Genomic DNA, 115,343 nt, shown 5'->3' with positions numbered 1-115,343 from the left:
GACGACCTGCTCCCAGCGGGCCAGCTCGGCGTCCGCCGCGGCGACGTCGACCTGGTCCCACGAGACGTCGGCGAGCGCGCGGTGCGCCGCGAGCTGCTCCTCGTGCCGGTCGAGGTCCCGCTCGGCGTCCACGACCCGGTCCTCCGCGAGCGCGCGGCGGCGCTCGGCGCGCGCGATCTGCTCGTCGAGGTGCGCGAGCCGGCGCGTGTTGGTGAACCCGAGCAGGTTCGCGAACCCCTGCCCGCCGTGCGCGCCCTGCGTGCCCTCGGACACCTGGCCGCTGCGCGTGAGCGCCTTGGCGTGCTGAGAGAGCTCGCCCGGGGTGTCGACGCACACGTAGGAGAAGCGGCGCGACAGCTCGCTGCGCAGCCAGCCCGTGAACGGGCCGCTGCGGTAGTCGAGCCGCCCGGGCAGCGTCCGCACGTCGAGGCCGATGTCGTCGCGGATGCCCGTCGGGACGCCCTCGAACCGGATCCGGCGCGCGAGGGGCACGGCGTCGATCGCGCGCCGGAACGCGGCCAGGTGCGCGACGTCGAGCAGGATGCGCGTCGCGAACCCGCCCAGCGCGAGGTTGAACGCGTCCCGCCACGGCTCGTGCTCGGTGCGGACCTCGATGAGCTCGGCGACGAACGGCAGCTCGTCCGTGCTCAGGCCCGCCGCCTGCGCGAGCGCCGCGCGCGCGGCGTGCAGGTCGCCGGGGATGTTGTCGCGACGGCTCGCGACGGCGGCGCGCTCCGCGCGCAGCTCCGCGACGTCGGCCCCGGCCTCCTTCTTCGCCTGCATCGCGTCGAACAGCGCCTGCCGTGCCGCGGCCTTCGTGTCGGCGTCGTGCAGCGCGGCCTGCGAGCGGGCGACGAGCGCGGCGAGGTCCGCCTCGCTGCCGACGCGCACCCCCAGCGGGCGCAGGACGTCGTCGAGGCGGGCCCGGGCGCGGGCGGCGTCGTCGCGGCGGACGCGGGTCGCCGCGAGCTCGCGCTGCGCGGTCGCGAGCCGGTCGCCGCCCGAGGACCACAGCGCCTCCTTGACGCCGTCGAGCTCGGCGCGCGCGGCACTGACCCGTGCCGCGGTCTCGGCGGTGCGGCGCTGCGCCTGCTGGTGGCGGTGCTGCAGGTCCTCCTCGACGTCGCGCAGCAGGCCGAGGCGGCGCTCGTGCCGCCACAGCGCGGCGGGCGACGTGCCGTCGGCGAACGAGCCGATCCGGTCGATGACCCGCAGCCGCTCGTGCCCCGCCTCGACGGTCGCGCGCAGCTCGCGGATCGGCTCGAGCGCCTTGACCTGCTGGCGCGCGGTGATCATCTGCTCGCGCGTCCCGGTGAGCTTGTCGAACTGCTCGACGACCGCGTCGGCGGTCGCGAACGTGTCCGGCTCCTCGAGCACCATCGCCTTGTAGAGGGCGTCGACCGTCGTGATCTGCTGCCCCGCCTGGATGCGGCCGAGCAGCGCAACCGCCCGGTTGCCGTCGCCCGCGGCACCGATCCCGAGCGACGAGTGCAGCCGCGCGGTGAAGTCGCGGTCGGTGTCGAAGCACGTCAGGCCCGCGGCGGTCACGGCGGCGCGCGCGAGGCGCTGGCTCGCGGCGTGCTCGAGCTCGCGCAGGTCGAACGCGCCGTCGACGGTCGCGCGCACGGCCGTGACGTCCTCGAGCGTGCGCGCGGCCGACGGCACGTACCAGGCGCGCACCGCCGTCAGCTCGGTGCCGGACTGGTCCGTCCACGTCATCGCGATGGCCGACCACGTGTCCTGCCCGTCGCCGCGCAGCACGCGCTGGCGGGTGCCGTCCTCGGTGCGCGACTCGTCGAGCTTGCCGCGCGCGTAGGACAGCACGTTGCGCTGGTCCTTGCCGCGCGGCCGCCCGACGACCCCGCCGTTCGACGCGCCGTTGAACGGCGTCGTGTGCGGCATGAGCAGCGCGATGTAGGCGTCCATGAGCGTGGACTTGCCCGAGCCGGAGCCGCCCGACAGCAGCGTCGCGGTGGACGCCAGGCGCACCCGGTGGTGACCGTCGTAGCCGCCCCAGTTGACGAGCTGCAGGTCGCGCGCGACCCACTGCTGCCCGGTGGACGCCGCCGGGATGAGCCCGAACAGCGAGTCGACCATCGTCATCGTGCGACCTCCTCGGCGTCGGCCGTCTCGTGGTCGGCGCCCGGGCCGTCGTCGGGGCCTGCGGCGCGGCGGTCCGCCTGCTCGCGCAGCCACCCGCGCAGCTCGACGAGCCGCTCGTTGCTCAGCACGACCTCGACGAGCGGCGTCACGCGGTAGCGGCCCTCCGACTCCTCCTCGATGAGCCCTTCCTTCGCGAGCCGCGCGACCGCGCCGCGGATCTCGCGCTGCTGCCCGGCGACGTTGGTGTCGTCGGCGTCGAAGTAGGTGAGCGCGGTCTGCTCGAGCTCCTCCACGTCGACGCGCACCGACGCCTCCCCCGCGCCGCGCTCGCGCTGGTAGACGGTCCGCAGGTGCACCAGGACGAGGGTCTCGGCGCGCGAGTACGCGTCGTCGCGCAGCAGCACCGGGACGTCGAGCTCGGCGGACCGCACCTGCCTCTTGTAGGCGATGCCGCGGTCGTGGTCGACGACGAGGTGCACGAACAGGTCGTGCAGCCGCGACTCGACGACCTGCTGGTTCTCCAGGAGGGTGCGCCACTGGGCGGGGCTGCGCTCGGCGAGCAGGTAGCGGCGCTGCAGCAGCCTGACGAGCACGCGGCGCACGTCGGCGTCGAGCGTGCCCGTGTCCCCCGCGAACAGCTCGGCGGGGTCCTCCTCCATGGGCACGGGCGCGATGAAGCCGCCGCGCTCCCCCTCGTCGGCGGCCACGTCGTCGGCGGCCGTCACGTCGTCAGCCGTCACGTCGTCGGCCGTCACGTCGTCGGCCGTCACGTCGTCGGCCGTCACGTCGGCGGCCGTCACGTCGGCGGTCGTCTCAGGCATCGTCCTCGTCCTTCGTCCGTGTCGTCACGCCGCCGAAAGCGAACCGGCGGCGGGTGCCGTCCGGCCGGACCGCGTCGACGTACGCGAGCTCGCCCGTCTCGGTCATCCCGAGCTGGTCGGCGATCTCCAGCAGCCCGAGCAGGTCCACCGGCCGTCGCAGCGGCGCAGGTGCCGCCTGGAAGGCCGCCGCGACGTCGACGGGCTCGTCGGGCGCGAACGTGCGCAGGTGGTCGTGCAGCTCGGCGTAGTGCGGGCCGCCCCACGCCCGCACCTCGTGGTCGTCCGCACCGAGGTCGTCGTCGTCCCAGGCCGCCAGCGGCGCGGGCGGCTCGGGCGGTCGCAGGTCGCCCGCGGACTGCCGCAGGTGCTCGACCTCGGCGACCGGGAGGCGGCGCAGGGGCTCGACGGCCTGCCCGCGACGCGCGAGCGGCATCCACGACTGGAGGCCGGTCATGACGTCGCGCAGCAGGTCGTCGACCTGCCGGTCGCGCAGCGGGTCGTGGTTGCGGACCTGCGTCGTGATGACGTACGACGCCTCGCGCTGCGCCGTGAACACCTGGTCGAGGCCCTGCTCGATCCGCCGGCCGACCTCGCGCAGGTCGGTGCGCTGCTGCGGCGTGAGCCGGCGCGTGAAGCGGTGCCGCAGGACGAGCCCGAGCTGCGTCGAGAGCCCGTCGAGCCGGTGCGGGTCGCCGATGAGCCGCAGCGCGCCGGCGAACGCACGGCCCTCCGCGGTGGACTCCATGACGTGCTCGCCGCGCTCCAGGTACTCGCGCAGCACGTCGCCCGTGGGGCGCTCGTCCTGCCGCAGCGCGGTCACGACGTCGCGCTGCATGGCCTTGATGGACTCGGCGACGCGCGCGAAGTCGCCCGGCAGCTCACGCACGAGGTGGAGGACGTTCTCGGCCTCCTCGAGGAGCTCCTCCTCGTCGACCTCGTCGACCGTCCCGGTGCGCTCGAGCCGCTCGAGCTCCGCCTGCAGCTCGCGGACCTGCGCGTCGAGCCGTGCGACCCGGACCATCACGTCGGGGTCGGCGTCCTGCGCGAGCCGGTCGACCGCCTCCAGGAGCGTGCGGACGCGGGACTTCGACACGCGCGCGCCCGTGCCGCCCGCCCGGCCGGCGACCTCCAGCGCGCCGACGGCGTGCGCGGACAGGCGGTAGGCCTCGACGTCGTCGTCGAGCACCTGCCGCACGAGCCACCCGGCGTCCGCCCACTGGCGGCACAGGTCCCGCGCCGGACCCACGGGCAGCCCGTCCTCGTACCCGGCGGCTCGCAGCTGGTCCAGGGCGTCGCCGATCTCGGTGTGCGCGTCGGCGACGGGAACCGTGGGGCGCTCGGCGGTGAACACCGAGGACAGCAGCGCCACGACGAGCGGGGCGTGCCGCTTGTGGAGCAGGTCGAGCATCGGGTTCTGGAAGGCCCGGAGGGCGCCCAGGTACGCCCCTTCGGCACGAGTGATCATCGCCGCACAGCGTAGGTGCGCGGCGAGGCCCTCCGCGCCACCCGCCGTGCGGAGCGCGCCACCGGCGCAGTGCCGGGCGGGTGAACCCGCCGCGCCGCCGCTACGCAACCCGCTCGGGTGTCCGAAGAGAGGTGTGGGCCGCCCGGTCCGCGTCACCGTCACGCAGGAGAAGCTCATGAGCTCCACCCGTCGCATCGCCGTCGTCCTCTCCGTCACCGCCGCCCTGGGGCTCGCGACCGCGGGCAGCGCAGCCGCCGCACCGAAGCAGCCGGTCCCCGCCCCGCCCGCCGTCGCCCACGTCCTCCCGCAGGTGCAGCTGCGAGTCAACCCGCTGCCCGAGACGCCGGCGCCCGGTGACGTCACCGCGACCATCACCGTGAAGGCGCCCGCGAACACCGCCGTCAGCGGCACCTACCGCCTGCTCGACGGGGGCGTCGTCATCGCGTCCGGCACGCTGGCCTCGAGCGGCACCGGTGTCGTGGCCGTCGACCTCGCGCCCGGCACCCACCGGCTGACTGCCGTGTACGACGGCGCGGCGAAGGTCAACGGCGCCGCCACGAAGAACGTCGAGGTGCTCGTCCCGGTCGCCTGACCCCGAGCAGTCCCCGGAGCCCCGACCGCAGCGAACGCGGTCGGGGCTCCGCTCGTCCGGCGCATCGCTTCACCGCCGCCGCCGCTGCGGCAGGAGGTCGTCGAATCGCTTCACCGGGTGGGCGCCGGCGCGCGCGGGCGGTACCAAGGACGCGCCGTCGCCGTCCGGCCGGCTCCGACCGACGAAGGGACCCGGCGTGCGACGACTGCGTGCCACCCTCACGCTCACCGTCCTGGCCTGCGTGGCCGTGCTCCCGGTCGCGGCGTCCGCCGCGCCGGACGGGCTGGCGCGCACCGTCCACACCGCGGGCCGCGTCGTCGACGCCGGGTCCACGTGGCAGCACGCCTGGCCCGGCGTCTACTTCGAGGGCCGGTTCCGCGGCACGGGCGTCGGGGTCGTGCTCGACGACGCGACGGGCGACTACGACGTCGCGGTCGACGGGCGGACCGTCGCGACGCTCGTCACGCCGGGCAGCACGACGTACCGCGTGCAGGGTCTCGCGCCCGGCGAGCACACCGTGCGCGTCGTGAAGCGCAGCGAGGTGCCGTGGGCGACGAGCACGTTCGGCGGGTTCGTCCCCGTCGACGGCAGCGAGATCCTGTCCGCGCCGCCCGCGCGCGACCTGCAGCTCGAGTTCGTCGGCGACTCGTACACCGCGGGCTACGGCAACACCTCGACGAGCCGCGAGTGCACGGGCGAGCAGGTCACCCGCACGACGAACGCCGACCTCGCCTTCGGTGCCCTCACGGCCCGTGCGCTCGGCGCGGACTACCAGATCGACGCGTTCTCGGGGCGCGGCATGGTGCGCAACTACGCGGGCGGCGAGCCCGGCACGAGCTACCGCACCTACTACGACCGCGCCCTTCCCGGCGTCGCGGGCGACGTGTGGGACCGCCCCGCGTCGTGGGACCCGGACGCCGTCGTCGTCGGGCTCGGGATCAACGACTTCTCGACGGCGCTCGGCAGCGGCGAGGCGTGGGCGACGCCGGCCGCGCTGCGCGAGGCGTGGGTCGCGGCGTACCACGGCTTCCTCGACACGCTGCGGGAGCGGTACGGGCCGGACACGTACCTCGTCGTCAGCGCCACCTACGTCCACACCGGCACCGACCTGCCGGACCTCGCGCAGCGCGTGGTCGACGAGCGCCGGGCCGACGGCGACGGCCGCGTCGTGTACTGGTACTACGGCAACGAGGGCCTCGACTACGGCGGCTGCCACTGGCACCCGTCCGTGCGCGACCACGAGGTGATCGCGGGGCAGCTCACGGCGTTCCTGCGCGACCTGCCCCTCGGCGGCCCGGCACCGACGCCCACGCCGACGCCGACGGTGTCGCCCACGCCGACGACGAGCCCCACGCCCACGCCCACCAGCACCCCGACGCTTCCGCCGCCGTCGTCGTGCCGCGCGACGCTCACGGTCGGCGGCACCTGGCCCGGCGGGTACCAGGCGTCGGTCGAGGTCACGGCGACGACGGAGATCCGGCGCTGGTCGACGACGTTCACGCTCCCGGAGGGCGGCGCGGTCACGCAGCTGTGGTCCGGGTCGGCGACGACCTCCGGCTCGACGGTCACGGTCCGCAACGCGGACTGGAACGGCGCCCTCCCGACGGGCGGCCGGACGGTGCTCGGCTTCCTCGGGACAGGCCCCGCTCCCGTCGACGGCCCGGTGACCTGCGCGGCGACGTCCGCGTCGTGAGGCGCGGTCGGCGACGCCTGACCCACCATCGGAACCGCCGGCTCGATCCCGGGTGGCGCCCTGCCACCCGGTCCGACGACCCGGCCGCCGCACCGGACCGCTGCCCGGCCACGTGCTCGGTGAGCGGCGAAGGGACGGCGATGCCGGGGGCGCCCCCGAGGGTGTCTCGTTCCCCGCGGCCTGCCGCTCCCCCGTCGAGCACGACGCGAGCGACCCGCAGCCGGTCCGCCTCGTCATGGACCGGTCCGCCGGACCCCCCACCTGGGACGACTGACGCCCTCTTCCCGGCGGGCGGACACACGCTTCCGGGAGACGGACGTCTCGTCGTACCGCATGCTGGGCGAGCCGACACCGCCGTCGGCGGGCACCGGCACCGACGCCGGCAGGAGCAGGACGGTCGACGATGACGAACCCGCGCACGACCGCCCTCGGGGCGGTCACCCTCTTCACCGTGGTGCTGCTCGTGACGCTCGTCGCGTCGAGCGAAGCCCTCTGGACGTCGTGGCCCGGCGCGGCCGTGCGCTTCGGCGGCGTCCTCGCCGCCGCGAGCGGCCTGTACACCCTCGCCGCCCGCTGGGACCGCCGCGCGGCCCACCACTGACACCCCCGCCCCCTGGCGCGCACCGCCGACGCGGAGTCCCGGCCCGCGCGCGGCGGTGCGCACCTGCCGAGGCCGGGCGCGAGCCGGGCTGCGCGGTCCACCGTGACACGACGACGAGCGGCCCGCCGAACGCCTACGGCCGACCAGCCGGTCCCGGTGCGGCGAGGATCCGAGTCACGGGTGCCGAAGCGGCGAACGGCCCGGGCACGACCCGGTCCCGCGGTATCCCGACGATGTCGGCGGTCAGGTCCAGGTCCGACCCGTCGGGACCGGTGTAGGGCATCTCGGCCTGGTAGCTCGTCCCGAGGCGTGCTGTCGTGACGGGGGCGACGACGTCGATGTCGGTCGCGTCGTCGATCTCCACGCGCACCGTCCCCGCTTCGGCGTCGAGCACCGCAACACGCACCGGTGACGCGCCCCTCACCAGCGCCGTGGGCTCCGCGCGGAACGGCTCGGCGCCCTCCGCGTAGAGGTTGCCCTCGATCCAGACCGGGAGCCGTGACCCGGCCAGGTCGCTGCCGCGCTCGTTCGGGTACTCCTGCGCCGTCGGGTAGGCGTCGTACTGCGACGTGCCCACGGGAGTCGGCACGAAGGTCGCCTGGCCGGGCACGCCGTCCATGTCGATCGCGCCGGACCAGAAGCTGGCGAGCGCCGGTTCCGCCGGCGCGTCCGACCCGGTGTGCTCGCCCGTGGCGCGGTCACCGACGAAGAGGTTGTTGTAGAACCGGTTGTCGCCGCCGACGATGTTCGAGACGCCGTAGACGGCCGTCGAGTGCGGGAGGTGGTACGGGGTGTACCGCTGGTGCTCGGTGCAGGTCGCGATGCGCCCCGCGACGTAGTTGTGCACGTACGCGCCGCCGGTGGACATGTCCTTGACCGACCACGGGGACAGGAACAGGTTCGAGTCGACGAGGTACGGGCCGTGGCAGACCTCGACCATGAAGTCCTCGGCGGTCGAGGCGTAGAAGACGTTCCGCCGCACCTGGGTGCCCTGCGCCTGCCAGTCGAGCCACAGCGCGCGGTGCGTGTGGTGGATCGTGTTCCCACTGATCACGGTGTCGATGGCGGCGTGCAGCTTGATCCCGGCCACCTCGGCGCCGTGCCACTGCCGCTTCACGTGGATGCGCGAGATGTGGTTGTCGGCGATGGTGGAGAACGCCGCCCCCAGGTGCCCGACGACGCCGGCCTGCTCGCAGTCGCGGATCGTGTTGCGGCGCACGATGTGGGAGCCGACGTGGTCCCGGTGCCACGGGTGCGGCTCGCCTGCGCCGGGCCCGCCCAGGGCGAGCGCCCGCTGGATCACCTCGCGCTCGCGCTGCGTGCCGCCCTTGGCGCCGTCCGGACCCGCAGCCGCCTCGTTCTGCCCGGTGCTGGCCTCCTTGCCGAGCGAGACGCCGACGTTCTTCGAGTCGGTGATCGTGTTGTCCTCGATCACCCACCCCTTCGACCAGTGCGGGCCGATCAGGCCCTCCTGCAGCGCGGTGGGCGGGGCCCACTGCGTGGCGGCCTTCGTCAGGGTGAACCCGCGCACGGTGATGTGGTCGATGCCCGTCTCCGAGGGCCAGAAGACGAAGGTGCGCGCGTTGATCTCGACCTCGTGCGCAGCCGGGTCGGCACCCCCGAAGTTCGCCCAGATCGTCGTGACGCCGTCGCCCACCTCGCAGTACCAGGTCAGCAGCGAGCCCTCCGGGTCGAACGAGTCGGGGGTGACCTCGGGGTGCTCGACTCCGCCGAGCGTCAGCGACTCGTACATCGACGTGCCGTCGAGGTACACCTCACCCGTGTGCCAGGTGTTGACCCGGTCGAAGAACCAGTCGCCACCGATGCGCTCGGCGTACGGGTTGCGCTCCCCGAACAGGGCGTTCGGCACCTCCGTGACCCAGACGCGACCCTCGGCGCCGGGGTGCGGACGCCAGTCGGTGACCACCTCGGCACCGGAGATCGTGACCGGCTCGAAGAGCCCGTCCGACCCCACCGCGGCCTGGTAGGTGATCGGCGCGTCGACCGTGCCCCCGCGGGGTGGGTCCACCCACTCGCGGTACACGCCCGCGTGCACCGCGACGGTGTCGCCCGGCAGGGCAGCCGCAGCGGCCCGGTTGATCGTCCGGAACGGGGCCTCGGCCGACCCGTCAGCCAGGTCGGAGCCGGTGACGGCGACGTGCAGGAGGGTCACGGCAGCGCCTTTCGTGAGTCGCGGGAGCGGTGTGGTGGTGCAGGGCGGCGGAGCGTCAGACCTCCGCCTCCTCCGGCTCCGGAAGCACGTACCCGCGGGCGACGAAGAACCGCTCGAGCAGGTAGCACCACCACACGAGGATCACTCCGGGTACCACGAGAACCGCGATCGGGACGTTCCAGAGGGCGACGCCCCCGAGGACCAGGGCGATCGCGAGCAGGAACGTCAGGCTCGGCGTCGTGAGCCCCAGGGTGAGCCCGTTGCGCACCTGGCGCCAGGTGGGGTTGGTGAAGCGCGCGACGAGCGGGAGGCACCAGAACACCAGGAGCAGGAGGAAGAGTCCGACGACCAGGAGCGGCACCAGCACCTCGGCGAGCCCGAGCGTGGGCAGGTAGGAGAGCGTGACGATGCCGAGGGCCGCGACCGGGACGGCCAGCAGGCCGACGACGGTCGCCTGCTTCCAGCTCTGCCGCCAGGCCGACGCGCCGACGGCCCGCAGGCCCGCGTCCTTGCCGAGGACGTACCGGCGGCAGATCTCGTAGGCGACGACCGTTCCCGCTCCCGCCGTCACGACGAGTCCGAGGCTCACGAGCCAGAACAGGCTGATCACGATGACGGTGCCGAGCGAGTCGAGGACGCGCCACAGCCGCGACGCGGGGTTGAAACGGAAGATGGTCGGTGCCTCTCGGGGTGCGGCGTGACGGGCGACGAGGACGGCGTCGGCCTCCCGCGGCGGGCGGGAGGCCGACGCGTCACTCAGCCCTTCACGGAGCCGATCATGAGACCGGACACGAAGTGCTTCTGCAGGAACGGGTAGACGAGCAGGATCGGGACGGCCGCCACCATGGTGATCGCCGACCGCAGCGCGATCGGTGTGGTGAGCTGCCCGCCGCTCCCCACCGATGCCGCGTTGCCCGCGACGTTGGCGGAGTTCGCGCCGGCGTTCATCGAGCTCGCGAGCAGCTTCTGCAGCTCGTACTGCAGGGTGGACAACGCCTGGTCGCCCGAGTTGTACAGCAGGGTGTCCAGCCACGCGTTCCAGCTGCCGACGGCGACGAACAGACCCACCACGGCCAGCGCGGGCTTGCACAGCGGCATGATGATCTGCCACCACGTGCGGAACTCGCCCGCGCCGTCGACCCGTGCCGACTCGGTGATCTCCTCGGGGATCGACTTCATGTACGTGCGCAGGATGATCAGGTTGAACGCGCTGATGATCACGGGCACCCAGTAGGCCTGGAAGCTGTTCAGCATGCCCAGGTCCTTGATGAGCAGGTAGTTCGGGATCAGCCCCGCGTCGAAGTACAGCGTCAGCACGAAGACCAGGGTGATCGGGCGCCGGAAGATGAACTCCTTGCGGCTGAGCGCGTAGGCGAGCATCGAGGTGAAGAACAGGTTCGTCACCACCACGACGACCGTCTTGAGGACGCTCATGAAGAACGCCTGGTAGATCGTGTTCATGTTGAGCACGACCTCGTAGTTCTTCAGCGAGAAGACCCGGGGCCAGATGCCGATCCCGCCCCGGACGGCGTCCATGCCGTCGTTCAGGGAGATGGCGAGGGTGTTCAGCAGCGGGTAGATCATGAGCGTCGCGAGCGCCACGAGGAACGTGGTGTTCAGCGTCGTGAAGATGACCCGCTCGGCCGTCCACCTGCGACGCGGTGACCTGCTCCGTGGCGCATGCCGTGCCAGAGGCTTCGCGGCAGTGGTGCTTGACATGAAGTCCTCCTAGACCAGGGTCTCTTGGTTGAGGCGCTTGGCCGCCCAGTTCGCCGAGCCCACCAGGATGATGGCGACGAGGGTCTTGAAGATGCCCGCGACGACGGCGAGGTCGTAGTTGCCCAGCTGGTAGCCGTAGCGCAGCACGAAGACGTCGATCGTCTCGGCCCGCTCGGAGATCAGGCCGTTGCCGAGGAAGTACGGCAGCTCGAAGTTCGTGGACAGGATCCAGCCGGCGTTGATGATGAGGAGCACGACGATCGTGGGCCTGATCCCCGGCAGCGTGATGTGGAACATCTTGCGGTAGCGGCCCGCTCCGTCGACCTCGGCGGCCTCGTACAGGCTCGGGTCGATCGCGGTGATCGCGGCCAGGTAGAGGATCGTGTTCCAGCCCAGCTCCTTCCACAGGCTCGTCCCGGCGACGATGCCCCAGAAGTGGTTCGGCTCGGTCAGGAACAGGACCGGTTCCTGGACGAGGCCCACGCTCAGGAGGGCCTGGTTGATGAAGCCGCCGGAGGAGGGCAGCGAGAGCGCGACCGACGCCAGGCTCGCCACGATGACCCAGCTGAGGAAGTGGGGCATGTACGTGATGTTCTGCATCACCCGCTTGAACGGGGCGTTCTTGACCTCGTTCAGCAGCAGCGCCAGGACGATGGCGCCCAGGGTCCCGACGACGAGGGTCAGGACCGACTGCCCCACCGTGTTGATCACGACCCGGCGGAACCGTTCACCGTTGACACCGGTGAACAGGTCGACGAAGTTCTCGAAGCCGACCCACTCCTGGTTCCAGATGCTGCCGCGACCCGGCTTGTAGTCCTGGAAGGCGATCGCCCAGCCGTAGACCGGGACGTACTTGAAGAGGATCTGGTACATCAGCAGCGGGACGGCCATCAGGAGCAGGACCCGCTGCGCCTTGATCCTGTCCCAGGTGATCTTGCGTCGGGGCTCCTTCGGCGCTCGCGTCCGGGCCCTGCGGCGCGGAGCACGCGAGCCGCTCACGGGCTCCGGGGCCGGTTCGAGCCCGGTGGCGGCCACAAGCGTGGTGACCGTGGTGTCCGTCATCTGTCCAACCTCGTCGTCGCCGAGCAGTGGGTCGTCGTCGAGGACGCGTGGCGGGCGGCGCACGCCCCCCGCCACGCGTCCTCGCGGACTGTTACCAGTTCTCCAGACGGTCCTGGATGCCGGCGTTGATGGCGTCCTCGTACACCTCGACGTCGATCTTCTTGATCGTGTCGACGTAGGCCTTCCAGCTCGCCTCGAAGTCGGCAGGGTCACCGGCGATGATCTTCGGCAGGTTCTGGACGCCTGCGTCGGTCAGCTGCTGGTTGACCTCGTTGGCCTCGTCGGAGAGCGTGATGTTCCACGCCGGGTAGTACTTCGGGTTCTCCGGCTGCGGGTTCATGAACTCGAGCCAGGTCTTCTTGCCGTACTGCTCCATGACGCCCCGGTCGTAGTCGGTCAGCGTCGCGAAGAACTCGGCGGGCTGGTCGTCCGGGCTGTACGCGTTGCCGTCGGAGAACTGGCCGTTGTGCTTGGGGAGCACATCGAGCAGCGCCTCGAGACGGTTGGACGCACGCCAGGTCAGGTCGCGGGCGTTGGCTCGCTGCTCCTCGGTGCGCGTGAACATGCCGTCCTCGCCGACCTGGTAGTCCTCGCCCTCGACGCCCCAGGACAGCACCTTCTGCCAGGGCTCGCTGAGCATCAGGTCGAGGAACTTCATGGCCTTCTCCGGCTGCTTGCTCGAGACGGAGATGCCGAACCCCTGGTTGGTGTTCATCACGGGGCGGTCGGCGTACCAGGGCTCCGCCCCGTCGTAGACCGGCATGAGCGGCACGTAGGTGTACTCGTCCTTGCCGGCGCTCCGCAGCGAGTCGGTGGCGGTCTGGAAGTTCCAGCCCTGGTCGTGCATGCCGAGGACGGCGCCCGTGGCCAGCTTCGCCGTGTACTGGTCGAACGTCAGGGTGAAGGACTCCCGGTCGACGAGACCGGCGTCGTACTGCTCGTTGAGGACCTGGTAGAAGTCCTTGGCGATGTCCTTGTCGGCGTAGATCTCCGCGTGGTCGTCGTCGTCGACGACGACGCCACCGTTGTTCGGCGAGCCGGCCAGCAGCGCCGGCGGGTTGGTCATGCCCCACTCACGGCCGGTCGACGCCAGGACCTCGAAGCCGACGGTCGGCACGCCGTCGGTCTGGGGGTTCTTCGCCTTGTAGCTCGCGATGAGCTCGAAGTAGCGGTCGAGCGTCATGTTGCTGAGGTCCGGCCAGCCGGCGTCCTCGAGCACGCGCTTCTGGATCCAGAACGCCGGACCGTAGTAGGTGCCGCCCGTGACCTCGCCGTAGAAGCGGTTGTAGTTCGGGAAGATGTACAGGCCCGGGTCCACCTCCTCGCCCGAGTAGCTCATCTTCTTGATGTCGTCCTCGACGTGCGTGGCGAGGTTGGGGTAGTCGCCGGTCTCCAGCATGTCGTCCAGGCGCAGGAGGGCGCCGCCCTCCAGGAGACGCATCTTCAGGTCGGTGGTGCCGATGAGGTCGGGGTACTCGCCACCGGCGAGCATGACGCCGATCTTCTGGTCCACGGCGTCCGGCGTGACGATCTCGTACTTCAGGGTGACGCCGAGGTTCTCCTCGAGGAGCTTGGTGATCTTGTTGTCGGGTGCCGGGGCCTGCTGGGCCGACGTGATCCAGGTCGTGAGCGTCGTCGGGTTGCTCGGGGTCAGGGTTCCCGACTGGTCGGCGAGATCGCCCGCCGGGATGACGGCATCCTTCGGGTCCTCCTCGGGGGCGCCGTCAGAGGTACATCCGACGAGTCCCGCCGACACTGCGGCAGCCAGGACAACAGTTGACAGCTTCCATCTAGCGGTACGCACCGAGGTCTCTCCCTTGAGAACGGTCCCGGTCGTCCTTGACCGGAACCCGTGCACGTCGGACGCGCGTCAGGGCGTGGCGTCCTCATCCCGGGCGGGATTTTAGCGTTAAAGTAGAGACGTGGTCCGGAGCCGTCAAGACCTCGCCCATCTCGAGATGGTCACGGCCGCATGCGGCGCGGCGGCCACGCACGCCGATCCGCCGTGGAGTCCCCGCCCCTGCCCGGCCCACCGGGTGCACCGCCCTCGCACGGGGCTTGCCGTCCCCGGTTTTATCGATATATTGAGCGCCCTCAGCGGCGTGGCCGGGCCCTTCTCGGGTCGCACGGGTGCACGCTGGACCGGCAACGTCGCGGGCTGGAGGGTGCGCATGGTGCGAATGGCGGACGTCGCCCGCGCGGCCGGCGTCTCGGTCATGACCGTGTCGAACGTCCTCAACGAACGCCTTCCCGTCGGCGAGCCGACGCGCGCCCGGGTCATGGCGGCCGTCGAAGCCCTCGGGTACGAGGTCAACCTGACCGCGCGGCACCTGCGGGCCGGACGGACCGACACCGTGGCCTTCGTCGTCCCGAGCTTCCACGACTACTTCGGCGAGCTCGCCGACCAGGTGGCGCCGCTGGTCGAGGCGGAAGGGCGTCACCTCGTCCTCGAACGGACGAGCGCCAACGCGGAGCAGGAGATGGAGGCGCTGAGCGTCGCGCGGCTCCAGATGTACGACGGCGTCCTGCTGTCCGTCGCCGGTCTCGACCTCGACCAGCTGGGGCGGGTGCGCACCTCCAAGCCGATCGTGCTGCTGGGCGAGCGCGACGTCCCCGACCACCTCAACCACGTGCGCCTGGCGAACGAGTCGGGTGCCCACCTCGCCACGGCACACATGATCGAGCGCGGATCGCGCCGCATCGTCGCGCTCGGGTGCTCGTTCGACGGCGCCCACATGATGACGACGGACCGTCGCGCCGGCTGGGAGCACGCGTACCGCGAGGCAGGCCTCGCGGCCGACCCGGCCTACGTCGTCCCCGTCAGCGACTACACCTCCCTCGGCGCTCGCGACGCGATGCTCGACGTCATCGCCTCGGGGCTGCCCTTCGACGGGGTCTTCGCCGTCACCGACATCGTCGCCCTCGGGGCCTTGTCCGCCCTGGCGGACAGCGGGCTGCAGGTCCCCCACGACGTCCAGCTCGCCGGGTTCGACAACCTCGACATGTCACGCTTCGTCCCTCCGGGCATCACGTCGGTCGACGCCAACCACGAGGGCGTGGCCGAGGCGGCGGTCGGGCTGCTGCACCGCCAGATGTCGGGCTGGACAGGCCCCGCCGAGCACGTCGTGGCCCCCGTGCGCCTCGTGGTGCGCGGATCCACCCGCGGCGGCGCCTAGCGGCACGCACGCCAGCGCCTCTCCGCGTCACCCCGTCGCCACCCGGTCAAAGGAGACCAACGCCGTGAGCACACCTGTGCCTCCGCCCACCCGCACGACAGCGATCATCGACCTCGACCTGCCCGGTGCGACGATCAGCCGGCACGTGTACGGGCACTTCGCCGAGCACCTGGGCCGGTGCATCTACGGCGGCTTCTGGGTGGGCGAGGACTCCCCCGTCCCGCACGTGCGCGGCATCCGGTCCGACGTCGTGGCGGCCCTGCGGGACCTGCAGATCCCGAACCTGCGCTGGCCGGGCGGCTGCTTCGCCGACGACTACCACTGGCGTGACGGGATCGGCCCGCGCGACCAGCGGCCCCGGATGGTCAACTCGCACTGGGGCGACGTCGTGGAGGACAACGCGTTCGGCACCCACGAGTTCATGGACCTGTGCGAGCTGCTCGGGGCGGACCCCTACGTGTCGGGGAACGTCGGGTCCGGCAGCGTCGCGGAGATGTCGGACTGGGTGGAGTACCTGACCCGGGCGGACGACTCGCCGATGGCGGCGCTGCGCCGGGCGAACGGGCGCGACGAGCCGTGGCGCGTGCCCTTCTGGGGTGTGGGGAACGAGGCGTGGGGCTGCGGCGGGAACCTGCGTGCGGAGCAGTTCGCGTCGTTGGCCCGGCAGTACGCCACGTACGCGCGCGACCACGGCGGCAACGGCCTGTACCGGATCGCGGCCGGCGCGAACGAGTCGGACCTGCACTGGACCGAGACGCTGATGCGTTCGTTCGACGACCTGGCCGCCGACCCGGCCGAGCCGGCCCGGCCGTTCCAGGCCGTGTCGCTGCACTACTACACGATGTCGGGCTCGTGGGGCGACAAGGGCGACGCCACCGGCTTCAGCACGGACGAGTGGTACACGACGATGGCCCGGGCTCGCCGCATCGAGGAGCTGCTCACGCGCCACTCGACGGTCATGGACCGGTACGACCCGCACCGCAAGGTGGGCCTGGTCGTCGACGAGTGGGGCACCTGGTGGAACGTGGAGAAGGGCACGAACCCCGGGTTCCTGTACCAGCAGAACACGCTGCGCGACGCGCTGGTCGCCTCCGTGCACCTCGATGCCTTCCACCGGCACGCCGAGCGCGTCGTGATGGCGAACATCGCGCAGACGGTCAACGTGCTGCAGGCGATGGTCCTGACCGACCCGGACACCGGCGCGCTGGTGCTCACCCCGACGTACCACGTGTTCGCGATGAACCGCGGGCACCACGACGCCGCCGCGCTCGCCGTGCACCTGCGCGGCGTCCAGACCCGGACCGTCGACGGGCGCGAGCTGCCGCTGGTCTCGGCGTCCGCGTCCGTCAAGGGCGACGCTGCGCTGGTCTCGTTGTCGAACCTCGACGCCGAGAGCGACCGCACGCTGGTGCTCGACCTGCGCGGCCGCGACGTCGTCGGGCACGAGGCGCGGGTGCTCACCGCGCCCGCCCTGGACGCGCACAACACCCCGGAGCAGCCCGACTCCGTCGCGCCGGCCACGCACCACGGCGTGCGGCCCCACGCGCGCGGGCTCGAGGTCGACCTGCCCGCCCACTCGTACGTCACCGTCCGTCTCGACCTCCGGTGACGGAACGCGACCCCCGGGCGCTCACCTTCGCCACCCCGGTCATCTTCGCGGACGTCCCCGACCCGGACGTCGTCCACGACGGCCGGCACTACTACATGGTCAGCACGACCATGTACTTCGCGCCGAGCGTGCCGATCATGCGCTCGAGCGACCTGGTGCACTGGTCGATCGCCGGCTACACCGGCCCGGTCCTCGACGACACCGACGCGCTCGCCCTGCGCAACGGGCACGACGCCTACGGGCAGGGCAGCTGGGCGGCGAGCATCCGCCACCACGAGGGCACGTACTACGTCTCCGTCGCCAGCCTGACCACGCAGAAGACGTACGTCTACGCGACGCCGAGCATCGAGCACGGGCCGTGGACGCGGTCGGTCCTCGACGGCTACGCCCACGACCAGTCGCTCCTGTTCGACGACGGGGACGCCTACCTCGTGTACGGCGCCGGGGTGATCGACCTGCGCCGGCTCGCCCGGGACGACGCGGGCACCTTCGTCTGGGACGGCCCCGCGACCCGGCTCGTCGAGGACGCCGACGTCGACCAGACCAGCGGGCTGCACGCGGAGGGCGCGCACGCCTACAAGATCGGCGACCACTACTACGTCTTCATGATCGAGTGGCCGACGGACGGGATCCGTCAGGAGGTCGTGTGGCGGTCGGCGTCGCTGACGCCGCAGTCCCAGGGCGGGATCTGGGAGGGCAGGGTCGTGCTCAGCCAGGCGGTCCCGGTCGCGGGGCGCCCGGGGGGCGGCGTCGCTCAGGGCGGCGTCGTCCAGGCGGCTGACGGGCGGTGGTACGCGATGCTCTTCCAGGACGAGGGACCGCTCGGGCGCTCACCGCAGCTCGCGCGCGTGACCTGGGACGACGACGGGTGGCCGGTCTTCACGCTCGACGCCGCGCCGGTCGCCGCCGGCGGGCGGACGGCGGGAGCGTCGGACCTCCTCGTCTCGGACGACTTCGAGAACCAGCCCACGCCGGCCGGCTACTGGAACGTCGCCGACGCCGATGCGCTGACGACGTCGGACGAGACTGCCTGGAACGGGTCGAGCCTCGGGCTGCAGTGGCAGTGGAACCACAACCCGGACAACCGGTTCTGGTCGCTCACCGACCGGCCCGGCCACCTGCGGCTCACCACGGGCAGCGTCGCGACGAGCATCGTCGACGCCCGCAACACGCTCACCCAGCGCACGTGCGGGCCCGCGAGCGCCGCGGCGATCTCGCTGGACGTCTCCGGGATGAAGGACGGCGACGTCGCCGGCCTGTCCGCGTACCAGCAGAAGTACGGGTACGTGGGGGTCGAGATGGCCGACGGCGCCCGGCAGCTCGTGATGCGCCGTGCCGACCGCCACGGGCACGTCGCCTTCACCAGCGCTGGCGTGCCGTTGACGGCCGGGACGGTCCTGCTCCGCGCGGACGTGGACTTCCGTGACGCCGCGGACCGCGCCTCGTTCGCGTACTCGCTCGACGGTGCCGCCTGGACACCGATCGGCGACGACCTGGCGATGGAGTACAGCCTCGCCCACTTCACCGGCTACCGGTTCGCGATCTTCTGCTACGCCACCGCCGAGACCGGCGGGCACGTGGACGTCGACTGGTTCCGGGCGGGCGACGACCTCGAAGGGACGAGGCCATGACGAGACGACTGGTGCCCGAGCTCGAGGTGCGCCGGCACCTCGTCGAGGACTACGCGGACTTCACGCAGATCCCCGAGGCGGTCGTCGCGCGGTGGAAGGCACCGTTCGGGCCGCCCGAGGACTGGGACCTCACCGTCGTCGACCACACGGTCCCCGGCCCGCACGGCCCGGTGCCCGTGCGCGTCTACACGCCGGTGGGCACGCCGCCCGACGGCGGCCGCGCGTGCCTGGTCTGGATGCACGGCGGCGCGTTCTCGTGGGGCGACCTCGACATGGCGGAGGCGCACGAGGTCGCCCGCGGCGTCGCCGGCCGCGCGGACGTCGTCGTCGTGTCGGTCGACTACCGCCTGTGCCCGGTCATGCCGGAGCTCGGCGGCACCGTCGGCGACCGGGTGGACGAGCGCGGCGAGCCGGTCCGGTTCCCCGTCCCGCAGGACGACTGCGCCGCCGTGCTCGACGCCGTGCGCGCGGACCCGGCCCGCTTCGGGGTCGACGCGGCGCGGGTCGCGATCGGTGGCGCGAGCGCGGGCGCCTTCCTCGCGGCGGCCGTGACCCTGCGCGCCGTCGAGGACGGCCGGGCGCCCTGGCAGACCCTGCTGGTGTACCCGATGCTGCACCCCCGGGTGCCGGCGCTCGGGACCGAGCTCGCCGAGGCGGTCGAGGCCGCTCCGCGCGCGCTCCAGCTTCCGGCGTGGATGGTCGAGGCCACGAACCGCACGGTGCTCGGCCGCGAGCCGGAGCCGTCCGACGACGAGGCCTTCCCCGGCCTCGCGGCGCGTCTCGAGGGCTTCCCCCCGACCTACGTGGAGAACGGTGAGCTCGACGCGTTCCGGGCGAGCGGCGAGCGCTTCAGCACACGCCTGCGCGCGGCGGGCGTCGACGTCGTCGAGGTGACGCGTTCGGGCGTGCCGCACGGCCACCTCGACTGGGTGGGGTTCGGGCCCGCCCGGGACACCCTGGACGCTCTCGCCCAGCGGCTCCGCGCACCCTCCGCTGCGGATCGGCAGGCGCTCGACGAGCTGCGCGTGGACGGCGCGCCGGCGTCGGACGCGCCGCTGCACCACGTGTGGAACCGGTGCGTCGGTGCGGGCCGGGCGAACGAGGCGCTGCGCGCCGACTGGCAGGCCCACCTCCGCGAGGCCGTGGACGTGCTGGGAGTCCGCTCCGTGCGGTTCCACGGCCTGTTCCACGACGACATGTTCGTGTACCGCAGCACCTACGGCGGCGGGTTCGCCCCGCCGGAGGTGCTGCCCGAGCCGCTGATCACGTTCAGCTACGTCGACATGGTGTTCGACGCGCTTCTCGACGCGGGCGCACGCCCCTTCGTCGAGCTGGGGTTCATGCCCCGGGAGCTGGCCACGCAGACCGAGACGCTCTTCTGGTGGAAGGCGCACTGCAGCCCGCCCACCGACATGGCGGAGTGGGTCCGCCTCGTGAGCGAGACGGTGCGGCACTGGATCGAGCGGTACGGCCTCGACGAGGTGCGGCAGTGGCGGTTCGAGGTGTGGAACGAGCCCAACCTGGTGCCGCACTTCTGGACCGGCACCCGCACCGAGTACTTCGCGCTCTACGAGGCCACGGCGCGTGCGCTCAAGGCGATCGACCTACAGCTGCGGGTCGGCGGCCCGTCGACGTCCGTGTTCGTGCCCGACGCCCGCTACGCCGGCGAGACCTACGACCATGCGGCCGAGTTCGCCACCGGCCGCGCACCCGACCCTGACGCGCTCGACTGGCAGCCGGTGTGGGTCCGCGAGCTCGTCGACTACTGCGCCGAGCGGGACCTCCCCCTCGACTTCCTCTCGACCCACCTCTACCCCACGGACTACGCGGCCGACGGGACCGGCAGCGGCGTCACGGCCATCCACCGCCACGTGGACGCCACCGAGCAGGACCTGCGCCTCCTGCAGGAGCTCATCGCCGCGAGCCCCTACCCCGACGCCGAGCTGCACATCACCGAGTGGTCGAGCTCGCCGTCGAGCCGGGACCGCACGCACGACACCCTGTTCGCCGCCACGTACATCACGCGCGCGTTCCTCAAGGGCGCCGCGCTGGCGGACTCGATCTCCTACTGGACGTTCACGGACATCTTCGAGGAGGGCGGCGCCGGTCTGGGCCCGTTCCACGGCGGCTTCGGGTTCGTGAACGAGCAGGGCATCCACAAGCCCACGTTCCACGCCGTCGCGATGCTGAACCGCCTCGGCGACCGCGTCGTGCACCAGGACGAGCACGGCATCATCACGCGCTCGTCCGGCGACGGCCATGTGTCCGCGGTGTTCCTCAACTACCCCGCCGAGATGGGCACCCGCGGCGTCGAGCAGCACGACACCTACGCCGCGGCCCGCGCGTACCGGGAGATCGGCACGGCCCGGCGGGTCCGTCGCACCGTGGCGGGCCTCGAGCCGGGGACCGTCTTCCAGGTCGAGGTCCTCGACTGGGAGCACGGCAACGCCGCGGAGGCGTGGCACCAGATGGGCGAGCCGCTCAACCTCACCCGCGCCCAGACCACCGAGCTCAAGACCGTCGCGGACGACCTGCGCCGGTGGACGATCACCGTCCCGGACTCGGGTGTCCTCGAGATCGATCTCGACCTGCCGGCCTGGGCCGTCGCCTCCGTCGCCCCGGTCACCCCGACGCCCTCACCGACGACGAACGACGCACCATCACCCACATCATCGAGGCAGGGGTGACCAAGGCCGAGGTCCGCGCCATCAGCACCTGACCGGCGACGACGACGGGCCCAGCGATCGGACGATCACCGGAGCCCGCAGCCGAACCCCGTCACGACGCAGATGCGCTGCAACCCGCAGAGCGCATCCGCATGCTCATCCCTTCGAGGCCATCGCGATGCCACCCGACGCCAGAGCGACCATCCGGGCGAGAGCGGCGCGCACGTCAGGATCGCCGTGGTCGGCTCAGCGCTGGGGCTCGTCGGCGCCGGCGTCGACGTCCCGCTTGGCACCGGTGTCGCCGTCTGATCGGCCACTGGGGCGCCGACGCGCAGGAGCACACCCTCGACGCCGACCTTCGCCGCGGCGTCCTGGTCGAGCACCTCGACCCCGACCGACGCACCCGGGAGACTCGCCGGGTCGGTGCCGGATGCCCACCCGACACTGACGATCTCGGAGCCGGATTGGTCCCCTGCCAGGGCGGCGGCTTCGCCCCCTCAGGCGACAGCCTCGGTGCCCGACCAGGCGACCGCGTAGCGCGGCGGCTGCGGGAGCGTCAGCGGCATCGTCCGGACCGGCACATCGCATCAGCGACCTGGCATCGTGTGACGATCTCTCGACCGAACGGGGGGTCGACCGCTGGGTAGTACGCGTTCGTGCGAGCCGTCGAGTGTCCGACCGCATCAACGGGGTTCCGTGAACCGAGTTCTCTCGGTAGGAAGGCCTCGTTACCGGCGCAGCCGATGTCGATGGTCGAAGCGCTGGTCGGCCTCGGCCCCCGGCGGGATCGGATCGCTCGCGCTGTTGGGCTTTACCGTCGTGACGAGCCAAGGAGACCCGCCATGTCGCGTTCTCGTGCCTTCGTCGCCGCCTCGCTCGCCGCTGTCGTCGTCGTCGCGGTCGTCATCGTCTGGTTGAGCCGCCAGTCGGATTCCGAGCTGGCTCTGGAGACGTCCGACGGCGTGACGTTCCTGCGGAATGGCGGTGAAACGGTCGGAGATGACGTCGCTCACGCGGGCCGGCTGTTCGTGGCAGACGACGGCTGCCTGTACGTGACCACCGACGACGACGGCGAGACGTACCTCGTGGCGCTCGGGCCGCGAGCCATGGTCACCTCGCAGGACGTCACGCTCAGCTGGGGCGTCGTGAGGCTCGACGTATCGGCGACCTTTGGCCGCGTCAACGTCGAAGGCCCCGCTCCCGCGGGAACGGACGCCCGGTGCACCCTCGCTCAGGAGGTGTACGGGCTCGCGTAGCCGCGTCACCCACACGGCATCGAGAGCTGGGCCCCACCCGCCGCCCGACGGCATCGTCACGAGCCCACGCCCGCGCTGGGCACGGACGAGGATCGCCCGCTACGGGTGGCGCCCACCGTCGGGCTCCGCCGCAGGATCAGGACGGATCGGGGGCGGCCGCACGGCCGGTGCTCCGCACCGACGCCCGTACCGTCGCGAGGAGGGTCGCCGTGAGGACGTCGACAGGGCTGCGCGCCCTCGTGGTCGCAGCCGTCGCCGCACTGGTCGCCGCGTGCGGACAGGACACGCCGTCGGCCCTCGAGAGGGCACGCGCCGACGTGAGCGCGAAGGAGCGCGCGTTGCAGGACGCCGAGGCGGCCTCGCAGGAGGCGAACGCGACGTTCTGCGCCAGTGCCGCCGGCTACGTCGACGCGCTCGACCGCTACGGCGACCTGCTCGTCTCGACAGCCCCGACGGTCGGGGACGTCGCCACCGCCGGTGACGACCTGCGCCAACCGCGCGCCGACGTGGCCGACGACGCCGACGCCGCGCAGGACGCGCACGCAGCCGTCCTCGACGCACAGGCCGCGCTGGCACAGGCGCAGGCGGCCCTGACCGAGCTGGAGGCATCCGCGACCGCGTCGGGTGCGCCGGTCGAGCCCGCCGAGCCGCCCGAGGTGACGGCAACCCCGCTCGCACCTGCGGACGCCGTCGAGCGGGTCCGGCAGGCAGACGCCGAGCTCACGGCCGTGCAGCAGCAGATCGACGACGACACGCCCCTGCGCGAGGCCTCCGAGCGGTTCAACGCCGCCGCGGTCGCACTCGAGGCGGCGTGGCTGCAGCTGTACGCGGCCACCGGCTGCCTGACCGACGCCGAGCAGGCCGCCGCGCACGACGTCGTCGCCGCGCGCACCTCGACGCTCCAGGAGTCGCTGTCCGCGACCGGCCACTACACGGGCACGATCGACGGCATCTACGGCCCCGCGACCGTCGCCGCGGTCGAGAGCCTGCAGTCGGCCCACGGGTTGCCCGTCACGGGCACGGTCGACCGCGCGACCGACGCCGCGCTGCGGTCAGAGCTGGCCGCACAGGGCGACGCCGCCGCGTCCTCGGCGGTCGCGTCGACGGCGGCGCTCCAGCAGACCCTCCACCTGTTCGGCTACTGGGACGGGCCCGTGGACGGCCAGTGGTCCGACGCCCTCACGCAGGCGCTCGTCACGTTCCAGACCGACCTCGGGGTGCCGGCCACCGGCGCGGTGGACGCAGCGACCGTCGCCGCCGTCCAGGCAGCGGTCGCTGCGTCCCTCGCCGCCAACACGCCATCCGCACCCGAGGTGAGCGCGACATCCTGACGCAGGACCCTCCTGACGGCTGACGGATCGCACCGACCGTCTCGATCGCCTTGTCGTGCAGGAGCGGGTGCCCTGCGAGCAGTCCCGGTCCTCTCCCCGAACTCCTGCAGGTGACGACAGACCGTGGCATCGTGGGCGGCGCCGACGACGAGGAGGACGCACGATGACGGGCAAGTCCGACTTCACCGAGGACGAGTGGGTACGCATCGTCCGCGCACCGTTCGTCGCCGGGATGGCGATCTCGCTGGCCGACCCGGGAGGGCCGATCGAGGCCGCGAAGGAGTCGATGGCGTCCATCCGGTCGGCCACCAACCCGCCGACCCGCGAACAGCTGCTCGCCGAGGTCGCGCTCGACATCCAGGCCCAGGCGCAGGCGCACCAGAACCCGCTCCACGGCTACAAGCCGACGACCGCAGGCGCCGCGCCGGGCGAGCAGGTCGTCGCCGAGCTGCGCGAGGTCTCCGCCATGGTGGCGTCGAAGGCCACCGCCGACGAGGCGTCGGCGTTCGCGGCGTGGCTGGTCGAGACCGCGCAGGACGCGGCGAACGCCGCCAAGGAAGGCGGCTTCATGGGCTTCCACGCCGAACGCGTCAGCGCGCGCGAGACGGACATGATCGAGCGCGTCCGCGACGCGGTGTCATAGCCCCCGACGCGAGCTCGCGCTCGCTGCGCCGCCGCCCGCGGCGAGAACGAACGAAGCCTCTGTCTGCGGTGACGCAGTTCAGAGGCTTCGACCGTCGCTGTCTCAACGAGTGTCCGGAGGGGGACTTGAACCCCCACGCCCTTTCGGGCACTAGCACCTCAAGCTAGCGCGTCTGCCATTCCGCCACCCGGACAGGTGGACCGTCCGGGTGCCCGTAGGCTCCCTCAGGTGCGGCAGAAAAGATAGCACGGTGCGGCGGTGAGGCACGCATCGCCCCCGGGGTGCAGACTGACGCCACGGGTGCCGGGCGGCTGCTCCGCCCGCAGAGACCGAGGTGGCGGGGGGTTCATGTCCGACACGACGGGCACCGGGACGAGGGGCTTCGGCCCGGCGACGAGCCCTGCCGCGCGCAAGGTGGCAGGGGCGCGCCGGAACCCGAGCGTCTACGGGGTCGAGCACACCGCGCCGCACTGGCTGCGGGTCATGGCGGGCGTGTCGTGGCGGCTGCTCGTGGTGATCGCGGCCGTCGCGCTCGTGTTCTTCGCCACGTCACGGGTGCAGCTGCTGTTCATCGCGGTGTTCCTCGCGTTCGTGTTCACGGCGGTGCTGCGGCCGATCGTCGACGTCCTGTCGCGCGTGATGTGGCGCGGGCTCGCGACGGCGCTCGCGATCCTCGGCGGCATCCTGTTCTTCGTCGGGCTGCTCACGTACATCGGCTACTCGATCGCGAACCAGTGGTCCGACCTGACGGTGCAGTTCGGGGACGGCATCGGCCAGATCACGGACTTCCTCGAGAACGGGCCGCTGCCGTTCAGCATCACGAACGAGCAGATCGCGGAGTGGATCGGCAACGCCCAGCAGTGGGTGCAGGACCACGCGGGTGACCTCGCGTCGCAGGTCGCCGCGGGGGCCGGGTCGGTCGTCGAGATCTTCACCGCGCTCGCGCTCGCGATCTTCTGCACGGTGTTCTTCCTCGCCCGCGGGCAGGAGATGTGGACCTGGTTCCTCAACCAGCTGCCCATGCGGTTCCGGGAGACGTGGAAGGTCGCGGGCGGTGCCGGGTGGTACACGTTCTCCGGCTACACGCGCGGCACCGTCATCATCGCGGTCACCGACGGCCTGCTCGCCTTCATCCTGCTGACGATCCTGCGCGTGCCGCTGTCGGCGCCGCTCGCGGTGCTCGTGATGATCGGTGCGTTCATCCCGCTGATCGGCGCGCCCGCCGCGATGATCGTCGCGATGATCGTCGCTCTCGCCGCGAACGGGCTGTGGTCGGCGGCGATCGTCGGCATCGGCATCGCGCTCATCGGGCAGTTCGAGGGGCACATCCTGCAGCCGCTCGTGATGGGCAAGCAGGTGTCCCTGCACCCGGTGGTCGTCGCGCTCGCCGTCACGGCGGGCACGCTCACGGCCGGCATCCTCGGTGCCGTCATCGCGGTCCCGCTCGTGTCTGTGGTGTGGGCGATCTTCTCCCGGCTGCGCACGCTCGACCCGCCGATGGACGAGGACGAGGCGGACGACGAGGTGGCACCGGTCGACGCGGCCGACGAGACCGAGGGCGCGCCGGCCCACGGCTGACCGCCGGGTCAGGCCAGCGCCGACTCCACCGCGGCGTCGACGGCGGCACGCACGTCGGCGGGCGGCTCCAGCAGCGGAGCGGGCAGCGGTCCGAGGTCCAGGCCGACGTGCCGCGCGACGAGCCCGGCCAGGCGCATCGCGCCCCAGCGCGCGCCGAGGTCGGTGAGCGGGGCCAGACGAGCCGTCCACGCGTCGACCTGTGCGCGGTCTCCGGCGACCGCGGCCGCGGCCGTCGCGACCCACGGCCCGGGCAGCACGCCCGCGAGGCCGCTGTGCCACGTGCGGGCACCCGCGAGCAGCGCCTGCGCACCGAGCGCGTCGCCGCTGAAGCCGACCTCGACACCCTCCGGCACGCCCGCGCGGAGCGCCGCGCAGCGGGTGCGGACGTCGTCGGCGTCGAGCCCGCGGTCCTTGAGGCCGCCGACACCGGGCAGCGACGCGATGTCGACGAGCTCGTCGACCGTGAGATCCAGGCCCGTCGTGCGGGGGTTGTGGTAGACCCACAGCGGCACCTCGGCGGCGGCGGCGACGTCGCGGTAGAGCACCCGGGCCTCCGCCGCCGTGAGCGGCAGGTACGACGTCGTCGGCAGCAGCACCGCATCCACTCCCGCGACGCGGGCCGCCTCGGCGTGGCCGAGCACGTCGGCCGTCGTCAGCGCGCCGATGCCGCACACGACGGGCACCCGGCCCGCGACCGCCTCGACCGTCGCGCGCGCGACGCGGGCCCGGTCACCGCCGTCCAGGTACGCGAAGCCGCCGGTCGAGCCGAGCACCGCGACGCCGTCGACGCCCGCACCGACCGCGGCGTCCGCGAGCGCCGCCAGAACGTCGGGCGCGACGCCCCCGTCCGGGGTGCGCGGGGTGGGCAGGTACGCGGCGAGGGGTCCCAGCATGCGCGGGAGGCTAGCGAACCGGCCCCCGGGCGCGCCGTCGGTTCCGTACGGGAGACGTCGCCGGGCAGCACCGCGGGCGTCAGCGGAAGTCGCGGGACGTCGTGCGGACCTTGAGGGACAGGACGCCCAGGTGCTCGGCGACGAGGTTCGTCGCGCCGTCGGAACGTTCGAGCCGGCCACGCACCACGAGCGCGCGGGACGTGCGGGCGACGCGCCGGAACCGTTGCCACAGACCCGCGGAGCACACGATGTTGAGCAGCCCCGTCTCGTCCTCGAGCGACAGGAACGTCACCCCGCCCGCGGTGCCGGGCCGCTGGCGGTGCGTGACGACTCCCGCGACGGCGACCCGGCGGCCGGTCTCGTGGCTGTACGCGTCGACGACGCGCAGGACGCCGGCGGCGTCGAGTCCCTCGCGGACGAACTGCGTGGGGTAGGAGTCGACGGACACGCCCGTGGCCCACACGTCGGCGGTCGCGGCCTCGACGTCGCTCAGGCCGGGCAGCATCGGGGCGGCCACCCCGACGCTGACCCCGGGCAGGGTGTCGGGCCCTTCCTGCGCGAGCGCGCCGGCGGCCCACAGCGCCTCGCGCCGTGTCCCGCCGAGGCTGTCGAGCGCGCCCGCGGTCGCGAGCGCCTCGAGCTGGGCGGTGCTGAGCCGCACGCGGCGCACGAGGTCGCGCAGGTCGGCGAACGGGCCGTGCGCGCGACGCTCGTCGACGAGCCGCTGCGCGACGTCCTCCCCCACCGACCGCACCGAGGCGAGCCCGAGCCGGACGGCGAGCGAGCGCGGGACGGGCGCGTCGGTGCCGGTCCGCACACCGACCGCCACCGCCGGCCCCGTCCCGCTGGGGGCGGGCACGAGCAGCGGCTCTCCCCCGGGCGGCGTCGGGCCGGTGCGCTCGACGCACGCCTGCACGTCGGACGCCTGCACGTCGGGGCGCAGGATCTCGATGCCGTGCCGGCGCGCGTCGGCGGCGAGGCTCTGCGGCGAGTAGAAGCCCATCGGCTGCGCCGCGAGCAGGCCCGCGTAGAAGGCGGCCGGGTGGTAGACCTTCAGCCACGCGCTCGCGTAGACGAGGAACGCGAACGAGTACGCGTGCGACTCGGGGAAGCCGAAGTCGGCGAACGCGCGCAGCTTCTCGTAGATCTGCTCCCCCACGTCCGGCCCGATGCCGTGCGTGGCCATGCCGGACATGAGCCGCCCCTTGAGCGCCTCCATGCGTTCCGTCGAGCGCTTCGACCCCATCGCGCGCCGCAGCTGGTCGGCTTCCGCGGGCGTGAAGTCGGCGACGTCGATCGCCATCTGCATGAGCTGCTCCTGGAACAGCGGCACGCCCTTGGTCTTGGCGAGCGACTTCTCCAGCAGCGGGTGCAGGTACGTGACGGCCTGGCGCCCGTGCGCGCGCTCGATGTACGGGTGCACGGAGTTGCCCTGGATCGGGCCGGGGCGGATGAGCGCGACCTCGATGACGATGTCGTAGAACGTGCGCGGCTGCAGACGGGGCAGGGTGCCCATCTGCGCGCGGGACTCCACCTGGAACACCCCGACGGTGTCGGCGGCGCTCAGCAGGTCGTAGACGCGCGGGTCCTCCGCGGGCAGCGCGTGCAGGTCGAGCGTCTGCCCCTCGTGCTTCTCGACGTCGGTGAACGCGAGCCGCAGCGCCGTGAGCATCCCGAGCCCGAGCAGGTCGAACTTCACCAGCCCCGCGTCGGCGCAGTCCTCCTTGTCCCACTGCAGGACCGTGCGACCCGGCATGCGCGCCCACTCCACGGGACACACCTCGATGACCGGGCGGTCGCACATCACCATGCCGCCCGAGTGGATGCCGAGGTGGCGCGGCAGCCGCAGGAACCGGTCGGCGAGGTCGACGACGTGCTCGGGGATCTCGTCGAGGTCGCTCGCCGCCGGCGGCAGCAGCGCGGGGACGACGTCGTGCCCGTCGGACGTCGCCATGCCCGGCACCTCGGTGCCCTTGGGCGACCGCGCCGGGGCAGTCACGCGGGTGAGCACGGGCGGCGGCTCGTAGGTGCTGCCCCACATCGACGCCTTCGCGCGCCGCCGCTCGTCGCGCACGGTCGCGACCGCGGCCGCACGGTCCGGCGAGCGGTCGGTCGGGGGCGACGACGGAGGCTGCGGCGGGCGCAGGCTGCCCCACCGCTCGATCGACTTCGCCCACGCGTCCTGCTGCCCCGCGTCGTACCCGAGCGCGCGCGCGGCGTCGCGGATCGCGGACCGCGGCCGGTAGGAGATGACGTTCGCGACCTGCGCGGCGTGCGACCGGCCGTGCTTCGCGAAGACGTACTGGATGACCTCCTCGCGGCGCGCGGACTCGATGTCGACGTCGATGTCCGGCGGCCCGTCCCGCTCGGGCGCGAGGAAGCGCTCGAACAGCAGGCCGTGCCGGACCGCGTCGACGGCGGTGACGCGCAGCGCGTAGCAGACCGCCGAGTTCGCGGCGGACCCGCGGCCCTGCGCGAGGATCCCGTGGTCGCGGCAGAACTTCACCAGGTCGTAGACGACGAGGAAGTACCCGGGGAACCCGAGGTCCTCGATGACCCGCAGCTCGTGCTCGAGCTGCGCGTACGCGCCGGGCACACGCTCGGCGTCGGGCGGCCCGTACAGCTCGAGCGCGCCCTGCCGGACGAGCTCGCGCAGCCACGTCGCCTCGGTGTGCCCGTCCGGGACCGGGTACGGCGGGAGCTGCGGCGCGACGAGCGACAGGTCGAACGCGCACTCCGCCGCGAGCGCCGCGGCCGTCCCCACCGCCGACGGGTGGCGCCGGTGCAGCGCGAGCATCTCGGTCGCCGACCGCAGGTGCGCGACCGGCGCGGCGGGCAGCCAGCCGTCGAGCTCCTCGACGGACGTGCGGGCGCGCACCGCCGCGAGCGCCGCCGCGAGGTCCGCGTCGCGCGGCGTCGCGTAGTGCACGTTGCCTGTCGCGACGAGCGGCAGACCGGCGTCGGCCGCGAGCACGGCGAGCGCGTCGGCCCGCTCGGAGTCGTACGGGTCGGCCGACGCGGTGACCTCGACCGCCACGTTGTCCCGGCCGAACAGCGCGACGAGCCGGTCGAGCTCGGCGCGCGCGGCCTCGGGCCCGCCGGGGACGACGCCGGCCACACCCGACGGGTCACCGCCCGCGAGCGCGCGGCGCACCGACCCCTTGCGGCAGCCGGTGAGCACGAGCCACTGCCCGGCGGCGTTCGCGGCGAGCTCCTCCAGCCGGTAGTCCGCGGCGCCCTTCTCCTGCGTGCGCAGGTGCGCCTCGGCGATGGACCGGGACAGCGCGCGGTACCCGTCCGGTCCGCGGGCGAGGACGAGCAGGTGGGACGCACGCGGGTCGGGGACGCCCGTCGGCAGGTCGAGGACCGGCAGGCCGGGGGTCGCGCGGGTCGTCTCGTGCGGGTGACGGCGACCGTCGGGGGCGGGCAGGTGCAGCTCGGAGCCGAACACCGTCGGCATGCCGACGGCCTTGGCGGCCTGCGAGAACCGCACCACCCCGTACAGCCCGTCGTGGTCGGTCAGCGCGAGCGCCTCGAGCCCGAGCCGCGCGGCCTCGGCGGCGAGCTCCTCGGGCTGGCTGGCACCGTCGAGGAAGCTGAACGCGGAGTGCGCGTGCAGCTCGGCGTACCGGGGCGGGAAGGGCGGGCGCTCAGTCATACGTCGCCTCGCACGTCCAGCCGTCCGCGCCGCCGGCGAGCAGCACCGCGTCGCCGTCGTCGAACGTCACCTGCAGGTGCCCGCGCACGCCGGCCTGCGCGCCCGTGCGCCCCGTGACCCACCACCGTTCGGACAGCAGCCACGGCCCCGCCCAGCCGACGACCGTGCGCTCGCGCGTCCCGGCCGTCCCGCCGGCGCGCGACGGGGCCGTCCACGTCCCGAGAGGCGCGTCCGCGCGCGCGGGAGCCACGTCGAACAGGGTGTCGGTGCGCGGGGCGCGACCGGTGCGGGCCGCGGCACGTGCGGCGTGCGGGTCAGGACGGCCCGCACCGGCGCGGCCGTCACCCAGGCCGTCGCCCCGACCGTCGCCCCGACCGTTGCTCCGGGCGGCGCGGGGGTCGGGCCCTTCGAGGTCCACCTCCGGCCACCGGACCGTCGCCGGCTCGCCGCGCATCCCCACGCGCACGTCCAGGACGACGGGCCGCCCGGCCGCGTCGCGCACGTCGACCGCCACGGGCCGCACGAGGACGGTCGCGGGCGCCGGGTCGGGCAGGCGTCCCGCCCAGGGCAGGTCGGTCGCGCGCGGCGGCTGCGGCTGCTCACCCCACGGGCGCAGGTGCACCTGGTCCCGCACGCCCCGGCCGCCCTGCAGGGTCGCGGTGAGGACCCCCTGACCGCCGACGATGCCCTGCACCCGGTCGAGCGCACGGTGCGCGCGCAGGTCGCCGCCCGACGGGCCGCCCCACAGCCGCCCCTGCTCGGCACCCGCCGGGGCGACGTCGAGCGCGGTGACGACGAGCCGCACGAGCGTGACCGCACGGACGTCCTCGTCGGGCCAGGGGTCCAGGGGCAGGTCGTCGAACGCCCACGGGTCCTGCGTGCCGTCGTCGCGTGCGCGGGCGCGCGCGACCCGGGCACGGTGCGCACGCACCTGGTCGGGAGCGTCCTGCGCGCGGCCCCGCGCGGTGGCGACGGCCGTGGAGGACAGCCAGCTCTCGAGCTGCCAGCGGATCCGGTCGGTGATGCGCTGCGGGGTGAGGCCGCCGAACCCGCCGAGGTCGGTGCGCCACGTCCGCACGAGGTCGGTGCCGTCGTCGGTGCGGGCTGCGATCTGCAGCCGGCCGCACGTCACGGACCGGTGCACGAGCTGGGCGTGCAGGTCCTCCGCGAGCCGGCGGCCGGCGAACGTCGCGGTGTCGACCCGCTCGACGGGCGGGTCGAGCTCGGCCGCGACCTCGAGGTCCGCCTCGGGGCGGCGGCGCGCCGGCGGGCGCTCGTCGTCGCCGCGCGCGAGCGTCTGCGCCCACGCGCCGAGACGGCCGAACCGCGCGTGCACGTCGGCGGGCGGCAGCGCGGCGAGCTGGCCGAGGGTGCGCAGGCCGAGGCGGTGCAGCAGGTCGACGAGCTCGCCGACGGCCCGCACCGCGTCCTCCGTCACGGCGGCGTGCACGAGCTCGGCCGCGCCGCGCCCGGCAAGGAACGCGCGCGACCCGCCGGGCGGCACGAGCGCGCCGGTGCGGGCCGCCACCACGGCGGCGAGCAGGCCGTCGGCGGTGCCGACCGCGCACTCGTGCCCGGCGCGCGCGGCGACGGCGTCGACCAGGCGCTCCGCGAGCACGTCCTCCGACCCGTGGTACCGCGCGGCCCCGCCCGCCGGCAGCAGCAGGAGCCCGGCGCGGACCACCTCGACGCCCGCGACGACCGTCTCCGCCGCCGCGGCGACGGGCTCGAACAGCCGGACGTCGCGCGCGTCGTCCGCGGGCAGCAGCACGAGCTCGGGGCAGCATCCCTGCGCCTGCCGACGCCGCATCCCGCGGCGCACCCCCTCGACCCGCGCCAGCGCCGAGACCGCGGTGATCCGCTGGCCGTCGTGCACGGCGGCGGGCAGGTGGGCGGGGACCTCGTCGGCGGCCGTCGCGGCGACGACCGGCCAGTCCGGGACCCACAGGACGGTGGTGCGCGTGCTCACGGCCTCACCCGACGAGCCGCAGGTCGGGGGCTCCGGGCCGCTGCGCGGCGGCCTCGCGCCGCGCAGCGGCGGCGCCGGCACGCTCGGCTCCGGCGGGCTCGGCCGTGAGCGGCAGCGTGAGGTCGACCGAGAGCGGCACGGCGGCACCGCCGCGACCGGTCCGCGTCACGCGCAGCTCGTGCGTGCGCAGCCGCCCGTCACCGGTGCCGACACCCGTCCACCGCCCCGCCTCGACGACGAGCACCGTCGCGGCGCCGGGCCACGGGACGGTCGACAGCAGCACCGCCCCGCGGTCGCGCGCCCGCGCCGACAGCCGGCGCCGGTCCGTGTCGGTGAGCACGGCGTCCGGCCCGACGAGCACCACGTCGATGCCGTCGACGAGTGCCGCGACCACCGTCGCGGCGTCCGCACCGGGCCGTGGCACGACCGCGAGCCGGTCGAGCGCGACGCCCGCCTGCGCGGCGGCGAGCAGCCCGACCGTCGGCTGGCCGACGACCGCGGCCCACGCGCCGCCCGCGCACGCGTGCGCGAGCATCGCCAGCACGAGCGACGTGGACCCGACGACGGCCGTGGTGGCACCGCGGCGCAGGCCGTCCGGCAGGAGCGGCGCGAGGCGGGCGGGGACGGGCAGCGGCGGACGCTCGGCGGTGAGCACGCCGTGCCGACGCGGCTCGACCGGGCCGTCGGCCTCGGCGGGAGCGGCGAGGTCCGGGTGGGCCACGGTCCCCCCCGCAGCCGTGCCGAGCAGGGGCGCGGTCGCACCCCGGTCGCGCACCGGCACCGACACCGGGACCGGCACAGTCGCAGGCACAGTCGCAGCCGCAGCACGACCAGCCCCGGGCGTGGGCGGCTCCACGGACCGCAGGCCGATGCGGGCGCTGCGCGCCCCGGTGCGCAGCTCGGCGTGCGCCAGCACGGCCCGGGCCAGCTCGGCCCGTTCCTGCTCGGACAGCGTCCTCGTCGCCATCCGCACACCGCCTCTCACCTGCGCGTCGACCCGCTGACCTGCGACGACGCAGCTTCCGCTCGCACCCGTCGAACACCTGTTCGAAGTATCTCAGTAGACGCCGACACCCGGAGCACTGTCAATCCGGCCCACCCCTGCGGCCCACCGGCCCGTCGGGCGATGATGGGGCGATGACCTCGCTGACCCGCCCCGTCGCCCCCGACCCGTACGCGCTCCTGCCCGCCGTGCCGTCGTTCGACCTGCGCAGCGACGACTTCGCGCACGGCGACCGCCTGCCCGACGTGCACACGAACACCCCCGCGGGCGCGAACGTCTCCCCGCACCTCGCGTGGTCGGGCTTCCCCGCGCACACGCGCTCGTTCCTCGTCACGTGCTTCGACCCGGACGCGCCCGGCCCGGCGGGCTGGTGGCACTGGACCCTCGTCGACGTCCCTGCCAGCACGACGGAGCTCCCGTCGGGCGCGGGCACCGCGGGTGGCACCGGCCTGCCCACGGGCGCGTTCGCGGTCCGCGGCGACGACGGTCAGGCCTCCTACGTCGGCGCCGCTCCCCCGCCGGGTGACCAGGTGCACCGGTACTTCTTCGTCGTCCACGCGCTCGACACGGACTCCCTCGGCGTCGGCCCGGACGCGATGCCCGGCGCCGTGAGCACCGCCGCGGTGTTCCACACGCTCGCCCGCGCGGTGCTCGTCGGGACGTACCAGCGGTGACGGCGGACGTGCTGGGCACCCTCACCTGGGTGCGCGCCCTCGACCGCCCCGACCTGCTCGCCGCGCCGGTGCACGCCGCCCTGACGGCCTGGGTCGCGGCGGACGCCGAGGTCGCGGACGCGGTGCTCGTGACCGAGATCGACCCGGACCTCGCCGACACCGCAGCCCTGACCGCCGCCTACGACCTGCCCCCGGCGGCGTCGGCGAACTGCGTGCTCGTCGCGGGCCGACGCGCCGGCGAGGAGCGGGTCGCGGCCGCGGTGGTGCGGGCGACGACACGCGCCGACGTCAACGCGACCGTCAAGCGGCTGCTGGACGTGCGCAAGGCGTCGTTCCTGCCGACCGACCGCGCCGTCGAGGAGTCGGGGATGGAGTACGGCGGCATCACGCCCCTCGGCCTGCCCGCCGGCTACCGGGTGCTCGTCGACGCGCGCGTCGTCGTCGACGACCCGGACGCGGGTGGCACCGTCGTCGTCGGCAGCGGCGTGCGCCGCTCGAAGGTCGCCCTGCCGGGCGCGCTGCTCGCCCGGGCGCCCGGGGTCGAGGTGGTCGACGGGCTCGGGCTCGACTGAGCCCGCGTCCGCGGACGAGGTCGTCGACGAGCCCGGGCCGGACGGAGCCTGCCGCCGCACGGCGCGGCCCACCGTCGGTCGCGCCGGGGTGCCCCGGCCTAGCATCGGGCCATGACGGACCGCCCCCGGTACCGGCTGCTCGGCCCGCTGGAGGTGCGCCGCGACGGCGCCGACCGGCCCGTGACCGGGCCGCAGCAGCGCGCGCTCCTCGCGGTGCTGCTCGCGCACCGTGGCCGGGCCGTGACGGACGACGTGCTCGTCGACACCCTGTGGCCCGACGGCCCGCCGCCGTCCGCGCGTCACACGCTGCGCGCGCACGTCTCGCGGTTGCGCACGCTCGTGGGCGACGACGTGCGCACGCTCGACGGCGGCTACGTGCTGGACGTCCCGCCCGACGCGACCGACGCGGGCGCCTTCGAGGCGATGGTGCGCGCCGCGGGCGCGCAGGCTCCGCGGGACACCGTCGTGACCCTGGAGCAGGCGCTCGCGCTGTGGCACGGCCCCGCGTTCGGCCGCGCCGCCGAGCTCGCGCCGGTCGCGGCCGCCGCCCGCCACCTCGACGGGCTGCGGCTCGACGCGCTGCACGCGCTCGCGGAGGCGCTCGTCGCCGCCGGACGCCCTGGCGACGCGGTCACGACGGCGGACGCGCTCGTCGCGCTGGACCCGTACCGCGAGCTCGCGTGGGCGGTCGCGGTGCGCGCCCGCACCGCCGCGGGCCGGCCCGCGGACGCGCTCGCGACGCACCGCCGCGCCGCCGGCGCGCTCGACGAGCTCGGGCTGCTCCCGGGTCCGGCGCTGCGCGCCGCCCAGGCGGAGGCGCTGGCCGTCGGCGCGCCCGTCGCGCCGTCGCCGCCGGACGCGCCGAGGCGGACGGCGGACCCGTCCGACGCCTCCCCGGCACCGCTCGCCGCAGACCGGGGGCCGGCCACCGCGCGGCCGGGCTCCGACGCCGCGGCGCACGTACCGCGTCCACCCGCGCGCCCCGACGGCGTCCCGACCGCCCCGCCCGGTCGCGCGGTCCCGCTGCCCCGCACGCCGTACGTCCCACGTGCGGGCGAGGTCGCCGCCGTCCGGTCGCTGCTCGACGAGGCGCGGCTCGTCACGCTCGCCGGACCCGGCGGCGTGGGCAAGACCCGGCTCGCGCTCGAAGTCGCACGCACGGTCCCACCCGCGCGCACGCGGTTCGTCGAGCTCGGCGCGGTGCGCGACCCGTCGGCCGTCCCCGCTGCCGTCGTCGCGGCGGCCGGCCTGAGCGCCGCCGCCGGCCCCCCGGCCACCGCGATGACCGCGCTCGCGGCGCGCGACCTCGTCGTGGTGCTCGACAACTGCGAGCACGTCGTCGACGCCGTCGCGGAGGTCGTCGGGACGCTCCTCGACCACCCGGGGCCGCTGCGCCTGCTCGCGACCAGCCGCGAGCCCCTGCGGGTGCCCGGCGAGCACGTGCACCGCGTGGCGCCGCTCGACCCGTCCGCGGCCCGGCGGCTCTTCGTCGCGCGGGCACGCGCCGCGGGCGCCACGACCACGGCCGACGACCCGGAGGTCGACCACGTGGTCGACCTGCTCGACGGCCTGCCGCTCGCTCTCGAGATGGCCGGGGTGCGCGCCGCGGCGACGTCGAGCGCCGACCTCGTCGACGAGCTGCGGCACCGCCTCGGCGAGCTCGCGCACGGCGCGCGCGCCGTCGAGCCGCGCCACGCGTCGCTGACGGCGCTCGTGGACTGGTCCCGCGACCTGCTGGACCCCGCGGCGCGGCGCGCGCTCGACGGCTGGCCCGTCTTCGCGTCCGCGGTCCTGCCGGCCGTCGCCGCGTCGGTCCTCGACGTCGCCCGCGCGCAGGTCGAGACGCTCGCGGCCCGGTCGCTCGTCGTGCGCGACGACGCGCACGGCCGGACCCGGCTGCGCATGCTGCGCACCGTCCGCGCGGCGGTCGGCGAGCCGTTCGACGACGCCCCCGTGCGCGCCCGGCACGCCGCCGTCGTCGCCGACCTGCTCGCCGCCGCGGACGCCCGGCTGCACGGGCCGGACGAGCCCGCGGCGCGCGGCGAGGCGGACGACCTGCTCGCCGAGGCGGGCGCCGCGCACGCGTGGGCGCGCCGGCACGACACCGGGACCGCGGTGCGCCTCACCCGCGCGCTGCACGACCACGCGGTCGACGGGCTGCGGGACGAGGTGCTCGGCTGGGCGGCGCTCCTGGTCGCGGACGCGGGCGGTCGTGCCCACCCGGCGGCGCACGCGTCGCTCGCGGCCCGGCTCGTGCTCGGGGGCCGGCACGTCGAGGGCGCCCGGCACGCGCGTCGGGCGCTCGCGTCGGCCGACGCCCTCGCGGACCGGCTGCACGCGATCGAGGTGCTCGCCGACGCCGCCCTGTTCGAGGGCGACCTGGACGAGGCCGCCGCGCTCGGGGACGTGCTCGTCGAGCACGGGACGCGCGCGGGCTCGGTGCACCACGTGGAGATCGGGCACAGCTACCGCGTGCTGCGGCTGACGTACACGGGCGAGACGTCCGCCGCGCGCGACGCGCTCGCGCGCTGCCGGGCGGCGGTGGACGCGCTGGGGGTCCCGCCCGGCCCGACGACGGCGGGCTGGCTCGCGTTCCTCGCGGGCGAGGTCGAGGCGGACGCGGACCCGCCCGCCGCGCTGGCCTCGTTGCGTGCGGCCCGGGACCTCGCGGCGGTCGCGGGCAACCGGTACCTCGGCGGCGTCGCGCGGTCGGCCGCGACGGCGCTGCTGGCACGGCACGGCGACGCGCGCGTCACGCGAACCGACGGGCCCGGTACGCCGTGGTCCGACGTCGCGGAGGTGCTGCGCTGGTGGCTCGACGCAGGCGACCGCACGCACCTCGTCACGACGCTGCGGAACGTGCTCGTGCTGCTCGAGCGGGCGGGCGACGACGACGGCGCGGCGACGCTGTGGGGCGCGGTCGTCGAGGCGGACGACGTGCCCGTCGCGTACGGCACGGAGCGCGCGCGCCTCGACGACGTCCGCGCGGCCCTCGAGCACCGCCTGGGCGCCGCCCGGTTCGCCGACCGGGTGCGCACCGGCCGCGCGCGGTCGCCCGAGCAGGCCGCGCACGGGCTCCTCACGCCCGGGGCGACGCCGTCCACCACGACGTCCGCCCCGGGCGACGACCCTTACAGGACGAGCCGGTAGAACCGGAAGAACTCGTTCTCGACGTCGAGCACCTCGAGGCCCGCGAACCCCGCGGCGCGGGCGTACCGCTCGAGCACGTCGGGCCGCATGACGGTCCCCGTGGCGGCGCTGCCGGGCCGCGACATGCCGTCCGGCAGGCACACGCCGAGCGAGTACCCGTAGAGCAGCCGCTCGACGGCACCCGCGGGCGCCGCGAACTGCTCCTGCGTCCGCTCGTCCATGACGAGCGCGTACCCGCCGTCGCGGACCATCGCCCGCACCGCGCCCAGCACGGCGACGGGGTCGGCCATGTCGTGCACGCACTCGAACGCGGTGACGACGTCGAACGCGCCCGCGTGGTCCCGTGCGGCGTCGGCGGCGTCCTGCGCGAGGAAGCGCACCCGGTGCTCGAGCCCGTGCGCCGCGACGTGCCGCTGGGCGGCGGCGACCGACGGCTCGTCGACGTCGAGCCCGACGACCGACACCTCGGGGAAGGCGCGGGCCATCGCCAGGCTCGACCAGCCCTCGCCGCAGCCGACGTCCGCGACGCGCGCACCGCCGCGCAGCAGGTCGTGCAGGTCCGGCAGCGACGGGACGACCTCGTCGACGAACGGGCCGAGGAAGAACGGCCGGTTGACCGCTGCCTGCGCCTCGCGGGCGTCGGCGCCGAGGCGCGCCCACGTCACGCCGCCGCCGGTCCGGTAGGCGTCGAGCAGGTCGTCGACCGCCCGGCCGCTCGCGACCTGCAGGCGTGCGAGCGGGCCGACGTACGCGGTCGAGTCGTGGTCGGTGAGCACCTCGGCCGCACCCGCCGTCAGCGCGTACCGGCGGGCGAGCGCGTCCGCGGCGCCGTCGGCCGTGACGAACCCCGCCACCGCCTGGTGCTCGAGCCACTCGCGCACGTACCGCTCGTGCGTGCCCGTGGCGCGGGCGAGCGCGGTCGACGTCGTGGGTCCGTCCTGCGCGAGCGCGCGGTACCAGCCGAGGCGGTCGCCCGCGTAGAGCGCGAGCACCTCCTGCGAGCCGAGCACCGCGGCGAGGACGCGGGTGGCGACGTCGTCGGCGGACGCGCCGACGGGGGCGAAGAGCTCGGACGACGAGACGCGCTCGTCGAGGAGGTCGGTCATGGTGTGCTCCTGGGGACGCCCGGACGGACCGGGAGGGATCGGTCCGCGCACTCCACCACCGACCGGTCGCACGCCGGTCGCGCGCGAGTCGCACGTCGGCCGAGCAGGTCGCAGGCCGGTCGCACGCCGCGCCACGGGTATCCGCCGCCCGCCGGCACCGCGCCTCAGGGACGCCGCAGCAGCACCCGCCCCCACCGCGGCCGGTCGGGGCGACGGGCCGCGACCGGACCCGCCACGTACGTGCGCCCCAGGAGCGTCGCGAGCTGCTTGGTCGCGGCGAGCAGGTGCACCGTGGCGTCGGGCTCGTCGGCCCACACGGACGGCGCCGTGAGCACCCGCGCCGCGGCGCGCGCCGCGGGCTGCAGCTCGAGCGCGTGCCGTGCGGTCAGCAGGACGGTGTGCCCGGCGTGCGCGCCGAGCCCGAGCCGGTCACGCACGTGGCGCGGGGCGAGCGACGGGACGGGGCGGCGGTGCGCGCCGGTGAGCCGCGCGGCCACGAGTCCCGCCGCCGCGTAGGTCGAGTGCGGGAAGCCGTAGCACGCGAACGTGACGCCGTCGGCGGCGGAGCGCAGCTCGTGCGCGAGGCGCTCGAGCACCGCGGCGTGGTCGACCGAGCCCGGCACCACGTCCAGGGAGCCGTCGACGTCCGCGTGCCGCAGCGTCAGGCCCTCCAGGTAGTCCAGGGCGACGTGGGCGTCGAACGGCCCGGGTCCCCACGCTGCCACGTCCACCTCCGTCGAACCTGCTGCCCCGCAGGCTCTGCGGCGCACAGCAGCGGGAACCGCAGACGCCGGCGTCGAAGGGTCAGACTGCCGCACACCACCGACATCGCGCAGCCGCATTCCCCCGTGTGCCGGTGCGCGCGGTCGAGGACCGCCCGGACGGGTGTGCCGGCCCTCACACGCGGGCCCGGCCGCGGGCCGTCGGTACGATCCGGGTGCCTGCGGCCCCGCGCCCGGCACCGGGCCGCTGCCGCGCCCCACCCTCGACGCCCGGAGAGACGATGCCCCACCCTCGCCCGCTCACCCGCACGGCGGGCGCGCTCCTGCTCGCGGCCGTTGCCGCCGTCGCCCCGGTGGCCCTCGCCGGTCCCGCGTCGGCCGAGCCGCCGAGCCGCCTCGCCGAGGAGGTCACGGACAGCGCGGGCGTGCTCGACGCCGCCGACCGCGCGGAGGTCGTCGCCGCGCTCGACGACCTCGCCGACCGCACCCCGTACCAGCTCTTCGTCGTCTACGTGCGCACGTTCGACGGCACGAGCGGCGCGGACTGGGCCGACGAGACGGCGGTCGCGTCGGGCCTGGGCCGCGACGACCTGCTGCTCGCGGTCGCCGTCGAGGACCGGCAGTACCAGGTGTCGGTCGACCCGGACCTCGCGCTCACGGACGCGCAGCTCGCGGACGTCGAGACGGACCGCATCGAGCCGGCGCTGCGCGACGACGACTGGGCGGGCGCCGCGGTCGCCGCGGCGGAGGGCTACGCGGACGCCGCCACCGGGGACGCGCTCGGCCCGGACGGGGCGCGCCCGGGTGGGCCCGACGGCGGGCTCGTGCTGGGGATCCTCGGCGGCGGCGTGCTGCTGGTCGCAGGCGGGGTCGGGTCGGCGGCGCTCGTCCGGCGCCGGCGTGCGGCAGCGGCGGTGCGGGCCGAGCTCGAGGAGCTCGACGGGCGCGCCAGCTCGGCCCTCGTCGCCGTGGACGAGGCCGTCCAGGCGAGTGCGCAGGAGCTCGGGTTCGCCGAGGCGCAGCTCGGTGCCGCGACGGTCGCGCCCTTCGCCGCGGCGCTCACACAGGCGCGCACCGACCTGGCCGGTGCGTTCGCCGCCCGGCAGCAGCTCGACGACGGCGTGCCGGACACGGCCCCCGACCGCCGCAGGCTGCTCGCGACGATCCTCGAGACGTGCACGCGGGTCGACACGGCCCTCGACGCGCAGTCCGCCGAGTTCGACCGCCTCCGCGACCTGCACGCACGCGCGCCGGAGCTCCTCGCCGACGCGGCGTCGGGGGCCGACGCGGTGGACGCCCGGGCCGCGACCACGGCGACGACGCTCGCCGACCTGACCGCCCGGTACGCACCCTCCGCTCTCGTCGCCGTGGTCGACAACGTCGCGGGCGCGCGGGCGCTCGCGGACCGGGCCCGGGCGGCGTCCGCGCGCGGCACCGCCGTCGTCGGGTCGGACCGGCCCGCCGCCGTGGCCGCGGCGCTCGAGGGTGCCGACGCGCTCGCGCAGGCCGCCGCGCTGCTCGACGCGGTGGACGCCGCCGCGACCGAGCTCGCGCAGGCACCCGCCCGGCTCGCCGCGGCGTGCACCGCCCTCGAGACGGACGTGGCCGACGCGGCACGGCTGGGCGGGCCGGCCGCACCCGCGGTGGAGGCCCCCGCGGCCCGCGCGCGCGAGGTGCTCGCGCACGCCCGTTCCGCGCAGTCCGCAGCCGACCCGCTGGCTGCGGCGAGCGCCGTGCACGCCGCCGAGCAGGCGCTCGACCAGGTGCTCGACCCGCTGCGCGAGGCCGAGGCCGCCAGGGCCCGGGCGGTCGAGCGGCTCCCGCAGGCGCGTGCTGCGCTGGACAGCCTCGTCGTCGGGGCGCAGGCGATCATCCAGAGCCATCGCACGGTGGTGGGCCCGACCGCACGCACGCGGCTCGCGGAGGCGCAGCGGCTCGCGGAGTCCTCGGTGCCGCTGACCGGAAGCGACCCGGTCGCCGCCCTGCAGGCCCTGGAGGCCGCGCTCGGGCTGGCCGACTCCGCGTACCGCAGCGCGTCGGCGGACGTCGACGCGGAGCGCGCCCGCCGTGCGGCTGCCGCGTCGTGGTCGTGGGAGTCGACGTCGTCGCGCGGCGGCTTCGGCGGCTCGAGCGGCGGCTGGGGCAGCTCGGGCGGATCGAGCGGCGGCTGGGGCGGCGGCTCGTCGCGCCGGTCGAGCTCGTCGTCGCGGCGGTCGTCGTCGCGCTCGTCGTCCCGGTCGAGCTCGTCGCGGCGCTCGTCGTCCGGCCGGAGCCGGCGTGGCGGTGGCGGCCGCTTCTGACGCTCAGGCGCGCGTCGCCCAGAACGCGACCGCCGCGGCGGCCGCGACGTTGAGCGAGTCGACCCCACCGGCCATGGGGATGCGCACGACGAGGTCGGAGGCCGCGACCGTCGCGGGCTTGAGCCCGTGCCCCTCCGCGCCGAGGACGAGCGCGAGCCGCTCGGGCGGGTCGGCGACCAGCTCGTCGAGCGTGAGGGCGTCGTCCGCGAGCGCGAGCGACGCCGTCACGAAGCCGTGGGACCGCAGCTCCTCGATGCCGTCGGGCCACGGGTCGATGCGCGTCCACGGCACCTGGAACACCGTGCCCATCGACACGCGCACCGAGCGGCGGTAGAGCGGGTCGGCGCAGCGCGGCGTGACGAGCACGGCGTCGACGCCGAGCGCGGCGGCGGACCGGAACGCCGCTCCCACGTTGGTGTGGTCGACGACGTCCTCGAGCACGGCGACGCGGCGAGCCCCGGCGCCGCCGCGCGCGGCGGCGAGGACGTCGGCGACGGGCGGCAGCGGCGGGCGGTGCATGGCCGCGAGCGCGCCCCGGTGCACGTGGAAGCCCGTGATGGCCTCGAGCACGGGCTCGTCCGCGACGTAGACGGGCACGGTGGCGCCGTCGTCGGGCAGCTCGGCGAGCATGCGCTCGAGGTCGGGCACCCAGCGGGGCGCGAGCAGGACGGACCGGGGCCGGTGGCCGGCCCGCAGCGCGCGCCCGAGGACGGTCGAGGACTCGGCGATGTAGAGGCCCTTGGCGGGTTCGTGCCGGGAGCGCAGGGCGACGTCGGTGAGCGACACGTAGTCGGCGAGCCGCGGGTCGGTCGGGTCGGTGACGGGCAGCAGCTCCGGGCGTGGCACGGGTCCATCCTCCCAGCCCGGAGAACCGCGCCGACCCCGCCCGGTCGCGACGCGGGGTCAGGCGGGCAGGCGCACCTCGACCGGCCCCGCAGCGGTCCCGTCGAGCGTGAACGCGGCACGCGACCCGGCGGCGGTGACGGCGTACTCCCCGAGGAACCCGTGCACCGGCACGGCGCCGTCGTCGTCGGTCGTCAGGGTCGTCGGAGCGTGCCACCACTCGTCGCGCACGAGCGCGCGCAGCGCGTCGTAGGCGGGCTTGGGCGTGCCGTCGACGCGGACGAGCCCGGCCGGCGCGCCGAGCCACGCGCCCTCGTCGGCGATGCCCCAGTACGTCACCGACGCGACGGACGGGTGCGACAGGAGCGTGCGGTAGTGCCGGACGAGCTCGTCGGCCTGCCGCGCCTCCCCCTCGGGCGTGGAGGGCCAGGAGTCGACGACGTGGTCGTTGAGGTCCTCGATCTCGGGCGGCATGAGCTCGCCGGACAGCAGCGTCGTCTCCGTGAGGTGCAGGGGCAGCCCGAACCGGGAGAACCGCTCGAGGACCCGCAGCGTCTTCTCCTCGCCCCAGTAGCCCTGGTGCATGTGGCTCTGCAGGCCGAGCGCGTCGACGCCGATCCCGGCCTCGAGCACGCCCTCGACCAGGCACTCGTACGCGGTCGACATGTCGAAGTCGTTGAGCAGCAGGGTCGCGCGGGGGTTCGCCTCCCGCGCGGTCTCGAACGCCAGGCGGATCGTCGCGATGCGCCCGCGGTCCCACGCGAGGCGCGTCAGCCCGTTCGGCTCCTTGTCGAACACCGGCATGATGACGACCTCGTTGATCGCGTCCCACGTGTCGACGACGCCCGCGAAGTCGGTGACGTCGCGCGTGATGCGCGCTCGCACCGCGGCCTCGACCTCGTCGACGGGCAGGTCACGCAGCCAGGCCGGCGCGACCGTGTGCCAGGCCAGCGGGTGCCCCTTGACCTCGACGCCACGCTCGGCGAACCACCGGGCGGCCGTCAGCAGGCGCTCGGTGTCGGGGCGTCCGCGCTCGCGCTCGAAGCCGCCCCAGTAGAACGGCAGCGTCGCGGTGTTGAACACGTCGAGCCACAGGTCGGCGAGCGCCGGTGCGGACGCGTTGCTCGCGCCGCCGAACACGGACGGCGCGTCGGCGGTCTCGCCGTTCGCCAGGCCGATCAGGTCGAAGCCGATGCAGCCGAACCGGAAGGCGTGCGCGGTCTGCTCGACGACGACGTCGGTGCGGCGCAGCGGCGTGCCGTCGGGGCCGCGCACCACGAGGCGGGCGTCCGCGGTGCGGTGCGCGAGGGTCGGGTCGGGCACGGGCGGGGCGATGGGGCGGTGCGGCATGGCTGCGGTGCTCTCCTCGGTCGTCGTCGACCGGGACAGCCTGCCATGGATCGATAACGTTATCGAACCGCGTCCACGCTCGCGGACGTCGCGCCCGCCCTCCGCCGCGACGGGCCGGAGAGCCACGCCACCGCGCCCACGCAGGCGAACCCCGCGCCGAGCACCACGCACGCGAGCTCCGCGGGCGTCACGCGACCGCTCGTACCCAGCTCGTCAGCCGCCACGCCGCCCTGATATCCGGTCCAGAGCCCGGCGGCGAGCAGCAGCACGCCGCCCACCACATTGAGGATCCCGATCGTCCGTCGCGACATGCGTCTGCCTCTCCTCGGTCGTTCGCGTCAGTCGGCGGACGAGCCGCCGGTCCGGGAGCCGACCGGCTCACCGCTGTGCGCGCCTGCCACCCGCTGCAGCGACCGGCCCCCGCACCAGCTCGCGACGGCGCCGACGAGCGCGATCACCGGGACCACAAGGAACGCGGTGTGCGCACCGGTCACGTCCGCGAGCGCCCCGAGCGCGAACGGGGCGACGCCGATCGCGATGCCGCCCGCGAGCGTCGCGCGCGCCTGCGCCCGGTCGCCCTGGCCCGGTGCCGCCGCGAGAAGCAGGGCGATCGACAGCGGGTACTGCGCGCCGTACCCGAAGCCCGCGACGACGAGCCCGGTGAGCGCGACCCCAGGCACGGTGGCCGTCCACAGGATCGCCCACCCGACGATCGCGACGAGGAACGCGACCGCAAGCAGGTGTGCGGGACGCACCCGCAGCGACAGCGGCGCGACCACGAACCGGATCGCGGTCATGCCCGCGACGAGGCCCGCGGTTGTCGCGGCGGCGATGCCCGCGCCCGCACCCGTCTGCTCCCGCACGAGATCGGTGGCCCAGTACGTGGTGGCGTTCTCGATCGCGAGCGCGGCGACGATCGCGGCGAGGAACCACCACGTCGGCGCACCGGCCCTGCGCGGCACCTCGGCGAGGTCGGCGCGCTGCGGGTCCGCGGGCGTCGCGTCGGCGGCGGGCTCGGCGGGCGTCATGGCTCCCCCGACGGGCTGCCGGGCGACGAGCACGGCGGTCGCGACCGCGAGCAGCGCGGTGACCGCGACTGCCGGGCGCCACCCGAACCCGGCCGCGACGCACGCGCCGACGGCCAGCGGACCGAGCAGCCCGACGCCGGACCCGACGCCGTTGGCCTCCGTCACGGCCGCCGACGCGGCCGGACCGTGGTGCTGCGCGAGCCCGGGCTGGGCGGAGCTGATCGCGAGGTTGCCGCCGATCGCGAGCACGAACATGCCGACCAGGCTGACGGCCAGCACGCTCGCCGTGAGCAGCAGGACCGTGCCCGCGACGACGACCGCGCAGGCCGCCAGCAGCGACCACCGCCGGCCGCGCGCCCGCACGGAGCGGGGCGTGAGGAACGCGGTGAGGATCGCCCCCGCCGCCATCGCGGTGCCGTGCAGGCCGGCCTGCGCGCCGGTGATGCCGAGGTCGTCGGCGAGCAGCGGCACGCTCGGGTTGAACGAGTAGAGCAGCCAGCCCCACACGACGAAGCAGCCGTACAGCGCGACGGTGAAGCGGTCGCGCTGGAGCCGCGGGTGGGAGGGGGCCATGGCGCCACCCTAGGCGCCGCCGGTGACGCGGCCGACGGGCCCGAGGTCCCGCGGGCGGCGCGGCACCCGGACGGGCCAACCCGCCGCGACGACAGACCCGTCGCGGCGGGGTCGACCCGTCAGAGCGGCTTGCCGCCCGTGACCGCGATGTAGTCGCCGCTCACGTAGCTCGACTCCTGGGACGCGAGGAACACGTAGGCGGGGGCGAGCTCGGCGGGCTGTCCGGCGCGTCCGAGGGGCGTGTCGGCGCCGAACTGGTCGACCTTCTCGGGGTCCATCGTCGCCGGGATGAGGGGCGTCCAGATCGGGCCGGGGCACACGGCGTTGACGCGGATGCCCTTCTCGCCGAGCTGCTGCGCCAGCCCGCGCGTGAAGTTGAGGATGCCGGCCTTGGTCGTCGCGTAGTCGAGCAGCTGCGGGCTGGGCTGCGCGGCCTGGATCGAGCTCGTGCTGATGATCGAGGAGCCGGGCTGCATGTGCGGCACGGCGGCCTTGGTGATCCAGAACAGGGCGTAGAGGTTGGTCTTGAAGACACGGTCGAGCTGCTCCGTGGTGATGCCGAGCAGGCCGTCCTCCTGCGCCATCTGGTACGCCGCGTTGTTGACGAGCACGTCGATGCCACCGAGCTCGCGCACGGTCGTCTCGACGAGGTCGATGCAGACCTGCTCCTCGCGGATGTCTCCCGGCGCGTGCACCGCGCGGCGACCGGCCTCCTCGACGAGCCGCGCCGTCTCGCGCGCGTCCTCCTCCTCCTCGGGCAGGTAGGACAGCACGACGTCGGCGCCCTCTCGGGCGAACGCCAGCGCGACCGCGCGGCCGATGCCCGAGTCCGCGCCCGTGATCAGCGCACGCTTGCCCGCGAGCCGGTCGGCACCCGTGTAGGTCGACTCGCCGTGGTCCGGCTGGTGCTCCATCTGCTCGGTCAGACCCGGGTGCGGGATCTGCTCGGGCGACTGGGCCTCCTCACCGGGCTGCTGCGAACGGGGGTCCTGAGGCGTGGTCTGGTCCGTCATCGATCCATCGTTGGCACACGGGCCGGGGAGCGCCACCGGAACGTGCGTCCAGGTGCGGCGCCCCGCCGAACGCCGCAAGGGCTCACTCGTCGGCGGTGACCGCAGCCGCGAACTGGCTCTCGTACAGCCGCGCGTACGCGCCGCCGGCGGCGAGGAGCTCGTCGTGCGACCCCTGCTCGACGATCGACCCGTGCTCCATCACGAGGATGGTGTCGGCGTCGCGGATCGTCGACAGGCGGTGCGCGATGACGAACGACGTCCGCCCGGCGCGCAGCGCGTTCATCGCCTGCTGGACGAGCACCTCGGTGCGGGTGTCGACGGACGACGTGGCCTCGTCGAGGACGAGGATCGGCGGGTCGGCGAGGAACGCGCGCGCGATGGTGAGCAGCTGCTTCTCGCCCGCGGACACGTTCGCGCCCTCGTCGTCGACCACGGTGCCGTACCCGTCGGGCAGCGTGCGCACGAACCGGTCGACGTGCGTGGCCTGCGCCGCGGCGACGATCTGCTCGTGCGTCGCGCCGTCGACGCCGTAGGCGATGTTCTCGGCGAGCGTGCCGCCGAACAGCCACGTGTCCTGCAGGACCATGCCCATCTGCGAGCGCAGCTCGTCGCGGGTCAGCTCGCGCGTGTCGACGCCGTCGAGCGTGATGCGCCCGGAGGGCACGTCGTAGAAGCGCATGAGCAGGTTGACGAGGGTCGTCTTGCCGGCGCCCGTCGGTCCGACGATCGCGATCGTCGCGCCCGGCTCGGCGACGAGCGACAGGTCCTCGATGAGCGGCGTCGCCGGGTCGTACCGGAACGCGACGTGCTCGAACGTCACGCGGCCGCGCACGGGCCGGTCGAGCGTCGTCGCGGGCGTGGGGTCGGGCGACTGCTCGGGGGCGTCGAGCAGCTCGAACACCCGCTCGGCGGACGCGACCCCCGACTGCAGGAGGTTCGCCATGGACGCGATCTGCGTGATGGGCTGCGTGAACTGGCGGCTGTACTGGATGAACGCCTGCACGTCGCCGAGGCTCATCGCGCCGGAGGCGACGCGCAGGCCCCCGACGACGGCGACGACGAGGTAGTTGAGGTTGGCGAGGAACCCGAGCGCCGGCTGGATGATCCCGGAGATGAACTGGGCCTTGAAGCTCGCCTGGTAGAGGGCCTCGTTGCGCTCCTCGAACGTCTGCGCGGCCTCGTGCTGGCGGCCGAACACCGTCACGAGCGCGTGCCCGGTGAACATCTCCTCGATGTGCGCGTTGAGCTTGCCGGTCCACGCCCACTGCTCGATGAACTGCGGCCGCGACCGCTTGGCGATGGCGCCCGCGACGACGACGGACAGCGGCACGGTGACGAGCGCGACGACCGCGAGCAGCGGCGAGATCCAGAACATCATGACGAGCACGCCGACGACGGTCAGCACGGACGTGATGAGCGCCGAGAGCGTCTGCTGCAGGGACTGCGCGACGTTGTCGATGTCGTTCGTGACGCGGCTCAGCAGCTCGCCGCGCGGCTGGGAGTCGACGTAGGACAGAGGCAGCCGGGACAGCTTGGACTCGACGCGCTCGCGCAGCCGGTAGACGGTGCGCTGCACGACGCCGGCGGTGATGCGGCCCTGCAGCCAGCCGAACAGGAACGAGCCGGCGTAGATGAGCACGACGACGAGCAGGATGTCGCGCAGCCGCTCGAAGTCGATGCCGACGCCGGGCACGGCGCCGGTGCCCGCGAGCATGTCGGCGAGCTGGTCCTGCCCCTGGGCCCGCAGCCCGTCGATCGCCTGCTCCTTGGTCACGCCGGCGGGCAGCTGCCGTCCGACGACGCCGTCGAAGATGACGTTGGTGGCGTTGCCGAGCAGCTTGGGCCCGATGACGGCGAGCACGACGGACAGCACGCCGAGCACGAGGACGGCGACGAGCGGCACGCGCTCGGGGCGCAGCTCGCGCAGGAACCGGCGGCCGGAGCCGCGGAAGTCCATCGACTTCTCCCCCGGCATCCCCATCGACCCCATGGGCCCGGGGCCGCCGCGGGGCGGCCGTCGGGGCACGGCCACCGGGGTCGCGGGCCGGGCGGTCGGCACGGCCGGGTCCGCCGCCGGGGCGGGACGCTGCTCGCGGCTCACGCCGCCTCCTCCGCGCTGACCTGCGAGTACACGATCTCGCGGTACGTCTCGGACTGCTCCAGCAGCTCGGTGTGGGTGCCGACGCCGACGACCTCGCCGTCCTCCAGCACGACGATGCGGTCCGCGTGCCGGATGGTCGCGACCCGCTGGGCGACGACGATCACGGTGGCGTCGCGCGTCTCCGGGACGAGCGCCGCGCGCAGGGCCGCGTCGGTCGCGTAGTCGAGTGCCGAGAACGAGTCGTCGAACAGGTAGACGTGCGGGCGTCTGACCAGGGCGCGCGCGATCGCGAGCCGTTGCCGCTGACCGCCGGACACGTTGGTCCCGCCCTGCGCGATGGGCGCGTCGAGCCCCTCGGGCAGCTCCTCGACGAACGAGCGCGCCTGCGCGACGTCGAGCGCGTGCCACAGCTCGTCGTCGCTCGCACCGGGCCGGCCGAACTCCAGGTTGGACCGCACGGTCCCGGAGAACAGGTACGGCTTCTGCGGCACGAGCCCGATCTGGGTCCACAGCACGTCGGGGTCGAGGTCGCGCACGTCGACGCCGTCGAGCAGCACGGCGCCCGACGTGACGTCGAACAGGCGCGGGACCAGGTTCACGAGCGTCGTCTTGCCGGACCCGGTCGACCCGATGATCGCGGTGGTGCGGCCCGGCTCGGCGACGAGGTCGACCCCGCGCAGCACCGCCTGCTCGGCACCGGGGTAGCGGAACTCCACGCCGCGCAGCTCGACGAGCCCGGGCCGCGCGTCGGGCCCGGTCGGCGGTGCCACGGGGGCCGTCGGCGGCACCACGCTCGTCGTGGTCGTCAGGACCTCGCCGATGCGCTCCGCGGACACCACGGCCCGCGGGAACATCACGAACATCATCGTCGACATCATGACGGCCATGAGGATGTAGGCGATGTAGGACAGGAAGGCCGTGAGCGCGCCGATCTGCATCTCGCCGGAGTCGACGCGCTGGCCGCCGAACCACAGCACGCCGACGCTCGTGACGTTCAGGACGAGCATCACGGCCGGGAACATGAGCGCCATCAGGCGCCCGACGCGCAGCGACGTGTCGAACAGGTCGGTGCTGGCCGCGGCGAACCGCTGCGACTCGCGCTCCTCGCGGACGAACGCCCGCACGACCCGCACGCCGGCGATCTGCTCGCGCAGCACCCGGTTGATCGCGTCGATCCGCTTCTGCATGGACCGGAAGTACGGCACCATCCGCACGACGATCGCGGCGATCACGGCCGCGAGCACGGGCACCGCGAACAGCAGGATCCCCGACAGCCCGACGTCCTCCTGCAGCGCCATGACGACGCCGCCGAGCAGCATGATCGGCGCGATGATCATGAGCGTGAACGTCAGCAGGACGACCATCTGGACCTGCTGCACGTCGTTCGTGGTGCGCGTGATGAGCGTCGGCGCCCCGAACCTGCCGAGCTCCTGCGCGGAGAACGTCTGCACGTGCCCGAACAGCCGCCCCCGCACGTCGCGGCCGAACCCCATCGCGGCCTTCGAGCCGAAGTAGACGGCGATGACGGCGCACACAACCTGCACGAGGCTGACGGCGAGCATGACGCCGCCCAGCCGCAGGATCTCGCCCGTGTCCCCGCGGGCGACGCCGTCGTCGATGATGCGGGCGTTGAGGCTCGGCAGGTAGAGCGTGGCGAGCGTCTGGACCACCTGCAGGACGACGACCGCGACGACTGCGGTGCGGTACGGCCTCAGGTGGTGGCGCAGCAGCGTGACGAGCACGAGCACCTTCTCCCGGTCGCGCGGAGGCCGGGCCCTCGTGCACCGCCGTCCGCTCTGGGCACGCTAAGCCCGTGCCGTGCCCGGGACAACGACATAGGGCCCAGGCCGGGGCGCCGTTCGCGGACGGCGAAGGGCCCCGCGGTCGTCGTCCCGCGGGGCCCTGGCGTCGGCGTCGTCGACGCCGTGAACCGGTGTCGTCAGGCCCCGGACGTCGGCTCGTCCGGCGCGGCGGGAGGCTGGTCGGTCGGCTTGTGCATCGGGACGGCGCCGCCGCCGGGGCGCTGCCCGAGCTCGACGCCCGGGTCGAACGGCCGGCCGCTGAGCGTGCCCGCGCTCGTGGCGTCCGCGGTCGCCGCCGCGGACTCCCGGCGTGCCTCCGCGAGCGCCTGCGCCGGGTCGGTGAGCGCCGTGGGCGGCAGGTCCTCGCCGAGGGGCGAGGTGCCCGCGGGGCGGCCGGAGTCGGCCGTCGCGCCGTCGGCCGGCTCGCCACCGAAGCCGCGCGCGAGCTGGCCGAGCGCGCCCGAGAGCTCCGACGGCAGGAACCACATCTTGTTCGACGGGCTCGCGGCGATCTTCGGCAGCGTCTGCAGGTACTGGTACGCCAGCAGCTTCGGGTCGGCGTCGCCGCGGTGGACCGCGTCGAACACCTGGAGGATCGCGCGAGCCTCGCCCTCGGCGCGCAGGATCGCGGACTGCGCGTCGCCCTCCGCCCGCAGGATCGCGGCCTGCTTCTCGCCCTCGGCGGTGAGGATCTGCGACTGCTTGACGCCCTCGGCCGTGAGGATCGCGGCGCGACGGTCGCGCTCGGCGCGCATCTGCTGCTCCATCGAGCCCTGCACCGACGCGGGCGGGTCGATGGCCTTGAGCTCGACGCGGTTGACGCGGATGCCCCACCGGCCCGTGGCCTCGTCCAGCACGCCGCGCAGCTGGCCGTTGATCTGGTCGCGGCTCGTCAGCGTCTGCTCGAGGTCCATCGAGCCGATGACGTTGCGCAGCGTGGTGACGGTGAGCTGCTCGATGCCCATGATGTAGTTCGCGATCTCGTACACCGCGGACTTCGGGTCGGTGACCTGGAAGTAGATGACGGTGTCGATGCTGACCACGAGGTTGTCGGACGTGATGACGGGCTGCGGCGGGAACGACACGACCTGCTCGCGCAGGTCGACGCCCGCGCGGATCCGGTCGACGAACGGGATCAGCAGGTGCAGGCCCGCGTCGAGCGTGCGGGAGTACCGGCCGAGGCGCTCGACGATCATCGCGACGGTCTGCGGCACGATCCGCACCGAGCGGATGAGCGCGACGACGACGAACAGCAGCGCGAGGCCGAGCACGATGTAGAGGGCGATCTGGCCCACGTTCGTCGTGTCGTCCATGAGACCTCCAAGGGTCCGCCGGCGGGCCGGCGTGGTGGGTCGTGCAGGGTCAGCGGGCGGGGGCGGCACCCGGCACGGGCGGCTGGCCCGAGCCCGCGGCCGCCACGACGGCGGTCGCCCCCTCGATGCGGGCGACACGCACTGGCGTCCCCGGGGCGATGGCGGTGCCCGCCTCGGCGCGAGCGCTCCACACCTCGCCCGCGAGCTTGACGCGGCCACCCTCGACGGTCACGGTCGACATGACGACGGCCTCGCGCCCCACGAGCGCGGCGGCGTTGGTCTCGACCAGCGGCTGGCGCGCGCGCAGGCGGCGCAGCAGCCACGGCCGCAGCGTGAAGAGCAGGAGCACGGCCGTCACGCAGGCGACGGCGATCTGGACGGGCACCGGCGCCCCGAGACCGGCGGCGACACCGCCGGCGAGCGCCCCGCCCGCGAACATCACGAGCACGAGGTCGAGCGAGAGCATCTCGAGGATGCCGAGGACGAGCGCTCCGCTGACCCACCACAGCCAGTCCGCCATCGGTGAGCCTCCCGGTCCCCGCGCGGTCGTCCGGGCTGACCGCGCTGTACACCGATCCTAGAGGATCACTTTGCTTCCGCGTGGGCTTCCTGCGCTCCGGTCGCCCCGCGGCACCGAGGCGTCGGGGAGGGGGTCAGGACGAGACCGCGCGCGCCGTCCAGCGGCCGCCGACGCGGTCCACCGCGAGGTCCACGCCGAACGCCCCGGACAGGTTCTCCGCGGTGAGCACCTCGTCGAGCGGACCCGCCGCGTGCACCTCCCCGCCGCGCATGAGCAGCAGGTGCGTGAAGCCCGGCGGGATCTCCTCGACGTGGTGCGTGACCAGCACCAGGACGGGCGAGCGCGGGTCCGCCGCGAGCTCCGCGAGCGCCGCGACGAGCTCCTCACGGCCCCCGAGGTCCAGCCCCGCCGCGGGCTCGTCGAGCAGCAGCAGCTCGGGGTCCGTCATGAGCGAGCGCGCGATCTGCACACGCTTGCGCTCACCCTCGCTCAGGGTGCCGAAGTAGCGGTCCGCGAGTCGCGCGACGCCGAACGCGCGCAGCAGGTCGGCGGCGCGCTGCTCGTCGAGCTCCTCGTACGACTCGCGCCAGCGGCCCGTGACGCCGTAGGCGGCCGTGAGCACCACGTCGCGCACCGTCTCACCGGACGGGATGCGGTCCGCCAGCGCGGCGCTCGACAGCCCGACGCGCGGCCGCAGCTCGAACACGTCGACCTTCCCGAGCCGTTCCCCGAGCACCTCGGCGGTGCCCTCGGTGGGGTGCATCCGGCCCGACGCGACCTGCAGCATCGTCGTCTTGCCGGCGCCGTTGCGGCCCAGCACGACCCAGCGCTCTCCCTCACGGACCGTCCAGGACACCTGGTCGAGGATCGTCGTGGACCCCCGGCGGATCGTCACGGCCTGCAGGTCGAGAACGTCGGTCATGGGCACGACCCTAGCCAACGGGACGAAGGTCCTCGGCACGGCCCGGCGGGTCGCCCGGCGTGGCCTCGGTCACGTGCGCGGCGACGCCGGGCCCCGCGCTTACGGTGGAGCCGTGACCACGCTCGACCTGCCCCGATCGGTCCTCCTCGCGCTCTGGCTCGCGCAGGACGGCGCGGACCGTGCGGCGCTCGCGCACGCGGTGCAGGCCGACGACGAGCCGCACACCGTCCGTGCCGCCGTCGACGGCGACGAGCACGTCGACGGGCCCCTGTCGCTGCTGCTCGACGTGTGCGGGCCGGGCCCGCGGGACGTCGCGGCGCTCGTCCCGGCACCCGGCGACGCGTCGGGCACGCCGCCCGCGGTCAGCGCCGCCGCGACGACCGCGGGCGAGGCGGTCCTCGTCCGCACCGAGCGTGCGTGCGTCGCGGCGGTGCCGCTGGTGCAGCGGTTCGGCAGCGACCTGGAGCCCGGCCACCTGGTCACCTGGGAGGTGCACGGCGTCGCCGACTGGCGCACGGCCGTGCTCGGCGCGGCCGGCTCGCTCGCGGACGCGGAGCGCGCGCTCCGGCAGGGCCTCGTCGACGCGACCGAGGCGCTCGTACGGCTCGACGTGGCACGGTGGCGTCCCGACGCGGCCGAGCAGATCGCGGGCCTGCGGGACGTGGACCTGCCCGCGTGGCGGCTGCCGACGGGGATCGAGGGGCGGCGCGTGCGGGTGCTCGCGTCGGCCGCGCGCCTGCGCGGGATCGTCGCGCTCGCGACGCAGGACGACGGGGGCGCGGTCAACCTCTGGCAGGCGGACCAGCGCTCGACCGCGCTGCGGGAGGTCGACCGGGTCGCCCGGCACGCCATGGCGGCGGCCGCGACGACGATCTCCGTCTGACGCAGACGCCGACCGGCCGCGCGGCGCGGCAGGCCGGCGGCCGCCCGGGGTCAGCCGAGGACGTCCCGGTAGACCGTGAGCGTGCGCTCGCCGATCGCCTCCCACGAGAAGTGGTCCTCGACGCGCGTGCGGGCCGCGCGCCCCCACGCGGCGGCGCGCTCCGGGTCCTGCACGAGGTCGTTCAGCGCGCTCGCGAGGTCGGCGACGAACCGGTCGGGGTCGACGGGCGTGCCCGTGCCGTCCTGCACCTGGTCGATGGGCACGAGCGTGCCCGTGTGCCCGTCGACGATCACCTCGGGGATGCCGCCGGTCGCGGTCCCGACGACGGGCAGGCCGACGGCCATCGCCTCGAGGTTGACGATGCCGAGCGGCTCGTAGACCGACGGGCACACGAACACCGTGCCGTGGGCGAGGATCGCGACGACGTCCCTGCGCGGCAGCATGCGGTCGATCCACACGACGCCCGAGCGCCGCTCGCGCAGCTGTGCGACGAGCCCCTCGACCTCCTGCAAGATCTGCGGCGTGTCGGGCGCGCCCGCGCACAGGACGAGCTGGACGTCGGGCGGCAGCTGCTCGGCGGCGCGCAGGAAGTACGGCAGGCCCTTCTGCCGCGTGATCCGGCCGACGAACACGACCGCGGGACGCGTCGGGTCGATGCCGAGGGCGCGCACCGTGGCCTCGGCCTGCGCGCGGTCCTCGTCGCCCTCGGGCCGCCGCCAGCCGTCCAGGTCGATGCCGTTGTGCACCACGTGGACGCGGGACGGGTCGACGGCCGGGTAGGCGCGCAGGATGTCCTGACGCATCCCGCCGGACACGGCGATCACCGCGGCGGCCGCCTCGTAGGCCGTCTTCTCGGCCCAGCCGCTGATCGCGTACCCGCCGCCGAGCTGCTCGGCCTTCCAGGGGCGCAGCGGCTCGAGGCTGTGCGCGGTCAGGACGTGCGGCAGGCCGTGCAGCAGCGACGCGAGGTGGCCCGCGAGGTTCGCGTACCAGGTGTGCGAGTGCACGATGTCGCTCGCGACGCCGTCGGCGCCGACGCGCCCCACCGCGTCGACCATCTCGAGGTCGACGCCGAGGGTCTGCAGCGCCGCGTTGGCCTGGCCGAGCCCGGCCGGCACGGTGTACCCGGTGACGCCCGGCTCGTCGCGCGGGCCGTCGAAGGCGTGGACGCGCACGTCGATCCTGTCGCGGAGCACGCGGGTGAGCCCCGCGACGTGGACCCCGGCGCCGCCGTAGACGTGCGGCGGGTACTCGCGGGTCAGCAGGTCGACGCGCACCGGGACCTCCCGTGTCGGGTCCGGTCGACGACCGGCTCTGCGCGACACGCTAGCGCGAGACGGCGTGCTCGCCTCGCCGCAGGCCCACCCGTGGGCCTAGGGTCGTCGCATGGCAGCGCCGCGCGTTCTCGCAATCGTCCTCGCAGGTGGCGAGGGCAAACGACTCATGCCGCTGACGGCGCACCGCGCGAAGCCCGCCGTCCCGTTCGGCGGCATCTACCGGCTGGTCGACTTCGCGCTGTCGAACGTCATCAACTCCCGGTACCTGCACGTCATCGTGCTGACGCAGTACAAGTCGCACAGCCTGGACCGGCACGTGTCGAAGACGTGGCGCATGTCGCCGCTGCTCGGCAACTACGTGGCCGCGGTCCCCGCGCAGCAGCGGGTCGGCAAGCACTGGTACCTGGGCAGCGCGGACGCGATCTACCAGTGCCTCAACATCATCGAGGACGAGCGTCCCGACATCGTCGTGGTGGTGGGCGCCGACCACGTGTACCGGATGGACTTCTCGCAGATGGTCGAGGCGCACCGCGAGTCCGGTGCGGAGCTGACCGTCGCGGCGATCCGCCAGCCGATCGCGGAGGCCGACCAGTTCGGCGTCATCGAGACGCACCCGTCCGACCCGACGAAGATCGCGGCGTTCCGCGAGAAGCCCACCGACCCGGTCGGGCTGCCGGACTCCCCGCTCGAGATCCTCGCGTCCATGGGCAACTACGTCGCCAACACCGACGCGCTCGTGCGCGCCGTCACCGAGGACGCCGAGAACCCGACGTCCCGGCACGACATGGGCGGCGACATCGTCCCCGCCTTCGTCGCGCGCGGCACGGCAGCCGTCTACGACTTCATCCGCAACGACGTGCCCGGCTCGACGCCGCGCGACCGCGACTACTGGCGCGACGTCGGGACGATCGACGCGTTCTACGAGGCCAACACCGACCTCATCTCCATCGAGCCGGTGTTCAACCTCTACAACGACGAGTGGCCGCTCTACACGGGCTACACGGGCCTGCCGCCGGCCAAGTTCGTGCACGCCGGCGCCGGTCGCCTCGGCCACGCCGCGGACTCGATCGTGTCCCCCGGCGTCCTCGTCTCCGGCGCCACGGTGTCCGGGTCGGTCATCTCCCCCGGGGTGCGCCTGCACTCGTGGGCGCAGGTCACCGACTCGGTGCTCATGGACGACGTGCACGTCCACCGGTACGCGCAGGTGCACCGCGCGATCATCGACAAGAACGTCGTGGTCCCGGAGCGTGCGCGCATCGGCCTGGACCGCGAGCACGACCTGGCCCGCGGCTTCACGATCACGGACTCGGGCATCACCGTCGTCCCCAAGGGCGCGGTCATCGACGGCTGACACCGGCTCTCCGGGCCAGCCGTCGGGGCTGGGTCGTCACGACGGCCCCGGACGTGCTCCCGGTCGGGGCACGGCGGGCGCCGGGCCGCGCGGTGCACACCAGGCGGGCGCCCGCGACGACGCGGCCCGTGCCCGCACTAGCCTGCGTGCCGTGAGCCCCGACGCGCCCCGCACCGACGCCACCGCCGCCCCCTCGGGCGGCCCGGACCGGCGCCGGCTCGTCGTGATGGACGTCGACTCGACGCTCATCACCGGCGAGGTCGTCGAGATGCTGGCGGAGCACGCCGGGTCCGGCGCGCTCGTCACCGAGATCACCGAGCGGGCGATGCGCGGCGAGATCGACTTCGCGGAGTCGCTGCACGAGCGCGTCGCGACGCTCGCCGGCCTGCCGGAGTCGGTGTGCGCGGACGTGCTCGCGCAGGTCGAGCTGTCGCCGGGGGCGCGCGAGCTCGTCACCGAGCTCGACGCGCGCGGCTGGCCCGTCGGGCTCGTCTCGGGCGGGTTCCTCGAGATCGTCGAGCCGCTCGCCGCGCGGCTGGGGATCCGGCTGGTCCACGCGAACCGTCTGGAGGTCGCGGACGGCGTGCTGACCGGTCGCGTCGCCGGTCCGGTCGTGGACCGCGCGGTCAAGGCGCAGACGCTGCGCGAGTACGCCCGGACCGTCGGCGTCCCGCTCGAGCGGACGATCGCGATCGGCGACGGCGCCAACGACCTGGACATGCTCGCGACCGCGGGCTTCGGGATCGCGTTCAACGCCAAGCCGCTCGTCGCCGCGTCGGCGGACGCGGTCGTCACCGACCGCCTCGACGCGGTGCTCGACCTGCCGCCGTTCGCCGCGCCCGCCTGAGCCCTCCTGCGGCCGGACCCCCCGGGGCCGACGCTCGCCCCGTGCCGAGCGCCCGCCGGTCCCGGCGCCGTCGTCGGCGCGGCAGGGTCAGCCCGGGACGCCCAGGTGCTGCAGGGTCGCCGCACCCGGCGCGAGGTCGGCCCACGACCCGGCGAAGCCGAGCAGCGACCAGCTCGCCGTCGGCACGCCGACCTGCACGCGCGCGAGCGCGGCCTCGTCGGAGCCCGGTCCGGCCAGGGTCGCCGCGACGCGGCTCATGGTCGGCTCGTGGCCCACGACGAGGACGGTCGCGGCGTCGTCGGGCACGGCGCGCACGACGTCGAGCAGCGTCGAGAGCCCGGCGTCGTAGACGTCGTCGCGCAGGTCCAGCACCGGGTCGGCTCCGAGCGTGCCGCGCACGAGGTCCCACGTCTGGCGCGTGCGCAGGCTCGTCGAGCACAGCACGAGGTCCGGCACGAGGCCCGCCTCGGCGAGCTGCGTGCCGACCCGTCCGGACTGCCGCCGGCCCACCAGCGACAGCGGCCGCTGGTGGTCCGGCAGACCCTCGGGGTGCTCCGCCTTCGCGTGGCGCAGGAGGAGCAGTCGGCGTGCGGGGCCGTCGAGGGCCTGGTCGGGCGTCACCGGGTCAGCGTCCCATCACAGACCCATCGCGTGCACGCCGCCGTCGACGTGCACGATCTCGCCCGTCGTCGCGGGGAACCAGTCGGACAGCAGTGCGGCGACGGCACGGGCCGTCGGCTCCGGGTCCGTGACGTCCCAGCCGAGCGGCGCGCGCTCGGGCCAGCCGCCCTCCATCGCCTCGAAGCCGGGGATCGACTTCGCGGCCGTGGTGCGGATCGGGCCCGCGGAGACGAGGTTGACGCGCACGCCGTGCGGGCCGAGGTCGCGCGCGAGGTACCGGGCGGTCGACTCGAAGGCGGCCTTCGCGACGCCCATCCAGTCGTAGACGGGCCACGCGTAGCGCGCGTCGAACGTCAGGCCGACGACGGCCGAGCCGCGCGAGAGCAGCGGCTGCGCCGCCACGGCGAGCGACTTCAACGAGTAGGCGCTCACGTGCAGCGCGGTCGCGACGTCGTCCCACTCGCCCGCCAGGAAGTTGCCCCCCATCACGGACTGCGGCGCGAAGCCGATCGAGTGCACCACGCCGTCGAGCCGGTCGAAGCCGGCCCCCCGCACGCGGTCCGCGAGCGCGTCGAGGTCCTCGGCGGACGTCGCGTCGAGCTGCAGCACCTGCGCCTCGACGGGGAGGCGGCGCGCGATCGCCTGCGTGAGGCGGAACTGGCGCCCGAAGGAGGTGAGCACGACCTGCGCGCCCTGCTCCTGCGCGAGCCGCGCCACGTGGAAGGCGATCGAGCCGTCGGTGAGCACACCGGTGACGAGGAGCTGCTTGCCGTCGAGGAGACCCATGCGTGTCGTTCCGTTCTGTCGCGGGAGAACCCGTGCTGGTGCGGGAGGAGAGGTCAGTGGCCCATGCCGAGGCCGCCGTCGACGGGGATCACGGCGCCCGAGATGTAGGCGGCGGCGTCGGAGGCGAGGAACTCGACGGCGGCGGCGACCTCGTCGGGCTGCGCGAACCGCCCGGCGGGGATCGCCTCGAGGTACGCCTTCTGCTTGTCCTCGGGCAGGGCGCGCGTCATGTCGGTGTCGATGAAGCCGGGGGCGACGACGTTCGCGGTGATGCCGCGGCCGCCGAGCTCGCGCGTGATGGAGCGGGCCATGCCGACGAGCGCCGCCTTCGACGCCGCGTAGTTGACCTGCCCGGGGCCGCCGTAGAGGCCGACCACGGACGAGATGAGCACGATGCGCCCGCGGCGCAGCCGGATCATGCCCTTGCTCGCGCGGCGCACGACGCGGAAGGAGCCCGTGAGGTTGACGTCGAGGACGTCCGTGAACTCCTCGTCGGTCATGCGCAGCAGCAGCTGGTCGCGCGTCACGCCCGCGTTCGCGACGAGCACCTCGACGGGCCCGTGGGCCGCCTCGATCTCGCTGAACGCGGCGTCGACCGCGGCGGTGTCGCGCACGTCGGCGACCGCGCCGAGCACGCCGTCGGGCAGGTCGCCCGAGCGGTACAGGGTCGCCACCTTGTCCCCGGCGGCGACGAACCGCTCGGCGATCGAGCGGCCGATACCGCGGTTCGCGCCGGTCACCAGCACGCTGCGCGGGCGGTGCGTCGGGACGGTCTCGTTGTCGGGAGTCTCAGGCACGGAACCCGACGCTATCCGACACCGCAGGCGCGCCGTGGCACCGGCCCGGCACACGTTCGTGGTGGCCTGTTGTGGGATCCGGACAACGGGCGCCCGACGGACGCGCGTCCGGGACGCGGACTACGATCAGGTGGTGAGCAGCCGCACGAGCCCCGGGAACCGCCGTCGTGGCGCGCGCCCGGAGCAGGACGAGGTGCAGCGCATCACGTCCGCACCCGAGCCGCTCGCCGAGGACCTCGCCCGCCGGCAGCGCCGCTACCTCGCGCAGATGGGCATCCGGCTCCTGTGCTTCGCCGGCGCGTTCTTCACGTGGGGGCACCTGCCCGTCGCGGTGCCCATCGTGCTGCTCGTCGCGGCCGTCGTGCTGCCCTACGTCGCGGTCCTGCTCGCGAACGCGGGCCGCGAGCGCCGCGACGAGGACACCACCTTCATGACCTACCGCGAGCTGGGCCCCGGCTCCGGCCCGCACGACCAGCTCGGAGGACGTCCGTGAGCCTGCTGGGTCCCGTCCCGGACGCCGTCGACGAGCTCGTGTGCAGCGCGCGCGGCTGCCGCTCCGAGCCGTCGTGGGGCCTGCTGTGGAACAACCCCAAGCTGCACACGCCCGAGCGGCGCAAGGTGTGGCTGTCGTGCGACGAGCACCGCGAGCACCTGTCGCAGTACCTCGGCGTGCGCGACTTCCTGCGTGACGTGGTCCCCGTGGACGACCTGGAGCGGGTGGCGCCGTCGTGAGTCCGACCGTGCGTCGGGCCGTCGGGATCGTCTGCGTCGGGCTGGTGCTCGCGACGGTGTGCGTCCTGCTGGGCCGGTGGCAGTGGAACCGGCACGTGTGGCGCGACGCCGCGATCGCGGTGGTGCAGGAGAACTTCGCGGCGGACCCCGTCCCGCTCGACGCGGTGCTGCCGTCGACCGACGAGCCGCTGGGCTCCGACGACGAGTGGCGGACCGTCGAGGTGGTCGGTCGCTACGACGCGGACGCGACCGTGCTGCTGCGCAACCGCCCCGTCGACGGGCACCCGGCTTACCACGTGCTCGTGCCGTTCGTGGTCGAGGACGCCTCGGCGGGGACCGCGGACGCACCGACAGGGGTGGGTGACGTGCTCGTCGTCGACCGCGGGTGGGTGCCGACGGGTGCTGACGCGAGCGCGGCCGTCGACGTGCCCGCTCCCCCGTCCGGCAGCGTGACCCTCACCGCGCGGCTCCGGCTCGACGAGCGGGCCACCGACCGCTCGGCCCCGCCCGGACAGGTGCAGGCGGTCGCGTCGCAGCAGGTGCTCGCCGCCGGTGGGCTGGACGCGACCCCGTACGGCGCGTACGCGCAGCGCCGGTCGGAGGACCCCGCCCCGGCCGAGGTGCCCGGCGCTCTCCCGCCCCCCAGCACCGACCCCGGGTCGCACCTGTCGTACGCGTTCCAGTGGTGGGCGTTCGCCGTGCTCGTGCTCGGCGCGTCGGTCGTGGTCGCCCGGCGCGAGTCGACGCTAGCCGCCGAGGCTGCGACGCCGCCCCCCGGTCCGACCCCTCCGGCAGCAGCCGCACCGCGACGCCCCGAGCGCACCGACGTGCCGCGCCGCCGCGGCGGACGCGCGGAGGACGAGGAGGACGCCCTGATCGACGCGCAGCTCACGCCGAGCGACGAGCGCGACGGCCCGGGCGTCAGGCCAGGGCGATGAGGTCGAGGTAGGCGGGACCCCACAGGTCCTCGTCGCCGTCGGGCAGCAGCAGCACGCGCTCCGGGTCGAGCGCCGCGACGGCCCCCTCGTCGTGCGAGACGAGGACGACCGCGCCCTTGTAGCTGCGCAGCGCGGCGAGGATCTCCTCGCGTGACGCGGGGTCGAGGTTGTTCGTCGGCTCGTCGAGCAGCAGCACGTTCGCGCTCGACACGACGAGCGTCGCGAGCGCGAGACGCGTCTTCTCCCCGCCGGACAGCACGCGCGCGGGCTTGTCCGCGTCGTCGCCGGAGAACAGGAACGAGCCCAGCACGGACCGGACCTGCGTGTCCGTCAGGTCGGGCGCGGCGGTGCGCAGGTTCTCCACGACCGTCCGCTCCAGGTCGAGCGTCTCGTGCTCCTGCGCGTAGTAGCCGAGCTTGAGCCCGTGGCCCGGCTTGACCTCGCCCGTGTCCGACGCCTCGATGCCGCCGAGGATCCGCAGCAGCGTCGTCTTGCCGGCGCCGTTGAGACCGAGGACGACGACCTTGCTCCCCCGGTCGATCGCCAGGTCCACGTCGGTGAACACCTCGAGCGAGCCGTAGGACTTCGACAGGCCCTCCGCGGTGAGGGGCGTGCGGCCGCACGGGGACGGGTCCGGGAACCGCAGGCGCGCGACCTTGTCCGACGCGCGCACCTCCTCCAGGCCCGACAGCATCCGCTCGGCACGGCGTGCCATGTTCTGCGCCGCGACCGCCTTCGTCGCCTTGGCACGCATCTTGTCGGCCTGCGCGAGCAGGACCGCGGCCTTCTTCTCCGCGTTGGCCCGCTCGCGGCGGCGGCGCTTCTCGTCCGTCTCGCGCTGCAGCAGGTACGCGTCCCAGCCGAGGTTGTACTGGTCGAGCTGCGCGCGGTTCGCGTCCAGGTGGAACACCTTGTTGACGGTCGCGCGCAGCAGGTCCGCGTCGTGGGAGATGACGACGAAGCCGCCCGGGTACGCCTTGAGGTAGTCGCGCAGCCACGTGATCGAGTCGGCGTCGAGGTGGTTCGTCGGCTCGTCCAGCAGCAGCGTGTCGACCCCGGAGAACAGGATCCGCGCGAGCTCGACGCGGCGGCGCTGACCGCCGGACAGCGTGCCCATCGGCTGGCCCAGCACGCGGTCGTCGAGGCCGAGGTTCGAGGTGATGCGGTGCGCCTCGCTCTCGGCCGCGTACCCGCCGGCGGCCGTGAACCGCGCCTCCAGGCGTGCGTAGCGGGCCATCGCCGTCTCGCGCACGTCGTCGTCCGCCGCGGCCATCGCGCCCTCGGTGACGCGCATCGCGCGGACGATCTCGTCGAGCCCGCGCGCCGAGAGCACGCGGTCGAGCGCCAGCTGGGACAGGTCGCCGTGGCTCGGGTCCTGCGGGAGGTAGCCGATGTCGCCCGACCGCGAGATGTGCCCGCCCGTGGGCTGCGTCTCCCCCGACAGCGTGCGGGTCAGCGTCGTCTTGCCCGCACCGTTGCGACCCACGAGACCGATGCGGTCCCCGGCGGCGATGCGGAACGTCGTCGGCTCGAGCAGCACGCGGGCGCCGATGCGCAGCTCGACGGCCTGGGCGGTGATCACGTGGTGGCTTTCCTCCGAGATTTGCGTCCCGGCGTTGGCCTCGGGCGCGAAGGACCACGATTCTACGACCCGATAGCGTGGCGAACCGCCCGCATATCGGGCCCCGCACGCCGCCACGACGTCCCAGGGGGACCCATGACCGACGCACCGCAGCAGCCGCACGCCCCGGCCCCGACGCTCGAGCCGGCGCCCGTCGTGCGCAGCAGCACCGCCGCCGACGTCGCGCTCGTCTCGACGTTCGCCGCGTTCGTCGCCGTGTGCGCGGTGCTGCCGGGCATCCCGACGCCGTCGGGCGTGCCGATCACGCTGCAGACGTTCGGCGTGGTGCTCGCGGGGCTCGTGCTCGGGTGGCGCCGCGGGGCGCTCGCCGTCGGGCTGTACCTCGCGGTCGGCCTCGCCGGCCTGCCGGTGTTCGCCGAGGGGACCGGCGGTCTCGTCGTGCTCACCAAGCCCTCTGTCGGCTACCTGCTGGCCTTCCCGTTCGCGGCGGCCGTCGCCGGAGCGTTCGCGAGCCGCGCGCTGCGCGTGCGCCCTGCCTGGCGGTACGCCGCGCTGGTCGCCGCCGGGCTCGGCGCGAGCTTCCTGACGATCCATCCCGCCGGCATCGCCGGGCTCATGGCGCGGCTCGGCCTGTCGCTGCCCGAGGCGTTCGCGATCGACGTCGTCTACTGGCCCGGCGACGTCGTGAAGAACCTCCTGGCGGCGGCCGTCGCGCTCGCCGTCCTGCGCGCGTTCCCCGACCTGCTGCGCACGCGCCGCTGACGGCAGCCGCCGCGTGATCGCGCTCGACGACGTCGTCGTCACCGCCTGGACCCCGGACCCGCACGGCGGTGCCGAGCAGGTCGTGCGGCTGCTCGGCCCGGTGACGCTGCGGCTCGGCGAGCGGCGGGTCGCGGTGGTCGGGGCCAACGGGTCGGGCAAGTCGACGCTCGCGCGGCTGCTCAACGGCCTCGTCCTGCCGTCCAGCGGCACGGTCCGCGTCGACGGGCTCGACACCGCGACCGACGGGCCCGCCGTCCGGCGCCGCGTCGGGTTCGTCTTCACCGACCCGAACGCGCAGATCGTCATGCCGACGCCGCTCGAGGACGTCGCGCTCTCCCTGCGCCGCAGGCACCCCGACGCGGCAGGGCGCGAGCGCGCCGCGCGGGCGGCGCTGCGCCGGTTCGGGCTCGACGACCGCGCCGACGTGCCCGTGCACGCGCTGTCCGGCGGCCAGCGCCAGCTCCTCGCCCTCGCCGCGGTCCTCGCCACCGAGCCCGACGTGCTCGTGTGCGACGAGCCGACCACGCTGCTCGACCTGCGGTGGCGCCGCACCGTCGACGACCTGCTCGCAGGGCTCGACCAGCAGGTCGTCCTCGTCACGCACGACCTCGACGCCGCGCGTCGCGCCGACCGCGTGCTCGTCGTGCACGAGGGGCAGGTCGTCCACGACGGGGACCCGCACGACGCCGTCGCGCACTACGAGGCGCTCATGTCCGAAGCGGGCGTGCCGTGAGCCGCCGCACCGCCCGGGGGCCGCTGCGGGCGCCGTGGGCCGGGCCGCTCGGGCTGCACCACCCCGGCACGAGCGTCGTGCACCGGACGCCCGCGGCCGCCAAGCTCGCGGGCCTCGCGGTCGCAGGGCTCCTGCTCGTCGTCCTGCGGGGGCCGCTGTCGGCCGTCGTGGCGCTCGCGCTCGCCGTCGGCGTGCTCGTCCTCGCGGGCGTGCCGCTGCACCCCACCACGCGCGGGCTGCTGCCGGTGCTCGTCACCGCGGCGCTCGTCGGCGGCTACCAGACATGGGCGCGCGGCTGGCCGGTCGGGGTCGAGGTGGCCGCCGACCTGCTCGCGCTCGTCGTCCTCGGCACCGTCGTCACCGCGACCACGCGCGCCGACGCCCTGCTCGACGTCCTCGCACGGCTCGCCCGCCCGCTGCGGCACGTCGGCCTGCACCCGGACACCGTCGCGCTCGCGATCGGCCTGTTCCTGCGCACGGTGCCCGTCCTGGCGCAGGCGTCCCTCGAGGTCCGGGACGCCGCCCGCGCACGCGGCCTCGACCGCGAGCCGCGCGCGCTCGTGGTGCCCGCCGCCGTCCGCATGGTCGGCCACGCGCGCGCCACCGGCGACGCGCTCGCGGCCCGGGGGCTCGGCGACTCCTGACGCCGCGAACCGCCCGGCGCCGGGCGTCCTACCGCTCCGGCGACGCGTCCTGCACGGTGCCGGGTGGACTTCGGCGCCGTCCACCATCCCGCCGCGCGGTGTCGTGGACGCGCGACTAGGTTGCCGTCCGTGACGTTCGACGAGGGTGGCAGCTTCGAGGGTGGCCGGGTCCGCACGCGGCGCGGCGGCAGGATCGCCGCGGGCGGCGGGATCGGCGCGCTCGTCGTCGCGGTGCTGGCGATCGTCCTCAACCAGTCCGGGAACGGCGAGCTGGCCAGCGTGCTGCAGGGCGTCGCCGGCGGCGGCCAGGAGCAGGGCGAGATCGGCACGGTCGGCGACTGCACCGCCGAGCAGGCCAACGAGCAGCGCGACTGCCGCCTGTCCGCGACCCTCCAGGCCCTCGACGCGTACTGGGCGCAGGAGCTGCCCCCCGCGGGCGCGCAGTTCGCCGAGCCGCCCGCCGAGGCGTTCGAGGGGCAGACGACCACCGGCTGCGGGAACGCGACAGCCGCCACCGGGCCGTTCTACTGCCCGCCCGACCAGACCATCTACCTCGACCTCGGCTTCTACGACCTCCTGCAGAGCCAGTTCGGCGCGCAGGGCGGACCGCTCGCCGAGATGTACGTGACCGCCCACGAGTACGGCCACCACGTCCAGAACCTCACGGGCGTCATGGACCAGGCGCAGCGCCAGGGCTCGGGCGCCGACTCCGACTCGGTGCGCGTCGAGCTGCAGGCCGACTGCTACGCCGGCATGTGGGTCGGCAACGCCGCGACGCAGGTCGACCCGGACACGGGCGTCACGTTCCTCGAGCCCATCACCGCCGAGGAGCTCCAGCAGGCGCTGTCCGCTGCCGAGGCCGTCGGCGACGACCACATCCAGCAGCAGTCCGGCGGCGACGTGAACCCGCACACGTGGACCCACGGCTCGTCCGAGCAGCGCCAGCGCTGGTTCACGACCGGCTACGAGCAGGGCTCGATGGCCGCGTGCGACACGTTCGCCACCGACGACCTCTGACGCCCGACCCCGGCCGGGCACGCGCACGCCGCCCCGGTGACCCCGTCGGGTCTCCGGGGCGGCGTGCGTCCCGGGCAGGGCGCGCGAGCCGTCAGCTGCTCGCGCGCGCCCTCCGGGCGTGCACGACCGCGCCTGCACCCGCGGCGACGAGCAGGAGCCCGACCCCGAGGAGCGGCCACGGGTCGGCACCCGTCGTGGCGAGCAGGCGCGCGCCGGCCGACGTCGGAGCGGCACCTCCGAGCGCGCCCCCCGCGGCCGACGCGCCCGCCGCGCCCGGCGTGCCCGGGGCGGTCACCGTGAGCGTCGCCGGGTCCGACCAGGCCCCGCCGAACGCGTTGACGACGTGCACGCGGAAGCGTGCGCCCGAGTCGGCGGTGCGCGCGGTGAACGCGAACGTCGTCCCCGTCGCACCCGGCACGTCGGTCCACGTCCCGCCGACGAGCCGCTGCCACTGCACGGTCGGCGCGGGCGAGCCCGCGACGTCGACGGCGAGACGGGCCTGGGCGCCGTCGGCGACGGTGACGTCCGACGGGCCCGTGCGGACCCACGCGACCGTGCCCGCGGCGGACGCGTCGCCACGCCCCTGGTCCGCGACGAACGACGCCACCCAGGACAGCGCCGAGTTCCAGTTCACGGTGATCTCGTTGGTGGACCACGACTGGATGTCGTCGACGTAGCAGAGCTGCGGCGCGCACATGTGGTCCGGGCCGTACAGGCCGCCGATGACCGGGTCCCACGTGCCGACGTCCGAGTTGGGCCCGCCCGCCACCGACCCGACCGGCGGGTTGGGCAGCGCGTCGGTGAGCGAGTGGGCGAACCAGCGGGAGTGCTGGTCGTCGGAGAACACGTCGCCGTAGCCCGTGACGTACGACAGGTTGAGCCCGTTGCGGCCGAGCAGGTAGTCCATCGACTCGAGGACGGCGTCCGCGAACCGCTGGTCACCCGTGAGGTCGAACGCGGTGCCCAGGACGACCTGGTTGTTGAGCACCGCGGAGTTCGACCCCCACTCGTACACGCCGTCGGCGGTGCCCGCGTACGCGGTGCCGAACGGCTGCGCCGCCTGCCGTGCGAGGTACGTCTCCGCGCCGTCCACGACCGACTGGCGGATCGCCGTGCGTCCCGGGATCTCGGACTCGACGACGGCGAGGTCCATCCGCCCGAGCGCCGCGGTCTCGCCCCAGTACATGCCACCCGCCGAGAAGATGTCCGCGGTGTGCAGCTCGTTCGCGAGCACCGCGTCCCGGAACTGCGGCTCACCGGTCGTGAGGAACAGCTCCCCCGCGGCCCAGTAGAACTCGTCGCTGACGTCCGTGTCGTCGTACGGGCCGCCGCCGGGGCTCGGGTCCGCGTTGGGTGCGGGCGCGTACAGGTCGGGCGTCGCCACCGCGGCCGCGTACGCCGTGCGCGCGGCGTCGAGCAGCTCGGCCGCGAAGCCCGCGTCGTAGGGCTCCCAGAGCCGGGCGCCCTGCGCGGCCGCGGCCGCGAGGTTCAGCGTCGCCGCGGTCGACGGGCGGTGCAGCCGGCGGCCCTGCGGGTCGTCCGAGGGCAGCAGCGGCAGACCCGTCCAGTCGACGTCATGGACCTTGTGGTGGACCATCCCGGCGAGCGGCTGCCCGGCCGGGACCTGCATGCGCAGCATCCACTCGAGCTCCCACCGCGCCTCGTCCAGCGGGTCGGGGACGCCGTTGGTCTGCTCGTCGAGCGGGATGTCGAGGGTACCGTCCCCGAGGGCGGCGACGTCGCCCGTCGGCGCGTGGAGCGCACGCTCGTAGGCGCTCATGACCTGCGCGACGGCGATGCCGCCGTTGACGACGTACTTGCCGTGGTCGCCTGCGTCGTACCAGCCGCCGGTGACGTCGAGCGTGTAGTCGCACGTCCAGTCGCCGTAGAGGTTCTGCGCCTCGGTGGGCGTGATGCAGGGCACTGCGTCGTCGCCCTGGTTGGCGCCCGCGTCGCCCGGGCGTCCGACGTGCCCGGCCGGCCGGGTGAAGCGTGGGTCGCCGAGGATCGAGCCGTCGATCGCGATGCCGCTGCGCACCGGGTAGAAGTAGTCGAGCGCGTCGTACCGCAGCTGCTGGTAGAGGTCGTCGCCGATGACGAACGGGTGGCTCGTCTCACCGTCGGCGCGCAGCGTGTAGGTCCCGGGCGTCGTGACGTCGCCGAAGTCGACGACGTGCACGTCGACGCCCGCCGTCTGGTCCGTGCCGCGCGGCGTCGTGCTGCCGGACGCGACCACGGTGCTGCCGGACACGAGCTCCCAGGCGACGGGCCCGGTCTGCGTCGTGACGAGCGTCGCGCGCTTGGGGCCCTCGGTCAGGTACCCGACCTGGTTGACGCGGACGCGCGAGCCGGTGTCCGGCTCGTACGGCGGCGGTGGCTCCGTCGTCTCGGTGAACGACAGCTCGCTGACGCAGAACGTGTACGGCGCGGTGCGGCGGCCGAGCTCGAGCTGGATGCGTCCGTACGCGGTCGACGGGTCGGCGCTGAACGTCGCGTCTGCCGTGAAGGGGTACGTGAACGTCTGCGGCGTCGTCGTCAGCGCGGCGTCGTCGTCCAGGACGCGGTGCCACGGCTCGCCGAACTGCCCGACGATCACGTTGACCGGCGCCGGGTCGCTCGCGTAGGCGGTGAACCGCAGCTCGTAGTTCCGGCCCTCGACGACGTCGACGTGCTTGAGCTCGAGACCTGCCTCGTAGGGGTTCGCGTAGCCGCCGCGCAGGTCGATGCACGCGCTGAGCCCGTCGGTGCCGGCGCGCGCCGTTCCGCCGCCGGCCGCGTCGTAGAGGTCGAAGGCGCCGAGGTCGCCGCCCGCGAAGGAGTGGTCGATGCGCGCGCCCGAGGTCAGCGAGAAGTCGTCGACGCAGAACGTGTAGGGCGCCGCCTGCCCGCCGAGCTGGAAGGAGACCTGCCCGGTCCCGGTGCTCCAGTCGTCAGCGACCGGCGAGCCCGGCGTGCCGGGTCGCGTCGGCCAGTCCGCGGGGCTGAACGTGAGCTCGACGTGCTGCGGCGTCGGCGTGCCGTCGAGCACGACCTGGTGGCCGAACGCCGCGGGGTACCCGAGCCCGCCCTGCACGGGGACCGTGACGGGGGTGCTCGCGTGCGCGTCGAACGACACGGTGTAGGTGGTGTCCCTGTCGAACGTCACGTCGTCGTGCTGCAGCGCCACGTCCCACGGGTTCTCGCCGCCCTCGACGACCGCGCACAGCTCACCGGACTCGGCCGACGACGTCACGGAACCGGCGTTCGCGTAGGAGAACCACCCCTGCGCGTCGCCGCCGGCGAAGTCGTGGACATCCGTCAGGGGGGCGGCGGTGGCCGCCGACGCGACGGCGGTGACGAGCAGTGCGGCCGACGTCGTGCCGGCCAGCCATCGGCGGCGCCTGGGCGGGCGCGTGGCGGGTGAGGGGACCACGGTGTCTCCGGGGGTGAGGGCGCTCCGGGCGCGATGTCCGACGGGTCGAGACTGGTAGCGCTTCCACGCGGCGCGGCGGTCGCCTCGCCGGTCGATGCGTGTCGTCTCCCCCGGTCCCGCCGCATCCTCGCGACGCTGGTGACCGACAGAAACTGGACGCGCTTCCAGTCCCGCGGACGATCGTGAGGCCGCAGTACGCCGGTGTCAAGGTGACCGACGAGGTCATCGCTCCGGCGGGTGACCATGTCGACGACGCTGCGGGCCGGGAGCGCTCCACGCGCCTGCGCTCCGGTGGTAGCCTCGCGCCGACCAGCAGGCGGGCGAGGGGAACCATGACGGGCCGGAGCGGGCGTCCTCCCACCCTCGACGAGGTCGCCGAGCGAGCGGGCGTCTCCCGGTCCGCGGCGTCGCGCACGATCAACAACGCCGGCAACGTCAGCCCGGCGACGCGACGCGCCGTCGAGCGCGCCGTCCGCGAGCTGGGGTACGTCCCGAACGTCACCGCGCAGGCCCTCGCCCGCCAGAGGGTCGGCGCCGTCGTGCTGGCCGCCTCGCACGACAACCCCGACCTGCTCGGCGACCCGTTCATCGGCCAGGTGATCGTCGGGGTCACGACCGCCCTCGAGAACACCGAGCTCGACCTCAAGCTCCTCCTGTGCCACCCCGACCGCGGGCACGACCGCGTGCGGCGCATGCTGCGACGGCCCCGCGCCGACGGCGTCATGGTCATGGCGCTGCGAGGCGACGACCCGCTGCAGCGCATGGTCGAGGAGTCGGGTCTGCCGGCGGTGTTCGGCGGCCGGCCCCTGCACGGCCAGCCCGAGCTGTTCGTCGACGTCGACAACCGGGGCGGTGGCCGCACCGCCGCCGAGCACCTCGTCCGGCTGGGCCGCCGCCGCATCGCGACGATCGCCGGCCCCGTCGACTCGCACGCCGCCGTCGCGCGGCTCGAGGGCGTGACCGACGCGCTGTCCGTCGCGAACCTCGACCCCACGCTCGTGGAGCGGGCCGACTTCACGCGCGACGGCGGTGCGCGCGCGATGGAGCGCCTCCTGGAGCGCGCCCCGGACCTCGACGCCGTCACGGTCGCGTCCGACAACATGGCCGTCGGTGCGCTGCACACCCTCGCGCTGCACGGGCGGCGCGTGCCCGAGGACGTCGCCGTCGTCGGCTACGACGACCTCCCGATCGCCGAGCTGTCGCACCCCGCGCTCACCACCGTCCAGCAGCCGATCCGCTCGCTCGGCCACGAGATGGCGCGCGTCCTCCTGGCCCTCGTCGACGGCGAGTCGCCGAGCTCGCTGCTCCTGCCGACACGCCTCGTGGTCCGCGAGACCGCACCCCAGCCGGCCTAGCCGCCGCAGCGCCGGGAGGGCGCCGCGGTCCGTCGACGCGTGCAGGACCGACGGCCGGCTCACCGCCCTCGGGATATCGGCCTGCGCCCCAGCCTCCGCCGGGCTAGCGTCGCGCCGTGCTGATCCGACCCGAGACTCCCGCCGACGTCGACGCCGTGCGGGAGGTCGTCGGCACCGCCTTCGGCGAGCACGCCGACCACGTCCTCACCCTGCTCGACGCCCTGCGAGGCGACCGCGCCTGGGTCGAGGGCCTGTCGCTCGTCGCCGTCGACGACGGAGCCCCGCACGGGCCGCGGGGCGGCGGACGCGTCGTCGGGCACGTGCTGCTCACGCGGGTCGAGATCGCCACGCCGCGCGGCCCGGTGCCCGCCCTCACCCTCACGCCGCTCGCCGTCGCCCCCGACGTCCAGAACCGCGGCACCGGCACGGCGCTCGTCGCCGCCGCGCTCGACGCCGCCTCCGCTGCGGGCTGGCCGCTCGTCCTGCTCGAAGGCGACCCGCGCTACTACGGACCCCGTGGCTTCACCGCCGCCGAACCGCTCGGGCTCGCGTCGCCCTCTCCCCTGATCCCGCCCGGCGCGTGGCAGGTCGCGCTCCTGCCGGCCCACCAGGACTGGATGACCGGCCCGGTCACGCTGTCCGCTCCCCTGCTCGCGGTCAACGACGACCCCCGCGGCTAGGGTGCACCGGTGACCGAGCGCACCGACCCGCCCCTGTCCGCCGACGAGTTCACGACGCTGCGGACGTTCCTCGACTTCCACCGTCGCACGCTGCTGCTCAAGACCGACGGCCTCGACGCCGAGCAGCTCGCGCGGACGCACGCACCGTCGACGATGACGCTCGGGGGGCTGCTCAAGCATCTCGCGCTCGTCGAGGACAGCTGGTTCGGCGAGGTGCTCGCCGGCCACGAGCCGTCCGAGCCGTGGGCGTCCGTCGACTGGGACGCGGACCGCGACTGGGAGTGGCACACCGCCGTGCAGGACGAGCCCGACGCGCTGCGCGCGCTGCTGCGCGACACGATCGCCCGGTCCGACGCGGTCGTCGACGCGCTCGGCGGGGACCTGGACCACCCCGCGGCGCGCCCGCACCGGCGCACGGGCGAGCCGATCAGCCTGCGCTGGATCCTCGTGCACATGATCGAGGAGTACGCCCGCCACAACGGGCACGCCGACCTGCTGCGCGAGGCGATCGACGGCGTCACCGGCGAGTGATCCCGCGGCAGGTGCGCCGCTGCGGGGTTCACCCACCGACGACCGTGCGGAGGGTCAGCGGCGCCGGACCTTGCGGAACGCGTCGACCGTGTCCCACGTCGTCGCGGCCAGGATGCCGGCCACCAGCAGGACGGCGAGCACGGTGAACGCGTCCTGCGAGGTGCCCACGTCGAGCAGGGCGTCGACGAACGCCGGGTTGACCAGCCGCTCCTGGACGACCAGCCACGTCGTCCCGACCGCGAGTGCGAGGTTCAGCGTCGCGTTGACGGCGGCGAGCGGCAGGGTCCATCCGCGTCGCGCGTAGACGGCGACGGCGAGCAGCGCCTCGGCGGCGATGAGCACCAGGAGCCCGCCGGTCCACCAGGGCGTCAGGGCGGGGTCGAGGAACGACGCGTCGCCGTCGCCGGTCGGCAGCGGGAAGCCGCGGGTCTGGTCCCACAGCACCGCGCCGGCCGCGAGCGCGAGGCCCAGCAGACCCGCGACGAGCTCGACGAGCCCGTGGGTGTGCTCGTCGTGCTCGGGGAGGCTGTCGGGGCTCCACGTGGGGAGCGCGTCGTCGAGCGCGGAGGTGCGCTCGATGACGACGAACACGAGCGTCGTCCAGAACGTGAGGTGGACGACGACGGCGAGCGCCGTGGTGACGACGGACCCGACGACCGCGCCGAAGGTCGCGCCGTCGAGCGCCTGCCCGATCGCGACACCGACGGACGCGACGGGAACGACGATCCACAGCAGGAGCGTGAGCAGGCGGCGCCACGGGAGGAAGTACCGCGGGCCGAGCAGATGCAGGGGGCGTTCGGTGTAGCCCGCGGCGAGGGTGTCGGGGTCACCCAGCGCGGTGAGCACAGCACGTTCGGCGGCGGCGGGGTCCTCGCCTGCGTCGACGCGCGCGTCGACCTGGTCGTCGATCGAGGCGCGCAGCTCGGCCGCGAGGTCGTCGCGCTGCTGCTCGGGGACGGAGCGCGTGGCCGCGGCGACGTAGCGGGCGGACAGGCTCGTGTCGGGTCGGCTGGTGGTGGATGTCATCGCTCAGTCCTCCTCGGGCAGGCCGGCGACGGCCGTGGCGATCGCGCGGAAGTCGGTGGTGAGGGCGACCGCGAGCGCGCGGCCGGTGGAGCTGGTCCGGTAGAACTTGCGCGGCCGGGCCTCGTCGGTGTTCCACTCGCTCGTGAGATGCCCCTGCTTCTCGAGCCGGCGCAGGAGCGGGTACAGCGTGTTGGTGTCGGTCTCGAAGCCGCGCGCGGCGAGGTCCTCCAGGAGCCCGTAGCCGTACCCGGGGCGCTCGAGCAGTCGCAGGCAGGCCAGGACGACGGTGCCGCGTCGCAGCTCCTGCCGGTGGGTCTCGAGGACCGCGTCGTCGATCATGCGTCACACCATACTGTGTGGCACACATCATCGTCCAGGAAACAGGTTGGGTTCGCTCTCGACGCGAGCCCGCGCCGGTCCGCCACGCACGACGACGCCCAGGCCCCCGGCGGTCCGGGGTCCTGGGCGTCGTCAGGTGCGCGGGCGGCGCGTCAGATGTTGAAGCCGAGGGCGCGCATCTGGGCGCGGCCGTCGTCGGTGATCTTCTCCGGGCCCCACGGCGGCATCCACACCCAGTTGATGCGGAACCCGTCGACGATGCCGTCGAGCGCCTGCGCGGACTGGTCCTCGATGACGTCGGTCAGCGGGCAGGCCGCCGACGTGAGCGTCATGTCGATGACCGCAGTGTTCGCCTGGTCGATGACGACGCCGTAGACGAGGCCGAGGTCCACGACGTTGATGCCGAGCTCGGGGTCGATGACGTCGCGCATGGCCTCCTCGACGTCGGCGACGGTCGTCGGGGTGCTGGGGTTGGTCTCGGTGCTCATGCGTCCTCCGTGGTGCGCGCCGCGCCGGTCTTGATGAGTGCGTCGTTCAGGGCGACCCAGCCGAGCAGCGCGCACTTCACGCGCGCCGAGTAACGGCCCACCCCCGTGAAGGCGGCGGCGTCGCCGAGCTTGTCCTCGACCTCGTCGCCCAGGCCCGCGCCCTTGGACTGCATGAGGGCCCGGAACGTGCCGGCGAGGTCGTCGACGGTCGTCAGGTCGTGGTCGACCACGAGGTCGTGCAGGACGGACACGGACGCCTGCGAGATGCTGCAGCCCTGTCCCTCCCAGCGCACGTCCCGCACGACGCCGGTCGCGTCGACGTCGACCTGCAGGGTGACCTCGTCGCCGCAGGTCGGGTTGACCTGGTGCGACTCCCCCGTCCGCGCCGCACCGGCCGGTGCCCCGAGCCCCCGCCCGTGCGGGAACTTGGCGTGGTCGAGGATGACCTGCTGGTACAGCTGCTCCATCGAGGTGCTCATGCGGTTCCTCCGTCCTCCAGACCGAAGAACGCCCGGACCCCGGCCAGGGCTTCCCGGAACACCTCGATCTCCTCGTCCGTCGTGTAGACCGCGGCGGACGCGCGGGCGGTCGCGGCGACCCCGAACCGGCGGTGCAGCGGCTGGGCGCAGTGGTGGCCGACCCGCACGGCGACGCCCGCGTCGTCGAGCACCTGGCCGACGTCGTGCGCGTGCACGCCGTCCACCACGAACGACACGTTCGCGAGCCGGTCGCGGGCGTCGGTCGGGCCGAGGACGCGCACGCCCGGCACGGACGCGACGGCGTCGAGCAGCAGCTGCGTGAGGTGCGCCTCGTGCGCGGCGACGGCGTCCATGCCGAGCTCGGCGAGGTAGGACGCGGCGGCTCCCATGCCGACGGCCTGCGAGACCATCTGCGTGCCGGCCTCGAACCTCTGCGGTGGCGGCGCGTACGTCGTGCGCTCCATGGTGACGACCTCGACCATGGAGCCGCCGGTCGTCACGGGCGGCATGGCCTCGAGCAGCTCGCGCCGCCCGTAGAGCGCGCCGACGCCCGTGGGGCCGAGCATCTTGTGGCCGGAGAACGCGGCGAAGTCGACGCCGAGCGCGTGCAGGTCCACGGGCAGGTGCGGCACGGACTGGCACGCGTCGAGCACGGTGAGCGCCCCGACCTCGCGAGCCCGGGCGACGAACGCCTCGACGGGCGTGATCGCGCCGGTGACGTTCGAGGCGTGCGTGAACGCGAGCACCCGGGTGCGGTCGGTGACGACCGACGACAGCTCGTCGGTGCGCAGGCGCCCGGAGTCGTCCATGCCGATCCACCGCAGCGTCGCGCCCGTGCGGGCCGCGAGCTCCTGCCACGGAACGAGGTTCGCGTGGTGCTCCGCCTCCGTGACGACGATCTCGTCGCCGGGACGCAGCACGAACCGCGCCGACGCCTCGCCGCCCCGTCCGAGGGTCGCGTTGGACAGCGCGTACGCGACGAGGTTGATCCCCGCGGTGGCGTTCGACGTCCACACGAGCTCGCCGGGCGAGACCCCGACGAACGACGCGACGCGGGCCCGGGCGTCCTCGAACGCCTCGGTCGCCTCCTCCGCGAGCTGGTGCGCACCGCGGTGCACCGCGGCGTTGCGCTGGACGTAGAAGTCCTGCTCGGCGTCGAGGACGACCTCGGGCTTCTGCGACGTCGCGCCGGAGTCGAGGTAGACGAGCGGCCGGCCGCCGCGCAGCGTGCGTGCGAGCAGCGGGAAGTCGGCGCGCACCGCGGCGAGCTCGGCGGCACCGAGCGTGCGGGGGGCCGCCGACGGCGGCGTGCCGTCGAGCGGGGCCGCGGTGTCGAGCGTGCTGGTCACGTCGTCCGCCCTTCGAAGTCGTGTGAGGTGCTGCCCGGGGCCGAGGCGGGCCTGCGGCCCCGGGCGGTGCGTGCGCCGGTCGTCAGACCGCCGACGACAGGAAGCGGTCGTAGCCCTCGTTCTCGAGGCGCTCGGCGAGCTCGGGCCCGCCCTCCTCGGCGACCTTGCCGTCGACGAAGACGTGCACGAAGTCGGGCTGGATGTAGCGCAGGATGCGCGTGTAGTGCGTGATGAGCAGCACGCCGACGTCCGGGTTCTGGCGCACGCGGTTGACGCCCTCCGACACGACGCGCAGCGCGTCGACGTCCAGGCCCGAGTCCGTCTCGTCGAGGATCGCGAACTTCGGCTTGAGCAGCTCCATCTGGAGGATCTCGTGGCGCTTCTTCTCGCCGCCCGAGAAGCCCTCGTTCACCGAGCGGTCCGCGAACGCCGGGTCCATGCGCAGGTCGTCCATCGCCTTGCGGACGTCCTTGACCCACGTGCGCAGCGGCGGCGCCTGGCCGTCGATCGCGGTCTTCGCGGTGCGCAGGAAGTTCGACACGGACACGCCCGGCACCTCGACGGGGTACTGCATCGCGAGGAACAGGCCCGCGCGGGCACGCTCGTCGACGGACAGCGCGAGGACGTCCTCGCCGTCGAGCGTCACGGTGCCCGAGGTGATCTGGTACTTCGGGTGGCCCGCGAGCGAGTAGGCGAGCGTGGACTTGCCGGACCCGTTCGGGCCCATGATCGCGTGCGTCTCGCCGCTGCTCACGGTGAGGTCGACGCCGCGCAGGATGGGCTTGGCGCCCTCCTTGGTCTCGACGCTGACGTGCAGGTCGCGGATCTCCAGGGTGGCCATGCGGGGAACTCCTAGGTCAGAGAGGGGCGTCGACGTCGACCAGCACGCGCTGGCCGTCGACGGTCAGGGGGTAGACGGGGACGGGCTTCACGGCGGGCGGGCCCAGCGGCTTGCCCGTGCGCAGGTCGAACCGCGAGCCGTGCAGCCAGCACTCGATCGAGCAGCCCTCGACCTCGCCGTCGGACAGCGACACCGCGCCGTGCGAGCAGATGTCGCTGATGGCGTGCAGCTCGCCGTCCTCGTCGCGGACGATCGCGACCTCGACGGGTCCGGACTCGCCCTCGAGCTCGACGCGGAACGTGCCGGCCTCCGGCACGTCCTCGTCGTAGCAGGCGAGCTGGGCGGTCATGCGCGCTCCGTGCGCGCGGCCGACTCGGAGCCCTCGACGTGCGGGCGGTCCGCGAGCCCGTCGAGCGCCGACATCGACGCCTCGAGCTCCTTCTCGATCGCGCCGATCAGGCGCTCCTCGACCGCGGGGACGCCGATCTCCTGGATGAGCTCGGCGAAGAAGCCGCGCACCACGAGGCGACGCGCGTCGGCCTCGGGGATGCCACGGGCCCGCAGGTAGAAGAGCTGCTCGTCGTCGAACCGGCCGGTCGCGGACGCGTGGCCCGCGCCCTCGATGACCCCGGTCTCGATCTCGAGGTTCGGCACCGAGTCCGCACGCGCGCCGTCCGTGAGGACGAGGTTGCGGTTGAGCTCGTAGGTGTCGGTGCCCTCGGCGGCGGCACGGATGAGCACGTCGCCCACCCAGACCGCGTGCGCACCCTCGCCCTGCAGCGCGCCCTTGTAGGTCACGCGGCTCACGCAGCTCGGCACCGCGTGGTCGACGAAGAGGCGCTGCTCCTGGTGCTGCCCCGCGTCGGCGAAGTACAGGCCGAGCAGGGTGACCGACGCGCCCTCGCCGACGAACTCGGCGTCCGGCGTGACGCGCACGACGTCGCCGCCGAGCGTGACGACGATGTGCTTGACGGTCGCGTCGCGGCCCACGACGACGCGGTGCGACGCGGCGTGCACGGAGCCCTCGGCCCAGTCCTGGACCGACACGACCGTGAGGTGCGCGCCCTCGTCCGCGACGATCTCGACCGTCTCGGTGAGCGCGGCGTGCCCGACGTGGTCGATCACGACGACCGACTCGGACAGCGCCTCGGCGTGCACGAGCAGGTGCGACGCCGAGGGCTCCAGCGGGGCGTCGTGCAGGCCCGCGCCCTCGACGCCCTCGATCTTGATGGAGGTGACGGTCGAGGCGACCTGCTCGCGCGGGATCGTCACGACGGTCGCGCGGGGGTAGGACGCCCACGCGACGGCGGCGGTCCGGTCGCCGGGCTTGCCGGCCCGGCCCAGGCGCTCGTCGCCGCGGTCGAGGATCTCGACCCGGACCTCGGGCGCCTCGACGACGGTCGTCAGCACGCCGTGGCCGGACAGCACGCCGTCGGTCGACGCCGCGAACAGCGGCGCGAGGCGGTCGACGGGCGAGAACCGCCACTCCTCCTCGCGGCCCGTCGGGACCGGGAAGTCCGCGACGTCGAACGAGGTCGGGCGCGAGGCGCGCGAGGACTCGGGCGTGCCGCCGACGCCGTGCGTGTGGGCCCCGTCGGCGACCGCCCGCGAGTGGTCGGTCGACAGGTTCTCCGTGGTGGTCGTCATCAGCCGACGGCCCCTTCCATCTGCAGCTCGATGAGGCGGTTGAGCTCGAGGGCGTACTCCATGGGCAGCTCGCGCGCGATGGGCTCGACGAACCCGCGCACGATCATGGCCATCGCCTCGGTCTCGGGCATGCCCCGGGACATCAGGTAGAACAGCTGGTCCTCGCTCACGCGCGACACCGTCGCCTCGTGGCCCATCGACACGTCGTCCTCGCGGACGTCGACGTACGGGTAGGTGTCGGAGCGCGAGATCTGGTCGACGAGCAGGGCGTCGCACAGGACGTTGCTCGCGCTGTGCTCGGCGCCCTCGAGGACCTGCACGAGACCCCGGTAGGACGTGCGGCCACCGCCGCGCGCGACCGACTTGGAGACGATCGACGACGACGTGTGCGGCGCGGCGTGCACCATCTTGGCGCCCGCGTCCTGGTGCTGGCCCTCGCCGGCGAACGCGATCGACAGCGTCTCGCCGCGCGCGTGCTCGCCCATGAGGTAGATCGCCGGGTACTTCATGGTGACCTTGGAGCCGATGTTGCCGTCGACCCACTCCATGGTCGCGCCCTCGGCGGCCGTCGCCCGCTTGGTGACGAGGTTGTACACGTTGTTCGACCAGTTCTGGATCGTCGTGTACCGCACGCGGGCGTTCTTCTTGACGATGATCTCGACGACCGCGGAGTGCAGCGAGTCCGACGAGTAGACGGGCGCGGTGCAGCCCTCGACGTAGTGCACGTACGAGCCCTCGTCGGCGATGATCAGCGTCCGCTCGAACTGGCCCATGTTCTCGGTGTTGATGCGGAAGTAGGCCTGCAGCGGGATCTCGACGTGCACGCCCGGCGGCACGTAGACGAACGACCCGCCCGACCACACGGCCGTGTTGAGCGACGCGAACTTGTTGTCGCCGGGGGGGATCACGGAGCCGAAGTACTGCTCGAAGATCTCCGGGTGCTCGCGCAGGCCCGTGTCGGTGTCGAGGAAGATGACGCCCTGCTCCTCGAGCGACTCCTGGATCTGGTGGTAGACCACCTCGGACTCGTACTGCGCGGCGACGCCCGCGACGAGGCGCTGCTTCTCCGCCTCGGGGATGCCGAGCCGGTCGTACGTGTTCTTGATGTCCTCGGGGAGGTCCTCCCAGCTCGCGGCCTGCTTCTCCGTCGAGCGCACGAAGTACTTGATGTTGTCGAAGTCGATGCCCGACAGGTCCGAGCCCCACCACGGCATGGGCTTCTTCTCGAACAGGCGCAGGGACTTCAGGCGCGTCTTGAGCATCCACTCGGGCTCGTTCTTGAGCGCGGAGATCTCGCGCACGACGGCCTCGGACAGCCCGCGCCTGGCGGTCGCGCCGGCGACGTCCCTGTCGTGCCACCCGTAGGTGTAGTTGCCGATCGAGGCGATGGCCTCGTCCTGGGTGAGCGGCGTGGCGGCCGCGTTCTCGGTGGGTGCACTCATGCTGTCGGTCCTTCCGGGGCGAGCACGGGGGCTGGGTGGTGCGTGGGGGTGGCGGTCGGGATGTTCGTGGTGCAGACGTGGCCGCCGCCGGCGAGCGTGGCGAGCCTCTGGACGTGGACGCCGAGCAGGCGCGAGAACGCACGGGCCTCGGCCTCGCACAGCTGCGGGAACTCGTGCGCGACGTCCTGCACGGGGCAGTGCCCCTGGCAGAGCTGGACGGCGTGCGTGCCGGGCACGGGCCGCGCGGACGCGGCGTAGCCGTCGGCGGACAGGCCGTCCGCGAGCGAGCGGGCGCGGGCCGTGACGTCCTGGCCCGCGGCGTCGACGACCGCGACGAGACGCTGCTCGAGGTCGCGCACGCGCTGCTCGGCGAAGCTCTCGACGGCGCCCGGGCCGCCGTGCTCCGCGAGGAACCGCAGCGCCTGCGCGGCGAGCTCGGAGTAGCGGTGCGACAGCGCGGCCTGGCCGCGGCTCGTCACGACGTACCGCCGGGCGGGACGACCACGGCGGGCGGGGCCGAGTCCCGCACCCTCGTGCACGGCGATCTGCTCGCCGGACTCGAGGACCGCGAGGTGGCGGCGGATGCCGGCCGTCGTCAGGTCGAGACGCGCCGCGAGCTCCGCGGCGGAGACCGGGCCGTCGGCGGCGACGATCCGCAGCACACGCTCGCGCGTCCCGGCGTCGGAGTCGAGGCTCGCGGGGGCGGCCGTGGGGACGGGCAGCGTCGCGCTCATGCTCACCTCCGGGCTCGTGGACCCCCACGCGGCTCCGGCCGGTGGGGACCGGCCGGCGCTCGACCCGGGGGAAGGTCGCGATATTGACAACATCCTTGTTGCCGAAATGCATCCCTGCAAGCAAGGGTGACCTTGGTCCCACGCACGCGGGACGCGCACGCACCGGCGAACCGCACCGCGACGCGCACCCGCCGCGGTCGCTGTGTCGGACCTCACCCGCCGGCCCGGCGCCCCGGGCGCACCGGCAGCCCGCCTAGACTCCCCTCTCGTGCCCGACTCCCCCGCGCTCGAGGTCCGCGGGCTCGTCAAGCGGTACGGCGGCCGGGCCGTCGTCGACGAGCTCGACCTCGTCGCGCTGCCCGGACGCGTCACCGCCGTGCTCGGCCCCAACGGCGCCGGCAAGACGACGACGATCGAGTGCTGCGAGGGCCTGCGCACGCCCGACGAGGGCCAGGTGCGGGTGCTCGGCCTCGACCCGCGCACCCAGGCGCGCGAGCTGCGGCCCCGCGTCGGCGTCATGCTCCAGGACGGCGGCCTGCCGACGGGCATCCGCGCCGCCGACATGCTCGACCACGTCGCGCGCATGTACGCCGACCCGCGCGACGTCGGCGAGCTCTCCGAGCGCCTCGGGCTCGGCTCGTTCGCCCGCACCACCGTGCGGCGGCTCTCGGGGGGCCAGCGGCAGCGCCTCGCGCTCGCCGCAGCGGTCGTGGGACGGCCCGACGTCGTGTTCCTCGACGAGCCCAGCGCGGGCATGGACCCGCAGGCGCGCCTCGCCGTCTGGGAGCTCGTGCGCGAGCTGCGCGCCGAGGGCGTCGCGGTGCTCCTCACGACGCACCTCATGGACGAGGCGGAGGACCTCGCGGACCACGTCGTCGTCGTCGACCAGGGGCGCGTCGTCGCCGAGGGTTCGGTCGCGGACCTGCTGACGTCCGCCGACGACCGCACGCTGCACCTGCAGGCACCCGCCGGGCTCGCGCTCGCGCCGCTGCGCGCCGCCCTCGGCGACGCGTTCACGGTGACCGAGGCCGCACCCGGCTCGTACGCCGTCGCGGGCCCGGTCGACCCCGCCGCGGTCGCCGCCGTCGCCGCCCGGCTCGCGCAGGACGGCGTCCTCGTCAGCCGCCTGAGCGTCGGCCGCTCGACGCTCGAGGACGTGTTCCTCGACCTCACCGGACGGGACCTGCGATGACCGACCCCCGCCGCACGGCCCCCGCGCCCGCCGCCCCCGTCCCGCCGGTCGGCGCCGGCCGCGGCCCGCACGCCGGTGCCGCACCCACGTGGCGCCGGGTCCTGGCGCAGACGTCGTTCGAGGCGCGCGCGATCCTGCGCAACGGCGAGCAGCTGCTCGTCACGGTCGTCGTGCCCGTCCTCGTCCTCGTGGGGCTCACGCGGGGCACGTCCGTCGAGCTCGACACCGGCGGCGCCAGCCGGATCGACTTCCTCGCGCCGGGCGTGCTCGCGCTCGCCGTCATGACGACGTCGTTCACGTCGCAGGCCATCGCGTCGTCGTTCGACCGCCGCAACGGCGTGCTGCGGCTGCTGTCCACGACGCCGCTCGGCCGGGGCGGGCTGCTCGCGGGCAAGGTGCTCGGGGTGCTCGTCGTCGAGCTCGTCCAGGTCCTCGTCATCGGGGTCGCCGCCGTCGCGCTCGGCTGGCGCCCCGACCCCGCCGGCGTCCCGCTCGCGGTCGTCGCCGTCGTGCTCGGCACGGCCGCGTTCACGTCGCTCGCGATGCTCGTCGCCGGCACCCTGCGCGCCGAGGCCGTGCTCGCGGTCGCGAACCTCGCGCTGCTCGTGCTGGCCGTCGCGGGCGGCGTCGTCGTGCCCGCGAGCAGCCTGCCCGGACCGCTCGCGCACGTCGCGCTGCTGCTGCCGTCGGGCGCGCTCGGCGAGGCGATGCGCGAGACGCTGCTGCACGGCGTGCTGCCTCCGTGGTCGGTCGTCGTGCTGCTCGGCTGGACGGCCGCGCTCGGCTGGGGCGCGGGTCGCCTGTTCCGCTGGCACTGAGCCGCCCGACGTGACGCGTCTCCCCCGCCGGACGGGCCGGGACGCGCCGGTGCGGACCGTAGGCTGGGAGCCGTGACGACGCCCGCCACCGCCCCCGCCGCACCCCTGCTCGACCGGCTGCGGCCGCGCTGGACGCGACCCGCGATCGTCGCGAACCTCGTCGCGCAGATCGTCATCGTCGGCACGGGCGGCGCCGTCCGGCTCACGGGGTCCGGCCTCGGCTGCTCCACGTGGCCCGAGTGCGAGCCCGGCGAGTTCACGCCCCGCTTCCACGAGGCGACGTCGATCCACCCGTTCATCGAGTTCGGCAACCGCACGATCACCGGCGTGCTCGCCGTCCTCGCGATCGCCGTGGCCCTGCTCGTCTTCACCGACCGCAGCCGCTCCGCCGCCTACCGCTGGCTCGGGCTCGCGCCGCTCGCGGGCGTCGCCGTGCAGGCCGTCGTCGGCGGCATCACCGTGCTCGTCGACCTGCACCCCGCGATCGTCGGCGGGCACATGCTCATCTCCATGGCGCTCGTCGCCGTCTCGACGTGGCTGCTCGTGCGGTCCACCGAGGGCGACGCGCCGCCGGTCCCGCTCGTCGACCGCACCACGTACGCGCTGCGCTGGCTGCTGGCCCTGCTCGCCGTCGCGGTGCTCGTGCTCGGCGTCGTCGTCACGGGCGCCGGACCGCACTCGGGCGACGAGGAGGTCGGCTACCGGTTCGCGGTCGACCCGTACGCCGTGGCCCGCCTGCACGCGGCGTCGGTCTGGCTGTTCGTCGCGGTGCTCGTCGTCATGCTCGTGCGGGTGCTGCGCGCGCAGGTCGGTGGGCGCACACGGACCGTCGGGCTCGTGCTGCTCGCGGTCACCCTGGGGCAGGGCCTGATCGGCTACGTCCAGCTGTTCACGGGCCTGCCGATCGCGCTCGTCAACCTCCACATGATCGGCGCGGCGCTCCTCGCCGCGGGCGTCGCCTCGTTCGCCGGCACGCTGCGCTCGCGCGGGCGGGTGCCCGTCGAGCCGGGCGCCGGGACGCCCGCCGCCGCGCCGCTGACAGCCGCCTGACAGCGCCCCGACAGCGCGGGCGGCCCGCTCGCCGCCGCTCGGCAGCGGACTGACAGCACCCCCCGCCCACCCTGGTCACGACACCGACCAGGGAGGACCCCATGACCGACCAGACCTGGGCCATCGAGGCCGAGGGCCTCGTCAAGCTCTTCGGCGAGCAGCGTGCCGTCGACGGCGTCGACCTGACCGTGCGGACGGGCAGCGTCTACGGCGTGCTCGGCCCGAACGGCGCGGGCAAGACGACGACGATCCGCATGCTCGCGACGCTGCTGCGGCCCGACGCCGGCACGGCCCGCGTGCTCGGCCACGACGTCGTGCGCGAGCCGCACGTCGTCCGCCAGCTCGTCGGCGTGACCGGCCAGTACGCGTCCGTCGACGAGACGCTCAGCGCGACCGAGAACCTCGTGCTGTTCTCGCGCCTGCACGGGCTGTCCCGCGCCGCGTCGCGGGCCAAGTCGACCGAGCTGCTGGAGCGCTTCGGGCTCACCGAGGCCGCGAGCAAGCCGCTGCGCAACTTCTCCGGCGGCATGCGGCGGCGGCTCGACCTCGCGGCGAGCCTCATCGCGCAGCCGCCGCTCATCTTCCTCGACGAGCCGACCACCGGGCTGGACCCGCGGACGCGCGCGCAGGTGTGGGACACGATCCGCGAGCTCGTCGCGACCGGCTCGACCGTCCTGCTCACGACGCAGTACCTCGACGAGGCGGACCAGCTCGCCGACCGGATCGCCGTCATCGACCGCGGGCGCGTCGTCGCCGAGGGCACCGCCGACGAGCTGAAGTCGGCCGTCGGCACGCAGTCCCTGCAGCTGCGCCTCGCCGACCCCGGGCACGTGCTCGCCGCCGCGGCGGCCGTCCGCGACCGGCTCCGCGTCGAGCCCACCGTCTCCCCCGAGGCGGCGCGCCTCACCGTCCCGGTCGACGACCCCGCCGCCGTCACCGACCTGCTCGTGCTGCTTCGGGAGCGCGGGCTCCCCGTCGACGGGCTGTCCCTGCAGAAGCCGTCGCTCGACGAGGTGTTCCTCACCCTCACCGGCCACGCCGCCGAGCCGACCGACGACGCCCCCACGACCGCGGCGGACGCCGCAGGAAAGGTCCTCGCATGACCGCCACGACCCTGTCCCCCGCGAGCGGCACGTCCGCCCTGCCGCGCAGCGTGCCCCTGCCCGTCGCCGTGCGGCAGTCCCTCACGATGGCCTGGCGCGGCCTGCTCAAGGTACGCCGCACGCCGGAGCAGCTGTTCGACGTCACGCTGCAGCCGATCCTGTTCACGCTCATGTTCACGTACATCTTCGGCGGCGCGATCTCCGGCAGCGTGCGCGACTACCTGCCCGTGATCATCCCCGGCATCCTCGTCCAGACCGTCATCACGACGTCGGTGGTCACCGGTGTGCAGCTGCGCGAGGACATGGACAAGGGCGTGTTCGACCGCTTCCGGTCGCTGCCCATCGCGCGGGTCGCCCCCCTTGCGGGCGCGCTCGTGGCCGACACCATCCGCTACGTCATCGCGACGACCCTGACCTTCACGATGGGCTACGTCATGGGCTACCGCCCGGGCGGTGGGATCGGCGGCGTCGTCCTGGCGGGCCTGCTCGTCGTCGTGTGCTCGTGGTCGATCAGCTGGGTGTTCGCGTACGCGGGCGTCGTCGGCCGCACCGCGTCGTCCGTGCAGGGCATCTCGTTCATGGTGCTCTTCCCGCTGACGTTCCTGTCGAACGCCTTCGTCGACACCTCGACCATGCCGCGCCCGCTGCAGGTGTTCGCCGACGCCAACCCCGTGTCGCACCTCATCACCGCGGCCCGGGAGCTCGCCAACACCGGGACGGCGACGGGCGAGGTGGGCCTGGCGCTGCTCGGTTCCGCGCTCGTCGTCGGTGTGTTCGCGCCGCTCGCCGTCCGCGCGTACATGCGCCGCGCCTGACGTGGCACCGCTCGACGGCCGCCCGGGCCCGGCGCCCGGGCGGCCGTCGGCGTCTCAGCACCACAGGCTCGCGACGAGGGCGAACGCGCGTTCGGCCGCACCCCGCCGGCCGACGGCGCGCGCCCGACGCCGGGCGTCCTCGACACGCGCGTCGCCGACCAGCCGGCGCGCCCGCGCCTCGAGCGGCGCACGGCGGAGCATCGGCAGGTCCTGCCGCGACCCCAGCAGCTCCGCGAGCCAGAACAGCTCGAGGCCGTCGTCGACCGCCGCGTCGTCGCCGTCCGCCCACGCGGCGGTCCCGAGCGCGACCGCCGCGGTGCCCAGCACCGGGTGGTCGACGACGCCGGTCGACCGCAGGAACGCCCACTCGCGCACGTGCCGCGCGAGCGCCCGCGCGGGCTCGGCGACGTCGGGCTGGCCCACGCGCGCCGACGCGGGCGCCAGCACGAGCCGCGCGACCCAGCCCGCCGAGACCATGACGAACCACGGCGAGGCCTGCGCCTGGCTGTCGACCGCGCCGAACGTCGCGTGCGCCGCCTGCAGGTGGGCGAGGCCCGCGGCGACGTCGCCCCGCAGCACCGCGAGCTCTCCGCGGCCCGCGAGCGCGAGCGCGGTGATCTCCGGCGCCGCCCAGCCCGTGCCGCCCGCCCGGCCCGTCGTCGCGGTCACGGTGAGCTCGTCGCACAACGCCTCCGCCCGGTCGGCGTCGCCCGCCCCGACGGACCCGGCCAGCTCGAGCCACGTGATCTGCGTGAGCTCCTCGTCCGCGACGATCCGGCGCAGCCCGGCGCGCGCCCGGGCCGCCCACGCGAGCGTCTCGCGGGGATTGCCCTCCTCGCTCGCGATCTGCCCCAGGAACGACGCGTTGTTCGCCTCCGCCCAGACGTCGCCCCGCCCCACGGCGAGCCCGTGCGCGACCTCGACCCAGCGTCGCGCGACGACGACGCGGCCCGAGTTCTCGGCCAGCTGGGCGGACAGCATGTGCCCGAGCATCGCGAGGTAGGTGTCCGGCGACCGGCGCAGCACCGCGAGCTCGCGGGCCGCCGCCGGGACCGATCCCGCGAGCGCCAGCCGCACGAACGCGCGGGTCCGCGGACCGAGCTGCCCGTCCAGGGCGCGGGCGACGACGCGGAGCCGGCCCACCGCCCGCGCGGTGAGGGTGCCCTCGCCGAACACCCCCATGCCCGTGACCCAGACCAGCGCCAGGGCCGCCACGTCGGCGAACGCCGCGTCGACGCGCCAGCCGTGCGTGCGTCCCAGGAGCTCGACGCCCAGCCCGTGGACCTGCTCGTAGGCGCCGCGCAGGCTCCAGTGCCCGCCCAGCAGCACGTACAGCGCGTACGCCTCCCCGCGACGGCCCGTGTCGAGCGCGGTGCGCAGGGCCAGCAGCAGGTTGTCCTGCTCGGCGCGCACCGCCCGCATCGCGGCCGGCTGGTCCCCCTCGACGAGCGCGGGCGACCACGTCCGCGCGAACGCGGCGGCCCAGGCGAGCATCGCGTCGTGCGCCGCGACCGTCTCCCCCGCGTCGGCCAGGCGCAGCTGCCCGAACTCGCGGACCGTCTCGAGCATCCGGTAGCGGACGCCCGGCAGCCCGTCGCCCTCGGGGTGGCGGTCCTCGGCGACCGTGCACAGCGACTGCAGGACGAGCCCGTCGAGCGCGTCGAGGACGTCCCACGCGTCCGTGCCTCCCGCGGCGGCGCCGGGTGCCGTGAGCGCGCCGATCGCCTGCGCCGCGTCGAGGCCGAACCCGTCGGGCAGCACCGACAGGCGCCGCAGGACGCGCTGCTCGGCGTCGGTCAGCAGGTTCCAGCTCCAGTCGATGACGGCCTCGAGCGTCCGGTGGCGGTCCGGCGCGAGCCGCTCGCCCGAGCGCAGGAGGCTGAACCGCGCGTCGAGGCGGCGCTCCACCTCCTCCACGGTCATCGTCCGCACGCGGGCCGCGGCCAGCTCGATCGCGAGCGGCAGGCCGTCCAGGCGCGAGACGACCCGGGCGACGACGTCGCGCGGGAGCGTCGCACCGGGCCGGGCAGCGAGCGCACGCTCGACGAACAGGTCGACTGCCGCGCCGTGCCCGTCGTCGTCGACGCCGAGCGGGGCTAGCGCATGGACCTGCTCGCCGCGGACCAGCAGCGGCGTGCGGCTCGTCGTCAGGACGTGCAGCCCGGCCACGGCCCCGAGCAGGTCGTCCGCGAGCCCGGCCGCACCCGCGACGACGTGCTCGCAGTTGTCGAGGACGAGCAGCGCCGGGCCCTCGGCGAGGCGCTCGGCCGCGCGGGCCCGGACGTCGGGGGTCGCCGCGAGCCGGTCGCCCAGTCGTGCGCTGCGTGCGGCCTGGCCGAGTCCGAGCGCGTCCGCGAGGGCGACGTCGACGTCCGCGTCGGTGCGCACACCCGCGAGCTCGACGACGACGACCCACTCCGCGTCGCGCCGTCGACGCGCCACCTCGAGCGCGAGCGACGTCTTGCCGAGGCCCCCGGTGCCCAGGACGGTGACGAGGCGGGCGCCGGACAGCAGCTCGTCGACGGCGGCCAGGTCGTCGGCGCGCCCGAGCAGCGGCCGGGCGGCGGCCCGCAGCCCGACGGGCGCCCGCGGTGGCCGACCCGGGAGCCCGGCCGGTTCGTCGTGGACGTCACGCGGGCCGACGGCCGCACCGGCCACGCCGCCGGGAGGCTGCGTCCCCGTCGCGGCGTCCGTCGCGGCGTCCGGCGCGTCGCCCGTCACGAGGCGCGCGTTGAACGCCGTGACGTCCGCGCGCGGGTCCACCCCGAGCTCGTCGGCCAGCGCGGCGCGCAGGCGCGCGAACGTGCGCAGCGCGTCCGTCGTCCGGCCGGCGGCGTGCTGCGCGCGCATGAGGCGCAGGTGCACGTCCTCGTCCGTCGGTGCCGCCTGCGCCGCGGCGAGCGCCGGTCCGAGCGCGTCCTGCGGGCGTGCGAGCGCGAGCAGCGCGTCCACCTCGACCCCGCGCAGCGCGCCGCGCACCTCCGCCGCCGCGCCTGCGAGCGCCTCGGCCAGCACCGGCGACGCGTCGGCGACGTCCGCTCCCGGCGTCCCCCGCCACAGTGCGAGGCCGGACCGTGCGGTGTCGAGGGCGTCGGACGGGCGGGCGTCGGCGAGCGCCGTGCGGCCCTCGTCGGCGTGTCGACGCGCCAGCGCGAGGTCGCTGTCCCCCGCCAGCGCGTACCCGCCGTCGTGCGAGGCGACCACATCGTGCGACGTGGCCGCCCGCGTGCGGGAGACGACTGTCTGCAGCGCGGCCCGCGGGTCGGCCGGGCCGTCGTCGGGCCACACGTCCCCGGCGAGCTCGCGCCAGGGCACCGTGCGCCCGCCGGCCAGGGCCAGGGCGACGACGAGCGCCCGCGCGCGCGGGCCGCCCGGCGACGTCCGTCCGTCCGGGCCGCCACGTCCGCCGGCGACGAGGACGGGCCCGAGCACGGCGGCGACGGGCGGCGGGGGCACGCGCCCACTCTAGGCGCGCGGGCCCGCCCATCCCGCGCGGCCAGGGCGCACCGTGCCGACCTCGCAGCGCCCTGACCTGCGGGGAGCCGCCGCAGCGCGCCACGGACGATCGCGACGTACCGGAAAGTCCGGGACGATGTGGGCGGCCGTGGCTACCGTCGAGGCATGACCGAGGCGATCACCGCCACCGGACTGGTGAAGCGGTACAAGGACGTCACGGCGCTCGCGGGCGTCGACCTCACCGTGCCGACCGGCTCGGTGCTCGGTCTGCTCGGCCCCAACGGGGCGGGCAAGACCACCATCGTCCGCATCCTGGCGACGCTGCTGCAGCCCGACGCGGGCTCCGCGACGGTCGCGGGCGTGGACGTGCTGCGCCACCCCCGGGAGGTGCGTCGCCGCATCGGGCTGTCCGGCCAGTACGCGGCGGTCGACGAGTACCTCACGGGCTTCGAGAACCTCGACATGATCGGCCGGCTCTACCACCTCGGGGTCCGGCGCTCGCAGGAGCGCGCCCGGGAGCTGCTCGCGGCGTTCCGGCTGGAGGACGCCGCCGACCGTCCGTCGAAGACGTACTCCGGCGGCATGCGACGACGTCTCGACCTCGCGGGTGCGCTCGTCGCGGACCCGCCGGTCATCTTCCTCGACGAGCCCACGACGGGCCTCGACCCGCGGGGCCGCACCGAGATGTGGGACGTCATCCAGGACCTCGTCGCCGGGGGCACGACGCTCCTGCTGACCACGCAGTACCTCGAGGAGGCCGACCTGCTCGCCGACGAGATCGTCGTCATCGACCACGGGCGGATCATCGCCCAGGGCACGGCCGACCAGCTCAAGCTGCAGGTGGGCGGCGAGCGGCTCGAGCTCACGGTGCACGACCCGGCCCGGCTGGACGACGCGCGACGGCTGCTCGCGCCGCTCGGGGTCGGCGCCCCGACGCTCGACGCGTCGCGTCGCGCGCTGCTCATGCCGGTGGACGGCGGGCCGCGCACGCTGTCCGAGTCGCTGCGCGTGCTCGACGAGGCGGGCGTCGTGCTCGACGACGTCGGGCTGCGGCGTCCCACGCTCGACGACGTCTTCCTGTCGCTCACCGGCAGACCCGCCGAGGACGACGACGGCGACCCGGCCGCGTCGCCCGACCAGGAGCTGCCCGCCGGCGCGCCGAGCGGCCTGCGACCCACCTCCGGAGGTGCGTGATGGCCGTCCCGATCGTGCTGTCCGACGCCTACGTCGTCGCCAGGCGGAACATCATCAAGATCAAGCGCGTGCCCGACCTGCTGGTCTTCACGACGCTGTCGCCGATCATGTTCGTCCTGCTGTTCGCCTACGTGTTCGGCGGCGCGATCGACGTGCCGGGCGGCACCGACGCCGACGCGTACCGCGAGTACCTCATGGCGGGGATCTTCGCGCAGACCGTCATCTTCGGTGCCACCATCACGGGCGCGGGCCTCGCGGAGGACATCAAGAAGGGCATCATCGACCGGTTCCGGTCGCTGCCCATGGCGCCGTCGGCGGTGCTGACCGGACGCACGCTGTCCGACGTCGTCAACAACGTGCTCGTGCTCGTCGTCATGAGCCTGACCGGCCTGCTCGTCGGCTGGGGCATCCACAGCTCCGTCCCGGAGGCGGCGCTCGGGTTCCTGCTGCTGCTGGTGTTCGCGTACGCGATCTCCTGGGTCATGGCGTGGCTCGGGATGCTCGTGCCCAGCGTCGAGGTGTTCAACAACGCGACGTTCATCGTGATCTTCCCGCTGACGTTCGTCGCGAACACGTTCGTCCCGCTGGAGTCGCTGCCCTCCGGGCTGCAGACGTTCGCCGAGTGGAACCCCGTGTCGGCCGTCACGCAGGCGTCGCGCGAGCTGTTCGGCAACATCCCGCCCCAGGTGCCGCCGCCGGAGTCGTGGGCGCTGCAGAACGCCGAGCTGTACACGCTGCTGTGGGCGGGCATCTTCCTGCTCGTGTTCGTCCCGCTGGCGAACCTGCAGTACCGCCGCTCGGCGTCCCGCTGAGGACGTGCACGACGAGGGGCGACGCACCCGATGGTGCGCCGCCCCTCGTCGTGCTGCTGTCGCGGCGGCCGGCGCGGCCCCGCTGACGAGCCGGGCCGGCCGGCGATCCCACGCGGGGTCGCCGGCCCGCCGGCCGGCGCTCAGGCCGGCTGCACGCGCTCCAGCGTCGACCAGCCGCGTGCCCGCGCCGCGGCCGCCGCCAGCACGCCCGTGACCGCGGTCGGGCTGTGCAGGCGACCACCGAGCGCCGCGTCCACGGCGTCGTCGAGCGGCACCCACTCGGGCACCATCGTCGCCTCCTCGTCGACCCGCGCGTAGCGGTCGGCGTCGGGCACAGGCGACAGGTCCCGCGCGAGGAACACGACGATGCGCTCGCTCGACCCGCCGGGCGTCGTGAAGAACTCCACGAGCCGCCACCACGAGCCGGCGACCAGGTCCGCCTCCTCGGCGAGCTCCCGGGCCGCCGCGACGACCGGGTCCTCCCCCTCGACGTCGAGCAGACCGGCCGGCGGCTCCCACAGCTCGTGCCGGACCGGGTGCCGGTACTGCGCGAGCAGGAGCACCCGGTCCTCGTCGTCGAGCGCGACGACGGCGACCGCGCCCGGGTGGTCGACGTACTCCCGCAGCACCTGGCTGTCCCCGAGGTCGACGACGTCGCCCGCGAGGTCCCACACCTTGCCCGCATGGATCAGCTCGTGCGTGACCACCGGACGCGGCGCGTGCCGGTCGGCGACCGCCATCAGACCTCGTCCGTGCGCAGCGCGAGCGCGGCACCGACCAGCCCGGCGAACAGCGGGTGCGCCCGCGTCGGCCGCGACTTGAACTCGGGGTGCGCCTGCGTCGCGACGAAGTACGGGTGCGTCTCGCGCGGCAGCTCCACGAACTCCACGAGCGACGTGTCGGGCGAGACGCCCGAGATGACGAACCCGGCCTCCTCGAGCTTGTCGCGGTAGGCGTTGTTGACCTCGTAGCGGTGCCGGTGCCGCTCGGACACCGTCTCGCTCCCGTACGCCTCGGCGACGAGCGAGCCGGCCTTGAGCCGCGCCTCGTACGCCCCGAGCCGCATGGTCCCGCCCAGGTCGCCGGCGCCGCCGACGATCGCGAGCTGCTCGGCCATCGTCGCGATGACGGGGTGCGCGGGGTCGTCGTCGAACTCCGACGACGACGCGCCGTCGAGGCCCAGCACGTTGCGGGAGTACTCGATGACCATGCACTGCAGGCCCAGGCAGATGCCGAGCGTCGGCACGAGGTTCTCGCGCGCCCAGCGCAGCGCGCCGAGCTTGCCCTCGATGCCGCGGACGCCGAACCCACCGGGCACCAGCACGGCGTCGACGCCCTCGAGCGCGAGCCGCGCCCCTTCGGGCGTCTGGCAGTCGTCGGAGCGGACCCAGCGGATCACGACCTTGGCGTCGTGGTGGAAGCCACCGGCCCGCAGGGCCTCGGTGACGGACAGGTACGCGTCGGGCAGGTCGATGTACTTGCCGACGAGCGCGACCTCGACCTGGTGCGCGGGCTGGTGCACGCGGTGCAGCAGCTCGTCCCAGCCGGACCAGTCGACGTCACGGAACGGCAGGCCGAGGCGCTGCACGACGTACGCGTCGAGGCCCTCGGAGTGCAGCACGCGGGGGATGTCGTAGATGCTCGGCGCGTCCTTCGCGGTGACGACGCCCTCGACGTCGACGTCGCAGAACAGCGCGATCTTGCGCTTGGTGCCGTCCGGCACGTCGCGGTCCGCACGCAGGACGATCGCGTCGGGCTGGATGCCGATGCTGCGCAGCGCGGCGACGGAGTGCTGCGTCGGCTTCGTCTTGAGCTCGCCCGACGGGCCGATGTACGGCAGGAGCGAGACGTGCAGGAAGAAGACGTTGGAGCGGCCGAGGTCGTGCCGGACCTGGCGGGCCGCCTCGAGGAACGGCAGCGACTCGATGTCGCCGACCGTGCCGCCGATCTCCGTGATGATGACGTCGACGTCGTCGCTCGCCTGCGAGCGCATGCGCGTCTTGATCTCGTCGGTGATGTGCGGGATGACCTGCACGGTGTCGCCGAGGTACTCGCCGCGACGCTCCTTGGCGATCACCTGCGAGTACACCTGGCCGGTCGTGACGTTCGCCGAGCCGACCAGGTCGACGTCGAGGAAGCGCTCGTAGTGGCCGACGTCGAGGTCCGTCTCCGCGCCGTCCTCGGTGACGAACACCTCACCGTGCTGGAACGGGTTCATCGTCCCGGGGTCGACGTTGAGGTAGGGGTCGAGCTTCTGCATCGTGACCCGCAGGCCACGGGAGCGGAGGAGGCGGCCGAGGCTGGAAGCCGTCAGACCCTTGCCGAGGGAGGAGGCGACGCCCCCGGTGACGAAGATGTGCCGGGTCGTGGAGTCCGACCGCCCGGAGAGTCGATGCGCGCGCTCTGTCACGGGCTTCCACCCTACCCGACGCGACGGCGCCCTCGGGGAGGCGCGAGGGTGAGTCCGGCCACCTCGCGACCCCGCGCGGCGTGTCGCCGCTCAGGCAGGGTCGCCCGCGACGGGCTCGGGCGTGCGCTCGACCCGGAGCATGTCGGTCACCGTGCGCCGGTCACCGACCGCGACCGCGCCCGCCATGACGACGAGCGCGACGACCGCGCCGCCCGCGGCACCGCCCACCGCAGACCCCGCGTCGTGCCCGAGGAGCGCGACGACCGAGTCGACGACCCACCGGCCCGCGACGGCGGCGACGCCGCCGGCGACGACGACGAGCGCGGTCGTCCGCACCAGGCCGCGCACGGCGTCCCGCCCGGCCGCGCGGGCGAGCGCCACGACCGCGGCGGTCCCCCCGACGAGCATCCCGAGGCTGTTCGCGACCGCGAGCGCGACGAGCGTGCGGCGCAGGTCGTGACCCTCGGGGACCAGCGCGGCCCCCAGCGCGACGGACGCCACGCCCGCGACGCCCCAGCCGAGCACGTTGACGGTGACGGCCGCCCGCCCGCGCTCCCTCGCGTACAGCGCGCGCGAGACGTGGAACAGCACGGCGAAGCCGACGAGCCCGGGCATCATGAGCGTGATCGTCGGCGAGAGCGCGCTGATCGCCTCCCGGTCGCCGCCGAGGTCGGCGAAGACGTCCGCGACCGCGGGCGCCGCGGCGGCGACGGCCGCCGCACCCACACCGGCGGCGAGCACCACGGCCCGCGTCGTCGTCGACGCCATGGCGGCGTACTCGGCGCGACGGCCCGCGGCGGCGTGCGCGGACAGCCGCGGGAACGTCGAGGTCGCGAGCGGCACCACGAGCACGGCGTACGGCAGCAGGTAGACCTGCTGCGACCACAGCAGGAGCGAGTAGGTGCCGTCGCCGCCGCGCCGCGCCGAGACCAGGGCCGCGACCAGCATCGCGAGCTGCTGCGCGACGAGCGACCCCACGCCGGCGAACGCGAGCGCCGCGAGACGCCGCCCGACCCCCTCCGGGAACCGCAGCGTCGGTCGCAGCCGCACACCGAGACGGTGCACGGGCCAGAACATCGGCAGGCACATCACCGCGACGCCGGCGGTCGTGCCCCACGCGAGGACGCTGAGCGCCGTGCTCCCGGCGGCCGCCGGGTCGTCCCGGTGCCCCTGCGCGAGGTGCGCGTAGGTCGCGTAGACGGCGATGACGACGACCGAGGACATGACCGGGGCGAACGCCGGCCAGAAGAACCGCTTGTGCGCCTGCAGCACGGCGTACAGCAGCACCGCCACGCCGTACAGCGGCACCTGCACCGCGAACACCGTGACGAAGTACCGCAGCAGCTCGCGGTGCGCGTCCTCGAGCCCCGGCCAGGCGCTCGCGATCGGGCCGGCGAGCAGCGCCAGGAGCCCGCCGAGCGGGACCAGGACGAGCAGGGTCCAGCCGAGCGCGGCCGACGCGATCGCGTCGACGTCCTTGCGCAGCGCGCGCGACACCGGAAGGGCGAGCAGCGGGACGAGCGCGCCGGCGAGCGCACCGCCCGCCGCGGCCTCGAACACGACGTTCGGCAGCATGTTCGCCGAGTTGTACGTGCTGCCGATCGCACCGGCGCCGAACGCACCGGCCTGCACGAGGATGCGGGCGAACCCCAGCACCCGGCTGAGCACGGTGATCGCCGCGATCATCGCCGCGGCGCCACCGAGCCCGCCGAGGACCCGGCGGACGCCCGGGCTCACGCGGGTCCGGCCGCGGGCGAGGACGCCGGTGCCTCCACGGGGCTGGCCGCGGCGGCTGCCGGCCGGCGTCCCCACGCGTCGAGGTCGCGCAGCACAGGCGTGCGCTCGATGACCTGGGTGAAGCTGACCTTCTCGCTCGCGAGCGTCAGCGCGGCGACGACACCGAGCGCGGCCAGCCGGACGGGGCGCGGCGCCGACAGCACGAGCGCCGTGCCCAGGGTCGCGCCGAGCGCGTTGGCGCCGCCGTCGCCGAGCATGTCGTGCTCCGCGAGGTCCTCCTCGACGGCGGCGCCGGCAGCACCGAGCACCCCGGCCGCGGCGCCGGCCCCGGCACCCGGGGCCAGGGCCAGCGGGCCGGCGACCAGCGCGCCGGCCTTGAGCGCACGGCCGGGCCGCAGGTCGAACAGGTTCAGCAGGTTCGCGCTGGCCGCGACGAGGGCGCCCGAGACGACGACGTCGGCGGCCCACCCGGCGGGCGAGCGTCGCGTCCCGGCGTCGTCCCGCAGCGGCGTCGCCACGGCGGCCGCGACGATCCCGGCGGCGCCGATCCCGAGGACCTTGAGGCCGCCGGTCGTGAGCTCGCCGCGCGCGAGCGCTCCCAGGTGTCCGCGCAGCCCCTTGCGGCGCACCTCGACGTCCTCCCCGAGGTCGTCGACGACGCCGAACACCGCGCCCGCCCCGGTCGCGACCGTGAGCGCCGTTGCGGCGCGCAGCGACGGCGCCCCGACGACCGCACCGGCGAGCAGGCCCGCCGCGACGGCCGGCCCCTCGAGCAGGCTCACGGGCTCACCGCGGTGGTTGGTGCGCGTCCAGCGACGCGGGCCGCCGGGCGGCTGCGCGTCGAGCAGTCCCCGGACGCCGGCGGTCACGCCGCCGGCCACCGTCGCCGCGGCCAGGCGGCGCAGCGGCCCCACGCTCATCCCTGCGCCCCGTCGGTGCCCCCGGGCTCGCCCTCGGCCGTCGGCGCGCGGTCGACCGCTGGCAGCGTCACCGCGGTCGGCAGCGGCGTCTCGCCGTCGCCGAACCCGTAGTGCCCGTTCTCGCCGGCGATGCGCGCGGCGAGCGCGAGCGGCGTCGAGACCTGGCCCGTGACGAGGTGGGCGCCGGAGACGGTGGTCAGCTCGTCCGCGAGCTCGTCGTCCGCCAGCACCGCGTCCACGAGACGCCCGTCACCGCGCGGCCCCTCGGCGAGCACGGCGCCCTCCGAGCGCTCCTGCGCCGCAGCGACCACGGCCAGCCAGGCGCTCAGGACGTCCTCGCTCCCCGCCGGGTCCGCCGAGGAGTCCTCGCCCGTCGGCAGGTCGCTGGGCGCGAGGATCACGACGGCATCGGCCGGGGTCTCGACGGGGTCCTGCAGCGTCACGAGCGGGTAGTCACCGCCGGACAGCAGCTCGAGCAGGAAGCCCGAGTCGGACGCGAGGGTGTCCGGTGCCGCGGGGTTCGCAGCGACGAGACCCTGGACCAGGGCGGCGGCAAGCTCCTCCTGCACGCCCGCGTCATCGGCGAGACCCGGCGAGAGGTAGCCCACGAGCTGCCCGCCCAGCGCCTGCCGGAAGCTGTCGAGGTCCGCCTCGGTCCACGACTCGGTGAGCGTCACGTGCGCCGTCACGCTCGCCCCGGCCTGCGCGAGCCGGTCGTCGACCGCCGTGCGCACCGACTCGTCGACCTCGCCGAGCGCCACGACGGCGACGCGACGGTCGGTGAGCGAGCCGTCGAGCAGCCGCGGCCCCGCGGCGTCGATGTACGCGGCCGCGTGCCCGAGGTCGTCGGCCGTCCGGTCCAGCTCGGCGCGCAGCTCGTCCTTCTCGGTGCGCAGCTGCTCGACCTGACCGGTCAGGGTGTCGCCGATCGTCTCCTTGAGCGGACCGGCGCCCAGCGCGATGCCTACGGCGAGCGCCAGGAACACCGAGATGAGCGAGACGATGTGGTAGCGGAAGTCGATCACGGTGCAGGGTCTCCGTCGGTGGCGGCGGGCGTCGCCCCTCGCCGGTCGAGGTGGTCGGTCGGGTCGAGGTCGCGGGCGTCGGCGCCGTGACCGTGGGGCTGCTGCGTCACGGCGCTCCGCCGAACAGGCCGCCGACCCACGAGGTCAGGTCGTCGATGCGCGCACCGAGCAGGCCCAGCAGCGTCTGCCCGGCCGCGGTCGACGCGAGCGCGACCCCGAGGGCCAGCAGGCCCGCGACGATGAGCAGCGCGACCTGCAGGTTCGAGATGCGGTGCTTGTAGAGCCGCGACACGCCCTTCGCGTCGACGAGCTTGCCTCCCACGCGCAGGCGCGTGAGGAACGTGCTCGCCATGCCGGAGCGGCCCTTGTCGAGGAACTCCACGAGCGTCGCGTGCGTCCCGACGGCCACGATGAGCTCCGCACCCTTGTCGTCGGCCAGGAGCATCGCGACGTCCTCGCTCGTGCCCGTCGCCGGGAAGACGACGTGCCGCACGCCGAGCTGCTCGACGCGCGCGAGCCCGGGTGCGCGGCCGTCGCGGTACGCGTGGACGACGACCTCCGCCCCGCACGTGAGCGCGCGGTCGGACACCGAGTCCATGTCGCCGACGATCATGTCGGGCTTCCAGCCGGCGTCGAGGATCGCGTCGGCACCGCCGTCCACCCCGATGAGCACCGGGCGGTACTCGCGGATGTACGGGCGGAGCGTGACGAGGTCCTCCTTGTAGTGGTACCCGCGCACCACGATGAGGACCTGCCGGCCGTCGATCTCGGTCGCGATGTCGGGCACGCCCACGCCGTCGAGCAGCAGCTCGCGCTCGCGCCGCAGGTAGTCCATCGTGTTCGCCGCGAACGACTCGAGCTGCACGGAGAGCCCCGCGCGGGCCTCCTCCATGGTCGCGGCCACGGTCTGCGGCGTCTGCTCGACGCCCTCCGCGACGAGCGTCTCGCCGTCGTACACGCACCCGTCGACGATGCGCAGGCGGTGGCCCTCGGGCAGCGCCATGACGTCGGCGCCGAGGTCGTCGACGAGCGGCACGCCGGCCGAGACGAGGATCTCCGGGCCGAGGTTCGGGTACCGGCCCGACGTCGAGCGCGCGGCGTTGAGCACGGCCGCGGGCTGGCACGCCACCAGCGCCTCGGCGGACACCCGGTCGAGGTCGAGGTGGTCGATGACGGCCACGTCGCCGGGGCGCAGCCGCTTGGTCAGCGCCTTCGTCCGGGGGTCGACGCGGGCGGGGCCGGAGACGACACCGGCCTCCGGCGCGGGGTTCCTTCTACGCAGGGAAGCTCTCATCGTGGGTCATCGTCCCACGCCGGAGAGGTCCAGGAGCTCGGCTGCGTGCGTGCGTGCGGCCTCGGAGTCGTCCTGGCCCGACAGCATGCGGGCGAGCTCGCGCACGCGGTCCTCACCTGTGACGAGACGCACGTCGGACTCGGTGACCACGTCGACCCCCTCGGCCGTCGACTTCGTCACGACGAGGTGCCGGTCGGCGAACGCCGCGACCTGCGCGAGGTGCGTCACGACGAGCACCTGCGACGACCGCGCGACGTCCGCGAGCCGCCGCCCGATCTCGATCGCCGCACGTCCCCCGACGCCCGCGTCGACCTCGTCGAAGACGAACGTCGCCGGTCGCGCGGCACCGGAGTCCGGGGCCGTCGCGAGCGTGACCTCGATCGCGAGCATCACGCGCGAGAGCTCACCGCCCGACGCACCCTTGCCGAGCGACCGCGCGGGCGCGCCGGCGTGCGGCACGAGCAGCATCTCCACACGGTCCGCACCCGACGGGCCGGGCTCGCCCGGCTCGACCGCGACCTGGAGCTCCGCACCGCCCATCGCGAGCCCGGCGAGCTCGTGGGAGACCGAGCGCGCGAGCCGCGCTGCCGCCTCGGTGCGTCCGCGCGTGAGCTCGCCGGCGAGCCGGGCGACGTCCTCGTCGAGGGCGTCGACCCGCGCGCGCAGGTCCTGCAGCCGCTGGTCCCCGCCGTCGAGGTCGAGCAGCCGCCGCCCCGCGTCGTCCGCCCAGGCGAGCACCTCGGCGACGTCCGTGCCGTAGCTGCGGGTCAGCGACCCGAGCTGCGCCCGCCGCTGCTGCACGGCCTCGAGCCGCAGCGGGTCCGCCTGCAGGTCCTCCAGGTAGGAGGAGAGCTCCGCCGACACGTCCGCGAGCAGGTACCCCGCCTCCGCCACCCTGGTGGCGAGCCCGGCGAGCGCCGCGTCGTGCTCGCCTGCCTGCTCCAGGAGCCGCCGCGCACGGTCGACGACGTCCGTCGCGGCCAGACCGTCGCCCGCGGTGTCCGCATCCCCCGCGAGCGCACCGTGCGCTCCGGCCGCCGCCGCTCGCAGGTCCTCCGCGTGCGCGAGCCGGTCGGCCTCCTCCGCCAGCGCGACGTCCTCGCCCGGCTGCGGGTCCACGCGCTCGACCTCGGCCAGACCGAGGCGCAGGAGCTCCGCCTCGCGCGCGCGCTCCTGCGTCCGTGCCACGAGGTCGTCCAGCTCGGCGGCCACCCGGCCGCGCTCCGCCCACGCCGCGCGGTAGCGCGCGAGCGTCTCGCGGTGCTCGGCGCCGACGAACGCGTCCAGCGCGTCGCGCTGGTGCGCGGGCGACCGCAGGCGTGCCTGGTCCGCCTGCCCGTGCACCGTGACGAGCGCCTCCGCGAGCTCGCCGAGCACGGCCTGGGGCACCGACCGACCACCCACGTACGCGCGTGACCGTCCCGCCGCTCCGTCCGTGCCTGCGCCGACCGTGCGCACGAGCACGAGGCTGCCGTCGTCGTCGAGGTCCGCGCCCGCCTCGAGCGCGCGCGCGAGCACGGGCGCGCCCTCCGGCAGCACCACGCGCCCCTCGACCGCCGCCGACGCGGCGCCGCGCCGGACCGTCGCGGGGTCGGCCTTCCCACCGAGCAGCAGCGACAGGGCCGTGAGCACCATCGTCTTGCCCGCGCCGGTCTCCCCCGTGAGGACCGTCAGGCCCGGCCCGAGCTCGACGTGCGCGCGCGTGATGACGCCCAGGTTGTCGATCCGGATCTCCTCGATCACGTCGCCTCCCCCGTCGTCGTCCGGGCCTCCGCAGCCCGGCCCCGCCAGCCGCTCACCGGAAGCCCGAACTTGTGCACCAGCCGTGTCGTGAACGGTGCCGGCGACAGCCGCGCGAGGCGCACGGGCACGTCGCTGCTGCGGACCTCGACACGCGCCCCGCGCGGCACCTCGATCTGCCGACGACCGTCGCACGTCAGCAGCGCCGCCGCCGGTGACCGGTCGAGGATCTCGAGCGCGAGGAGGCTGCGCGGTCCCACGACGAGCGGGCGGGCGAACAGCGCGTGCGCGGAGATGGGGACGAGGATCATGCCGTCGACGTCCGGCCACACCACGGGGCCGCCCGCCGAGAACGCGTGCGCGGTCGATCCCGTCGCCGTCGCCGCGACCACTCCGTCGCAGCCGAACGCCGAGAGCGGGTGCCCGTCGACCTCGAGCATGACCTCGAGCATGCGCGAGCGCTCCGCCTTCTCCACCGCGGCCTCGTTGAGCGCCCAGCCGGTGTGCTGCGAGCCGTCGGGGTGCAGCACGCGCACGTCCAGCGTGCCGCGCTCCTCGACCTCGAAGTCGCCGACGGTCAGCCGCCGGACCGCCTCGCCGACGTCGTCCCGCTCCGCCTCCGCGAGGAACCCGACGTGCCCGAGGTTGACGCCCAGCACCGGCACGCCCGTGCCCCGCGTGAGCTCGGCGGCGCGCAGGATCGTGCCGTCGCCGCCGAGCACGACCGCGAGGTCCACCTCGAGCAGCTCGGCCGGCTCACCGTCGTCCGGGGCCAGGACCGGCTCGATCCCCGCCGCCTCGAGGACGCGCACCGCCTCCTGCGTCGCCGTGACCGCCTCGGCGCGGCCGCCGTGCGTCACGACGAGCGCCCGCCGCGTCATGCGCTCACCCCGCGGCCGCGCACGGCACCGTCCCGCACGTCCGCACCGCCCTGCGCATCGCCGCCGTGCGGGTCGCCACCGGACCCCCGGCCGGAACCTGCGCCGGAACCCGCCGGCACGGCACCGTCGTCGGCTGCGCCGCCGTGCCGAGCACGACCACCCCCACCGTCCAGCACCCGGACGAGCGCCTCGCCGACGACGACGTCCTGCACGGCGGCCCGCAGACCCGCCGCGTCGCTGCCGCCCCGTCGCCCGTCCTCGGGGACCGCACGCAGCCACAGGAAGAACTCCACGTTGCCGCTCGGTCCCGGCAGCGGGCTGCGCACGACGGCACGCACGTCGAGGCCACCGTCGACAGCCGCACGCGCGACGCCCAGCACCGCGTCCGCACGGAGCGCCGGGTCCCGCACCACGCCACCCGAGCCGAGGCGCTCCCGCCCGACCTCGAACTGCGGCTTGACCATGACCAGCAGGTCGGCGCCGGGCGCAGCGACCCGCGTGAGCGCGGGCAGCACCAGCGCGAGCGAGATGAACGAGAGGTCGGCGACCACGAGCGTCGGCGGCGGCTGCACCTCGCCCGCCTGCAGGTCGCGCACGTTGACGCCTTCCCGTGCGTCGACGCGCGGGTCCTGGCGGATCACCTCGAGCAGCTGTCCGTGCCCCACGTCGACCGCGGTGACGTGCGCGGCTCCGCGCCGCAGGAGCACGTCGGTGAACCCGCCCGTGCTCGCACCGGCGTCGAGGCACCGCCGTCCGGCGACGACCGGCCCGTCGGCTCCCAGCGTGTCCAGCACCCCCGCGAGCTTGTGCGCCCCGCGGGACGCGTAGCCCGGGTCGTCGTCCCCGACGACCTCGACCGCGTCGCCGCCGTCGACCTGCAGCGCGGCCCGGCGTGCCGCCGTCCCACGCACCGACACCCGGCCCGCGGCGATCAGCTCGCCGGCGTGCCCACGGGACCGGGCGAGCCCGCGGCGGACGAGCTCGCTGTCGAGACGCGTGGTCACGCGCCCTCCGCGTCCGCGAGCCGGTCGTGCAGCGCGGCGTGCACCGCCTCGAACGCGGCGACGTGGTCGCGCACGGGGACGTCGGCGAGCCCGTCGAGGCGTGTCAGCGCCTGGTCGACCTGGTCGTCGCCCGTCGACGGCCGGCCGTGCAGGCCGACCTCGGCCGTGTCGCTCACCCGTTCCTCCTCGTGCGTCGCACCGCGTGCTCCCAGCGCGCCGAGTGCCGGTCCCGCGAGACCGCCGCCGTGTGCGCGACGGGCGCAGGAACGGCCGCACGTCGCCGACCTGCCCTGCCTCCCCGCGATGACGGGAGCGGCCGGGGTCGGACCACGGCGTCGGCCCGCGCCCACGCTACCTGCCCAGGCCCACAGCGCCGCCCGACTCACCCACAGCCCTGCGCGCATCGGGCGGCGGCCCGGGGAGACGGGGCCGGACCGCCCAGCACCGGCGCGACCACGACACGCCCCACGCCTTCGCACCACGACCGTCGGTCACCGGTCATCGGCGACCGACGGTGGTCGAGAATCGACCGGCCGTCGTGTCCTCCGCACCACACCGTCGGTCACCGGTCACCGTCGCCAGTCGCCGGTCGCCGGTCGCAGTCACCAGTCGCCGGGCCGCAGTCGCCGGTCACCGGTCGCCGGTCACCGGTCACCGGTCACCGGTCACCGGTCACCGGTCACCGGTCACCGGTCGCCGGTCGCCGGTCGCCGGTCGCCGGTCGCCGGTCGAGAGTTGACCGCCGTCGTGCGCATCCGCCACGACCGCCTGGTCAGGAGCGGACGCGGGTCGACGTCAGCCGGTCGGACCGTCGACGGGCAGCGCAGGCACGGTCGGCGCGTCGATGACGGCACCCTCGTCGACCGCCGCCCACGCCGCAGCGCACGCGGCACGGACCAGGTCCACCTGCTCCGCGCGCGTCCTGGCGGTACCGCCGAGGTCCAGCACCCCGTCCACCACCCGAGCGGCGCCGGACCCGCACGACCACCAGCCGTCGGCCTGACGCGTGGGCTCAGGGTGCGGCTCGAGCAGCGCCAGCAGGTCGGCTCCGACGAGGTGCGGCCGCTCACCGGGTGCCGCGAGCACCGCGTCGCGCGCCGTGCTCACCCCGGTCAGGACGTGCAGCCCGACGTACCCGCCCGCGCGTGCGCCGGCCAGGTCGGTGTCGAGGCGGTCACCGATGACGAGCGTCTCCCGGGCTCCTGCCCGCTCGACGGCCATGTCGTACATCGTCGGCGACGGCTTGCCCGCGCTGTCGGGCGTCACCCCGGTCGCGGCACGCACCGCGCCGACGAGCGACCCGTTGCCCGGGGCGAAGCCGCGCGCGGTCGGGAGGCTCAGGTCGAGGTTCGACGCCACGTGCCACGCGCCCCTCTCGACGGCGTACGCCGCCTCCGCGAGCTGGGCCCAACCGACGTCGGGCGCGAAGCCCTGGGCGACCGCGGCGGGCTCGTCGTCCGCCGACTCCACGACCCGGTACCCCGCCGCCCGCACGGCGGTGAGCAGACCCTGGCCGCCGACGACGAGCACCTTCGCGCCAGGCTCCAGGCGCGTCCGCAGGAGCTGGGCCGCGGCCTGCGCAGCGGTCATCACCTCGCCGGACCGTGTCGGGATCCCCAGCTCGGTGAGCTGCTCCGCGACGGACTCCGGCTCGCGCGAGGCGTTGTTCGTGACGAACACGAGCCGCATGCCCCGGCCGCGAGCCGCGGTCAGCCCTTCCGCAGCGCCTGGGATCGGCTCGTGGCCGCGGTACGCGACACCGTCCAGGTCGACGAGCGCCAGGTCGAAGCGGTCGGCGGGCGCAGTGGCGGAGCCGATCAGCCCGCCGCTCACGCCGTGCCCTCCTCGTCGACCTCGACGCCCTCGCCTGCGACGCCCTGGCCGTGCGCCGCCTCGACGTCGTCTGCGTCGCCGGCCCCGGTGCCATCCGCCGCCACGTCGCCGACACCCTGCGCGTCGTCCCCGCCCTCGGCATCCCCCACGTGCCCGACGAACTCCGCGTCCTGCGCGGACTCGGCCCCTTCGGCGTCGTCCACCTCGTCCGCGACCTCGACGTCCTCCGTGTCCTCCGTGTCGTCGGCGTCGTCCGTGTCGTCGGCGTCCTCCGCGTCCTCCGTGTCGTCGGCGTCGTCCGTGTCGTCGGCGTCCTCCGCGTCCTTCGCGTCCTTAGCGTCCTCCGCGTCCTCCGCGTCCTCCGCGTCCTCCGCGTCCTCCGCGTCCTCCGCGTCCTCCGCGAGATCGAACACGACGACGTCGTCGTCGGCATCCTCACCGGATGCCTCGGCGAGCTGCGCAGTCGAGTACCCGGCGAGCTCCGCATCCGCCTCCGCCGTCCGACCGGCAGCCTCGAGGGCCGCCGCCCGCGCCTGCGCCACGCGCACCGCGAGCACGCCGGTGACCGCCCGCACCGCCGGGGTCGACAGGACCGCGACCGCGGCCTCGGCCTGACCGAGGTCGAGGCGCGCGCCGGACACGACGATCGCCAGCTCCACCTGCGCCTCGGCATCCAGCGTCTCCGCCTCCGGCTCCTGCGCGAGCGCGATGGCCCGCTCCGGCCGCCCGAGGCCGCGCTCGCAGTCGGCCATGATCGGCAGGTGCTCCGAGGAGCCGTTGAGCCGGCGCACGGTCCGGAGCTCCCGCAGGGCCTCCGCGTACCGCTCGGTCCGGTAGGCCGCGAGACCCGCCGCCTCGCGGACCACGTCGATCCGTCCCGCGCGCCGCACCGCAGCCTGCGCGTGCTCGTAGGCGAGCTCCGGATCGGTGTCGAGCAGCTGCCCGACGACGACGAGGTGCCGACCGACCCGCTCGGCGTTGTCCTTGGTCAGCGACCGCAACCGGCCGCGCACCGCGCGGTCGAGCTCGCTGAACGAGACCTCGTCGGGGATCGGCGGCGCCGGCACCCGCTCGGTCTGGGGCGGTCGGCTCGACCGCACGTCGTCCCTGTCGTCGCGGCGCTCCCGACCGCGGTCGTCGCGACGCTCCCCGCGGACACCGGGGCCTCGCTCGCCCGCGCCTGCGAACCGCCGCTCGGTCGGTCCCCCGACGGTGCGCCCAGCGCGCCCAGCGTCACCCCCGGCACCACGGCCCGAAGGACGAGCACCGGCATCCCCGGCGCCACGTCCATACCCACTGCTTCGACCGGACTCTCCACCACCACGGCGGTCGTCACCCGCGCCACGACCGGACCCACCGCCATAGCCACCGGCACCACGCTGCGGAGCACGGTCGCCGTACCCACCGGCACCACGACCGGACTCGCCGCCGTACCCACCGGCACCACGCTGCGGAGCACGGTCGCCGTACCCACCAGCACCACGCTGCGGAGCACGGTCGCCGTACCCACCGGCACCACGACCGGAGTCGCTGCCGTCGCCAGCACGACGGTCGCGGCCCGCTCGCTCGCCGGAGCCACCGAACCCACGCTCGCGCGGACCAGGAGCGCCGCGACCGCCGGAACCGCCCCACGGCCGCTCGGCGTAACCCCGCCCGGAACCACCCGAACGGTCGCCCGACCCACGGCTGCCGGCGGAGTACGAGTCGCCCCGGTCGTCACGCCGCGGAGCGTCGGACCGCCGGTCGTCCCGCCCATGACCTGCAGGACGCTCGCCCGCGACCCGCCCACGCGAGGGCGCGTCCGAGGTGGATCGAGGGCGACCGGTCGAGCCGTCACCGCCGGGACCACGACGATCAGCCGTGTCTCCCCGGGGAACGCCGCCGTGCCGCGCCCCGTCGCCGGCGCGCCACTCGGTCGAACCGCCGCCCCCCGACTCGCGCCGGGGCCCGGACACGTCCCGCCGAGGCTCCCACGACCGCGAGCCACCCGATCCGGCACGCGACCCGGGGCGCTCGTCGGATCGCGCGCGATCGCCCGACCAGGAACGACCGCCCGAGCTCCCGCGGGCGTCACCCTGCCTCCCGCCCCAGGGGGGACGGTCGCCGCCCGTGCGGCCGGTCGCCGCGCCGGGACGTCCGCCGGCGTACCCCTCGGACCGCTGGCGCCCGGCGCCGTTCGGCCTCGGTGCCGACTGCCCACGGTCCGGACGACCCGCCGACTGCCCGCGGTCCGGGCGCGCGCCGTCCTCGCGTGACGAGCGGTCGGACGACCACGCACCACGGCCCGAGGGGCGGTCGCTGCGGCGGTCGGACCCCGCAACCCGGTCGCTCGACCAGCCGCCGCGCGAGGAAGGTCGATCCCCGCGCGTGGACGGGCCGTCACCGGCGCGCCACGACGGCCGCTCGCCGCCGCCGCGTCGCTCGTCGCTCGTGTACCGCGTGTCACGGTTGCGCGTCGGCCCACCGTCGCGGCTGCGCGAGGAGCCGCCCTGGTAGCCGCTGCGCCCGCCTGCCGAGTCACCGGACCGACGCGGAGCAGCAGAGCCGCCCGAGCCTCCGGACTCGCCGCGCTGTCCCCGGCGCTCGGGCCGGTCCGATCCCGACGGACGTCCACCGTCCCGGGCCGGTCCCCGCTGAGGGCGCTCGGGCCCGTGATCGCTGTTCATGTATGTCTCTCCTCGTCGCACACGACGGTCTCATGGTCTCATCCCGGCCCGGCGACACCCAGCTCGCAGACCGTCTTCCGGCCGTGCCGCCCGCCACAGCGGGCGTCCGGGTCACTTCGACCCGGTTCGGTGGCCATCTCGACCCGGCTCGGCCACGCACAGTGCGTCCACAGCGCATTGCCACTCTCAGCTGTCGACCACACCCCGTACAGCACGGCCACGTGTCCGGTTCATACGACGGGCAGCACAGGCCAGGGCACCGCGTGCCATTCCCCGGCATCCGTCAGCGCTGCGCACGACGCCCGTCGGAGAAGGCGTCGGCGTTCACTGGCCCGGCGTCAGTGCTCGGCGCGTACGCCCGCGTCGGCGGCGAGACCGGTCACCCGGCACCGGACAACACGCGCGAGAACAAGCCGGAAAACAGAAAGAGCCACCCCGTTGCTGGGGTGGCTCTTTCTGAATGGTGTCCGGCGGCGTCCTACTCTCCCACACCCTGGCGAGTGCAGTACCATCGGCGCTGAAGGGCTTAGCTTCCGGGTTCGGAATGGGACCGGGCGTTTCCCCTTCGCTATGACCGCCGTAACGTTGTCGAGTTGTCAAACGGGTTCCCGTTCGTCTCTCGGGAACCGCACAGTGGACGCGTAGCAATGAATGAGTGGTGAAGTTGTCGGCTTATTAGTACCGGTCAGCTGCGGCAGTCTTTGGTCCTGCCTTCCACATCCGGCCTATCAACCCCGTGGTCTAGCGGGGTGCCTCTCGGGACGAGTCCCGTGGAAACCTCATCTTGAAGCAGGCTTCCCGCTTAGATGCTTTCAGCGGTTATCCCTTCCGAACGTAGCCAACCAGCCGTGCTCCTGGCGGAACAACTGGCACACCAGAGGTTCGTCCGTCCCGGTCCTCTCGTACTAGGGACAGCCCTTCTCAAGTTTCCTGCGCGCGCAGCGGATAGGGACCGAACTGTCTCACGACGTTCTAAACCCAGCTCGCGTACCGCTTTAATGGGCGAACAGCCCAACCCTTGGGACCTACTCCAGCCCCAGGATGCGACGAGCCGACATCGAGGTGCCAAACCATGCCGTCGATATGGACTCTTGGGCAAGATCAGCCTGTTATCCCCGGGGTACCTTTTATCCGTTGAGCGACGGCGCTTCCACAAGCCACCGCCGGATCACTAGTTCCGACTTTCGTCCCTGCTCGACCTGTCAGTCTCACAGTCAAGCTCCCTTGTGCACTTGCACTCGCCACCTGATTGCCAACCAGGCTGAGGGAACCTTTGAGCGCCTCCGTTACATTTTAGGAGGCAACCGCCCCAGTTAAACTACCCACCAGGCACTGTCCCTGGTCCGGATCACGGACCGAGGTTAGATATCCAGAGCGACCAGAGTGGTATTTCAACGTTGACTCCACCGACACTGGCGTGCCGGCTTCACAGTCTCCCACCTATCCTACACAAGCCGCACCGAACACCAATACCAAGCTATAGTAAAGGTCCCGGGGTCTTTCCGTCCTGCTGCGCGTAACGAGCATCTTTACTCGTAGTGCAATTTCGCCGAGTTCGCGGTTGAGACAGCGGAGAAGTCGTTACGCCATTCGTGCAGGTCGGAACTTACCCGACAAGGAATTTCGCTACCTTAGGATGGTTATAGTTACCACCGCCGTTTACTGGGGCTTAAATTCTGAGCTTCGCCTTGCGGCTGACCCGTCCTCTTAACCTTCCAGCACCGGGCAGGCGTCAGTCCGTATACATCGTCTTGCGACTTCGCACGGACCTGTGTTTTTAGTAAACAGTCGCTTCTCCCTGGTCTCTGCGGCCCTTCGTGCTGCCCCGGGCGTGCCGGTTCACACGTCAGGCCCCCCTTCTCCCGAAGTTACGGGGGCATTTTGCCGAGTTCCTTAACCACGATTTGCTCGATCGCCTTGGTATTCTCTACCTGACCACCTGAGTCGGTTTGGGGTACGGGCGGCTAGAACCTCGCGTCGAGGCTTTTCTTGGCAGCATAGGATCACCAGATTCCCGCTATCGCGGTCACCGTCAGCTCTCAGGCTCGTGAGGTGCGGATTTGCCTACACCTCGCCCTACGACCTTGGACGTGGACTACCATCGCCACGCTTGGCTACCTTCCTGCGTCACCCCTGTTAATACGCTTACCTACTACCGGTTCGGGTCCCGTGCTCCCCGGCCCGGTGCACCCGAAGGTGCGGTGGGCCGGCTCGGACGGTTAGCATCACCGGGCTCGGTATGGGCGGTTCTTCGCCGGTACGGGAATATCAACCCGTTGTCCATCGACTACGCCTGTCGGCCTCGCCTTAGGTCCCGACTTACCCAGGGCGGATTAGCCTGGCCCTGGAACCCTTGGTCATTCGGCGGACGGGTTTCTCACCCGTCATTCGCTACTCATGCCTGCATTCTCACTCGTGTGGCGTCCACCGCTGGGTTACCCCGCGACTTCGCCCGCCACACGACGCTCCCCTACCCATCCACACGACTGAACCACGAAGGCTTGTCGAACGTGTGAATGCCACAGCTTCGGCGGTATGCTTGAGCCCCGCTACATTGTCGGCGCGGAATCACTTGACCAGTGAGCTATTACGCACTCTTTCAAGGGTGGCTGCTTCTAAGCCAACCTCCTGGTTGTCTGTGCAACTCCACATCCTTTCCCACTTAGCATACGCTTAGGGGCCTTAGCTGGTGGTCTGGGCTGTTTCCCTCTCGACTACGGAGCTTATCCCCCGCAGTCTCACTGCCACGCTCTGGCTTACCGGCATTCGGAGTTTGGCTAACGTCAGTAACCTGGTGGGGCCCATCGGCTATCCAGTAGCTCTACCTCCGGCAAGAAACGCGTGACGCTGCACCTAAATGCATTTCGGGGAGAACCAGCTATCACGGAGTTTGATTGGCCTTTCACCCCTAACCACAGGTCATCCCCCAGGTTTTCAACCCTGGTGGGTTCGGGCCTCCACGCGGTCTTACCCGCGCTTCACCCTGCCCATGGCTAGATCACTCCGCTTCGGGTCTAGAGCACGCGACTGTGTCGCCCTATTCGGACTCGCTTTCGCTACGGCTTCCCCACACGGGTTAACCTCGCCACGTACCACTAACTCGCAGGCTCATTCTTCAAAAGGCACGCCGTCACCCCTGCTAGGGAGGCTCCGACGGTTTGTAGGCACACGGTTTCAGGTACTATTTCACTCCCCTCCCGGGGTACTTTTCACCTTTCCCTCACGGTACTTGTCCGCTATCGGTCACTAGGTAGTATTTAGGCTTACACAGTGGTCTGTGCAGATTCACTCCAGGTTTCTCGGGCCCGGAGCTACTTGGGATCCCTCTCGGGAGGCCACGCCATTTCGTCTACGGGGGTACCACCCTCTGTGCCGGGCCTTTCAATGCCCTTCGACTATGACGCGACTTTCTGACTCCCTGCTGGTTCGGCAGAACCAACGGAAAGGTCCCACAACCCCGCATGCGCAACGCCTGCCGGCTTGAACACGCATACGGTTTGGCCTGATCCGCTTTCGCTCGCCACTACTCACGGAATATCTCTTCCTGCCGGTACTGAGATGTTTCACTTCCCGGCGTTCCCTCCACACACCCTATATATTCAGGTGCGGGTCACACGACATGACTCGTGCGGGGTTTCCCCATTCGGACATCCTCGGATCACGGTTCGTTTGCCAACTCCCCGAGGCTTATCGCAGGCTACCACGTCCTTCTTCGGCTCCTAGTGCCAAGGCATCCACCCTGTGCCCTTATAAACTTGACCACAAAGATCATTCAAAGATGCTCGCGTCCACTGTGCAGTTCTCAAGCTACGACCGGGTGACTCACCTGTTCACGTCCGGACGCCTACCCACCCCAAGGTGGACGGTTCGTCGGACCAGGCGGCCCGCAGGCCGACGCGCACCCCACCGCCCGCAGGCGACGCAAGTGCGCGACTCGACCCCGAGGTCAACAACCTTCCGGCTGTTCCCTCAGGACCCAACAGCGTGCCAGGCCGACCCCGTGACCCCGATGCATCTTCGTTCCCTCCCCACCGAAGCGGGCGTACTAGAAGGCACCGGCACCAGGCCGGCCGTAGTCGATGTTCCACCCTCGAGCACCACCCCCAGCTCATGCGGCCGGGGCGTGGGCCTGGACACCACAAGCCCACCCATGACAGGCGAACCCGGTGCCAGATGCTCCTTAGAAAGGAGGTGATCCAGCCGCACCTTCCGGTACGGCTACCTTGTTACGACTTAGTCCCAATCGCCAGTCCCACCTTCGACGGCTCCCCCCACAAGGGTTGGGCCACCGGCTTCGGGTGTTACCGACTTTCGTGACTTGACGGGCGGTGTGTACAAGGCCCGGGAACGTATTCACCGCAGCGTTGCTGATCTGCGATTACTAGCGACTCCGACTTCATGGGGTCGAGTTGCAGACCCCAATCCGAACTGAGACCGGCTTTTTGGGATTCGCTCCACCTCGCGGTATCGCAGCCCTTTGTACCGGCCATTGTAGCATGCGTGAAGCCCAAGACATAAGGGGCATGATGATTTGACGTCATCCCCACCTTCCTCCGAGTTGACCCCGGCAGTCTCCCATGAGTCCCCGGCATAACCCGCTGGCAACATGGGACGAGGGTTGCGCTCGTTGCGGGACTTAACCCAACATCTCACGACACGAGCTGACGACAACCATGCACCACCTGTACACCGACCTTACGGGGAGCACATCTCTGCACTTTTCCGGTGTATGTCAAGCCTTGGTAAGGTTCTTCGCGTTGCATCGAATTAATCCGCATGCTCCGCCGCTTGTGCGGGCCCCCGTCAATTTCTTTGAGTTTTAGCCTTGCGGCCGTACTCCCCAGGCGGGGCACTTAATGCGTTTGCTGCGGCACAGAGCTCGTGGAATGAGCCCCACACCTAGTGCCCAACGTTTACGGCATGGACTACCAGGGTATCTAATCCTGTTCGCTCCCCATGCTTTCGCTCCTCAGCGTCAGTTGCGGCCCAGTGACCTGCCTTCGCCATCGGTGTTCCTCCTGATATCTGCGCATTCCACCGCTACACCAGGAATTCCAGTCACCCCTACCGCACTCTAGTCTGCCCGTACCCACTGCAAGCCCCAGGTTGAGCCTGAGGTTTTCACAGCAGACGCGACAAACCGCCTACGAGCTCTTTACGCCCAATAATTCCGGACAACGCTTGCGCCCTACGTATTACCGCGGCTGCTGGCACGTAGTTAGCCGGCGCTTCTTCTGCAGGTACCGTCACTTGCGCTTCTTCCCTGCTGAAAGAGGTTTACAACCCGAAGGCCGTCATCCCTCACGCGGCGTCGCTGCATCAGGCTTTCGCCCATTGTGCAATATTCCCCACTGCTGCCTCCCGTAGGAGTCTGGGCCGTGTCTCAGTCCCAGTGTGGCCGGTCGCCCTCTCAGGCCGGCTACCCGTCGTCGCCTTGGTAGGCCGTTACCCCACCAACAAGCTGATAGGCCGCGAGCCCATCCCTGACCGAAAAACTTTCCAGACGCAACAGATGCCTGTACGTCTCATATCCGGTATTAGCGACCGTTTCCGGTCGTTATCCCAGAGTCAGGGGCAGGTTGCTCACGTGTTACTCACCCGTTCGCCACTGATCAGACAGAGCAAGCCCTGTCATCACCGTTCGACTTGCATGTGTTAAGCACGCCGCCAGCGTTCGTCCTGAGCCAGAATCAAACTCTCCGTAAATGTCTACATGGCACCCACCCACCGAAGCAGATGAGCAACCGACACACGAAACAGCCCCGAAGGGCCAATCAGATTCGGCTGTCAAGAGAAGACCCAGCCCACGGGGGTGGACCACGCCTCCTCGATCTCAACCAAGACCCACCACGACAACATCGCGGCAGACCATCTTGGCATCGACTACTTGGCACACTGTTGAGTTCTCAAGGAACAGACGCGCATCCGCTCGAGCCTTTCGGCTCTTCGTCAGAGGCTTTGTTCGTTCTCCATCTTACCGGATCTCTTTCCCGTTCCCGTCCACCCTCTCGGGCAGATGGTCGCGGGCATGAGCCCGTCCCGAGCATGAACCGAGGCGCACGTAGCTCCTGCGGATCCGTTCGGGGGCGGCCACCCGTGGGACCAGCCACCGGGATCGTTCCTCGGTGTCCGTTCCTCCCTGCCGGGCGACATCGAGAACACTACGCGGCCCCTGGCGCGGGATGCAAATCCCCTCGCGGTGACCCCGGTCACCCGGTACGCGGGCCGCGGTACGGCGCGGCTCGGCAGCGCGCCGACCAGGACCGGGACCTCACCACGGCGGCGCGGGTGCGGCCCAGACGTGCATCCCCGGGAGCGCCCGATGCCCGGCACCTCGTGGGAGGGCCGGGCATCGGAGGCGTGCGGGTCGGAGGCGTCCAGGACGTCGGGAGGTCAGGCCGGCGCGGTCGCGGCCGCGCGGGTGTCCACGACGGCGAGGGTGCGCTTGCCGCGGCGGAGCACCGCCCAGCGGCCGTGCAGCAGGTCCTCGGGACGCAGCACGGCGTCCTCCTGCTCGACGCGCACGTTGTTCACCGACGCGCCGCCCTCGCCGATGGCCCGTCGGGCCGCCGCCTTGGACGTGACGATGCCCGACGCCGCCAGGACGTCCACGACCGGGTCGCCGGCACGGCCGGGGGCGGTCGGCAGCTCCGCGACCGCGGCCGCGAACGTCGCCTCGTCGAGGTCCGCGAGCGAGCCCCGGCCGAACAGCGCCTGGCTCGCCTCGACGACCTTGTCCGCCGCCGTCCTGCCGTGCACCAGCGACGTGACGTCGTGGGCGAGGGCACGCTGTGCCTCGCGTGCCGCCGGGCGCTGCTCGACGGCCTCGGCCAGGGCCTCGATCTCCTCACGCGTGCGGAAGGTGAAGATCTTCAGGTAGCTCACCACGTCCGCGTCGTCGGCGTTGAGCCAGAACTGGTAGAAGGCGTACGGCGTCGTGAGCTCGGGGTCGAGCCACACGGTTCCCGACTCGGTCTTGCCGAACTTGGTGCCGTCGGCCTTCGTCACCAGGGGCGTCGTCAGCGCGTGCACGGCCGTCCCCTCCACCTTGCGGACGAGCTCCACGCCCGAGAGCAGGTTGCCCCACTGGTCGCTGCCGCCCGTCTGCAGCGTGACGCCGTGCCGGCGGTGCAGCTCGAGGTAGTCCATGCCCTGCAGGATCTGGTAGCTGAATTCGGTGAAGCTGATGCCCTGGTCGCTGTGGAGACGGCGCGCGACGGTGTCCTTCGCGAGCATCGTGCCGAGCCGGAAGTGCTTGCCGACGTCCCGCAGGAAGTCGATCGCCGACATCGGCGCGGTCCAGTCCAGGTTGTTCACCATCGTGGCGGCGCTCGGGCCGTCGAACCGGAGCAGCGGCTCGATCTGGCGGCGGATCCGGTCGACCCACCCCGCGACGACGTCGGGTGCGTTGAGGGTGCGCTCCCCCGCCATCTTCGGGTCGCCGATGAGGCCGGTCGCGCCGCCGACCAGCGCGAACGGGCGGTGGCCGGCGTCCTGCAGGCGGCGCACGGTGAGGATCTGCACGAGGTTGCCGATGTGCAGGCTGGGCGCCGTCGGGTCGAAGCCGCAGTAGAGCGACACCTGGCCGGCGTCGAGGGCGGCGCGCAACGCGTCGGGGTCGGTCGTCTGGGCGACGAGGCCGCGCCACGCGAGCTCGTCGAGGATGTGGGTCACGAAGGGTCTCCTGCGGTGGTCCGGGTCGCCGCGCGTGCGGCGCCCGTGCGGGGTCGGGGGCACAGGGCCGACGTCGTCGTCCTCACGGGACGTCTACCGACGCCGGCCGGCGATACGCGGGCCGGTACGCCGACACCGTGCGCTCGCCCGTCAGCCAGTAGCGCCACGGGAACTGCGCGTCGCCGCCCGCGCCGGACACGCCCACGCGCGGTCCGGACGCGTGTGCCGAGACCACCGGAGCCGCGTGCCGGTGGAGCACCACCGAGCCGCCGGGCTCCGTGAGGTCGGTGCCGTTGGCGCGCAGGTCCAGGCCCAGGCAGACCGCGAGGCGGGCGGGGCCGCGCGCGAGCTGGCGCTGCGAGTCCACGACACCGACCTGCTCGCGCCGGCGCCACGCGAGGTCCTCCCCCTCGACGACCTCGCCCGCGCGCAGCAAGACCGCCGACGGGCTGCCGGTCGGCTGGGTGACGACGTTGACGCAGTGGTGCAGGCCCAGGTGCCGGTAGACGTACAGCCGTCCCGGCTCGGCGAACATCACCGCGTTGCGGGACGTGCGGCCGCGGTACGCGTGCGAGCCCGGGTCGTCCGCGCCGCCGTACGCCTCGACCTCCGTGAGGCGGACGGTCACGTCGCCCTCGGGCGAGCGGGCCGTGAGGTAGCTGCCGAGCAGGTCGCGCGCGACCGCGTGGACCTCCCGGGCGTACCAGACGCGCGCCGGCACGCTCACGACCGCGCGCGGGTCCGCCGCGTCGGGGGTCGATGGCGCCTCGCTCGGTCCGGTCACGCGCTCATCCT

Annotated in this window: 90 protein-coding genes, 1 tRNA gene and 3 rRNA genes (1 of these 94 cut by a window edge); 35 read left to right on the top strand and 59 right to left on the bottom strand. The window is 73.9% G+C overall.

Annotated features, from left to right (window positions below; translation table 11 throughout):
- The 3 genes in view from CELF_RS08880 to CELF_RS08870 are tightly spaced (each overlapping or abutting the next) and all read right to left on the bottom strand, a layout consistent with a single transcriptional unit that may run on beyond the window.
- Window positions 1-2,103, bottom strand: the 5' portion of a protein-coding gene (locus CELF_RS08880; RefSeq protein WP_013770916.1) for an ATP-binding protein. It extends 1,254 nt beyond the left edge of the window; the window shows 2,103 of its 3,357 coding nt (coding positions 1-2,103); it begins with the start codon at window positions 2,101-2,103; its stop codon lies off the left edge, out of view.
- Window positions 2,100-2,924: a DUF4194 domain-containing protein gene (locus tag CELF_RS08875; RefSeq protein WP_013770915.1), complete on the bottom strand. Its 825-nt coding sequence runs from the start codon at window positions 2,922-2,924 to the stop codon at window positions 2,100-2,102. Before CELF_RS08875 ends, CELF_RS08880 begins: the two co-directional genes overlap by 4 nt.
- Entirely contained in the window at window positions 2,917-4,389 is a 1,473-nt protein-coding gene (locus CELF_RS08870) for a DUF3375 domain-containing protein (protein ID WP_013770914.1), read from the bottom strand. The genes CELF_RS08875 and CELF_RS08870 overlap by 8 nt, the downstream gene beginning before the upstream one ends.
- A gap of 175 nt (window positions 4,390-4,564) precedes the next feature.
- Between CELF_RS08870 and CELF_RS08865 the strand changes: the two genes are divergently transcribed.
- The 3 genes from CELF_RS08865 to CELF_RS20185 all read left to right on the top strand — a co-directional run bounded on the left by CELF_RS08865 (window position 4,565) and on the right by CELF_RS20185 (window position 7,275).
- Window positions 4,565-4,981 carry an Ig-like domain-containing protein gene (locus tag CELF_RS08865; RefSeq protein ID WP_013770913.1) on the top strand — a complete coding sequence of 139 codons (417 nt, stop codon included), beginning with the start codon at window positions 4,565-4,567 and terminating at the stop codon, window positions 4,979-4,981.
- Between the two features lie 196 nt (window positions 4,982-5,177).
- Window positions 5,178-6,674, top strand: coding sequence for a cellulose binding domain-containing protein (locus CELF_RS08860; RefSeq protein WP_013770912.1), 1,497 nt, complete (start codon window positions 5,178-5,180; stop codon window positions 6,672-6,674).
- Between the two features lie 403 nt (window positions 6,675-7,077).
- Window positions 7,078-7,275, top strand: a complete 198-nt coding sequence (locus CELF_RS20185) for a hypothetical protein (protein ID WP_013770911.1) — start codon at window positions 7,078-7,080, stop codon at window positions 7,273-7,275.
- Between the two features lie 133 nt (window positions 7,276-7,408).
- Here CELF_RS20185 and CELF_RS08850 read toward each other — a convergent pair whose 3' ends face one another.
- The 5 genes from CELF_RS08850 to CELF_RS08830 all read right to left on the bottom strand — a co-directional run bounded on the left by CELF_RS08850 (window position 7,409) and on the right by CELF_RS08830 (window position 13,985).
- Complete coding sequence (locus CELF_RS08850) at window positions 7,409-9,448, bottom strand: DUF1565 domain-containing protein (protein WP_013770910.1); 2,040 nt, start codon at window positions 9,446-9,448, stop codon at window positions 7,409-7,411.
- A 55-nt stretch (window positions 9,449-9,503) separates the two neighbouring features.
- Complete coding sequence (locus CELF_RS08845) at window positions 9,504-10,058, bottom strand: DUF624 domain-containing protein (protein WP_013770909.1); 555 nt, start codon at window positions 10,056-10,058, stop codon at window positions 9,504-9,506.
- Window positions 10,059-10,204: 146 nt separating this feature from the next.
- The gene (locus tag CELF_RS08840) at window positions 10,205-11,167 is read right to left on the bottom strand and encodes a carbohydrate ABC transporter permease (protein ID WP_013770908.1); all 963 of its coding nucleotides are present in this window, start codon (window positions 11,165-11,167) and stop codon (window positions 10,205-10,207) included.
- Window positions 11,168-11,176: 9 nt separating this feature from the next.
- Window positions 11,177-12,229, bottom strand: coding sequence for an ABC transporter permease (locus CELF_RS08835; protein ID WP_013770907.1), 1,053 nt, complete (start codon window positions 12,227-12,229; stop codon window positions 11,177-11,179).
- Between the two features lie 91 nt (window positions 12,230-12,320).
- A complete protein-coding gene (locus tag CELF_RS08830; RefSeq protein ID WP_126297701.1) occupies window positions 12,321-13,985 on the bottom strand; it encodes an extracellular solute-binding protein in 1,665 nt (554 codons plus the stop codon).
- Between the two features lie 415 nt (window positions 13,986-14,400).
- On the opposite strand from CELF_RS08830, the gene CELF_RS08825 reads away from it, so the two are divergent.
- The 7 genes from CELF_RS08825 (at window position 14,401) to CELF_RS08790 (ending at window position 24,541) form a co-directional block, all read left to right on the top strand.
- Window positions 14,401-15,405 (top strand): LacI family DNA-binding transcriptional regulator, encoded by a 1,005-nt coding sequence (locus CELF_RS08825; protein WP_013770905.1) that lies wholly within the window; start codon window positions 14,401-14,403, stop codon window positions 15,403-15,405.
- A 64-nt stretch (window positions 15,406-15,469) separates the two neighbouring features.
- Entirely contained in the window at window positions 15,470-17,014 is a 1,545-nt protein-coding gene (locus CELF_RS08820) for an alpha-N-arabinofuranosidase (RefSeq protein ID WP_013770904.1), read from the top strand.
- The gene (locus CELF_RS08815) at window positions 17,011-18,645 is read left to right on the top strand and encodes a glycoside hydrolase family 43 protein (RefSeq protein ID WP_013770903.1); all 1,635 of its coding nucleotides are present in this window, start codon (window positions 17,011-17,013) and stop codon (window positions 18,643-18,645) included. Before CELF_RS08820 ends, CELF_RS08815 begins: the two co-directional genes overlap by 4 nt.
- Window positions 18,642-21,332 (top strand): GH39 family glycosyl hydrolase, encoded by a 2,691-nt coding sequence (locus CELF_RS19965; protein ID WP_013770902.1) that lies wholly within the window; start codon window positions 18,642-18,644, stop codon window positions 21,330-21,332. The genes CELF_RS08815 and CELF_RS19965 overlap by 4 nt, the downstream gene beginning before the upstream one ends.
- Window positions 21,333-22,054: 722 nt before the next feature.
- On the top strand, window positions 22,055-22,567 hold the full coding sequence (locus CELF_RS08800; RefSeq protein ID WP_232014327.1) for a hypothetical protein: 513 nt from the start codon (window positions 22,055-22,057) through the stop codon (window positions 22,565-22,567).
- Between the two features lie 209 nt (window positions 22,568-22,776).
- A complete protein-coding gene (locus tag CELF_RS08795; RefSeq protein WP_013770900.1) occupies window positions 22,777-23,898 on the top strand; it encodes a peptidoglycan-binding domain-containing protein in 1,122 nt (373 codons plus the stop codon).
- 163 nt (window positions 23,899-24,061) lie between these two features.
- Window positions 24,062-24,541, top strand: coding sequence for a hypothetical protein (locus CELF_RS08790; RefSeq protein ID WP_013770899.1), 480 nt, complete (start codon window positions 24,062-24,064; stop codon window positions 24,539-24,541).
- 110 nt (window positions 24,542-24,651) lie between these two features.
- Here the strand turns inward: CELF_RS08790 and CELF_RS08785 are convergent.
- Window positions 24,652-24,734, bottom strand: a tRNA-Leu gene (locus CELF_RS08785).
- 155 nt (window positions 24,735-24,889) lie between these two features.
- On the opposite strand from CELF_RS08785, the gene CELF_RS08780 reads away from it, so the two are divergent.
- Entirely contained in the window at window positions 24,890-26,119 is a 1,230-nt protein-coding gene (locus CELF_RS08780) for an AI-2E family transporter (RefSeq protein WP_013770898.1), read from the top strand.
- 8 nt (window positions 26,120-26,127) lie between these two features.
- Here CELF_RS08780 and CELF_RS08775 read toward each other — a convergent pair whose 3' ends face one another.
- From CELF_RS08775 to CELF_RS08760, 4 genes are all read right to left on the bottom strand, one after another.
- Complete coding sequence (locus tag CELF_RS08775) at window positions 26,128-27,012, bottom strand: dihydrodipicolinate synthase family protein (protein ID WP_013770897.1); 885 nt, start codon at window positions 27,010-27,012, stop codon at window positions 26,128-26,130.
- 79 nt (window positions 27,013-27,091) lie between these two features.
- Window positions 27,092-30,670, bottom strand: a complete 3,579-nt coding sequence (locus tag CELF_RS08770; protein WP_013770896.1) for an error-prone DNA polymerase — start codon at window positions 30,668-30,670, stop codon at window positions 27,092-27,094.
- Window positions 30,663-32,639: a DNA polymerase Y family protein gene (locus CELF_RS08765; RefSeq protein WP_013770895.1), complete on the bottom strand. Its 1,977-nt coding sequence runs from the start codon at window positions 32,637-32,639 to the stop codon at window positions 30,663-30,665. The genes CELF_RS08770 and CELF_RS08765 overlap by 8 nt, the downstream gene beginning before the upstream one ends.
- A 4-nt stretch (window positions 32,640-32,643) precedes the next feature.
- The gene (locus tag CELF_RS08760) at window positions 32,644-33,606 is read right to left on the bottom strand and encodes a hypothetical protein (RefSeq protein WP_013770894.1); all 963 of its coding nucleotides are present in this window, start codon (window positions 33,604-33,606) and stop codon (window positions 32,644-32,646) included.
- A gap of 170 nt (window positions 33,607-33,776) precedes the next feature.
- Here CELF_RS08760 and CELF_RS08755 point away from each other — a divergent pair, with 170 nt between their 5' ends.
- The 3 genes from CELF_RS08755 to CELF_RS19475 all read left to right on the top strand — a co-directional run bounded on the left by CELF_RS08755 (window position 33,777) and on the right by CELF_RS19475 (window position 38,038).
- Window positions 33,777-34,316 carry a YbhB/YbcL family Raf kinase inhibitor-like protein gene (locus CELF_RS08755; RefSeq protein ID WP_013770893.1) on the top strand — a complete coding sequence of 180 codons (540 nt, stop codon included), beginning with the start codon at window positions 33,777-33,779 and terminating at the stop codon, window positions 34,314-34,316.
- 8 nt (window positions 34,317-34,324) lie between these two features.
- Window positions 34,325-34,888: a YbaK/EbsC family protein gene (locus CELF_RS08750; protein ID WP_232014326.1), complete on the top strand. Its 564-nt coding sequence runs from the start codon at window positions 34,325-34,327 to the stop codon at window positions 34,886-34,888.
- A 111-nt stretch (window positions 34,889-34,999) separates the two neighbouring features.
- Window positions 35,000-38,038: an AfsR/SARP family transcriptional regulator gene (locus CELF_RS19475; protein WP_013770891.1), complete on the top strand. Its 3,039-nt coding sequence runs from the start codon at window positions 35,000-35,002 to the stop codon at window positions 38,036-38,038.
- Here the strand turns inward: CELF_RS19475 and CELF_RS08740 are convergent.
- Together CELF_RS08740 and CELF_RS08735 are read right to left on the bottom strand one after the other, a co-directional pair.
- Window positions 38,020-39,144 carry a class I SAM-dependent methyltransferase gene (locus tag CELF_RS08740; RefSeq protein ID WP_013770890.1) on the bottom strand — a complete coding sequence of 375 codons (1,125 nt, stop codon included), beginning with the start codon at window positions 39,142-39,144 and terminating at the stop codon, window positions 38,020-38,022. The genes CELF_RS19475 and CELF_RS08740 overlap by 19 nt on opposite strands.
- A gap of 164 nt (window positions 39,145-39,308) precedes the next feature.
- The gene (locus CELF_RS08735; protein ID WP_126297699.1) at window positions 39,309-39,869 is read right to left on the bottom strand and encodes a hypothetical protein; all 561 of its coding nucleotides are present in this window, start codon (window positions 39,867-39,869) and stop codon (window positions 39,309-39,311) included.
- Between the two features lie 278 nt (window positions 39,870-40,147).
- On the opposite strand from CELF_RS08735, the gene CELF_RS08730 reads away from it, so the two are divergent.
- Window positions 40,148-42,166 (top strand): TPM domain-containing protein, encoded by a 2,019-nt coding sequence (locus tag CELF_RS08730; RefSeq protein ID WP_013770889.1) that lies wholly within the window; start codon window positions 40,148-40,150, stop codon window positions 42,164-42,166.
- A gap of 3 nt (window positions 42,167-42,169) precedes the next feature.
- On the opposite strand, the gene CELF_RS08725 is transcribed toward CELF_RS08730, so the two are convergent.
- The 10 genes from CELF_RS08725 to CELF_RS08680 all read right to left on the bottom strand — a co-directional run bounded on the left by CELF_RS08725 (window position 42,170) and on the right by CELF_RS08680 (window position 53,631).
- A complete protein-coding gene (locus tag CELF_RS08725) occupies window positions 42,170-43,012 on the bottom strand; it encodes a TrmH family RNA methyltransferase (protein WP_013770888.1) in 843 nt (280 codons plus the stop codon).
- 57 nt (window positions 43,013-43,069) lie between these two features.
- A complete protein-coding gene (locus CELF_RS08720; RefSeq protein WP_013770887.1) occupies window positions 43,070-44,359 on the bottom strand; it encodes an endo-1,4-beta-xylanase in 1,290 nt (429 codons plus the stop codon).
- A 59-nt stretch (window positions 44,360-44,418) separates the two neighbouring features.
- Complete coding sequence (locus tag CELF_RS08715; protein WP_013770886.1) at window positions 44,419-44,670, bottom strand: hypothetical protein; 252 nt, start codon at window positions 44,668-44,670, stop codon at window positions 44,419-44,421.
- Window positions 44,671-44,697: 27 nt separating this feature from the next.
- Window positions 44,698-45,960 (bottom strand): MFS transporter, encoded by a 1,263-nt coding sequence (locus tag CELF_RS08710; RefSeq protein WP_013770885.1) that lies wholly within the window; start codon window positions 45,958-45,960, stop codon window positions 44,698-44,700.
- 119 nt (window positions 45,961-46,079) lie between these two features.
- Window positions 46,080-46,973, bottom strand: coding sequence for a glucose 1-dehydrogenase (locus CELF_RS08705; RefSeq protein WP_013770884.1), 894 nt, complete (start codon window positions 46,971-46,973; stop codon window positions 46,080-46,082).
- 82 nt (window positions 46,974-47,055) lie between these two features.
- On the bottom strand, window positions 47,056-49,074 hold the full coding sequence (locus CELF_RS08700; RefSeq protein WP_013770883.1) for an ABC transporter ATP-binding protein: 2,019 nt from the start codon (window positions 49,072-49,074) through the stop codon (window positions 47,056-47,058).
- A complete protein-coding gene (locus tag CELF_RS08695; protein WP_013770882.1) occupies window positions 49,071-50,816 on the bottom strand; it encodes an ABC transporter ATP-binding protein in 1,746 nt (581 codons plus the stop codon). Before CELF_RS08695 ends, CELF_RS08700 begins: the two co-directional genes overlap by 4 nt.
- Window positions 50,817-51,013: 197 nt before the next feature.
- On the bottom strand, window positions 51,014-52,189 hold the full coding sequence (locus CELF_RS08690; RefSeq protein WP_013770881.1) for an SPFH domain-containing protein: 1,176 nt from the start codon (window positions 52,187-52,189) through the stop codon (window positions 51,014-51,016).
- A 49-nt stretch (window positions 52,190-52,238) separates the two neighbouring features.
- The gene (locus tag CELF_RS08685) at window positions 52,239-52,709 is read right to left on the bottom strand and encodes an NfeD family protein (RefSeq protein ID WP_013770880.1); all 471 of its coding nucleotides are present in this window, start codon (window positions 52,707-52,709) and stop codon (window positions 52,239-52,241) included.
- Between the two features lie 133 nt (window positions 52,710-52,842).
- On the bottom strand, window positions 52,843-53,631 hold the full coding sequence (locus CELF_RS08680; RefSeq protein ID WP_013770879.1) for an ABC transporter ATP-binding protein: 789 nt from the start codon (window positions 53,629-53,631) through the stop codon (window positions 52,843-52,845).
- A 112-nt stretch (window positions 53,632-53,743) separates the two neighbouring features.
- Here CELF_RS08680 and CELF_RS08675 point away from each other — a divergent pair, with 112 nt between their 5' ends.
- Complete coding sequence (locus CELF_RS08675; protein ID WP_013770878.1) at window positions 53,744-54,514, top strand: hypothetical protein; 771 nt, start codon at window positions 53,744-53,746, stop codon at window positions 54,512-54,514.
- 50 nt (window positions 54,515-54,564) lie between these two features.
- On the opposite strand, the gene glgA is transcribed toward CELF_RS08675, so the two are convergent.
- Window positions 54,565-55,791, bottom strand: a complete 1,227-nt coding sequence (glgA, locus tag CELF_RS08670) for a glycogen synthase (protein WP_013770877.1) — start codon at window positions 55,789-55,791, stop codon at window positions 54,565-54,567.
- Window positions 55,792-55,900: 109 nt separating this feature from the next.
- Here glgA and glgC point away from each other — a divergent pair, with 109 nt between their 5' ends.
- Window positions 55,901-57,142 (top strand): glucose-1-phosphate adenylyltransferase, encoded by a 1,242-nt coding sequence (gene glgC / locus CELF_RS08665; protein ID WP_013770876.1) that lies wholly within the window; start codon window positions 55,901-55,903, stop codon window positions 57,140-57,142.
- A 151-nt stretch (window positions 57,143-57,293) separates the two neighbouring features.
- Window positions 57,294-57,989 carry a phosphoserine phosphatase SerB gene (gene serB / locus CELF_RS08660; protein ID WP_013770875.1) on the top strand — a complete coding sequence of 232 codons (696 nt, stop codon included), beginning with the start codon at window positions 57,294-57,296 and terminating at the stop codon, window positions 57,987-57,989.
- Window positions 57,990-58,076: 87 nt separating this feature from the next.
- Here the strand turns inward: serB and CELF_RS08655 are convergent, their stop codons facing one another.
- Genes CELF_RS08655 through fabG form a run of 3 tightly spaced genes read right to left on the bottom strand, consistent with a single transcriptional unit; the run spans window position 58,077 to window position 60,193 of the window.
- Window positions 58,077-58,610 (bottom strand): SixA phosphatase family protein, encoded by a 534-nt coding sequence (locus CELF_RS08655; RefSeq protein ID WP_013770874.1) that lies wholly within the window; start codon window positions 58,608-58,610, stop codon window positions 58,077-58,079.
- A gap of 15 nt (window positions 58,611-58,625) precedes the next feature.
- Window positions 58,626-59,396 (bottom strand): enoyl-ACP reductase FabI, encoded by a 771-nt coding sequence (gene fabI, locus CELF_RS08650; protein ID WP_013770873.1) that lies wholly within the window; start codon window positions 59,394-59,396, stop codon window positions 58,626-58,628.
- Between the two features lie 53 nt (window positions 59,397-59,449).
- Window positions 59,450-60,193 (bottom strand): beta-ketoacyl-ACP reductase, encoded by a 744-nt coding sequence (gene fabG / locus CELF_RS08645; RefSeq protein WP_013770872.1) that lies wholly within the window; start codon window positions 60,191-60,193, stop codon window positions 59,450-59,452.
- Between the two features lie 133 nt (window positions 60,194-60,326).
- Here fabG and CELF_RS20180 point away from each other — a divergent pair, with 133 nt between their 5' ends.
- From CELF_RS20180 to CELF_RS08630, 3 genes are read left to right on the top strand one after another with little or no spacing between them, the layout of a single operon-like run.
- The gene (locus tag CELF_RS20180; protein WP_013770871.1) at window positions 60,327-60,686 is read left to right on the top strand and encodes a DUF3099 domain-containing protein; all 360 of its coding nucleotides are present in this window, start codon (window positions 60,327-60,329) and stop codon (window positions 60,684-60,686) included.
- Window positions 60,683-60,925 carry a hypothetical protein gene (locus CELF_RS20175; protein ID WP_013770870.1) on the top strand — a complete coding sequence of 81 codons (243 nt, stop codon included), beginning with the start codon at window positions 60,683-60,685 and terminating at the stop codon, window positions 60,923-60,925. The genes CELF_RS20180 and CELF_RS20175 overlap by 4 nt, the downstream gene beginning before the upstream one ends.
- On the top strand, window positions 60,922-61,863 hold the full coding sequence (locus CELF_RS08630; RefSeq protein WP_013770869.1) for an SURF1 family cytochrome oxidase biogenesis protein: 942 nt from the start codon (window positions 60,922-60,924) through the stop codon (window positions 61,861-61,863). Before CELF_RS20175 ends, CELF_RS08630 begins: the two co-directional genes overlap by 4 nt.
- Here the strand turns inward: CELF_RS08630 and CELF_RS08625 are convergent.
- Entirely contained in the window at window positions 61,847-63,445 is a 1,599-nt protein-coding gene (locus CELF_RS08625; protein WP_013770868.1) for an ABC-F family ATP-binding cassette domain-containing protein, read from the bottom strand. The genes CELF_RS08630 and CELF_RS08625 overlap by 17 nt on opposite strands.
- A 135-nt stretch (window positions 63,446-63,580) precedes the next feature.
- Between CELF_RS08625 and CELF_RS08620 the strand changes: the two genes are divergently transcribed.
- From CELF_RS08620 to ypfJ, 4 genes are all read left to right on the top strand, one after another.
- Window positions 63,581-64,207, top strand: coding sequence for a biotin transporter BioY (locus CELF_RS08620; protein ID WP_013770867.1), 627 nt, complete (start codon window positions 63,581-63,583; stop codon window positions 64,205-64,207).
- Between the two features lie 13 nt (window positions 64,208-64,220).
- Entirely contained in the window at window positions 64,221-64,940 is a 720-nt protein-coding gene (locus tag CELF_RS08615) for an energy-coupling factor ABC transporter ATP-binding protein (protein WP_013770866.1), read from the top strand.
- Window positions 64,937-65,584: an energy-coupling factor transporter transmembrane component T family protein gene (locus tag CELF_RS08610; protein ID WP_013770865.1), complete on the top strand. Its 648-nt coding sequence runs from the start codon at window positions 64,937-64,939 to the stop codon at window positions 65,582-65,584. The genes CELF_RS08615 and CELF_RS08610 overlap by 4 nt, the downstream gene beginning before the upstream one ends.
- 129 nt (window positions 65,585-65,713) lie before the next feature.
- Window positions 65,714-66,601, top strand: coding sequence for a KPN_02809 family neutral zinc metallopeptidase (ypfJ, locus tag CELF_RS08605; protein WP_013770864.1), 888 nt, complete (start codon window positions 65,714-65,716; stop codon window positions 66,599-66,601).
- Window positions 66,602-66,692: 91 nt separating this feature from the next.
- On the opposite strand, the gene CELF_RS08600 is transcribed toward ypfJ, so the two are convergent.
- The gene (locus tag CELF_RS08600; protein ID WP_013770863.1) at window positions 66,693-70,013 is read right to left on the bottom strand and encodes a glycoside hydrolase family 9 protein; all 3,321 of its coding nucleotides are present in this window, start codon (window positions 70,011-70,013) and stop codon (window positions 66,693-66,695) included.
- A 332-nt stretch (window positions 70,014-70,345) separates the two neighbouring features.
- Here CELF_RS08600 and CELF_RS08595 point away from each other — a divergent pair, with 332 nt between their 5' ends.
- The 3 genes from CELF_RS08595 (at window position 70,346) to CELF_RS08585 (ending at window position 72,579) form a co-directional block, all read left to right on the top strand.
- Window positions 70,346-71,368: a LacI family DNA-binding transcriptional regulator gene (locus CELF_RS08595; protein WP_013770862.1), complete on the top strand. Its 1,023-nt coding sequence runs from the start codon at window positions 70,346-70,348 to the stop codon at window positions 71,366-71,368.
- 116 nt (window positions 71,369-71,484) lie between these two features.
- Complete coding sequence (locus CELF_RS08590; RefSeq protein WP_013770861.1) at window positions 71,485-72,048, top strand: GNAT family N-acetyltransferase; 564 nt, start codon at window positions 71,485-71,487, stop codon at window positions 72,046-72,048.
- Between the two features lie 9 nt (window positions 72,049-72,057).
- A complete protein-coding gene (locus CELF_RS08585) occupies window positions 72,058-72,579 on the top strand; it encodes a DinB family protein (RefSeq protein ID WP_013770860.1) in 522 nt (173 codons plus the stop codon).
- Between the two features lie 54 nt (window positions 72,580-72,633).
- Here CELF_RS08585 and CELF_RS08580 read toward each other — a convergent pair whose 3' ends face one another.
- The 10 genes from CELF_RS08580 to CELF_RS08535 form a co-directional block, all read right to left on the bottom strand.
- Window positions 72,634-73,605 (bottom strand): permease prefix domain 1-containing protein, encoded by a 972-nt coding sequence (locus CELF_RS08580; RefSeq protein WP_013770859.1) that lies wholly within the window; start codon window positions 73,603-73,605, stop codon window positions 72,634-72,636.
- A 3-nt stretch (window positions 73,606-73,608) separates the two neighbouring features.
- A complete protein-coding gene (locus tag CELF_RS08575; RefSeq protein ID WP_013770858.1) occupies window positions 73,609-73,944 on the bottom strand; it encodes a PadR family transcriptional regulator in 336 nt (111 codons plus the stop codon).
- Between the two features lie 152 nt (window positions 73,945-74,096).
- On the bottom strand, window positions 74,097-74,432 hold the full coding sequence (locus CELF_RS08570; protein ID WP_013770857.1) for a metal-sulfur cluster assembly factor: 336 nt from the start codon (window positions 74,430-74,432) through the stop codon (window positions 74,097-74,099).
- Window positions 74,429-74,911, bottom strand: a complete 483-nt coding sequence (gene sufU / locus CELF_RS08565; RefSeq protein ID WP_013770856.1) for a Fe-S cluster assembly sulfur transfer protein SufU — start codon at window positions 74,909-74,911, stop codon at window positions 74,429-74,431. Before sufU ends, CELF_RS08570 begins: the two co-directional genes overlap by 4 nt.
- Window positions 74,908-76,260, bottom strand: coding sequence for a SufS family cysteine desulfurase (locus CELF_RS08560; protein WP_013770855.1), 1,353 nt, complete (start codon window positions 76,258-76,260; stop codon window positions 74,908-74,910). The genes sufU and CELF_RS08560 overlap by 4 nt, the downstream gene beginning before the upstream one ends.
- A gap of 82 nt (window positions 76,261-76,342) precedes the next feature.
- Window positions 76,343-77,101 (bottom strand): Fe-S cluster assembly ATPase SufC, encoded by a 759-nt coding sequence (gene sufC / locus CELF_RS08555; protein WP_013770854.1) that lies wholly within the window; start codon window positions 77,099-77,101, stop codon window positions 76,343-76,345.
- 16 nt (window positions 77,102-77,117) lie between these two features.
- On the bottom strand, window positions 77,118-77,450 hold the full coding sequence (locus CELF_RS08550) for a non-heme iron oxygenase ferredoxin subunit (RefSeq protein ID WP_013770853.1): 333 nt from the start codon (window positions 77,448-77,450) through the stop codon (window positions 77,118-77,120).
- The gene (sufD, locus tag CELF_RS08545; protein WP_013770852.1) at window positions 77,447-78,748 is read right to left on the bottom strand and encodes a Fe-S cluster assembly protein SufD; all 1,302 of its coding nucleotides are present in this window, start codon (window positions 78,746-78,748) and stop codon (window positions 77,447-77,449) included. The genes CELF_RS08550 and sufD overlap by 4 nt, the downstream gene beginning before the upstream one ends.
- Complete coding sequence (sufB, locus tag CELF_RS08540) at window positions 78,748-80,190, bottom strand: Fe-S cluster assembly protein SufB (RefSeq protein WP_013770851.1); 1,443 nt, start codon at window positions 80,188-80,190, stop codon at window positions 78,748-78,750. The genes sufD and sufB overlap by 1 nt, the downstream gene beginning before the upstream one ends.
- The gene (locus CELF_RS08535; RefSeq protein ID WP_013770850.1) at window positions 80,187-80,924 is read right to left on the bottom strand and encodes a helix-turn-helix transcriptional regulator; all 738 of its coding nucleotides are present in this window, start codon (window positions 80,922-80,924) and stop codon (window positions 80,187-80,189) included. The genes sufB and CELF_RS08535 overlap by 4 nt, the downstream gene beginning before the upstream one ends.
- A gap of 268 nt (window positions 80,925-81,192) precedes the next feature.
- Here CELF_RS08535 and CELF_RS08530 point away from each other — a divergent pair, with 268 nt between their 5' ends.
- From CELF_RS08530 to CELF_RS08510, 5 genes are all read left to right on the top strand, one after another.
- Window positions 81,193-82,116 carry an ABC transporter ATP-binding protein gene (locus tag CELF_RS08530; protein ID WP_013770849.1) on the top strand — a complete coding sequence of 308 codons (924 nt, stop codon included), beginning with the start codon at window positions 81,193-81,195 and terminating at the stop codon, window positions 82,114-82,116.
- Window positions 82,113-82,934 carry an ABC transporter permease gene (locus CELF_RS08525; protein ID WP_013770848.1) on the top strand — a complete coding sequence of 274 codons (822 nt, stop codon included), beginning with the start codon at window positions 82,113-82,115 and terminating at the stop codon, window positions 82,932-82,934. Before CELF_RS08530 ends, CELF_RS08525 begins: the two co-directional genes overlap by 4 nt.
- Window positions 82,935-83,006: 72 nt before the next feature.
- Window positions 83,007-83,984, top strand: coding sequence for a COX15/CtaA family protein (locus CELF_RS08520; protein WP_013770847.1), 978 nt, complete (start codon window positions 83,007-83,009; stop codon window positions 83,982-83,984).
- A gap of 101 nt (window positions 83,985-84,085) precedes the next feature.
- Entirely contained in the window at window positions 84,086-85,087 is a 1,002-nt protein-coding gene (locus tag CELF_RS08515; protein WP_013770846.1) for a daunorubicin resistance protein DrrA family ABC transporter ATP-binding protein, read from the top strand.
- Entirely contained in the window at window positions 85,084-85,902 is an 819-nt protein-coding gene (locus CELF_RS08510) for an ABC transporter permease (protein WP_013770845.1), read from the top strand. The genes CELF_RS08515 and CELF_RS08510 overlap by 4 nt, the downstream gene beginning before the upstream one ends.
- A gap of 54 nt (window positions 85,903-85,956) precedes the next feature.
- Here CELF_RS08510 and CELF_RS08505 read toward each other — a convergent pair whose 3' ends face one another.
- Complete coding sequence (locus CELF_RS08505) at window positions 85,957-89,358, bottom strand: AfsR/SARP family transcriptional regulator (RefSeq protein WP_013770844.1); 3,402 nt, start codon at window positions 89,356-89,358, stop codon at window positions 85,957-85,959.
- A gap of 165 nt (window positions 89,359-89,523) precedes the next feature.
- Here CELF_RS08505 and CELF_RS08500 point away from each other — a divergent pair, with 165 nt between their 5' ends.
- The gene (locus CELF_RS08500) at window positions 89,524-90,552 is read left to right on the top strand and encodes an ATP-binding cassette domain-containing protein (RefSeq protein WP_013770843.1); all 1,029 of its coding nucleotides are present in this window, start codon (window positions 89,524-89,526) and stop codon (window positions 90,550-90,552) included.
- Complete coding sequence (locus CELF_RS08495) at window positions 90,552-91,364, top strand: ABC transporter permease (protein ID WP_013770842.1); 813 nt, start codon at window positions 90,552-90,554, stop codon at window positions 91,362-91,364. The genes CELF_RS08500 and CELF_RS08495 overlap by 1 nt, the downstream gene beginning before the upstream one ends.
- A 140-nt stretch (window positions 91,365-91,504) precedes the next feature.
- Here the strand turns inward: CELF_RS08495 and CELF_RS08490 are convergent, their stop codons facing one another.
- The 17 genes from CELF_RS08490 to CELF_RS08400 all read right to left on the bottom strand — a co-directional run bounded on the left by CELF_RS08490 (window position 91,505) and on the right by CELF_RS08400 (window position 115,332).
- Entirely contained in the window at window positions 91,505-92,104 is a 600-nt protein-coding gene (locus tag CELF_RS08490) for an NUDIX domain-containing protein (RefSeq protein ID WP_013770841.1), read from the bottom strand.
- Window positions 92,104-93,774 (bottom strand): CTP synthase, encoded by a 1,671-nt coding sequence (locus CELF_RS08485; RefSeq protein ID WP_013770840.1) that lies wholly within the window; start codon window positions 93,772-93,774, stop codon window positions 92,104-92,106. Before CELF_RS08485 ends, CELF_RS08490 begins: the two co-directional genes overlap by 1 nt.
- Before the next feature lie 90 nt (window positions 93,775-93,864).
- Window positions 93,865-95,511, bottom strand: a complete 1,647-nt coding sequence (murJ, locus tag CELF_RS08480; RefSeq protein ID WP_013770839.1) for a murein biosynthesis integral membrane protein MurJ — start codon at window positions 95,509-95,511, stop codon at window positions 93,865-93,867.
- A complete protein-coding gene (locus CELF_RS08475; RefSeq protein ID WP_013770838.1) occupies window positions 95,508-96,431 on the bottom strand; it encodes a hypothetical protein in 924 nt (307 codons plus the stop codon). Before CELF_RS08475 ends, murJ begins: the two co-directional genes overlap by 4 nt.
- A complete protein-coding gene (locus CELF_RS08470; protein ID WP_013770837.1) occupies window positions 96,428-97,456 on the bottom strand; it encodes a copper transporter in 1,029 nt (342 codons plus the stop codon). Before CELF_RS08470 ends, CELF_RS08475 begins: the two co-directional genes overlap by 4 nt.
- Window positions 97,457-97,562: 106 nt before the next feature.
- Complete coding sequence (gene steA / locus CELF_RS08465; RefSeq protein WP_013770836.1) at window positions 97,563-98,750, bottom strand: putative cytokinetic ring protein SteA; 1,188 nt, start codon at window positions 98,748-98,750, stop codon at window positions 97,563-97,565.
- Between the two features lie 6 nt (window positions 98,751-98,756).
- Window positions 98,757-100,493 carry a DNA repair protein RecN gene (recN, locus tag CELF_RS08460; protein ID WP_013770835.1) on the bottom strand — a complete coding sequence of 579 codons (1,737 nt, stop codon included), beginning with the start codon at window positions 100,491-100,493 and terminating at the stop codon, window positions 98,757-98,759.
- Window positions 100,490-101,371 (bottom strand): NAD kinase, encoded by an 882-nt coding sequence (locus tag CELF_RS08455; protein ID WP_013770834.1) that lies wholly within the window; start codon window positions 101,369-101,371, stop codon window positions 100,490-100,492. The genes recN and CELF_RS08455 overlap by 4 nt, the downstream gene beginning before the upstream one ends.
- Window positions 101,368-102,375 carry a TlyA family RNA methyltransferase gene (locus CELF_RS08450; RefSeq protein WP_013770833.1) on the bottom strand — a complete coding sequence of 336 codons (1,008 nt, stop codon included), beginning with the start codon at window positions 102,373-102,375 and terminating at the stop codon, window positions 101,368-101,370. The genes CELF_RS08455 and CELF_RS08450 overlap by 4 nt, the downstream gene beginning before the upstream one ends.
- Window positions 102,372-102,551 carry a hypothetical protein gene (locus CELF_RS08445; protein WP_013770832.1) on the bottom strand — a complete coding sequence of 60 codons (180 nt, stop codon included), beginning with the start codon at window positions 102,549-102,551 and terminating at the stop codon, window positions 102,372-102,374. Before CELF_RS08445 ends, CELF_RS08450 begins: the two co-directional genes overlap by 4 nt.
- 619 nt (window positions 102,552-103,170) lie before the next feature.
- On the bottom strand, window positions 103,171-104,208 hold the full coding sequence (locus CELF_RS08440) for an HAD-IIA family hydrolase (RefSeq protein ID WP_013770831.1): 1,038 nt from the start codon (window positions 104,206-104,208) through the stop codon (window positions 103,171-103,173).
- Window positions 104,205-105,275 carry a hypothetical protein gene (locus CELF_RS21150; RefSeq protein ID WP_083835707.1) on the bottom strand — a complete coding sequence of 357 codons (1,071 nt, stop codon included), beginning with the start codon at window positions 105,273-105,275 and terminating at the stop codon, window positions 104,205-104,207. The genes CELF_RS08440 and CELF_RS21150 overlap by 4 nt, the downstream gene beginning before the upstream one ends.
- A 2,064-nt stretch (window positions 105,276-107,339) precedes the next feature.
- A 5S ribosomal RNA gene (rrf, locus tag CELF_RS08420) occupies window positions 107,340-107,456 on the bottom strand.
- Window positions 107,457-107,529: 73 nt separating this feature from the next.
- A 23S ribosomal RNA gene (locus CELF_RS08415) occupies window positions 107,530-110,635 on the bottom strand.
- Window positions 110,636-111,058: 423 nt separating this feature from the next.
- Window positions 111,059-112,580, bottom strand: a 16S ribosomal RNA gene (locus CELF_RS08410).
- Together the 16S, 23S and 5S rRNA genes form the textbook arrangement of a ribosomal RNA operon.
- A gap of 687 nt (window positions 112,581-113,267) precedes the next feature.
- Window positions 113,268-114,548: a tyrosine--tRNA ligase gene (gene tyrS / locus CELF_RS08405; RefSeq protein WP_013770829.1), complete on the bottom strand. Its 1,281-nt coding sequence runs from the start codon at window positions 114,546-114,548 to the stop codon at window positions 113,268-113,270.
- A gap of 82 nt (window positions 114,549-114,630) precedes the next feature.
- On the bottom strand, window positions 114,631-115,332 hold the full coding sequence (locus CELF_RS08400; protein ID WP_013770828.1) for a DNA-3-methyladenine glycosylase: 702 nt from the start codon (window positions 115,330-115,332) through the stop codon (window positions 114,631-114,633).
- Window positions 115,333-115,343: the final 11 nt, after the last annotated feature.

The sequence above is a fragment of the Cellulomonas fimi ATCC 484 genome (assembly GCF_000212695.1).
GTDB lineage: Bacteria > Actinomycetota > Actinomycetes > Actinomycetales > Cellulomonadaceae > Cellulomonas > Cellulomonas fimi.
Note: the sequence above shows the minus strand (reverse complement) of the source record. Positions and strands in the feature narration are given on the sequence as shown.

What these genes read in the sequence shown, in the direction of transcription:
- CELF_RS08875 (WP_013770915.1), bottom strand. Translation starts at nt 2,924, where the DNA reads ATGCCTGAGACGACCGCCGACGTGACGGCCGCCGACGTGACGGCCGAC.
- CELF_RS08870 (WP_013770914.1), bottom strand. Translation starts at nt 4,389, where the DNA reads ATGATCACTCGTGCCGAAGGGGCGTACCTGGGCGCCCTCCGGGCCTTC.
- CELF_RS08865 (WP_013770913.1), top strand. Translation starts at nt 4,565, where the DNA reads ATGAGCTCCACCCGTCGCATCGCCGTCGTCCTCTCCGTCACCGCCGCC.
- CELF_RS20185 (WP_013770911.1), top strand. Translation starts at nt 7,078, where the DNA reads ATGACGAACCCGCGCACGACCGCCCTCGGGGCGGTCACCCTCTTCACC.
- CELF_RS08840 (WP_013770908.1), bottom strand. Translation starts at nt 11,167, where the DNA reads ATGTCAAGCACCACTGCCGCGAAGCCTCTGGCACGGCATGCGCCACGG.
- CELF_RS08835 (WP_013770907.1), bottom strand. Translation starts at nt 12,229, where the DNA reads ATGACGGACACCACGGTCACCACGCTTGTGGCCGCCACCGGGCTCGAA.
- CELF_RS08825 (WP_013770905.1), top strand. Translation starts at nt 14,401, where the DNA reads ATGGTGCGAATGGCGGACGTCGCCCGCGCGGCCGGCGTCTCGGTCATG.
- CELF_RS19965 (WP_013770902.1), top strand. Translation starts at nt 18,642, where the DNA reads ATGACGAGACGACTGGTGCCCGAGCTCGAGGTGCGCCGGCACCTCGTC.
- CELF_RS08800 (WP_232014327.1), top strand. Translation starts at nt 22,055, where the DNA reads ATGTCGATGGTCGAAGCGCTGGTCGGCCTCGGCCCCCGGCGGGATCGG.
- CELF_RS08790 (WP_013770899.1), top strand. Translation starts at nt 24,062, where the DNA reads ATGACGGGCAAGTCCGACTTCACCGAGGACGAGTGGGTACGCATCGTC.
- CELF_RS08780 (WP_013770898.1), top strand. Translation starts at nt 24,890, where the DNA reads ATGTCCGACACGACGGGCACCGGGACGAGGGGCTTCGGCCCGGCGACG.
- CELF_RS08775 (WP_013770897.1), bottom strand. Translation starts at nt 27,012, where the DNA reads ATGCTGGGACCCCTCGCCGCGTACCTGCCCACCCCGCGCACCCCGGAC.
- CELF_RS08770 (WP_013770896.1), bottom strand. Translation starts at nt 30,670, where the DNA reads ATGACTGAGCGCCCGCCCTTCCCGCCCCGGTACGCCGAGCTGCACGCG.
- CELF_RS08760 (WP_013770894.1), bottom strand. Translation starts at nt 33,606, where the DNA reads ATGGCGACGAGGACGCTGTCCGAGCAGGAACGGGCCGAGCTGGCCCGG.
- CELF_RS08755 (WP_013770893.1), top strand. Translation starts at nt 33,777, where the DNA reads ATGACCTCGCTGACCCGCCCCGTCGCCCCCGACCCGTACGCGCTCCTG.
- CELF_RS19475 (WP_013770891.1), top strand. Translation starts at nt 35,000, where the DNA reads ATGACGGACCGCCCCCGGTACCGGCTGCTCGGCCCGCTGGAGGTGCGC.
- CELF_RS08740 (WP_013770890.1), bottom strand. Translation starts at nt 39,144, where the DNA reads ATGACCGACCTCCTCGACGAGCGCGTCTCGTCGTCCGAGCTCTTCGCC.
- CELF_RS08730 (WP_013770889.1), top strand. Translation starts at nt 40,148, where the DNA reads ATGCCCCACCCTCGCCCGCTCACCCGCACGGCGGGCGCGCTCCTGCTC.
- CELF_RS08720 (WP_013770887.1), bottom strand. Translation starts at nt 44,359, where the DNA reads ATGCCGCACCGCCCCATCGCCCCGCCCGTGCCCGACCCGACCCTCGCG.
- CELF_RS08715 (WP_013770886.1), bottom strand. Translation starts at nt 44,670, where the DNA reads ATGTCGCGACGGACGATCGGGATCCTCAATGTGGTGGGCGGCGTGCTG.
- CELF_RS08710 (WP_013770885.1), bottom strand. Translation starts at nt 45,960, where the DNA reads ATGGCCCCCTCCCACCCGCGGCTCCAGCGCGACCGCTTCACCGTCGCG.
- CELF_RS08705 (WP_013770884.1), bottom strand. Translation starts at nt 46,973, where the DNA reads ATGACGGACCAGACCACGCCTCAGGACCCCCGTTCGCAGCAGCCCGGT.
- CELF_RS08690 (WP_013770881.1), bottom strand. Translation starts at nt 52,189, where the DNA reads ATGGACGACACGACGAACGTGGGCCAGATCGCCCTCTACATCGTGCTC.
- CELF_RS08685 (WP_013770880.1), bottom strand. Translation starts at nt 52,709, where the DNA reads ATGGCGGACTGGCTGTGGTGGGTCAGCGGAGCGCTCGTCCTCGGCATC.
- CELF_RS08680 (WP_013770879.1), bottom strand. Translation starts at nt 53,631, where the DNA reads ATGACCGACGTTCTCGACCTGCAGGCCGTGACGATCCGCCGGGGGTCC.
- glgC (WP_013770876.1), top strand. Translation starts at nt 55,901, where the DNA reads ATGGCAGCGCCGCGCGTTCTCGCAATCGTCCTCGCAGGTGGCGAGGGC.
- fabI (WP_013770873.1), bottom strand. Translation starts at nt 59,396, where the DNA reads ATGGGTCTCCTCGACGGCAAGCAGCTCCTCGTCACCGGTGTGCTCACC.
- CELF_RS08620 (WP_013770867.1), top strand. Translation starts at nt 63,581, where the DNA reads ATGACCGACGCACCGCAGCAGCCGCACGCCCCGGCCCCGACGCTCGAG.
- CELF_RS08595 (WP_013770862.1), top strand. Translation starts at nt 70,346, where the DNA reads ATGACGGGCCGGAGCGGGCGTCCTCCCACCCTCGACGAGGTCGCCGAG.
- CELF_RS08580 (WP_013770859.1), bottom strand. Translation starts at nt 73,605, where the DNA reads ATGACATCCACCACCAGCCGACCCGACACGAGCCTGTCCGCCCGCTAC.
- CELF_RS08575 (WP_013770858.1), bottom strand. Translation starts at nt 73,944, where the DNA reads ATGATCGACGACGCGGTCCTCGAGACCCACCGGCAGGAGCTGCGACGC.
- CELF_RS08570 (WP_013770857.1), bottom strand. Translation starts at nt 74,432, where the DNA reads ATGAGCACCGAGACCAACCCCAGCACCCCGACGACCGTCGCCGACGTC.
- sufU (WP_013770856.1), bottom strand. Translation starts at nt 74,911, where the DNA reads ATGAGCACCTCGATGGAGCAGCTGTACCAGCAGGTCATCCTCGACCAC.
- sufC (WP_013770854.1), bottom strand. Translation starts at nt 77,101, where the DNA reads ATGGCCACCCTGGAGATCCGCGACCTGCACGTCAGCGTCGAGACCAAG.
- CELF_RS08550 (WP_013770853.1), bottom strand. Translation starts at nt 77,450, where the DNA reads ATGACCGCCCAGCTCGCCTGCTACGACGAGGACGTGCCGGAGGCCGGC.
- sufD (WP_013770852.1), bottom strand. Translation starts at nt 78,748, where the DNA reads ATGACGACCACCACGGAGAACCTGTCGACCGACCACTCGCGGGCGGTC.
- sufB (WP_013770851.1), bottom strand. Translation starts at nt 80,190, where the DNA reads ATGAGTGCACCCACCGAGAACGCGGCCGCCACGCCGCTCACCCAGGAC.
- CELF_RS08535 (WP_013770850.1), bottom strand. Translation starts at nt 80,924, where the DNA reads ATGAGCGCGACGCTGCCCGTCCCCACGGCCGCCCCCGCGAGCCTCGAC.
- CELF_RS08525 (WP_013770848.1), top strand. Translation starts at nt 82,113, where the DNA reads ATGACCGACCCCCGCCGCACGGCCCCCGCGCCCGCCGCCCCCGTCCCG.
- CELF_RS08515 (WP_013770846.1), top strand. Translation starts at nt 84,086, where the DNA reads ATGACCGACCAGACCTGGGCCATCGAGGCCGAGGGCCTCGTCAAGCTC.
- CELF_RS08510 (WP_013770845.1), top strand. Translation starts at nt 85,084, where the DNA reads ATGACCGCCACGACCCTGTCCCCCGCGAGCGGCACGTCCGCCCTGCCG.
- CELF_RS08500 (WP_013770843.1), top strand. Translation starts at nt 89,524, where the DNA reads ATGACCGAGGCGATCACCGCCACCGGACTGGTGAAGCGGTACAAGGAC.
- CELF_RS08495 (WP_013770842.1), top strand. Translation starts at nt 90,552, where the DNA reads ATGGCCGTCCCGATCGTGCTGTCCGACGCCTACGTCGTCGCCAGGCGG.
- CELF_RS08490 (WP_013770841.1), bottom strand. Translation starts at nt 92,104, where the DNA reads ATGGCGGTCGCCGACCGGCACGCGCCGCGTCCGGTGGTCACGCACGAG.
- CELF_RS08475 (WP_013770838.1), bottom strand. Translation starts at nt 96,431, where the DNA reads ATGAGCGTGGGGCCGCTGCGCCGCCTGGCCGCGGCGACGGTGGCCGGC.
- steA (WP_013770836.1), bottom strand. Translation starts at nt 98,750, where the DNA reads ATGAGAGCTTCCCTGCGTAGAAGGAACCCCGCGCCGGAGGCCGGTGTC.
- CELF_RS08455 (WP_013770834.1), bottom strand. Translation starts at nt 101,371, where the DNA reads ATGACGCGGCGGGCGCTCGTCGTGACGCACGGCGGCCGCGCCGAGGCG.